This window comes from Peribacillus sp. YIM B13482, assembly GCF_042787975.1.
GTDB classification, from domain to species: Bacteria; Bacillota; Bacilli; order Bacillales; family DSM-1321; genus Peribacillus; species Peribacillus simplex_A.
The window spans coordinates 229,942-320,213 of the sequence record NZ_JBHZPF010000001.1; the positions used below are offsets into that span (position 1 = coordinate 229,942).

The window sequence follows — 90,272 nt, forward strand, 5'->3', positions numbered from 1 at the left end:
ATATTTAATATCGGTCTGCTTGGAAACATATTTAGCGGGTTTTCAAGATTTTTTCTTGAAATACTCATTTATATTTTCCAGAAGATTGGTTTTTATTTCAGAAGCTTCGCTATTTTCCTGCTGGATGGACAGGTAGATTTCCTTCCTATGGATATCGACGTTTTTAGGAGCATTGATACCCAGTTTAATTTGTTCTCCCTCAACAGCCAAAATCGTAATTTCGATATCATCGCCAATCATGATCGCTTCGTTTAGCTTTCTGGGCAATACGAGCATCATTCCTCCCCCTGTTCTGCTGGAGGTTCAATCAATCTGTGCTTTGTACGGTATTCACTGCCGTTCATGATAAATTGCTTTCCCGTTTTTTTAGAGGCATTTATGATGATGGGAGCCTGAAGATTCGCCGTCGTTTCATTGAAAGGGTCTTGAATCGTCAATATGACGAAAGTAATGACTTCCAGTTCCGTTTCTATTTGTAAAGAAGATAATACCTCATCCGGAAGCTCCACTTCGTAATCACGAAACACTTCAAAAGGATTTGTCACAATGAAGGCAACCTCTTTTGTTTTTACAGATTGCAGGACGAAAAAGGGCGTGTCATCCAGAGTTAGCAAACAAAACTGTTTTTCTTCTAGAAATCCTGGTATCCCGCTATCAAATCGATAAATCTCTTCTTCCACTAATTCGATTTCGCCATGAAATTTTGTTTGTAGAATCATTATTGTTTCACTCACCTATCTCATCCGGAAATAAATTGATGAAATCTATATCCAGCGCATTTTTTTGTAGAATTTCCACATCTGCACTCCCTGGTGTGTATGTATGGTTCGGTCTATTGATTCGAGCATCAATGATCGGTTTTTGAGCGGTTGCTTCAATCTCCACCTGGGCCGGCTGATAGTCAAGCTTTACGCTGAAATGAGAGGGAATCCACCCAAGATTGAATTGCTTCTCCGGCCCTTTGCTGTTTTGCCTGGCCTGTTCTGCGAGTGCATTACCGCCTTTTTCAATATGCCTTAGCTCCGTCCCCTGCTGAGCACGTCTTGTCATACCAGCCAATCTTGATATCCCTGCCGGGCAAATTCCTCCACTCGCTTGGAAAGGCTTTTTAAATCCATATCTTCCCTGGCTTGTGACTGGTCGATCGTCAGCTTGCCTGGGGCCGTTCGGATTTCCAGGATTGCCTGCGGCTGTTCGATAGATTGGTCCGCTGCCTTCTGTTCGATTTGCTGTACAGGCTGTTCTATATTCAATCCAATCTTCATTGAGGTGGATTGCAATCTAATTTGTGGAATCTGCATCATCAACACTCCTTAAGAGAAAAAAGCTATCCTTTTAAGAATAGCTTAGCGAAGAAAATCTAATAAACTCGGTTGCATGATTTTTGCACCGATACTTAATGCAGCACTATGGATACTTTCCTGGGTCGTCAAATCCATGATTGCTTTTTCGATATCGACATCCTCATTTTTCGAAAGGATTTCAGTAGCAAAGACCTCCTGCTGTTTGAGGCGGTCCGTCATCAGCTCAATCCGATTCTGCCTTGCGCCAACCTGTGCTTGCATGCCTAAGAAAGTATTTATGGTTGCGTCAAGTCCTGCCAGCGTGCCACTCACGTCACCACCGTTTTCAAGTGCGTCGATTGTTTGGTCAATGCTTCCCCCAGCGGCAAGCGCATCACCAAAAATCTTCGAACCGTCCGTATTGATTTTCAGGGAAATCCCGGAAAACACTTCAAGGTTTATGTCTCCTGTGCCATACACCGTATTCCCATTCCCATCTTTAACGGAAGACGGTCTCACATTTGTATCCTGGCCGTTGAAAATATATTTCCCGCCTATCTGTGTGTCGCCAAGAGTTATGAGATGTTCTTTTAATTGCTTTATTTCCTCAGCAACATTTTTCAGTTGTTCGCCTTCATACGTACCATTGCTGGCCTGAACCGTCAACTCACGTATCCGCTGCATGGCGGAAACAGCTTCAGAAATGGCATCATCCGTGCTGTCGATCCAATTTGTCGCCTCGGCAATGTTGCTCTGATACTGCCCGTTTGTCCGGTACCCCATTCCCATCATGGCAGCGACAGGGTTATCGGATGGTTTGGAGAATTTCTTTTGAGAGGAAACCTGCTCTTGAAGCTTGGCCATCTTCTCGTAACTGCTGCTTAAATTGCTTAACATATTATTGGTTAGCATCGATTGCGTTACCCGCATGTTCGTTCACTCCTATTATCGGCCTACAGTGCCCATTCCGTTTATGATTTTATCGAGCATTTCGTCCATCATCGTCATCATTCTTGCAGAAGCATTGTATGCTTGCTGGAATCTGATCATATCGGTCATCTCTTCATCCAAGGATACAGAACTGACAGAGTCTCTATTTTGGTTAACGGATGTAGCAAGCACGACAGAATTGGAAAGGTTTTTTTGGGCGCTTTGAGAATCCACACCCAGTTTTCCGATGATTCCGGAATAATATGTGTCGAAACTTCCCGTCAATTCCTTTGAATTTTGGTCTTTAGTCGAGTACTCACTAAACGCTTTCTTCTTCAGGTCAGCCAGGAGTTTGGCATTTTCATTATCCCCGGATGCCCCTCCGCTTTTAGCGCCTGCGGCAATTTTCGAGGGATCCTTTACGATTTCACTATTCACCTTGATGCTTTGGGCAGCGCTCTTACCTGGTTCTATTTCAAAGAAGTCCAATGTTGAAGCATCGCTATCACCTAGTGCATATCCTTGTTTGTGGATGGCATTAAACTCGTTCACAAAAGCCGTCGTCATATTATCCAGCTTTTTTAGCATATCAGGATACGCTCCCCCGATCGTACCATCATCCTTTTTATAACCAAAATTGTTGATCAAACCGGATAGTTCTCCCGAGAATTTGTAATCCGTCATTGTTTTTGAACCGAACTTCACTCCGTCTACCATACCTGTCGTTTTATCATAGCTAACTTCAACTTTCGAAGTTCCCACCATCCCAGTTTGGTTAACACTTACTAGATTGATAGGCGGCACATAAGACGAACCGTCTTCTTGCATCAATTCGATGTTGTATAGCCCTGCAGCTACATCGCTGGATCTTCCGTAATCCGTCGGAATGACGTTATTCACTTTTATGCTGACAAGCTGCGAAAGTTGGTCTACAAGTACATCACGTTTATCATAAAGGTCATTTGGAATATATCCATGCGGCTCCACTTTACTGATTTGTTGATTGAGTTGATCAATGCTGCTAATGAGCGTATTGATTTCGTTCGCTTTGACGTTTATCTGATTACCGATATCCGTTTGAACGCTCGTTAGCGATTTGTAGTAGTAGTTAAGGGTATCCGCGACCATGACGCCCGTTGAGGCAACGACTTCACGGGCCCCGGAGTTTTCCGTATTGGCCGTCAGCCCTTGCAGCGAATTCCAGAACTTCTCCATCGTGGCAGCTAATCCGCTGTCGGTTGGTTCATTCATGATCCCTTCCATTTTAGACAATGATTCGCTCATGGCCCCATAAAAACCGATTTTATTACTTTGTGTCCTGAATTGTGCGTCCAGGAAACTATCCCGGATCCGCTGAACCGTTTCTGCCGCCACCCCTGTCCCGATTTGGCCAGCTACGCGCGGGCTGTTCAATCCGACAGTTGGAAAGCCAGACGTCTGTACCAGGTTGACCCGCTGCCTTGAATATCCTAATGTATTGGCATTGGCCACATTATTCCCTGTCGTGTACAAGGCTCCTTGAGAGGTGGATAATCCGCGCTTTGCCGTCTCAAGACCCATAAAGGTTGAAATCATTTGGTCAAACCTCCATCTTTTTTCTGTTTCTTAAGCTTTTGAATCAAACATTGCCATGACGCTTTTTACCGGCTTTTTAACCGAATCCCCATAATTCAAGTTCTGATTCTGCGGCCTCAGCATATCCAAAGAGACATTGATGAATTGAAGGGATTGATAGATTAATTGCTGATTTAAACCGTTCCGCTCTTTCAGCTTAGTCACTTCATCAATCAATTCCGCTTTTAGCCGTTCAATGATTTCCGTTTCAACTGGTCCTGTCAGTTCCGTTACGGCGTGGATGGAGGCCTTCTTTCCCACGGTTCCATTTACTGCAAGGAATTCCTTGACTGCCCCCTCTCTCTCCATATCGGTTTGACTGATTGCTTTAATATGCTTTTGTTCCTGAATCAGCAGGGCAGTAATTGCCTCGGTATCACTTGCTTTCAAAATGGCCGTTTTTCTTATCGCTAATTGATTGAAGCTTTTATGAAGCTTGATCAATTTTCCAAGCGATTCGATGATGTTCCGTGCAGACATTTTGCTGCCTCCTCTGCTCATAAATGAAGGACGGAAACTGGTCCCGTCCACTTCATTCAAACTTTAGTTCATTTCCGGTAAAAATCGATGAGGCCTTTAGCCGTTGCCTGGGCATTCAATTTATAATTTCCGTTTTCAACTTGGATTTTCAGTTCGTCCACCTTTGCTTGTCTAGCAGCAGGAATCGGAGATGATTGCTGCATTTCTTTTGCCGCTGAAGAAATTTCAACTTTATCCGAGGCATTGACCTTAGACTCTTTGATATTCCCCGTTTTATTGGCTTGAAGATTATACGGGTTAACACCTGTCATACCGATGTTATTGATTTTCATATTCCAGATCCTCTCCTTCGGTCGATTTTTTTAATCCCATAACAATATGATTCTTCAGCAGACCATGAGAATGCTCTGGACTGAGTTATTCACCCTATTGTTATTATCGACAAAGAATCGATTTCTTTTATTGTTTCCTGTAATCTTTCCTTCGACAACCATTGTCGAATATTGTTCTCAATATCGGATATTTTAACAAATCATGCATGCTTTCGCCATGATATCTACCCTTTTTGATCATCCTTCATGTAGTACGTATTTTTTTTATCATTTCCTTGAATTTCAGTTGGGCGCCTTTCCTCACTTTCAAATGCCTGCAAATCCGTAACGAGGGAATCGCTGCACTTGCCGCATAACCTTCCGATCTTGATGTGAATGCCGCACTTTTCACAAGGAATTCCTAGATTGGGAAACTGCGAAATCCTTAGCTTTCCTGTTTTCACAAATTTAATAATTAAAGTTTCTTCAACGCCAGTTTCCTTAACCACTTGCATCATGGACGCCGTTCTATTTATTTTCTTGCGAATATAGGCATACACTTTATCATATTGGGCTTCTTCTTCTTTATAACAGGCATCGCATAGATCACGGTATTTCGTCATAACGAATAACGAATTACAGTTTGGACAGTTGAATATTCCCATTGAGTTTCCCTCCCTCACCATCACAACGATTATTCTTATTACTGTATATATCGAATAATACCAGCGATACTTTAGGACGTTTATTAAAATTAGCTGTTTCACCTTGCCAGGGTGATGGATGATACCTCTCTGGCCCCAGCCGTTTTTAATGCCTTGGCTGCATGCCTGAGCGTTGTGCCTGTAGTGTAAATGTCATCGATGATCAAAATTGATTTATGCTCCAGCAAATCCGTTTGTATGACCTGAAAAACCTGGGGTAATGACATTCTCTCTTGACGTGACTTTTTTGACTGTTTTTCCGTATGGATCCTTGTTAAGATCTCGGCAGTGTGAAGTCCAAGAAGTACTGCCAAAGCTTGTCCCTGGTTGAATCCCCGCTCCCTAAGCCGTTCATCACTAAGCGGGATGGCCGTTACCAGGTCAAACTCCATGTCCTTTAACCTGTCTTTCAAAAAAGGGACGAATACCTCAGCTAATGCATAATCCCCTCGGTATTTATATTTAGCAATAATATCTTTTAAGTCTTCATTATAATGAAATAGCGATATGTTCTTCGACAAATAGCCGGACCATTCCCTATTCCTTTCCCATCTTGAACAATCCAGACAGATGTCACCAGTACTGTAATTCCTACCCAGCTCCCTTGAGCACATTGTACATGTTTCCCCGGTTATCCTATTAAGTTTCCCCTCACACTTTTCGCAAATTACCTTTGCCTCAGCCCTCACCAATAGGCTCCTCCATGTCAATGCTTCCTTCATTCCTTCATCACAAACTAGGCATCTCTTCATCCAGCAGCCCCCTTTTCATGGCATCTTTATTCATCATTTGTATATGGTGAACCGTCTCAACCATCGCTTTACTTTTACCGTAATGAAAAAAACTGATCGTCCCGGCAGGGTTAGCAAAGCTCCTCCCTACCCGGCCGGCAATCTGGACGAGGGCACTATCTGAAAACACTTTATGTTCAGCACCAATCACGGCTACTTCCAACCGTTCAATTGTCACGCCGCGTTCCAGGATGGTCGTGGTCAATAATCCAGGAACCATTCCATTCCTTAATGCCATTACTCTTTCTTTTCGGTCAGGGTGCCGTGAGTGGACAATCGATAATTTAGGGGACAGCATTTGAAACAGCGGAAGTGCCTGCTCCATCACTTGAATGCTTGGGAAAAACAATAGGAAGGGGATATTCTGCTCAAGTCGTTCACATACCCATCCTTTGATTGCGGGAGGAATCTTTTTTTGATGAAATTGTTTTTGCCAGTTGCCGCTCCATTTCATTTCAGGGACAGGGATTGGCTGACGATGATAGCGGGCTGGGATTATAACGGCTTTCAATTTGCCGCTTCGATATAGTCGCTGCATTCGTTTCGAAGGTGTGGCGGTCAAGTAGATGGTTGCGGCAGAAAACTTTTTTGATTTATTAACTGCATAATGCAGCGAATCATCAATTGAGTAGGGAAACGCATCGACTTCATCAACAATGATGACATCGAAGGCTTCAATAAAACGGAATAGCTGATGGGTCGTAGAAACAGTTAGTGGCGAAAACGCATGTCGATCTGTACTGCCGGCGTAGAGCGCCGTGACTTCAATGGCAGGAAAGGCTTTTTTTAACCTTGGTGAGAGTTCGAGAACGACATCGGTCCGCGGTGTTGCCAAACAAATTCGTTTCCCAGCAAGCAAGGCTGCCTCAATCGCTGCAAATAGGACCTCCGTCTTACCGGCACCACATACAGCCCATACAAGGAATTCACCTTTTCCGTTTACCGCCTCGACGACACAGTCAGAAGCATATTGTTGACCTGCAGATAAAGCGCCTTCCCAACTCAGCACATTGTCAGGTATCTCAAACTGAAAACCCGGACCGGTCCACCTATATAACTTTGTACATTCACTGACTCTTCCCATCATGATGCATGAGCGGCAGTAAGTACAATCCTGATTGCAAATCTTGCATGGGAACGTATAAAACAAAGCTTGATCCTTGTTACCGCAGCGCACACAGTTAAACAGGCCATTACTGGACTGCACTCCGTAAGTTTCCGAGACATACCCATTCTTGAGATGCCCTGCGATGAGTTCCTGCGAGAAGGGGATTTCGAAGGCCAAAAGGTGCCTTCCCGTGAGATGGTGCTGAAGTTCCGGAGAAAAAAAGGGGGGAATGACCATATTTTCCAAACTGTAACCTTCTTTCTTAATAAACTATACTCCTCCATATCATTCGCTTTTTACTCTCAGATCCCTTTTTGCTCATAAAAAAACGCCTTCCTCTTTTTCGAAGGAAAGACGTCCCAGCTTATATTTTATACCAGCCCATCCCCATCGAGCCTTCGCCCAGATGCGTTCCGATTACTGGACCGAAGTAGCTGATATCGAACTCGACATTAGGGAATCGTGCTTCGAGTTCGGTTTTCCAGTCTTTAGCTTCACTTTCTCGCTTTGCATGAATAATGACAGCTTTATACTTCTCTCCACTCGCAGCGTCTTCTCCAAGTAAATCGGCAATTCGTTTCATCGCTTTTTTTCTAGTACGGATTTTTTCAAATGGGACGATGATTTTATCAACAAAATGGAGGACCGGCTTTACTTGAAGCAGACTGCCAATCAATGCTTTGGCACTGCTTAAGCGTCCACCGCGCTGTAGGTGGGATAGGTCATCTGCCATGAAGTATGCCCTGACCGATGGTTTCATTTCTTCGAGCCTGGCCATGATCTCTCCTGCAGCACTACCATCAAGTGCCATCTTAGCCGCCTCGATCACGTAAAACCCCTGGACCATGCAGCTGACTTCCGAATCAAAGGCATGTACCCTAACCCCCTCGACCATTTCACCTGCCGATACCGCTCCTTGATACGTACCACTGATACCACTCGACAAATGAATCGAAATAACATCATCATATTCTCTTTGCAGCTCCTCGAACTTTTCGACAAACTGCCCGATTGGGGGCTGAGAAGTGGTCGGCAATTTCTCCTGCCTCTTTACTTCCTCATAAAATTCATCCGCAGCAATGTCCACTTCTTCCCGGTAAGCTTCATTGGAAAAAATGACATTAAGCGGCATCATATGTATATGTAAACGTTCACGAATTTCCTTAGGTATATATGCAGTGCTGTCTGTTACGACTGCGGTTTTCATAAATAATACCATCCTTATAAAAATTTACTCTGTATCTCATTCACCATTCTATCTGAAATTGCCTTTATTTGCATTAAATAGCTTTCTTCATTACCGGAAATATGTAAAATTAGTCAAATCGAGCCATCAAAAAAAGCCCGGACCTTCAGCACGCATTGCGGAAACTGAAGAGCCGGACTTATCGAATACTTTAATTACTTCACTTCTACCCAGCCATTTTTAATGGCAAGGACAACCGCTTGTGTACGGTCATTCACATTCATCTTTTGAAGAATGTTACTCACATGGTTCTTGACTGTCTTTTCACTGATATATAGGGTTTCACCGATGGCACGGTTGCTTTTTCCGTCAGCTAGAAGTTGAAGTACTTCACATTCGCGTCGAGTCAATAGGTGCAGCGGCCTCCTGATTTCTATTGCATGTACGGAATCACGATCAGCACCCTCTTCGGCTGCCAAGCGGCGATATTCTTTAACTAAATTATGGGTAACCTTCGGATGAAGGTATGAGCCGCCTTCAGCGACTACACGAACAGCATCAATCAACGCATCTGCGTCCATTTCCTTCAACAGGTAACCTTGTGCTCCCGTTTTCAATGCGTGCTGTACGTAGTTTTCATCATCATGAATGGAAAGGATGATTACTTTTGTTTCAGGGTAACGGTTCACGAGCATTTTTGTTGCTTCGACCCCATTCATATTCGGCATGTTGATATCCATGATAACAACATCCGGTTTATGTGTTTCAACGAGATCCATAGCTTCGCTTCCGTCATCGCCCTCGGCAACAACATCAAAGGATGATTCAAAATCTAATATACGCTTTACGCCTTCGCGGAAAAGCTGATGGTCATCGATAATGATGATACTAGTCTTCAACGGCTTCTTCCTCCTAGTTTCTATTCTAAAATTTATAAATGATAGGGAATCTGTATAAACACCAAAGTGCCCGCCCCTGGTTGTGAATCGATCGTCATTTCACCTTCGAGCAGCTCGACTCTCTCCCTCATGCCTACCAAGCCAAATGAACCTTCCTTTTGGATCGAAGAGTCAAACCCTTTTCCATCATCCTTGACGACGACGGTCACCATCTCTTTGGAAATGGACAGTTTAACTTGAACCTGTTTTGGCTCCGCATGCTTCAATGAATTTTGTACAGCCTCCTGAACCAGCCTGAATAAAGCGACCTCCATATCGGAAGGAAGCCTTTTGACCTGCCCGAGGTTGACGAAATTCAAATGCACGCCAGTATTATAGTCTTCGGTCGTTTGCAGGTACTTTCTGAGGGTAGGTACAAGGCCTAGATCATCAAGTGCCATAGGGCGAAGATCATAGATGATTCTGCGCACTTCATATAAAGCATTCCTTACCATGACCTTTAAACTGCGGATTTCAACCAGCGCTTCATCAGGACCTCTCTCGCGTTGCACTCGCTCTATCAGATCAGAACGCATCATGACGTTCGCCAGCATTTGAGCCGGACCATCATGAATTTCACGTGAGAGCTTTTTACGTTCCTGCTCCTGGGCTTCGATTATTTTCAAGCCGAAGTCCTGTTTGCGTTTCGCTTCTTGGAGGGCTTCCCCTACAAATTTAAGATCCTGCATCAAATAATTCTGTACAACCGATATTTGAGAGACGAGATGCACCGCTTTATCGATCGTCTGCTGTAAACCTCTTAACCTTAATTCAAGTTCATCCCGGCGATTACGGAGCTCTTTCTCCAATTGCCTGTTTATTTGCAAATCGACTTGCAGCTTATGTGCCCTTTCATAAGCATCGCGTACCTGTTCTTCAGAAAAATGGTTGAAGTGCATACTGACTTCGGAAAGCCTTTTTCGAGCAAACCTGGCCTTTGAGTCCAGTGCATCGCTGTCGGTTATCACAATGGCGACCCTAATTTTCACATCGTCGAGCTCTTTTGTTAATGATTCAAAGTCGTTTCGGCATTGTTCGCCGATATCAAAGACTTCATCCTTACTTTCACTAACAGTGCTCACCATTGTTTCTAAGATCTTGTCCAATGCTTTAGCATCAACCTTTTTTATGGACATTAAGATCCCCTCCACTTAAATCAAAAGACTTAAACAATTTCTTGTCTTAAAGACTATGTATATGGAAAAAAGTTCTTTTTCCTTTTTCATGAATGGCTAATTTTCAGGAAACTTTTGTATAAAGTAACCTTCATGAACATATTGTACCAAAAAAATAATAATAATACGTTATTTTCCTTATTTGATTTTCACAAAATGTGCAATAACTTTCCATCTCATATTATCGGCTATTAGGGATCATGTAATAGTCACCCATCAAAGGCAGAAAGCCATTTCTATTATCCCAATACAAATTATCCTTTTCTATCAAATGGGATATTCCGCTCCATTGATTATCATATGAAACAGATGCATTTAGTAAATGGCAAAATCCTTGAAATGAGAGGACACGTTAAGGACAAGGCAAGATAATGGCACAGAACTCATGTTTTTCCTACATTGTTATTCTTTTAAGCATATATGATCAGCTAATAATAATAGCAGGCAATAGAATTAATTATAACACGTACAGCTTTTTCTTATATTAAAGTTTCTTTACACATACGGCATGAAATAGAATCGTCATTGCCACTTTTTCCGCAAAGCCTTATAATGAATCAACTAATAGGAAGTACGAAGGTGGAATAATATGCTCACTCAATATTTAACGGTGACAGGACGCGGCGAACATGAAATCGTCATTGAAAAATCCCGTTTTATTTCCCACATCGCTAGGGTCGAAACCGAAGAAGCCGCACAGGCCTTTATCCAGGAAATCAAGAAAAAGCATAAAGATGCAACACATAATTGTTCAGCCTATATGATAGGAGAACAAAATCAAATCCAAAAAGCCCTTGACGATGGAGAACCTAGCGGTACAGCAGGCGTCCCTATCCTTGAAGTTCTAAAGAAAAAAGAACTGAAAGACACCGCCGTTGTCGTCACACGGTATTTTGGTGGCATCAAACTTGGTGCAGGAGGTCTCATTCGCGCTTACAGTAAAGCGACTTCAGAAGGAATAAATGCCACTGGTGTAGTCATTAGAAACTTAATGCGGGTCATTTCGACAACCGTCGACTATACTTGGCTTGGAAAATTAGAAAATGAACTGCGATCTTCTATTTATCAAATAAAGGAAATCAAGTACCTTGAACAGGTCGATATCCAAGTATATGTTGAAGAAAAACAAAAAGAGGCATATACCGCCTGGATGACAGAGCTGACAAATGGTCAAGGCCAAATCACAGAAGGCGAAATGCTTTATTTGGAACAGGAATTCACTTGATTTTCCCCTGCATATTTTTCCTTTTTTTTGCTGTAATATAATTGAAAAGAAATATATATTTTACGAAGTTATTAAATCATTGTAAAATTAAGATTAATATATGACGAAATATATTGGATTCGAAAAATAGCGATTTATGTCTGATGTTCGCTATTTAAAAGGAGAAGAAAAAGATGTCTACTACTAGGCGTGTCTATAAAGTAAAAAAAACAAAGAAAAAAAGGCGGAAGAGGCTCTGGTTATTGCTTGTTCCCCTACTGGTACTTGGTCTAGGGGCCACTACGTATGCTGCAACTATATATTTGAAAGCCCAGGATGTTTTCAAGAATTCCTATGACCCGGTTGAAGCTTCAGCCAAGCGGAGTGAAACGGTAGATCCCCTCAAAGATAATTTCTCGATTCTTTTCATAGGGATCGATGATAGTGATAAACGTGACTATAAAGGACACTCACGCTCGGATGCTTTAATCTTGGCTACATTCAATAAAGATCAGAAATCCATAAAACTTTTAAGCATCCCCCGTGATTCTTATGTGTACGTTCCAGCCAAAGGCGTAACCACGAAAATCAACGCGGCCCATGCTGCAGGTGGACCAAAAGCAACGATGGACACAGTTGAGGAGTTACTCGATATCCCTGTCGATTATTATGTCCGCATGAACTTCAATGCTTTCATCGATGTCGTGGATTCATTGGATGGAATCAAAGTCGACGTACCTTATGAAATAAATGAACTGGATTCACATGACAAGAAGAATGGCATCCATCTTGAAAAAGGATTACAGACCGTTGATGGTGAAGAAGCATTAGCCTTTGCAAGGACACGTAAAAAGGACAGTGATATCCAACGTGGTGAGCGTCAACAGGAAGTCCTTAAAGCCATCGTCGCCAAAGCAACTTCTGCTGGGTCCATAACGAAATATACAGACGTAATGGAAGCTGTCGGTGACAATATGACGACGAACCTACAATTCTCACAAATTAAGGGTTTCATAAAATATGTGACTACCGATAAGGGACTTAATCTTGAAACCATCAAACTTGAAGGTCAGGATTCTTACATTAACGGAACCTATTATTATCAACTAAACGATACATCAGTAGCGAACGCTAAGCAGATACTTCGATCCCACTTGAACCTGGGACCAAAAGAAGGCAATCAAACTGAGGCCGTTCAATCACAAATAAAAGAATAAAGTGAAAACCCCACTCTTCATGTAGTGGGGTTTTCCTTGTTTCATGAATCATCCGGCTCACTTCTGAAATTCCTACTCCACTTCCAAGTCAGGGATAACCGATAGAAGGGTTCTTTTATTTTATCAATGCCAAAAAAGCCTCCAACCGTTTATAGTAACGTTTGGAGGCTTTTCATCTATTCAAATCTATTAATCTATTTGCAAAGCATTATGGCTTGTTTTTAAAGTTGAGCATCTTCAGCAATGGTTGATAGTTTGAATTGACCAAACCGATTTTCTCCACAAAAATCTCTATGATCAGCAGGAGTCCGGTTACAAGGATCAAAGCTCCCCACATCGTTGCAAATGAAAAGATTATCGCCGCTAAGCCGAAGCAAGCAGCTAAAGCGTAAATGAGCAAGACAGTCTGCTTATGAGTGAATCCCAAGTTTATCAAACAGTGATGCAAATGGGATTTATCAGCAGCCGAAATCGGCTGTTTATTGACGACCCTGCGGATAATCGCGAAAAATGTATCCGAAATGGGAACACCCAAGATGATGATCGGTACGATCAAGGAAATCATCGTAACGTTTTTAAACCCTAGCAGGGACAGGACAGCAATGATGTAACCTAAGAATAATGCGCCTGTATCTCCCATGAAAATCTTTGCCGGATGAAAGTTATATTTCAAAAAGCCAAGAGTGCTTCCAATCACAATCAATGCGACCATGGCAACGAATAGGTCCCCTTTGATAAGGGCCATTGTTGCAATTGTCACTAATGCAATTGTCGAGACACCGCCTGCAAGACCATCCAGTCCATCTATTAGGTTGATTGCATTAATGATGCTGACAATCCACAAAATGGTGATCGGTATACTTAAAACACCAAATTCAAGTGTATCGGTAATGAACGGCAAATTGATGAATTCCACTTGAAGACCGCCCCATAATACGATAATGAGGGCAGCCAAAATCTGGCCAAGGAATTTGGGTGCAGCTCTTAATTCATATATATCATCAGCCATTCCAATTAATATGATGACAAGAGCACCTACTAGAAGAGGCAATTGCTCCCACAAGTCATTCGTAAAAATTAAGAATGTAATGGAAAAACTCAAAAATATAGCTAAACCGCCCATGCGCGGCATAATTTTACTATGCACTTTTCGCTCACTCGGTTTATCGGTAGCTCCTAATTTAAAGGCCAACTTTCCGACAAAAGGAGTCAAAAAAATGGATAATAAAAAGGCTACCAACAAGGCCCCTATTAACATCAAGAACCACCTCAATTCAACTAAAAATCTAATACCCGTAACGATCTATAAGAAAACCTATATATAAATGCTTATTTTAATTTTTCATCCTCAAATAAACATTATATACGTTTTTGGCTAAAATCTCTATAGAAAAGTTGTTTTTTGCAAATTTTTGTAAATCCGACCCTATCTTTGTCAGGTCCCCGGATTTTTTTAATTCTAAAGCATTGCAGATCGCCAAGTTCAGTTGATCGACATTTCCTATATCTGTAATCCAGCCCTTTCCCCCATCCTGAATCAATTCCTTTACACCGCCAACATCACTAGTGATAGCGGGAAGACCGGACCTTGCTCCTTCAAGTAAAACCAGTGGAAAGCTTTCGCTTAAGGAAGTCAATAATGTGACGTCCCCCATCGGGTAGATTCTTTCTAAATCTTCACGATACCCCAAAAAGGACACGTGATCGGATAATCCCTTTTCCGAGACCATCTCTTCCAGAGCAGTTCTCCTGCTCCCGTCCCCTACAAGCAACAGCTTTACATGGGGGAATTTCGATACCACTTCACTTAATGCCGCTAAGGCAAATTCATGACCTTTCACCGGTTCAAGCCTTGCAGGCATGATGATGATGAAATCATCTGCCCCAAACCCAAAATCATCTCTTTGAAAGGGGAAAGGCAATTCCTTTTCAAAGTCGATTCCATTTAGGATCTTTGTTATTTTGGACGAATCGATTCCTTGGTCAATCAAGCCTTGCTTAAAGCGATCGGAAACTGCCAGTATATGATCTGCATATTTAAATGACCTTACATGAAGTCCCGTAAACAATTTTCCTTTTACACCCTGGCCTAAAAAGTCATGATGAGGTGAACTGTGAACAGTAAGGAGCCAAGGGCGTTTAATGAAGCGCTTTAAAAAGGCACCATATATATTCGCCCGCGGTCCATGGGTATGGATGATATCTATATTATTAAGACGGATAAAGTCCCGTAAAGGTTTCAAAATTGAAAGGTCAAATTTGGAATGTTGCTTGAAAAGTTCGGCCTGTATCCCGGAAGACATGGCCCGCCGGTAAAGTTCACCATCTTCAAATACACCAAGCAAGCACTCCTCTTTATTCAATTGGTTCAGTAAGGACATAATATGAAACATACCGCCGCCAGTTTCATTGCCAGCGTTTAAGTGCAAGATTCTCATCCATTCCACTCCTTATGTTCAGGAACGCTGTACCGTTTTCCTTAACCGTCTAACCTTGAATACGAATCTTGGCAAAGCAAGCATCCGTTTCCACCGTGAAGGTTGCTGGATCAGTCGGTACAACCATTCAAGACGCATCTTCTGCCAGAAAACCGGGGCGCGGTTCACCTTTCCTGCAAGAACATCAAAGCTTCCCCCAACTCCCATGAAGATTCCTTTTTTAAATAACGGATAATGCCTGGAAACCCATTTTTCCTGTCTAGGAAACCCTAATGCAGTCAAAATGATGTCAGGTTCAAGTTCCGCTATGGACTTGGCCAGGCTATCGTCCTTAATATCGATATAACCATGGTTGTATCCCACCAACTCGAGGCCAGGGTATAGCTCTTTTGCTTTAAGGGCCGCTGTTTCAATAACCTGTTCCTCCGCTCCGAGCAGATATACCTTCAGCGCTTTTTCATCAGCCACCCGAAATAATTCATTCATCAAGTCGAATCCTGTAATCCGCTCTTGTAAAGGTTGATTTAGCCATTTAGAGGCCATAATAATACCAATGCCATCCGGAGTGATGTAATCAGCCGATATAATGATGTCCTTATAATCCTGATGTTCATTTGCATACTCAACTATTTCTGGATTTGCCGTAACGACAAACGTTTTTTCCTGATTCATTAATCTTGGATAGATCATTTCATTCATGAATTCATCCATATTGCTATCGATGAATGGTATGGATAGTATCTCAACAAACTTTTCTGTCATTTCACTTCAGCCTTTCATATGTACTATACATCTAAAGGGTGGGGTATTATTCAAGAAATTTTTTCATACACATCAAAGAACGTGATTTTCGATTCAAAGGTGGTTAATCAATTGAAATTTATAGAAAAACAATCGTTATTCATTCTAATCATGTGCCTGCTCGTCCCATTAGCAGTGCCTCACCCTATCACCGGTTACATGGCAACGGTGTTAATGCTCGTTTTTATCGGTATAAATAAAAAAAACCTGTTATTAATTCTATTCATTTACTTCCCTGCCCGTCCCTTATTGATGGAACTGAATAGCGGCTTAACCTATACAGGTGATCTGATCATCCTCACCTTATTCATTTCTTTGCTTATGGAAAATTTCAAGAAATACGAATGGCATATTTCTAAATATCATTTTACTGTGCCATTTTGGTTGTTTTGTTTAGTGGGTGCAGTAGCTGGACTCCTAAACGGAGTGGGTATCTTCCCCATCCTATTCGAACTCCGGGCATTGCTTGTTACATTCTTGCTTCTATACATTATCGGTGAATTAAATCTAGAAAGAAAGGATATCTTTCGCTTTTTGAAGGTAATCCTAATATTTACAATTTTTCTTTGCCTGCATGGCATATTGGAGAAAATCTTTTCACGTACGATCTTGCTGCCCCATGAATGGGAAATGTGGAATCTTTCTCCAACTAACCGGATGAGGATTTATGGAGCACCTGCCAACCCTAATGTATTTGCCTTATTCTTAAGCATTCAGTTATTCCTTAGTTTCTTTCTATTTCAGTCGCTGAAAAAATATAAACCCTTTGTCTTTCTAGCGTCCATCTTACTTTCTGGTACGTTACTGCTCACCTATTCACGGGGTACGATGATTGCATTCGGCTTCGCGGCGCTCGTGTTTATAATTTGGACTAGAAATAAATCATTTCTCAAATATGCTGTAGGCGCATTCGGTCTCGGCCTGCTTCTGATTTATTACCCTGTTCTATTCGCTTCAAGTAAAGTGGAGGTATCCGCATCGGTTCCCATGGAAAATATGGCAATTGGCAGCACTCCCACTTCCGAACACGAACATGCCCTTTCCAATCGATTTTCTGAAATGTTCTCTAATACGACTCTTCACCAAAGTACAGAATGGGGCCGATTATATGTCCTAATTAAGGGACTTGAAATTTTCAAAGATCATCCCATAATTGGCACAGGGCTAGCAACCTTCGGAGATTCTGCCACCCTTTCCTTTTCCTCACCAATCTATCAGGATTACAAAATTGGTGAAAGGATGTATACCGATAATCAATATATCCAAATTCTTGTTCAAACTGGGGTGCTGGGTTTTCTCGCGGTACTTGCATTCATTCTTTTTACCTACCGTAAAATCATTAAATCGAGAAATGGCACTTTAACGGTATTTACTATCTGCCTGATGTTAGCAGCATTGCTAGCAGGACTTTTTTACAATATTCTAGAAGATAAAACGTTTACACTATTTTTTTATAGTTGTTTAGGTTTCTGTTTACAAAAGGATATCATTTAAAGGATTGAAAATATGCCTACTCTTTCACATGTAATTAAATCGGTCGGGCTAGTCACTATTATTGCAGCCATTGGAAAAGTCCTCGGATTCGGGCGGGAATCGATCATTGCCGCCTATTTCGGTGCATCGTCAATGGCAGATGTTTTTTTCGTGGCAAGCCTCATACCAACCATTTTATTTACGGCCCTCGGCAGCGGTCTTCAGGCAGGCGTCATTCCCATTTACTTGGAAAAGAAGGCGAATAACCCTTTGAAAGCTGATGAATTCATCAGTGTTTTAGGTTCCTTCTTTATGTTGATAGCCGGATTAATGACCATTGCCTGCATGATTTTCACAAAGCCGCTCGTCATAATGGTAGCCCCCGGTTTCTCTGATTCGGAACTTGCTCTGACGGAGTCCCTGACCCGAATCATGCTGCCAAGTTTACTATTTTTCACACTTTCATACATGGCGACGGGAGTCCTGAATGCGAATAAGCGTTTTATTCTTCCAGCACTCACTTCGACTGCACAAAACACGGTCATTATAGCAGCCACCGTTTTGTTCGCTGCTCCCTTTGGGGTTGAAGGGCTGGCTTGGGGATTTGTGTTCGGTGCGGCCAGTCAGTTCCTGATTCAATACCCATCATTAAAGAGATTCGGAATCCGGCCCATCGTCTCTTTCCTGCCTCATAAAAGGCAGATCGTTCAAACACTGTACACCTTTTACCCGATTATCATCGCCGCTTTGGCGATCCAATTGAATAGTGTCGTCGATCGGATCATTGCCACCTCGCTCGAAACCGGAAGCGTATCAGCTCTGAACTATGCGAATCGGCTGCTGTGGCTGCCATTAAGCATTGTCCTCACGCCGTTGATTACCGTATTGTATCCTACAATCGTCGAGCGAGCACTTATAGGCTATCAATCTTTCCTTAATTTGACCTTAAAAGGTCTGAAGTCACTTTTATTTTTAGCCATTCCTTTCATGATCGTCATGTTAATCAGCGGAAACAGCTTAATCACTCTGGCTTTCCAACGCGGGGCTTTCGATGCTTCAGCCACCGAAACGACCTATAATGCATTTACCTTTTATTCAGCTTCCCTCCCATTCTTTGCATTAAGGGATTATTTGATGAACGCCTTCTATGCCTTAAAGAAAACAAAAGTGGCCATGTATTCCTGCCTGTTCGCCGTATTGCTTAATGTCCTGCTCAGCTGGGTCCTATCACGTTATCTTGGTGTCGGCGGAATTGCCTTAGCCACAGGGATATCCATGCTCCTGCAATCTCTCTACCTATTCGGCTTCCTGTGGTTAAAGACAGAAAGAACGGACAAGGCCGTTTTCAGGGATGTTTTTCAGGAAAGCGGCAAGCTGATCATCATCGGAACCATCATATTCGGACTTGCGCTCTGGGTCCATCCGCTTACCGAAACGTTCCCCATCATTATGGAATTAGTGATCATATCGCTTTTGGTATTCGGATTATATTTCGCATTAGCCATGCTTTTTAAAGTAAGCAGCCTGCAAGCAATGAAAAGGATAAGATCAAAGTAATAAATTAGAAGAAGGAGTGCCATTATGAACATATTAATCACGACGATTTTCAACTACCCTCATGAAGGAGGGCTATCAAGTCATATCACTACGTTAAAAAAGGGGTTAATGTCACGGGGCCATAATGTGGACATATTATCTTTCTCTCAATTGCCCCCTTTCAAGAGGAAGATACTCGCCCAAGCTCCCGGTTTTTTATTGAATAAAGTAAAACAAGGGAGCGGTCAGCTTTTCAATGACAAACAGCGCCAAAAATTATTGGCTTCATCTATTAAAAGCTTGAAAAAGAACTATGATGTCATTAATGCCCAAGACATTTTCGCAACGCTTGCTTCCATTGAATCCGGGATTCCAACGGTACAAACCGTCCATGGGTATTATTCATTCGAAGCAGTCAGCAGGGGCGCCCTCCTTCCGGACAGTGAAGAAGATTTAATCATTCGGGAGCTTGAAAGAAAAGCCTATCAGTCTGCTGCAAAAGTTGTGACGGTCGATCAAAGGATAAAAGACTATATAAATCATTTGGCACATATAGAGGCGGAAACGATCAAGAACTTCATTGACGTGTCAGCTTTCAAACCGGAAACGGAAAAGCGGAAGCAAACCCGTCAGGATTTTCAAATCCCCCTACATAAAAAGATGCTTTTCGTCCCTAGAAGAATGACGGAAAAGAACGGTGTCATCTACCCGCTCCTTGCTCTTCCGGAGGTGCTGGAAAACCATCCTGAAACGGTATTGGTCTATGCGGGTACAGGAGAACAGCGAACCCGGCTTGAGGAAACGGCAGCACGGCTCAAATTATCCGATTCCGTACTTTTCTTAGGTTCAGTGCCTTTCGAGAAAATGCATAGCCTCTATGAAGCATCGGATATCGTACTCATCCCAAGTGTTCATTCCCACGGGGTGGAAGAGGCGACTTCCATATCTGCATTAGAAGCGATGAGTTGCCGCTCACCCGTCATTGCAAGTGCAATCGGAGGTTTAAAGGAGATTCTCATTGATGGTGAAGATGGTCTGTTAGTTGAGGAAAAAAATATAGAAGCACTTGCACAAGCTATCTCTATTCTGCTTAATGACACTAAATATGCAACAATGTTAGCTACGAAAGCAAGAAATAAAATGGAAAGCGAATACTCCCACCTTACAGCTGCCGAGCGGTTTGAGAAAACTTATGATGAAGTGCTTAACTAAAAAAAGCAGACCCGATGACCGGGTCTGCTTTTCACTATCATACCAATGTTGAACTACGTCTTTTCATTTGTTCTTCACGGTACTTTTTCTGTTCTTTTTTAGACATGGCGTTATATTCTTTTAAGAATGCTTCATATTGCGGCATTACTTCGTTCATGGCACCGTATGCTTTTAACTCTCCATACTCAAGCCATAAAGCCTTTTGGCAAAACTTCTTCATCTGACCGATTGAATGGCTGACAAAGAACATCGTTTTGCCTTTTTCCTTAAATTCGTTCATTTTCTCCAAACACTTTTCAGCAAAGTTTTTATCCCCGACCGATAAGGCTTCATCAATAATCAGGATATCTGGATCAATATGCACGGAAATGGAAAAACCAAGCCTAGACTTCATACCGCTTGAGTAGGATTTCACCGGTTGGTCAATGAACTTGCCAAGCTCTGAAAACTCAATGATCTCAGGCTCAAGTTCTTTGATTTTATTTTTATCGAATCCGAGCATAAGCATTTTCAGCTCAATGTTTTCTCTGCCCGTCAACTGATTATTCAGGCCCGATGAAACGGCAATCAAAGCCGTTTTCCCGTTAGTTTGGACATTTCCATCCGTAGGCGGGATAATACCTGCAATAATATTGGACAATGTGGATTTCCCGGATCCGTTGACCCCGACAAATCCTATTACATCGCCCTTTTCCGCTTCAAAACTTACATTTCTCAGAGCAAAGTACTCTTCCCCATAGCTTTTAGGTAAAAGGAGATCCAATAATTTTTCCGAGTTTTTATTATATAATTTATACTTTTTCGTTATATCTTTGACAATTACCGATTTTTCCAACTTTTCTCACTTCCAGTTTACTTAAAGTCAACAAAGCGATCTCTAAACCTAACATGCAGCGAGGAACCTATCAAAAAGAAGATGATTACGACTGCCCAGAAATATAGCGTATATTCCCAATTCACTATTAGGTACCATGATTCCCCCAATAACGAAGCTCGATACCCATCCACAATATAATATAGAGGATTCAGCTTCATGATATTAACGATTACTGGATGATCTTTAGCATCTAATACCCAAAGGATTGGTGTTAAATAAAATAAGACTTTCATTAATGACACGATCATATTGTGAAAATCACGAATAATGGTTGATAAGGTTGACGAGATTAAGCCAAATGAAAATAACAGCGCAACCGTCGCGACAACATAATATGGCAGTTGTATGATGTAAACTGTAGGGAGGTATCCAGTAAAACCTAATAGTATGATAATGACCCCCAGCAGCACAAGATGCTGATACAACTTAGCAAAAATGACATACGAAGGAATGACACTCATCGGAAAGCTCATCTTGGATACCATATTCAGTCGGGAAAAGACGGATTTGGACGTTTGGGTTATAGCAGGATTCACAAAAAACCAGACAACGATCCCTGCCATCAGCCATGGAAGGAAATGTTCACCGCGATTTAAGATTATAAATCCGAATACAAACCAATAAATCGCAATCTGTATCATCGGATTGATGATTTCCCATAGGATTCCCAGATAGTTATTACTGTTGGCACTTTTCACCTCATAAACAGATAAACGCCTTACCAAATAAAAATTATTGATTTGTTCTTTTAAAACGGTCAAAGCTGAACTCATATATTACACAGACCTTCCTAAAAACACTTTTTCTACGACACGGCGTGAAGCCTGGCCATCCTCGAGAGCACAAAACCGTTCGTGAAAGTGATTGAACTCATTGTTATTTTCAAATTTGATCGCACTGATACTATCAATGACCGCATCAGATGTTTTTACTAACATACCTGGCGCATTCTTTTCAAAATCAAAGTAAAACCCGCGAAGCTTGTCCCTGTAATTTTCAATATCATATACATAGAAAAGCATCGGCCGCTTTAAATTTGCGTAATCAAAGAATACGGATGAATAGTCGGTTATTAATAAATCCGAAATAAGATACAAATGACTAATATCTTCGTAATTGGATAAATTGTAGGCGAATCCTTGATAAGCTGTTAAATCCAAGTTCTCAGAAACCAAATAATGAAGACGGAGCAAAATGACATACTCCTCCCCCAGCTCCTGTTTCATTCGATTCAAATCCAGTTTTATTTCAAATTTATATTTTCCCTTGCTATAAAACTCATCATCCCTCCAAGTAGGGGCGTATAAAATGATCCTTTTCTCTATTGGTATACCCAACTTCTGTTTCAATGAGTCGATTGTATCACGATTATTCCCATTGTAAAGTATATCATTGCGCGGATAACCAGTTTCGAGAATTTTAGAAGTATCGACATTGAAGGCACGGGCAAAAATTTCACTTGAATAAGCATTCGGTGAAATTAAATAATCCCACTTACTTGATTCGGCATGGAAATTTTCTTTATATTTATCCGTCGTTGTTCCAGGCATGTGTACTTCATTCATATCTGCCGCAAGTTTCTTTAATGGCGTCCCATGCCACGTTTGCAAGTAGATTGTGTGCTTCGGCTTCGGAATCCAAAGCGGGAGCCTGCTGTTCGTTACCCAATAACGGGCCCTGGTCATTTTAAGCAGCCAATTGAATGAAAAACGATTGAGATATGGAATGCCTGCCTCTTTGAAATGAGCACTATATCTTTTATCTACGCTCCAATACATTTTATATTCAGGATGGTGACTCTGCAAGTATTCATAAATCGCTCGTGGATTACAGCTATACTGCTTTCCTAAAAAACTCTCAAATATTACAAGCTTATGATCCACTGGAAATACTTGCCCTACCATTGCAAAAGCCATTTTATATCCTCTTAAAATAATTGCTTTAGCCCCATTTTTTAATAGCGATAGAAAGGAAGGTCTCTTTGAGGTTTGTATTGTTTCATTTGACATATCTGATCTCCCTTTTTATTAATTAGTAATAATTGAATAATGATTATAATTAATCGTGGAGCACTGTCTTTCTTTGTGTTATCAGCCTATTAACACAATCCCCATAACCTACTACATACAATCATCATCAAACTTCTTCTCAAATATATCAAATTAAAAATAAGCTCGCCCAATAAAAGGGAGAGCTTATTTTTGGTGTACCTCTAACAGCTACTCCAAAGACTTTATAGCTAGTCCCAAATTATTTGCCACTGTTGTATAAAACTCCACATTTTTGTTATTATACGCCATCTTATTTTTCAGGATTCTTTTAATATTCACCAATTGATAATCATTGTATCGAATGAACACTGTAAATAATGACTTTTCCATTCGGTCAATTTCATCTAATGAAACAGTAAAATGACCTCTATTACCTTCTATTCGAACTTCACAGTTGATTTCATTGTCCATTCTTTTTCTATCACGTATTAATACAGACTCTATGTTGTTTATATCATCACCATAAATCTCAAAACTCTGGTGGTAGACATTATCGATAACATAAGAATCTATTGCACGAGCAAGCATCGGTATCCTTACGAAGCGATAATCACCTTCCAGAAATGGAAGTTCATAATAAGGCAAACAATCTTTAATAAGATATTTTTTATTAGCATCTCGCTTTAACCATTCAAATAACCTTACGAAATCATCAATACGATCCGCCATGAATAATTCAATGGCAAATTTATAGATAGGGACTTTAAATTCATTCTTAAAGTCATATGACAGGTTTTTCGTTGTTTCGACAGCATCCCTTAATACTTCTATAAAATCTTCTTTTTTCTTGGATTTCACAAAAATTTGACTGTCGAACGTTTTTACAATATCGTACTCATAAATCCGGTTAAGGGCCACTCTTTTCAGTTCAATGGCTATATCCTTGGATTGAATATACCTTATTATTTCGACATCCGCTTTTCTTTTATCTAACACATTCGTAACACGTGTTAAAGAATTTGGATTTTCTGAAGTTCTGTTGACATAATAAATAGGTTTTTTAGTAGTTGAAACTGCTCTGACTTTAAAGAAAACATCTGTAAAAAACCATTTATCTTCACCGAATTTCATATTTGGAAAACCAATTTCATTTTCTTTAACCATAGACAAATTCATCATTCTGGCCGTTGGACCCATATGATAAAAAAAGTGCGGTACATCCAATGGGGTAATGCTTCTTCTTTCTTTAATAGAAGCAAACTCACCAATAACAGTCTCTGACTCAGATTCGACTTTTACCGTTTTGCCCACTACATAATCATCACCTGTTTCCTCCAGGATGTTATAGAGGCTTTCCAGTCCATCAGGAGCAAGCCAGTCATCTGCGTCCAAAAAAGTTATATATTTAGATGTTCCCAGTTCTATTCCTATGTTTCTGGGGGTCCCAGGAGACCCATTATTTTCCTGAAGGGAAACTAAACATATATTTTTATATTTAGCTGCATACTCCTGAATAATTTTAACGGTATCATCAGTCGAACAATCATCTATAATGATATATTCAATCTGATCTATACCTATGGATTGATTTATTACTGATTCAATCGTTTTTCTAATGAATTTTTCAGCATTAAAAGCAGCAGTAACTACAGTGACTTTTTTAACTTTTCCTAAAAATTTATTTCTTAAGCTTGAAGGATTATTTTTTATTTGAATATTGCTGCTCTTTAAAAGTTCCCTCGCTTTTTGACGCACCAAAAAATTCATACGGTTCCTCTCCTTTATGTGTAGAGGCACATGCTTCGATTAGGCAGCCAGTTTACCAGTTACTTAAAAGCAAAAATACCCTTTAAGGAATCAATCATCAAAAAATTTATCCACGATTCTCTGTGTAGCTTTACCATCTTCTATTCCACAATACTTCTCTCTAAATAAACTATATCTCTTTTTGTATTGCTTGTTTATTTCATCAATATCGCCAATAGTTTCGATAATCTCTTCAGTTGTTTTTAAAAAAGGACCTGGTGCTTCTTTTTCAAAGTCCATATAGAATCCACGGATGTTATCTCTGTAATCTTCCATATCATAAGTGTAGTACAAAATCGGACGAGCAGTATTAGCAAAATCGAACATTACTGAAGAATAATCAGTAATCAATATATCAGAAATCAGGTAAAGTTCCTGTATATCTGAATAATTGGATACATTTATAACGAAATCCTCAAATTCACTCGGGATGCTGAGATTATTACTTATAACAACATGCATCCTTAACAATAGGACATATTCATCTCCAAGTGCTTCTTTCATTCTTTCTAAATCAAATTTCAACTCAAAAATAAATTTATTATTTTTAGATGTTTGATTATCCCGAAATGTAGGAGCATATAAGATGACTTTTTTTCCTGTTGGTATCTTCAGTTTTTCAATCACGGACTTGGCGGTCATTGAAGCATCTTCCCTATAAAATAAATCATTTCTTGGATAGCCCGTTTCTAATATTTCTCCTTCATATTTGAAAGCACTTCTGAAGGCCTTGGACGCATATGGACTTGGTGATATTAAATAATCCCAAGTTCTCGTTGCACCATGAACCCGATTTAAGTACCCATCGTCTCTTCCTTGTATATTTTCTATATCAAATAGCATTTTTTTCAAAGGGGTACCATGCCAAGTCTGAATATAAGTCGTTTCCTTCCTTTTGCTTAGATAGGTAGGGAAGTTTTGATTATTTATCCAATAGCCGGCTTTAGCTAAATAATAATAGTATTCCGGGCTTAAACGTTTTACCAGCTTCGTATTCTTTCCTTTTATCGGTAAATTACCATTATACACCCAAACTTTTTTATAATTATTGTCCCTTTTCACTAGCTCTTCATATATATACTTGGGGCTATCTGCGAATTGTTTTCCTATTCCACTTTCAAAAAGAATAAGATTCCTGTCAACCGGGATAAGCCTAGACATAATTTTATATACATTTTTCATAACAGGGAAATACTTTTTACTTTTCCTAAATCGATTAACAAAGAGCTTAACAACCGGATGGTTATATAATTTACTTAGTGAATTTGGATCTTTTTCAGCATGTTGAATCACTTCGAATATCCTTGAATTAGAATGAACATCGCGATATTTAATAAAACGGTCGGCCTTGTCCATATACTTTTTCTTCATGACAAAATCAGACTTGGCATATTCGGCTAAAACACCTAACAATTCATCCAATTCATCAACGATTTCACCCGGAAGATCGTTATCCAAATCCAAATGTGACGGTCTTTTCCCTATAAAACGGTTTCTATCAAATTGATAGTAAATCACCGGTTTATGCAGGAAACTGAAGTCAAAAGCTACACTTGAATAATCCGTAATCATAATCGCACTTTCCTTAATTAATCTTTGGACATCCACTTCACCCTGACTAATTACCCTAACTGGAGCATCTTTAAAATAAGACGTGAATTTCTGCATATTAGGGTGAAGGCAAAAAATGATTTCAAACCCATTATTTTTAGATAAATCATGTAAAACCGGGTGATTCACTAATTTCTGATACCTTTCAAAATACTCGCTTTCCAAAAATATTTCATCGGATGTAATCCAATCTCTCCATGTTGGAATGATCAATAATTGCCGCTTTATTAAAACATCACCCTTAAACAGCGAGTCGAACCTTGACAGTCCCGTTGTGAATACTTCTTTTTCGTTGTACCCAAAATCAGTTACGATCATATCCTTTTCGAAGTCTGAACTTACTAGAAAAACATCCGTACTAAAACCAGAGCTTGCCTTTTTCCCGTAGTTTGCCACCATATTCTTAGTACCCATAACACCATGCTGTAGAAACACCTTAACACCCTTAACACGATTTTTAAATTCAGATGTTCTTAAAGGATATAAATAATCTGGATGATGTGATGAAATAATACGTGTTGATTCCATTGTCTTTTTAATATGTTCCTTTGACTTGAAATAAAGTATATTTCCAAAGGGCTCGACGTTCTTAGCTTCCACAGAACTCTCTTCTATTACATAATACACTTCTTTTTCAGGGTGATTTTCTCTCATATATTTAAAAAAATGATATCCAGTATCCTGGGCTTTATAAGTTCTTTCTCCAATAATCCAGACATCCTTTTTCTTTTTAAATAAACCCAGAAATCGCCTCCACCCCATCATCCTTTTTAAGTATCGATATGTTTCCCTAGGGAAGGTAAACACTTCCAAAGATAAATTAGCTGCTTTAAAGGTATAGTATGGATTGACTATAGCAACTCCATTATCCGAGATAACATCGGTCTTTTTAGTGAATATTTTAGTTCTGGTGGTTGGTCTTCCGACGCGTATCATTTTCGGCTCTTCCTGATCATGCAAATATAATTTCATGTAAATATCATATACATCATCTTCCAAATCCACACTGACCAATTGTTCTAAATCCAAATTCATATCATATATATATCGATTCAGTCCATATTTCTTAATATTCATTTCCTTATTATGAATAAAAGATATATTTGCCTGATATTCTTTGTCACTTTGCCTGCCTTTTACTAGGCTCTCACCTTTTATTATCTTTGAATTCTTGGTGAAGATTTGACCACTAATATGCATTGTCTTCGATTTGTTGGTGATTTTTTCGATTTGAGACTTAATCGAAATTTCAGGGGTCTTATTGATATAAAGAGATAAATTCCCTTTATTGGTTATAGAGAATATACTTTGTTTATCTTCATAGGTATAAAAACCTAAATTGTTCGTGTATGTTTCCTGAAAACGCCCTAGACGAATTGGATATTCAATATTAACCTGTTCGCATACTTCTACATATTCAGCTTTATGTTCAATATTAAGGATTGATTTTTTGCTTAGATTTTCAACTGGAACGGAAACTTTGATATAACAGTCATAAACAGAATGGGGTTCATCTTCTAATTTTCGGATTAAATCTATTAGATTTATTTCAAACTCAAATTTATGTGAAACCACCGATTCCGCTATTTTAAATTTTTGATCTTCATTTCCCCTAGAATATAGCCATAGTTCTTTCGCACAATAATGTTCTTTTGAAAATTGACCTTTTATAAAGAGCGTATTTTCCTCTTGCACAATGGACAGAACTTGTTTCAACTTAATTTTAGGGGTTTTTCTTGCTTTCCTTTTTCTAAGAAGCTTTTTTATCATTTTAGACCACCTATAACAAATTATTTAAATAAATGAATCTTTCATTGCACTTTAAAATCATAAACTTTTTTCGGTTTTTCCTCAATATCAGATGAAATGTTCATATATTACCCAAATCGCCTTGAATATACAAAATGGGACATTATTGGTTAGCTTATCCTAATAGAACCTTTAAATGTGAGTCACTTGCAGCTTACATCGAATATTACATATCTTAATTTTTTGATATCGTTTGGGTTGAAAGCAACACCTTTACTTCAATCGGCTAAAAGACCAAGTTCTACAAGCCAATGACTGTCCCCTTGAGCACAATGTGTTCGTTGCCAAGGAAGGACTAACGTAAAAATCATTTGCATGTCCTTCCGTTGCCAGCCAGAATAGAAAGGGTATAGCAAAATCAAGATACTTAATAGCATAGGAGCATTCTTAACATCATAGTTAACGCTTTCAATACAGGAATAGGCTAAATGGGTCTATAAAATGTTCTCCGGTAGGTTTAGAGTCTATACATGACTCATCCTCTGTCCTTCATAGATCGAATTTAGATTTTTTAATGACACTTTCAACTTCTATATTATATAACATGGATTTTATGATGTTCTCACCTACAAATGGTAAAATGTGAATGGCTTATTCTAATTACAGCAAGAATAATATTTTTTTTGTAATTTTATTAAGCAATCACCTTTGACTCCAAGTAATAAGAGTGGTGTGTGTTTGAAATTATATTAAATACTATTCAATATAAACCATACAATATCTATTTCAATATAAAATATTTTGTATGGACACATTAATATTCCCTCCAGAATAATACAACTTAGTCAACATTTAATTATAGCTTAAAAATTAATATCTACAATTATCATTAAATTAAATAAATGTGGTTTATTTGTAAAAAAATTGTGGTTTATTTGTAAAACTATTAAGTTATAATTAATAGGAGAAAGACTTACTTAAAAACGCATTTGTCTTGCCTTTAAGCAAAAAGCTGAATGCCCTGAAAAGCTGGTTACCTGTTTTATTGTTTCATTTAATATTCTAATAGTCCAAATATATATCCTAATTTAATTAAGGAAATAAAGAGTCTTACAGGAGGAATGAAAATATGAAGAAAGTAATCACTTATGGAACCTTTGATTTACTTCATTGGGGTCATATCAATCTATTAAAACGTGCTAAAGATTTAGGGGATTATCTTATCGTTGCCATTTCAACGGATGAGTTCAATGCTTTAAAAGATAAAAAAGCTTATCATAGCTTTGAAAACAGGAAGATGATCCTTGAATCAATCCGCTTTGTGGACGAGGTTATACCGGAAGACAATTGGGAACAAAAGAGAGAAGACATCCTTCGTGAAGGTGTAGATATCTTTGTAATGGGAGATGACTGGAAAGGCCAATTCGATGAATTATCTGAAGTTTGTGAAGTGGTCTACCTTCCAAGAACAATTGGCATTTCTACATCCCAAATTAAAGATGACCTTTTACAAGTTACTAATGGCTAAAGAATTCGCGATAGGAATTTACCTTTTTTGTTTTAAGGTTTTATTCTCTATCTTTAAACTTTTCCCTTTACGTGATAAAACGACCTTTGTCACATCATTCGGGGACAACTGCCAATATATAGCGGATGAAATGGACAAGCAGGACATTCCTATTCAAAAAGTATTTTTAATGAAGCCGAGCAGTCATATAGAAGTGAAGGACGATGGAAAAACCATCGTCCTTCCGTTTGAATCTAATAATATCATTGCCATGATCCAATCGATTTATCACCTCGCTACATCAAAATGGATCATCATTGATAATTATTTTGGCTTTCTTTCAGCTATTGCATTCAAAAAGCAAGTGAAATGTGTTCAAGTGTGGCATGCGGCCGGTGCCGTTAAGCAATTCGGGGCAAAAGACCCTTCCATTCAAAACCGCTCTGCCCGTGCAAGGACAAGATTTTTAGAGGTATATAAAAAATTTGATTATGTTACATCAGGTTCAGAGAGAATGGCGGAAATTTATCAAGAAAGTTTTCAATTGCCGACATCCCATATTCTAAGAACCGGGATACCTCGGACTGATTTCTTTTTCAATGATGAATCAAAAAAAACTGCACGCAGTTCGTTGCTAGCCAAATATCCAGAACTTGAGCATAAGAAAATCATTTTATATGCCCCTACATTTCGTAATGACGGCTTGAACAACGGAGAGATTGCACTCGATTTAGAAATGCTCTACAAGGAACTAAAGGACGAACAATATGCGTTATTACTTAAACTGCATCCAGCTGTAAAAACGGAGGATGATCTACAACATAAATTCCCAGGGTTCGTTTACCCTGTCAAAAGTGAATTTCACGTAAATCAACTGCTGATCAGTACGGATCTTTTAATAACCGATTACTCTTCGATTCCATTTGAATTCTCTTTTTTGGAAAGACCAATGATATTCTTTGCATATGACTTAGAAAAGTATGTGAAGGAACGGGGATTTTGGGAGGATTACTCCTCTTCCATGCCCGGACCGGTGGTATCTACCACTGAAGAGCTTTTAGGGAAAATACGGGTCGCAGATCAATCATTAATGAAGATTGCTCCCTTTAACCAAAAATGGAATCAATACTCCACAGGAAATTCAAGTAGGAATTTAGTTGATTTCCTTTTTAAATAAAATCAACCCACTTTGTAAAATGAAGTGGGTTTTTAATGTTAAGTGGCAGAATATCCAATAACCCCTCATAAAAAGAAGGAAATACCTTCTCAATGTGAAATTAGATGGGACAGGAAATGAACATTCTAAAAATAGCGCTATTTTTACAGGGATTGACAAACAGGAAAACACGAAGCCACATTGTGAGAAAGGACTCATAATATAGAAAATATTGTAGATTACATCTCTCAAAACTAACCAATATAAACCAGTAAAATACTACTATTTTCCCCTTGTAACAAAAATGTAATATTTTTTAACCCTTTTCATTTGTTAGAATAGGGAAAAAGACATATTCGAGGTGGAAAACCGTGAAAAAAAGTGTAGTCGCATTTTCGACATTAGCCATTTTATCTTCGACTTTTGTTTCTCCTGCCCTTGCCAGTACATATACAGTCAAAAGCGGCGATAACCTAAGTAAAATTGCACAGAAGCATAATACGACAGTAAAAGACTTAAAACAGCTTAATAACTTAAAAACAGACTTTTTGAAAATTAATCAAAAATTAATTACATCCAACTCCAAAACAACATCAAATGCTTCTTCAGTTTCCGTGAAAAAAACAAAAAATACCACATATACCATTGTTTCAGGTGATACCTTAACAAGGATAGCAAACAAGCATAACCTTACACTTGCTGAATTGATGAAATTGAATAACTTAAAATCCGATAGAATTTATGCAGGTGCTAAACTTATCGTATCTAAATCAACCACTACCACTACCATTGATTTACCCAGCAGCTCCAAGCCGTCCAATGTTACACAGACCCCAGCGAATTCAGCTACATACATTGTGGTAAAAGGTGACACACTTTCCGGAATTTCCAGAAAAACCAATTTGACTGTAGCTCAGCTTAAATCTAACAACTCGTTAAAATCCGATTTAATCAGAGTTGGACAAAAACTAAAATTAGGTAAATCGGCAAGTACAGCCCCTGCAGATAAAAATGATGGAAAAGTGGAAGTCCCAAGTTCCGGGAACAAAGTAACCACACTCGTTTCCGAAGCAAAGAAATTAATTGGATCACCTTATTCGTGGGCGGGCGCCTCCCCATCAGGTTTCGATTGCAGCGGATTTATTTACTATACGTTCAAAAAGGCCGGGTATGAAGTTTCCAGGCTATCATCTTCCACATATTACGATATGGGTAAAAGGGTTACTTCACCGAAAAGTGGCGATCTTATCTTCTTTGCAACGGGTTCTAATAAATCAGTTGTAAGCCATATGGGAATATACTTGGGCGGTGGGCAGTTCATTCATGCCTCAACAAGTAAGGGAGTAGAAATCAATTCTACTTCAAACTCCTATTTCAAGAGCAGAATCATCGGTTATAGAAGTTTATAGGATTTACTTGCCAGACTTTCTCTTAAAGCCGAAGTTCATGTAAGAGAATCACATCTTCTTTTTATCTATGGGTATATAATTAACTAATATTCGAATGATTAGGAAGCGAAGGAATTCATTTTCTGTGAATCCTTCGTTTTTTTTGAATGAAAACAGGTAAATATGCACTCTAAGTACAAAAAGAAACTATTCTATTTTTGATTAAAAAAAGGTATAGTTAAAAACATACCGACTAGGTACTTTTTCACATCTTCCATTTAGTGGAATGGTTCAGGGAGGAATTAGATGAGATCCGAACAACAAAAAAAGAAAAAGAAACGCAAATCGTTTAAAATAATCGGCTTCACCCTTCTTATCCTTCTCATTGGCACAGTTGCTTATGGAGCTTCAGTTTATCAATCTTTGGCAGGTGCGATTCAAACTATGCAAGGTACTGCGCATAAAACGGATAAGCGTGTAGATGACATCAAGTTCAAAAGCAAAGATCCATTTTCAATACTAATTCTTGGCGTGGATGAAAGGAAAAATGACAAAGGTCGATCAGATACGATGATTGTCATGACTGTTAATCCTAAACAAGAATCCATTGAATTATTGAGTTTACCCAGAGATACGCGTACAGAAATCATCGGTAAAGGCACAAATGATAAAATGAATCATGCCTATGCCTATGGCGGAGTTTCCATGTCGATAAACACAGTGGAGGCCTATTTGGATATTCCGATTGATTATTACGTCAAAATGAATATGGAAGGCTTTCAGGATATAGTGAATGCCGTAGGCGGTGTCACTGTTGATAATGATATGGACCTTGCCTATAAAGGGTATAATTTTAAAAAGGGCACAATCGACTTAAATGGAAAAGAGGCATTGATTTATTCCCGAATCCGAAAGGAAGATCCCCGCGGGGATTATGGACGGCAAATGCGGCAACGCCAGGTTATCCAAGCCGTCATGAAAAAAGGGGCAAGCCTCTCAACACTTACCAATTATGACGATATTTTCGAGGCACTAGGTAAAAACGTGGAAACCAATTTAAGTTTCAATGAAATGTTGAGTATCCAAAATAACTATAAATCATCCCTTAAAAATATAAAACAATATACTCTTGAAGGTGACAATCAAAAGCTAGATGGCGTTTGGTACAACATTGTTCCAGAAGATATAAAACTTGAAGCCCAGAACCGTGTGAAGAAACATCTGGGATTATAATGGAGAAAGGATGGCTTTTATCAGTCATCCTCTTTTTTTCGGTCAATCCTTCGTTTGTTTAAAATAATCGGTACGTATCACTTGGTCACTCAGATCAACCTCCTTTTGGTCTTCTGGTGAAAATCCTTCGACCTTCCCTTTTCCATTTATTTTCATTTGAGAACCATAATCCCCTTTTAATATCAATGCGTCGCCATCTTCGCCATTCAGCATGCTCTCCCCAAAGTATGATGAACTCTTAATATTTAATAAATCGTATAGAGTTGGTAAAATATCCACCTGGCCCCCTACCTTATTAATCGTTCTTCCTTCCATACCCTCCTGATAGATGATCAACGGAATGGGCATATATTTTTCAATCCACTGCTCATCGCTAATTTTATTCTCGTAATACGCTTCAACTTCTTGTTTATCTTTTAAAAATAGTCCATCATGATCTCCGTATATGACAATCACGCTGTCTTTCAATTTCCCGTCATCCTTCAGCTTCTTTACGAAATCCCCGATGGCTGAATCTGTATAATGAATTGCTTCGAAATATTTAGTCAGATAGCTGTCCTCTTTTCCAACTTTAGGTTTCAATGTTATCTGTTCCTTCGGTAGCGAAAAAGGTACATGGCTGGTCAGCGTAACGAAAAAAGCGTAATAGGGATTTTTTTTATCTTTTAAGAAAATATAACTTTGATTGAAGAAACTGCGGTCTCCCAGGCCCATCGATATCATCTCATCCTTCTGCATATCCTCTATGGAAAGATAGTCATCAAACCCTAGCGAGGGATATGCATGCTGCCTATTCCAGAAGTCTTCTTCATCTCCGTGGAAAGCATAACTTTGATAATCCGACTTCTTTAATTCTTTAGCAAGACCCGGAAAATCATTATAAGGGAATCGAAAAAAGGTCGCGCCTTGCTTTAAAGGAAATAAACCGGTATTCACGATCAGCTCTCCGTCAGATGAATTTCCAAATACAGTCTGTGGATATACATGCGGGAAGTACAGACCCTCTTTCGCCAATTCATTCATGAATGGCGTGACCTCCTGTCCGGCACTCTTTTGAAATAGCGGAAACGCCTGTAAAGATTCCACCTGGATGATAATGAGATTCTTCCCTTCCAAAGAGCCTGAAAACGCATGACCCTGCCTGTTCTTTTCATCGAAGTAATCAGAAACGGCCTTCTTTTCTTTCGAAGACATACCATGCCTTCCCGAGTCAGTAAAATAGGCATACGTATCCAATACGTGATGACCGATCGGACCCCAGTTTCGCAAGAAGGTATTCGCCTCATAACGCCGGGTTATATCGACCTTATCGATAAATATATTCTTTACCGGCTTTAGCCCTGCTATCATGAGGAATGTTACGGCCGGTACAAGTGCCATATGCTTAAGGGGGTATTTTTTCTTCATGAATGACTCAGCAATTGGAATGCCTAACAGAAGAAAGATTGAATCCTTCATTTTCATCATACTGAATATACTTTCACCAAGCCCATTCAGATTGCTTTTTTGCATCCACATATAGGAAGTGATAGGTGTCGAGTAATAGCGATAAAACCAAATGTCCCCAAGGAAAAAGGCCATGATCGAAAGAAGGAAGACTGAAAAAATGATGCCCTTTAGGACTCCATTCGGTACGCATTCCTTCAGATAAACAATAAAACCGGCAACGCCGATGATTATCGTAAAAATTCCAATCGAAAGATCATTACCCATCCTATCATTCGTATAAATGAAAAGTATTGCCACGATTAAAATGGACATAATCTCAAATAACCGTTCCTTCAATCGCTGATTCAGGTTGTTCTTCATGCTCCTGCCACTTTCCTCTTCATTATTTCCAGGACTTAATTAAGCCTGATTACGGAAGAATACTTATAAATATTACTTAGCGTTGCCATTTATGAGAAACTGCACACAGAAAACAGCATAAATATTTGGCAGGTATCCAACTAGTCTTTAATGTCTTCCTTTAAAAACAAAAAGCCTTCATCGGATGAAGGCCTTTCAACAGTCTTAATCATTTCTGCGTGTTTTGATTTGGCAGTCCGGCAAAAAAATATCGTCCGGCTGCCACCAATCATAGTGTTTTTCCTACTATCTCTTCCATTCAAAAGCAATCTTCCAATCTTCATCAGGAATCGATTCTGCCAACATATCCCCTTCTTCGAATAAAAACCGCCATGGCATGCTTGAAAGTGCTGGTATCTCACCCAGCTTTGAAAGATCGAAAGCCTTTTTTGCCAATAATTTTCCGTTCTCATCCACTAACAGTAAATCCACGATATCAAACAGGACAGCTTTCTCCAATGAATTTCGTAGAAAAGCCACTATGATTACATCATCCTCCACCCTAGTCAGCTTAACGCCGGAAATTGAAATTTGATTCGGTTTTAATGCAGGCAGCCTTTGATGGTGGAATTTATATACATATTCCTCTTGCTTGGAAGTTTCCCAATCCTTGTGAAACAATAGGGAAGTATGAACAGTGACATCCGGATTGTGCACCTTATGCCCATCTGAAGCTAAAATATTTTCCCTTCCATTAACCCCTTTATCCCTTTTTCCAAAAAAACTCATCATTCATCACTCCCCAAAGCAGCTTCGTCTTCCTGATTGCTTTTCATATATTCCATAAAGCCGATGCTAATCTCCGACTCGACTTTACTTAATAGAAGATTGAATTGACTAAGAGCTTCTTTTTCAAACAGCATATATGGGTCCTGATGACCATAACCGATTAAACCCATTCCTTCCTTCACACTATTCATTTCGTCTAAATGGTTCATCCAATTTGTATCAATATGCTGCAGCATGAAAACACGTAACTGATTTTGCCATTCTGCATCGGCTTGAAAAATTTCAAGTATCGCTTCCAATTCACCTAAAGCATCCAGAGCTTTTCCCTCAACTATATGACCTTCTAAGTCCTGCAAATCACTTGCCTGCCAATCCAATGTCAGGAAAGCAAGGGAAAGCTCTTCAATAAAGGCCGAGTAATCAGGTTCCTCTATATGCTCATGGTAATATTTCACTATAAGCCGACGAATGTATTTTTCGATATATTCAAGTAAAATGGCCGACATCCGTCCAGATTCCAAATCTAGTATCCGGTCTCTCATCGCGTATATGATTTTACTCTGCTCATTTAATGCATGTTCTAACTTCAATAAATGGTAACGGCTTGATTGATGCATCTGCTCTATCGTTTCCTGTACCCTTTTCACGAATTTTTCGGGTGCAGGGCCCACCACCAATCCACTTTCATCCGTTTTGATTTTCTTTATATACCGTTCGAGTTCATCTTCATCATAGTAATCAAACAAATCATCTTCAAATGAAATGATGAATTGTGTTGAACCTGGATCACCCTGCCTGCCGGAACGTCCCCTAAGCTGCATATCAATCCGATTGCTTTCATGTCGCTCAGTACCGATAATATGAAGGCCGCCCAATTCCTTGACAGCTTCATCCAATAATATATCGGTTCCTCTCCCAGCCATGTTCGTCGCCAGCATCACTTGATATTTTTGGCCGCTATTTGCGATGATTTCCGCTTCATCCGCTTCCGTCTTCGCATTAAGGATTTGATGCTTAATTTTCGCCTTCTCTAAATGAACCGAAATTTTCTCAGATTGCTCAATGGAGGTCGTCCCGATCAAAATAGGTCTACCTTCATTATGAATCCGTTTTACTTCTGTGACGATTTTGTTGATTTTGCTCATTTCATCCTTATAAATTAAATCAATCTCATCAACACGAATAATGGGCTTATTAGTTGGAATTTCAATGACGGGGAGCTGATATATTTCCTGGAATTCCGACTTTGATGGCATGGCACTGCCGGTCATCCCAGATATTGAATGATATAAACGAAAATAATTTTGGACGGTAATCGCTGCCTGTGTTTCATTCTCTTCGGTAATCTCCAAGCCCTCTTTTGCCTCAATTGCTTGATGAAGCCCATCACTGAAGCTTCTACCCTCCATCACCCTGCCTGTGAATTTATCGATTAACGCAATCCTTCCATCCATGACAATGTAGTCCACATCCAATTTCATAATCGCGTGGGCTTTAAGTGCCTGTGTTACATTATGTAATAACTCTTGATGATCCAGTCCATACAGATTGTCGATACCAAAGGCCTCTTCAATCTTCAATGCCCCTCGGTCCGTGAAAAAGGCAGCCTTTGACTCAATGAAAATCTCGTAATCATCATATTCTATAAATGACTTCATGATTTGTGCAGTGATCTGGTGAAGCCCGGTACCATCGCTTGACTTGCCCGCAATAATTAATGGTGTCCTCGCTTCATCAATCAAGATGCTGTCAATCTCGTCAACAATGGCAAACCGGTGTCCTCTTTGAACCTTTTCTTCTCTTCGGAAAACCATATTATCACGCAAATAATCAAAACCGAACTCTGTTGCCGTTCCATACGTGATATCCGCCGCATACGCTTCACGTTTTGCAGAAGGCTCCAATTGGGAAATGTTCAAACCGACCGTCATTCCTAGAAATTCATGAATTTGTCCCATTAACTCTTTATCACGTCTTGCCAAATATTCATTGGCCGTAATAATATGGACACCATTCCCGTACAGTGCATGTAAATAGCTTGGTAAAGTAGACACAAGCGTCTTCCCCTCGCCCGTATTCATTTGTGCAATGCCCCCTTCATTCAGGACAAAACCGCCTGCAAGCTGAACATCATGGTGCCTAAGATTCAATACTCGTTTAGAAGCTTCCCTTACTACCGCAAAAGCTTCGATTTGTATATCCCATATATTTTTACCAGCATCCAATACGCTTTTAAATCTATCCTTCATTCCGCTTAATTCTTGATCTGAATAACTTTCATACTTACCCTCTAGTCGATTCACGGCATCAACCAACATATACATTCTATTCAAGTCTTTTGAGCTTTCTTTGAAGAACTTTTTCATACTGGATAGCATAGGGTTCTCTCTCCTATTATTTCAAATGAACTCTAGTGAAATTATATCAGTTATATATTTACTGTTTATAAATTATTGCCTATATATTGTAATTTACAGAAAAGTTTTTTCACTTTATTACAATATCATTTTCAAACTGTATATTCTTTCATTATTCAATGAGTAAAAAAAGGTTCAGGTTACGGTTGGCGGATCATTCGTCAGCTAACATTCTTGGCGATTGCTTTTTCCTTGTTGCACAAACTGGCAATATAGGCAGGCTCTTTACTTTTGCATTCACATAGCGCAGAAATTAGTGAATATCATGAAGGGTTTTTTTATCGATTTTAACAAATAATATGGAGACTTTCACCCAATGGAGGATTACCGATGAATAAGACATCCAGAAGTCATAAACTTTTACAGTCTCATCACTTTGGATTACTCGTTCTTATCTGCTTTATTTGCATGACCTCTCCTATTCAAGCAGAAACAAAGAACACCCCCAGGAATGTCATATTGCTGATTGGCGACGGTATGGGGTTAGGTGCAATAGAAATTGCCCGACAAATGGAATATGGAAAAACAGGTATTTTACATTTGGAAAAACTGGAGCACGTTGCCCTAATGCGCACCTATTCCGCCAATAATTACGTCACTGACTCAGCGGCAGGTGGGTCCGCGATTGCCACTGGAATAAAAACCAACAATGAATCGATCGGTGTCGATGCCAATGGTTCCGAGGTAGATAGTGTATTGGATGCATTTCAGGCTAAAGGAAAAAAAGTCGGGATCATCTCAACCAATATGGTAGTCGATGCCACTCCTGCAGCCTTTGGTGCAAGTGTATCTAACCGCTGGACAGGCGGCGCGAATATCGCGAGGCAGCTCTTTGATAACCGGATCGACGTCATTCTTGGCGGAGGTTCCAGTTATTTCGAGGCAAATAAGCAGAATGGCGAGGATTTAATCGCTAAATTTAAACAAGCTGGCTATGGGATTACAACGACGAAAGAAGAACTTAGTTCCATTAATAAACCGGAAAAACTTTTAGGGTTATTTCACCCTACCTACATGAATTTTAAGCTGGATAAAGAAGTATTACATTCACAGGAGCCATCTCTGCCCGAAATGACATCCAAAGCGATTGATATTTTATCCCAGAGTGATAAGGGATTCTTCTTGATGAGTGAAGGTGCACGTATTGATCATATGGAGCATGCAGCTGATATCACTGGAATATGGAAAGAAACGATCGAATTTGACCAGACCGTGAAAGAGGTTGTGAATTGGGCAAAAAATAGAAATGATACTTTGATTGTTGTGCTTGCAGACCACGAAACAATGGGGACCTCCGCTTCTGAAACGATGGATATCCCCGCATTGAAAAAAATCAGGGTTTCTTCTGAATATATGTCCAAACAACTTATATTCGATAAAAATCATGAAATCATTCCAGAAAGTGTCGTTTCCGCATTCAAGAAGTATGCACATATATCCCTTACGGATCAGGAAGTTCATCAATTCATCGATAACGTAAAAAAGAATAGAACGCTTGTCTATCCACAGCATCAAATTGATTGGGAAATCGGAAGCACCATCGCCAAGCATTATAAGGCAGGTGTAGCTGATAGAAGCATACGGGCTGCCAGTTCCACAGGAGGGCACACCGCCAATATGATTCCCATTTTTGCTTCTGGCCCGGGAAGCGAAGCCTTTGATGGGGTCATTGAAAATACAGATGTTTCGAAAATCATCACAAAAGCCGCCGGTGTTCCGTTCACACCTGGTCAGCATAAAACAAAAGAGGAATGAATTCATTCCTCTTTTAAGTTCATTCTCCTGTCTCTTCAACTGGGTTTTTTCGGCTATTCGGGTCCGTCAACTCAAGTTTTGTGGAATAACTCCGATGTTTTGGGCAATTACTAACGAGATTGCGCGATATCCCTGAGTTCAGTGGATTTATTCGTGTGTTCCAAGCGTTTACTCGTGAATTCAGTGCGTTTACTCGTGAATTCACGCCTTTTACTCGTGAGTTTAGTGCGTTTACTCGTGGATTCACGCCTTTTACTCGTGAATTTAGTGCGTTTACTCGTGAATTTGCGCCTTTTACTCGTGAGTTTAGTGCGTTTACTCGTGGATTCGTGATTTAGGGATCGGACCAGTTCATAAAAAGAAGCCATGAATGACGTCTTAATTACTCATTTTTTAACATGTTTTATTAAAACATACCCAATTTGGCTTCCTTTTTTCACTTTATACCACTCACCTTGTTGAGATAGTATCGTAATGGTTTGATCCCTGTTCAGTTTCCCGACCGTTTTAGAAGATGTACTTCTTTTTTCTTTAATATGTAATACACTTGCTGTCACTATTCCCATCGTCTTCCTAATAGGGATTTTCGTTGAAACGGTATTCCGATTGTCCCTCTCATCCTTAGCGGAGATGGTCACGGTAAACGTCCCGGTGGACATATTTCTGAAATCCCAAGTTACCGATTGCCTGCCTTTAGTGACCTGCCTTGAAGCAAGGGTTCCAACCACTATTCCTTTACTGTTCTTGATTTCCACTGTTACATTGGCATTTTCATTTATTATATACGTTATGTTCGCTTTCTCGGTACTGTAATTACCCGATGTATCGACATCGGTGATATCCGGGGCCGACGCATCCTTATTTATCTTAATCTTCATTGTTGTCGAACCTTCATTACCGCTTCGGTCCATTGCAGACATTTCTGCTGTATATGTACCGTTATTTACAGCTTTCGTGTTCCAGGTTGCTGAATGGCTCCCCTTTTTCAAGGTTCGGTCATGGAGTGGGGTGGCTAAGACTTTCCCCTTACTATCTTTAATCGTGAGTGAAACTACAGCATCTTCTTTAAGGGAGTATATGATTCCAACCTCATCATTTATATGATCCTGCTTCGCTTTTAGGTTTATTGGATTCGGTGCCGCCTTCGCAACAAGATCCCTTTTAGGTTCAGACACTGCATGTCCATATTCCTTTTCTATATTAGTGTTAGGATAATAAAACCCCAAAATCTCTTGATACGTTTGACCTGCTTCCGCTCTGTTTTTCGCTCCAACCTGACTTAGGCCGACGCCATGTCCGTATCCTGACCCTTCAATAGCAATTCTGGAAGGATTGGAAGATGAATGGTCAACCAGGTAGCTTTTCATCACATCCTGCCCCACCATGCCCCTGATTTTGGAAGCCGCTACATTCGTAAGGCTAACCTTTTGCTCCAAAAGTTTCCCCCTTTCATCAACGAGATTCCTTACATAGAAATTGATTTGGATGGAGCCTTTCGTAACCCGGCCTCCCGTTTTTTTACCAGTTAAGGTTAAAGCGGGTATTTCAGCAATTTTAATATCCTGCTTGGCATATCCGTTATTTTTCAGCCAAACCTTCAGCTTAGGTACAACCGCTTTATCTTTTTCCTGTACACTTGTCCACCATTCATCCGGCTGTGATAAATCTTTCTTTGACAGGTCAATTTGCTGCTTGTCCAGCGTTATCGCCCAATTTGTTTTTGTATCATAGGAATCTTCTTTTATAGTTAAATATGCAAGAGGGTTCCCACTTGACCAAACATTCGAATTCGATTCGGTCATGCCTCCATTGCTTGAGGAAAAAAACGCTTCGATTATTTCACCATCATGTTTGATTACCATACCCGTTGTCTGCTCAATGGCTGAATTAGATTGGTAGTGACCGTCCGCCCCGCCATATACTTGGTAGGAAACCGTATCATCAATTAATGTGGATTGATGGCGAAGTGCATAAGTCCGGGCTGCAATTGCCTGTGCCTTTAAGGCTTCGGAATGCCATAGTGCGGGCATTTCCCGCGGGACAACGCCCTTTAGATAATCTTCAATGTAAACATGATTGATAGGACGAATGTAACCGCCCTCCACTGTAAATAAAAATGATCCTGTATACGGCCGGCCGTTTATGGACAATAAAGCATCTTGTTTAACAGGAATTATCTTTAAGGAGGCATCGGATCCCATTTTCTTGGAATCTTTGTAAACGCCAAGTTTTCCTGACTCCATTTTCAAAGTCAGTTCTTCCCCCTCCTTGATGAATGTCTCTCCACCTGAAGTACGATAGTCCCCGGTTGCCGTTAATTTGACACTGGTTTGATTCCCTAAGTAATTCTTCAGTTTCACTTCCATCGTTTTACTCTCTTCCGCTGCCGATGCTTCATGAGAAGGAAATGCAGAAAAAATGATAAAGAAAGCAATAAACAAATACTTTAGACTCCTCATTCCTCTTCATCCTCCCTAAACTATTTATCCTTCAAAGATTTCCAGTTCCTTATACGCTCAATTCATTGTCCATAACGGCCAGGATGATGTCACTGCTGCTGAATGATTCCAGGGCCATAGAATTCAGGTCCCGGGTTTCCTTTTCATTATTCGTAAAGGCTTCTATGATTATGGCAACCATATTCCGTTCACAGAACTCTCTTTTTACATTCTGGATGTACGGCTCATTATCCTTCAAATCCAACCTTTAATGTTGAGATAACGTGGCTCATTCCATAACCGGTGAAAAAATAAAAAAGCTGGACACGGAAGAAACCATGTCCAACTTTTTTATGGTAAATTCTAGATGCATATAACCCATTACCGATGAATTATTTCTTTACTTCAAATACTTCTTCAAAACCGGTTTCATATGATCGATGACTAAATGGCTGCCGCCACGTCCTTTCACATCTTCAATCATCCAGGCCATGAGAAGTTCTGGATCTTCCGTGTCCATGGCAACAAACCAGCCATTTTCCGTTCCGTCAGAATTTTTGGATGCCTTGATTTCAGCAGTTCCCGTTTTGGCTGCCATTTTGATGCCAAGATCATTTATTCCATGTCCGCTTCCCTTAGGATGTTCCACCACTTGTGTCAGCATCTTGGTGATCTGATTTGCTTGGTCAGCTGATATGGCATTTTCTTTCCATATTTTCTTTTCTATTTTATCTCCAGCTATCAACGAAGGTGCCAGGATATTTCCTTCATTCAAGAAGGCTGAATAGGTCATAGCGAGATGAAGCGTGCTCATTTGGACTTGCGCTTGACCATATCCAGCGTCTGCCAAGCGTCCTTCACTGTCGATCTTACCAATGCTCGATGCTTTGATCGGATAATCGTAGTTCAAAGCTTCATCAAATCCGAATGCCTTGAGTCCATTTGTGAATTTTTCCTTTCCAAGCCCCAATGCTTTTTGGGCAAAGTAAATATTGTCTGAATAAATTAATGCCTTTTCCATATCGATTGGAACACCGGGGTCAGAAACCCTTGTAATGGAATGGTCTTTCCATGTCGATTTGGCCCACGTTCTTCCTTCGATATTGATCGCCTCATTCGGATCCACGCCATTTTTCAAAGCGATTGCCGCAGTTATGGCCTTAATGGTTGAACCAGGTGCAAACGTCGAACTGAAGCGATTTAGAAGCGGTTTTTTTGGATCTTCTTCAAGCGCTTTTTGTTCCGCTTTTGTTATCCCGAATATATATTTATTAGGATCAAATGACGGACTTGAAACAAGTGCAAGTGTTTCGCCGGTCTTCGGATCAAGTGCCGATGCTGATCCTGCTTCGTTCTTATATTGCTTAAAGATATCCTTTTGAAGCTCGGCGTCGATGGTCAATGTAATTGTTTCTCCCTCTTCAGCGGGCTTTTCAGCAATCACCTTTTCTTCGCCATCTGCTGTTTTAATAAAGATCTTACCGCCCGGTTTCCCTTTAAGGCGTTCTTCTAAAACTTCCTCAAGGCCGCGCTTGCCAATAACGTCATTTGAGGTGTAGCCTTTTCCTTTCAATTTCTCCAGGTCTTCGGCCGATGCCTCGCCGACATATCCGATTAGATGGGCAGTAGCCTCTTTATATGGATATATGCGTTCTTCCGTATTATTGACCGATACCCCAGCAATGCCCAATAGCTTTTCCAGGGTTGCAGCATTATCACTTGACATTTTCTTGATAGGGACGAAATAGCTGGGCTTTACCCATGATTGTTTTAATTTCTGATTCACTTCGTCGGTGGACATATTGAGGATTCCAGCGACCTTTTTAACCGTTTCGGATGCGTTGGCCATTTTCTCTGGCACAATTCCTACTTCCGATACCGTTCCATTCATGGCAAGACCATGTTCATGTCGATCGACAATTTCCCCGCGAATGGCTGGATACGATTCGACCGATATCTTTTCACCAGCTTCCAACTGAGGGAATATATAGCTTTCATCCCACTTTATGTACCAATTCTCTTCCTCACCTTCCCCTTCCTTGACAAGGGTCGCTTTATGGTCAGAGCTGACAGCCCCCGCCATAGTGGACATATCTACGGTATAATCAAGGTTTACCTTTTCTCCATCTTTATGATCTTTTTCTTCTTTTGGCTGTTTATAATCCACCTTTAATTGGTTGACTTCTATGCCCTTATAGATTTTTTCATAACGCTTCGCAAATTCATCCGCACTGATTTCTTTCTTTGTCTCAGGTGACAGATACTCGTACATTTTCTTAAAATCCTGTTTATTCCAAAGCTTCGTGTATGCCGCAAAGCGATCTTCTGGACTTGGCTCATCCGAGCATCCGGCCAGGAACAATACGCTCATCAACAATACGCTGGAAACTAAAACTAGTTTCTTCATGATTTCCTCCCAATGAATAGTTAGAATGGTATACATATAGTTTATCAAAATATTAGGGGAATGGGGGAATTTGTATGACCAATTTCTTCATTTTGCTAATTTACCATGTTTTTTCTAAAGCAAAAGTCCTGTACATAGTGTACAGGACTTTTATTTTAAAGCATTCTTTTTTTTCGGCTTTTTTTCTCTTGCAGCCATTTTTTCAAGAAGAAAAAACCCATGACGCCCGAAATGATGAGACCGCTTGTCGTTACAATGACAGCTATCCATTCGTATAAGGTGTAATCCATATATGCTTTCCAAGGTAATTTCCCTTTCCAATCCTCAATATATAGATTCATTCCGAATATCCCGGAGATAACCGTATAAATCGTTAGTATTTGCAAAAGATAATTACTGCTTTTCCCAGCCAGTTTATCCTGATTTTGATAAAGGTAGGAAAGGGTCTCCTTCACTTCTTTGTAGAGTGGAGCTATCCTGAAGGTTTCATCCGTTTTTTTGAATAGCTCTTTACCGATAGCCGTACTATTGACTTCAGTAAATAAATATTTTGCAGAAAACTCAGTGATCATGAAAATCAGCATTTCCGTATCCGACTGATCTTTTTCTACATCTATCTGGGAATTCTCATGAGCCAATTTGAGCAGTACGATCTTATAATAGAAGAAAAGCAACACTGTATAAAAGTGCTGGCCATACATTTCGCTTGCCAGTTCCTGTTCTAGTTTACTTGTTGCTTTCGTGACACACGCAAAATGATACATGCTTGTTACATAATAGGTTTCCTTGCCCCACCTGTCATATACTCTTTCTTGATAATACTTTTCAATATAATCAGGGTTTAGTGCCCCTATATATGGCGCTCCATCATTGTCATATCCGTTCAGCTCGCTGATCCGGAATAAGTCATTTTTAGTTATATCACGATTCTCGGGGAATGCAATATAACTGATTACGTACATTCTTTCATCGATGAAGAAGGGTAAACTGCCAAAATAGGTCGGGTCCGCCTGATCTTCATCCATATATTTTTCCATTGGCGGCAATAGTTCATTAAAGATGAAATCCTTCACCTGTTCATACTGATTTTCCCGACAGCCGACTTTCGTTTTCTCTTCGTCATCGGCAATCGGTTCGAGAATTCGGAATGTATCGCCAAAATAGAGCACATCATTATAGGAAAGTCCTTCAGGTAACGTAACACGAAGATTCATCATGCCAATATGAAATGGGCATATAAAAATATCTATAGAGTTAATAATAAATGGGGTATTTAGATAGGGAGATTCGAAGGTACATTCAATATCCAGTTTTTTCGTAAAACGGCGCAAGCCTTCCTTCTGTTGTGCGTTACCTGGAAATAATATCGGCTCGATGTAAGGCATAAAATACTTTTCCAATTTACGGTGTGAAACTTTATGGCCACCGTAAAATTGATTTTGTTGTTCCATATCTTTCAAGTTCAAAAAAACGAAATTGTCCTCAAACAACTTTTCGACAAACTTTTCAATCATATTTCCTTCAAGGGTAAACGGAAAGATGTATTGCTGGAAAGTTCGCTTCGTGGGGTCATTCTTATTTACTTTCACATCCATAAAATATATTCCTCCGATTAAACTGGGATAAATCCAGGTTTAATTCATCTTGTTTCTTATATTTACCCATGTATATATAAACAAAACGAAACATATTATAGAAATAAAGTGGACATATTATCCAAGAAAAAAAGATCCCCCAAGCAAGCACTCGGGGGCCATCGAAAAGAGTTCTCCAACTCTCTTCACTTTAGGGTACTAGAAACTGATGTTTCTAATGAAAAATCCGATATTCGGACCATTTTAGCATTTATTTTCAGTATGATAAAACACGGAATCCCTTCATATTTGGACTTTACGGCTTATTATTAACTTATTAATCCGGATATACAGTCGTTAACACATGAAAATATAACTATAGGAATAAACACATGATCTCCTTACCGTTTAATCCATCCTTTTATCATGAAAATCACGTTTTAAATAATGGAGAAAGGGTAAATAAAAAAAAGAAAAGGGGAGACATCATGAAAACCGATAGCAATAAGCAACACTTTAAATTTTTCGAGAGAACAAATAACTCTAAACCAAGCGAAAGAAAACAAATGAGCGATTTCGTCAAAAAAATGAAAATGAATGCTCAAAACTCTCATCTAAATGGTAAAAACTCATGACATATGGGATGTCATGAGTTTTTATCGTTTAAAGTGCGATTTCATTTCCCTGAAGGTTATGCCTCACACATTTTTTGATACCGATTACATTCAAAAAATGTTGGATTTTCTTCATGGAGGTTGCCTGATATTCATCTACAATGGCAAACTCTTTAATATAAGCGATTTTTTCTTGTACATCTGTATCTATATGATCATGGCTGTATTCTTTTTCATTCGATTTTTTGCATGTGTACACCACGGCTTCACCAATTTTCCTGGTTGCCTCATCAAAGTAAAAAGAAAACACAATGGCACATTCTTCATCGTAAAAAGAGGGTTGAACTTTCATATTAATATCAATCATTAACCTTACACCTCTCCCCGTTTTGTTATTTACACTATAACAAAATTAATAAAAGGAAATAGGCGTTCCAAACTACCCTCACGGTTCTTCCACACCTACCAAATGGACCTTACACTCCCAATGCATAGATAATTATAACTACAGGAATATGCGCAAAAGAATAATCCATTGATAAAAAAAAAAACATCTTCAAATGAAGATGCTGAATGATTGATTGAAGCTTCATTACTTATTTATATAAACCTGGAAGTTCTGCGTAAAGGCCTGGTAATTCGCTTGGGACAATAACGAAAGCAGCGATGATAAGAAAAGATACGACTAATGCTTTAGTACTTTTTTTCATAGGTCATTCCTCCTTTTCTTTAAAAAAATATTGGTTAAAATAGAAATTAATTCTATAGTTATATTTAACCACATTTCTTTAAACCATATATTTCGACTAAAGAATCTATTTAATCAGTTAAGGACATGTACATATAGCTTTCACCGATTTTTCATAACAAAATATAACTCTAGGCATATTTCAAGGAGAATCAAAATGGATTTTTTTGCAGTTGGACAAAAGATCAAAGAGCTACGTAAACAAATCGGACTTTCCCAGGAAGAGTTGGCATCCGGCATTTGTACACAAGCACAGATCAGTAAGATTGAAAAAGGCGATGTCTATCCATATGCATCCACTCTCTACTTAATTTCTCAACGTTTAGGCGTTGATGTAAACTATTTTTTCGATATTGGAATGACCCCTAGGCTGGATTACGTGGAAGAAGTGATTTATCAATTAAAAATAGCCAGAAGAACCCGAAATTATGAGGAAATGCAGCAAATTGTAAAGGCTGAGGAGAACAGTCCTCTCTTTCTTCAGAATAAAAAGAATCATCAATTGATACTTTGGCACAAGGGGATATACGAATACGAAAAAAATAAAGATTTAGATAAAGCCATTGAATTTATTAATCAGGCCATCGCCATCACTCATACGACTGATAAAATTTATTCAGAACGGGAACTTGAAATCTTGAGTAGCCTAGGTGTAATGTATGTTGCCGAAGAACAATACGAAAATGCATTTGCCTTGTTAAGGAAAGCTTTAGATCACTTGAAAGCCCTGCCCTTTTTGACGGATAAAACGCTAAAGACACGTTTGTCCTATAATTTTGGCAGAGTGTTAACACGCCTGGTCCGATATGAGGAGTCCATTACCTGCTGCCAAGATGCCATAAAGTGGTGCCTCCAACATGATCAATTATATGCTTTAGCGGATTTACATTACCATTTAGGTTATAATTTTGAACTCGTAGGTAACTTTGATGAGGCAAAAGAGTACTTGGAAAAGTCAGCATTTCTCTTCACATTACAAAAAAATCATACCTTTGCTACATTCATCAACAAAAAGTTGGACAGTTGGAAGAATGAAATGAAAATAGACTAATTCCATATATTAAAGCCATTCCCCACGGGAATGGCTATTCCCATTCACAAGAATATGTAGAATCTATCACATATCAATTCCAAAACCTCTATTCTACATTTCAAATTCCAAGCCAAAATGAAGTATAATAAAGAGATGCTTCAAAAACCCACTTTTAAAAAAGGGTTCCGGCCCCTCATCACTTGGTTTCGTGAGTGTGAAGAGGATGAAGGATTCGTGGCATCGTTATCTTGAAGACCAGTTATTCCTGTTTGGAAGGCTATATATCCGAACTGCTTATATTCATGAGGGTTTTTGACGATATTGACTTTTACAGGGTTTAAATGAATATACGGCTTGTGGCATTGATGATTTGTTCGATTAAATGGATGAAGATGCAAAGTGAACGGCCATGAAATAAGTCCAGCATGATGCATATGATGGCTAAAAAAAGGCATTGCGGCAATTGCTCGGGATGTAATATACACGTCAAATCCTCGGTTAACCGAGGCAATAATATGGTTACTGATAGTTCATGATATACAAAATATAATTTTGGTTAACAGGGATTGACCCTGAAGGAGGAGAGTATGGAGCGGGAGTTGTTGTTAGTTGGGGAAAGGCTGGCGGAATTTTTGGAGGTCGGGAATCCGGAAGATTCGGACGTGGTGAATCAAGGGCTCCAGTTATACCGTCAGGGGCTTGTTGATATTAAAGAAGAATCGGTAGATACGATTGTGGCCGAGGTACAGGATGAGACTCGCTTTAAGTCCAGGTTGAATCTTCTCTTCCCTCAGGATGGAAGCTGTACATGTGATTCAAGGTTCATTTGCCGGCATCAAATGGCCGTTTTCTTTTCTGCGTATTCAGAAAACGCTAGTGTTTCCGATTGGCTGAGTGAATGGAAAGCACCAAAAGATACCTCAACCGCCCAAGCACTGCGGCAAGTAAAACGGGCGAGTGAATTACTTAAACAAGCGGGGGAGAAATCCCTCATCTTAGATAAAAACTATCCTTCATGGAAGCAATTCGTGAATGCAACCTTTGCTGAACATGTCGAGCCCCATATAGGCGAGCCTACTTATATAATTGAAAACCATATACAAACATACTTTAAACGCCTTAGCTCTAAAGCTCCAATGGAAAGGGAATGGAAACTGCTTTATCATTTTGTTACGCAATTTTGCACGATGCAGCTGACACTGAGAATGATTCAGTTACATAAAAGTCAGCCACAAACGATTCGGGTCTTTTATGCACTTGCTGTCGACCTAGCGGAAGAGCTGCATGAAACGGTGCAGCCGCTTAGCCGGCAAGCCAGGCCCTTCGCCTTTGACCCCTTCGTTTTCAGCATCAAGGAAGATGTAGCTAAATTACTTGACGGAGTAGAAGGTCTAGAATATGAAAAGATCGATCTCTACCGGGAGATTTGGAGCTTCTTATTCTCCAATTCCTCATGGCGTAAAGAGGAACTGGAACGAATCAAGAAAGAACTTCCTCAGAAGTATATGGGCACAACTGAGAGGACGTCCTATTCCCTCGCAGCCATTCACCTTTCCCTTCTGGAGAATCAAGATAAACAAGCGATTGGACTTCTCCATGAATTGAAGAAGGAAGCCTGTCCATACATTTTTTATTGGTTGAGTCTCCTGTCTGAATCAGACAATCGGTCACGGGCCATTCCTTTCATTGAATTCATCATCGCTAATGTCCAGGAGTTCCTTGCCGATTTATCCGATTATTATCAGCGGGTAGACTTCGTAAGGACCTTTACGACTTTAATCAGCAGTTGCTGTTATAAATTAAAACGGAACGATTTGCTAGAGAAATTTTACAGAGCCACCCTTCCGCACAGCTATTGGAACTATGCAAATTTCCTTTTTGAACAAGGACAATATAAAAAATGGGTGGAGATGCATATTTACTCAGAAATCAGCATTGACTTAATCAGCAGTGAATCCATCAAAGAAGTGGTCTCTAAAGAACCGGAACTAATCCTGCCCCTTTATTACCATGCGGTCCAGGAAAAAGTTTCCTTAAAAAACCGGCCTGCCTATAAGCAAGCTGTCCGTTATTTAAAAAGGATGCGCACCATCTATAAAAAGAGCAAAAAGGAAGACGTATTCGAACGTTATATTCTGTATGTGGCCGATTCAACCAAACGGCTTCGCGCTTTCCAAGAAGAACTAAAAAGGGGTAAGCTTATCGATGTTTAATCCAGGGAAATTAAAAATCAAAATAGCGGCTCTCGAAAACGGATCCTACGCCCTTGGTGCCGTCAATGAAGAGAATGCCTTCCTCAACACGAATTATATACGCAGGTTGCTATTCAATTGGGATGACGCAAGCTTTTATGGAACTAAAATGACTTCGGATACCATTGATGGAAATCCTGTATTCATTCTTGACGCTTGGGGACTCCTCAACTTTTTTGCGAAGGAAAGTTTCAACTCCTTCATAGAATGGGAATGGTCGGAGATATCCTCCCTTTGCCTGTCTGCTGCGCCTGTTCTTCATGAATCCATCGAAGCAGGGATACCCGTACCGGATTTCACTAATCTTCAGTTGGACTCCATCGGCTGGAAGCTGCCGGAAGAGGTAGAGGAGGAATTCGTCCCTTCCTTTTGGGAAGAAGAAATATCTTTAGATCTCCCTTCACCAGAAGTGGAAACCAATCGGACTTTTATCGAGAAATGGTATAACGGTGCCGCTAATATGTATTTAAAAAACTACTCACCTATGCAGCATAAATGGAGTGAAGCAGTCGGGGCATTAAAGGATTCAAGACTTTCCCCCGAAGAATTGCAGGCCTTTTTTGACAAAGACAGCTGGCAGGAATGGCTTGGGACCCAGCCCGATCCCAAACCATTCACTATAGGCCTCCGTTTGACTGAGCCTCCGGATGGTAATGGGCCCTGGGTACTTGATGTTACCCTTCGTTCCAAAAGGGATGAGAATATCATCGAAACCTATACAGGAAAAAAACTGCCGCGCGGCTGGAATAAGTATGCAAGTGAAGTGGTGCGTGCTACGAAACGCTGGCAACTCGTCGTACCATGGCTTGGAGAGAATGGACGTCTAAAAAGGGAGATTTCGGAAACGGATGCATGGGAATTCTTGACCGACGCAAGCGAAAAACTCCTGTTTCTTGGCGTCGAAATTCTCCTTCCATCCTGGTGGCTTGCCTTGAAGGAGTCCTCTTTGAAGGTGAAGGCGAAAGTAAAGAGCCAATCGAACCGCGGCCCTTCTTATGTCGGGTTAAAAGCTTTAATGGACTTTGATTGGCGGTTCTCTTTAAATGGAAAAGAGCTCACTGAGGCGGAGTTCGAGGAGCTCGTCGATGAAAAAAGGCGGCTTGTTTTCATCCGCGGCCAATGGGTCAAGCTTGACCCCGCTTTCATTAAGCAAATTCAGGAGCTGATGGAAACAGCTAATGAAAAAGGAATCCAACTGACTGACTTGCTGCAGCAGGAACTGTTGAACGGCGAAAATGAAGATGACGATAGTGATTCTGAAAACGACGAAATGCTCCGAATTCAATTTGAATTGAACCAGGAGCTTCGTAAAATGGTGGGAAGACTCAGGGAAACCAAAAACATCTCCATCCTGCCCGTCCCTAATGCACTTCAAGGCGATTTACGCCCCTATCAAAAACTGGGCATGAGCTGGCTCCTTTTTTTAAGGGAGCATGGCTTTGGTGCTTGTCTAGCTGACGATATGGGGCTTGGAAAAACAGTCCAGATGATAGCCTACCTCCTTCATGTAAAAGACAAAGAAGGAGCCAGTAAAGAGCTTCCCACTGCCCATATGGACGAACAAAAGAGTGAACCGATCATTGTTGATGAGGATAGTAACGCAGAGAGCTGCGAAGAGGCTGAGGTCAATACCGCTACATGCGAATTGGTCTCTGTACAATCGTCGCTCATCGTATGCCCAACATCCGTCCTAGGCAACTGGCAAAAGGAATTGGAGAAATTCGCACCAACACTAAAAGTTCACCTTCACTACGGGTCTAATCGGGCTAAAGGTGAAGCATTTGCTAAAATAGCAGTGGATCATGATATTGTCTTAACATCATATGGCCTTACCCACCAAGATGCAGCTGAACTATCCTCCATCCATTGGAGCAGCGTGATCCTTGATGAAGCACAAAACATCAAGAATGCCCAAACAAAGCAATCCAAAGCGGTCCGCAAGCTAAATGGCAGGCATCATATTGCCTTATCGGGTACGCCAATGGAAAACCGTTTAAGTGAGCTATGGGCGATTTTTGATTTCATAAATAAAGGGTATCTTGGAACGCTAGGACAGTTTCAGGAAAAATATGTGGCAACCATTGAACGTGATGAACAGAAGGATAAAATCAAAGAATTACAGCGTTTGATACAGCCATTTTTGCTCCGCCGTACAAAACGCGATAAAGAAGTCGCCCTTAATCTGCCGGATAAGCAAGAACAAAAGGAATTCGTACCGCTTACCACGGAGCAAGCATCGTTGTATGAACAACTGATCAAAGATACATTCACTGATATCGAACAACTGTCGGCCTTCGAAAGAAAAGGCATCATCCTGCAGATGCTGAATAAGCTAAAGCAACTTTGCAATCACCCGGCTCTTTACTTAAAAGAGATGGAAAAGGAAAACATCATGAAGGCGCCTAACCGTTCTGGCAAACTCGAGAAGCTGACTGAGCTTGTCGATGCTGTCCGCGAACAGGATGAAAGCTGTCTCATTTTCACTCAATATATTGGTATGGGCAATATGATGAAGGAATTGTTGGAAAAACGGTATGGCTTTGAAGTGCCATTCCTGAACGGGAGTGCGAACAAGAAGCAGCGTGATGATATGATCACTCGATTCCAAGATGGGGAATTCCCTGTCTTTATCCTGTCGTTGAAAGCAGGAGGCACGGGGCTAAATCTAACAGAAGCAAACCACGTGATTCACTATGATCGCTGGTGGAACCCAGCTGTTGAAAATCAAGCAACCGACCGTGCATATCGAATTGGACAACAGCGTTTCGTTCATGTTCATAAGCTAATTTGCACAGGGACACTGGAAGAAAAAATTGACCAGATGCTTGACAAAAAGCAAGCCCTGAACGACGAGATCATCAGCAGTGACAACTGGATCACCGAACTTTCCACAGAGGAAATCAAGGACTTGGTTGCTCTTCAATAATGTTCTCACACTCAAAAATCCGCTCTCACGATACGAAGTTGAATGAGGGCATGCTAGCTTATCAAGACATAAGAAAATAAAGGAGAATACATATTCGATATGTATTCTCCTTTTTATTCAAAAAGCACCGGTTAATACTGCAAAAATGACCTCAGTTACTTCATTTTTCAAACTCTGAAAACCTTTCATAGCTTTCTGGACTGGTATATAACTTTCCCTGTCCGCCCATACTTAAGTAGCCATCCACCATCGATCTAAATCTGTTCAAATAAGTCTGTATCTATAAAGTGTCGCTCATCATTTTTCCCGAACGTTGAAAGAGGCACTTTATCATGGAAACCATAGCCTAAGAACCACCGGTAAGCCATATTTGTTTCAACTCCTTCGTTCGTTTTACGCATGGAACGAATACCGAAGTTATATTGAATGAATGTCAGTTTAACTAAAATAACTGAATCAATACTTGTGCGTCCTACCTCTGAATACATATCTTTCACCAAGTCATATTGAATGAGAAGTCAATGGCGGCCTCCATTTTTCGAACCAAATGGTCGTTGGCACCAGTTGATCTAAAGTAATCATTTCAAGTTGATCTCGCTGAATGGAATCATGTTTCGAAAGCATCGTCATCACCTAAAGGTTTAACACTTCCATTTTAAAACAAAAAAGACTGTAGGCAAAAAGAGATTTTAATTTTATAACAAAGTTGATTGGAACGAGTGTGCGAGACTCCTGCGGGAAAAGCGCGTCTAGGGGTGACCCCGCAGGCGCAAGCCGAGGGCGGACCGCCCGCGGAAAGCGAGTGCCCTACGTTCCAATCAATGTTCAAATTGTACAAGCCATAAAAAGACTGTAGTCAAGTTCGAACTCAGATGTCATTTTCTGTTTCAAAAAATCGATTTCACCATATAGAGTGCCGTAATCCAGATGATGATTGCAGAGATTTTATTTAATATTCCAAGGAATTTGCCTGATGCATCAACCTTTTTCAACAATCTTCCCGCAAAACATAATCCATGGAACCAGCACCATGACACAACGATGCATGTTCCCGTGAAAATCACTTTATCCATTCCTGAATAAACAAGTGAGCTCGAACCGATTACACCTATCGTATCCAAGATTGCATGTGGATTCAGTAATGATACTGATAAGGCAAATACAATTTGTTTTTTGGTGGACATTTGCATAGTTTGAGCGTCCGACTGTGGGTTCGCTTTGGCAGACCAAATTTGAAAACCCATATACAATAAAAAAATGACTCCGAATATGATTAATGTAAGACGCAACCAATCATATTGCATGACAATCAACGAAACACCCAAAATAGCTAACAGGATGAGCACTGTATCACAAATGGCAGCTGTGATTGTTGCAGGCAATGCTTTTTTTAAGTTCGGTTGGATTGCACCTTGATTAAAAATAAATACATTTTGCACTCCTAATGGAAGTATCAGCCCCAATGCCAATAATAATCCATGAAAAAATGGTCCCATACGAATACTTCCCTCCATTCACATTCAGTATAATGAAAAAGACAAAGGAATTGACCCTCCATTTGGTTGGTATTCAACCCAACCAATTTATAATGAATTTAGAACATGAAAGGGGTGGTTTTCGTATGTTTATCGACTGGAGGCCAAACCGGCCGTCGAGCATATCACTACACCAACAAATAGTAGATTGGATGAAACAACAAATTACACAAGGGGAATGGCCGGTTGCGACCAAGCTTCCCTCACAACGCTCATTAGCCGATTCTTTTGGCGTAAACCGAAGTACCATCATTACAGCTATGGATGAATTGATTGCGGACGGATTATTAGAAACTAGGGTTGGATCTGGCACATTCGTTTCGAATAACACATGGAATGTGCTCGTCTCTAGCAAACAGCCCGACTGGAAAAACTATGTCCGCAATGGCCTTCATGAACCTAATTTAAAAACGATTCAGGACATTAATCAGCATGAAACGGACTCTGCCATCATCAGATTGGGCACCGGCGAACTTTCTCCAACTCTATTGCCTACTAAAAAAATCGAAAAGTCTTTGCAATCCACTTCTTTTGACGCCCACTCATTAGGTTATTCTGAACCCAAGGGTGATAAGAGGCTACGCCAAAGTATAAGTGTTTATTTAGAAACAAAAGGAATCAACGCTAGCCCAGGCTCCCTCATGATCGTTTCTGGTGGGCTTCAAGCACTCCAGTTGATTTCAGTTGGTTTACTTCAAAAGGGCTCAATGGTTTTACATGAATCCCCTTCCTATTTAAATTCTGTTCATCCCTTTCAATCTGCGGGGATGCACTTAGTAGGTTTATCAAAACAAGGCCGGGAAAGTATTCCGACACAAATAAAGCGCATCAATGGAAGGAAGAAAGCGTCACTGTTTTATACTGTTCCAACGTTTAACAATCCAACCAATACTACATGGACTAAAGAAGAAAGACTAAACCTCTTATCCACATGCAAAAAAGAACAGATTCCGATTATTGAAGATGACGTATATAGTGACTTGTGGTTTGAAAAGAGACCACCGCTACCTATAAAATCCCTTGATACAGATGGCCTTGTATTGCACATTGGCAGTATGTCCAAAACATTGAGCCCCGGATTGCGCATCGGATGGATTGCTGGTCCAATAACTGTGATTGAACGTTTAGCAGATATTAAAATGCAAATGGATTACGGTTCCAGTGCACTGTCTCAACACCTTGTCGCAGACTGGTTAGAAAGTGGTCAATATACAAAACATTTAGAGTGGCTAAGGCATCAGTTGATAGTACGTAGAGATTTTACATTATCTCTTCTTAATCAGTATTTTAAGGGACTTGCAGAATGGCAAATACCTCAAGGCGGATTTTATATATGGGTAAAGTTATGTAAACCAATTGTGAATCAAAACCTTTTCAAGCAAGCGATAAAGGAGAATCTTCTCCTTAATCCGGGGTACATATATGAACCAAATAACAATACGCATCTACGGCTTTCATATTCATACGCCTCGGAGGAACAATTAGCTTATGGTATCCAAACCCTCTCAAAGATCATTCGGCGGCTGATTTGATACATGACATCATCGTGTTGAGACATTGATGGAGCTGCCTTGGCAGCCCCATTCTTATTGAACTGAACAATCTGAGTGGGTAAAGAAGTTGTCGAATTACGTTTCACTTAACGACAGTCACCTGCCTAAGAAAGTTAAAGAGGATATCACGGGGTAGCGGCCTTCCTTTTTACATTCCACTCTTTCGGTTGGATGATGAAAAAAGAATGGTGATTTCCATGATTGATCATAATATGATCGAGGATTGCGGTAAGCGCCTCACCCTTATTCTGCTGATATTCATCTGAACTTTCCTCAATGGTGATTTTTTCTTGGTGGGGGTCATAATTAATAGATGTTTTAGCACCCTTTTCAAAAAAGGAAAGGGTAACCTCCTGACATAGGGGATAATCCTTATAGGGTGAATCCGAGCGGGGCTCCTTTTCAAATGGAGAATTGACGTGCTGAAGTGCATCAAAAAAACTTGGTTTTGTAAGATTTGACCTGTGGCTTCCTATTTCTTCAAATTTCACTGTAATTCCACGACTATATACCTTTTTGCTCGATTTCTTCTTATAAATCATAGACATCCTCCTTTTTTATGATTCTTTATACCTAATTCCTTTATCTTTCACCAAATACCTGCTAAATAATAAAAATAATTCCCCACTAATAGATTTCCATATTAGCACAGTGAAAACACAGGAAACTACACCTAAAGAATTATACTTCAAATCCATAATCCGGAAAAAAAGCCCTCTTGGATAAGAGGACTCATACTGAAGACAAATTTGAATAAAGCGAGTTTGCCTTCAGTTTTTTCTTTAGGCTCTTTTCGTAAAGATTGTTGTTTTTAAAACGAAACTATTTAAGTTTGATTGGAGCGGAAGTGCGAGACTCCTGCGGGAGCAGCAGGACAGGTGAGACCGAGGAGGCTCACCGCCCGCCCCGCGGAAAGCGAGCATCTGGAGGGGAAATCAACCACAACTCACTACCTGGTAAATAGCAACAAAGTATGTGAAAACAGCCTTTCTTTAAAAAAGTTCCAATCAACGTTCTAATTACACAAACCCTCAAAAAAACTATCGGTAAAATCAATTATGTCTACAAACTGCAGCCCTCTTGGATAAGAGGGCTGTTTTTGGTCATTTTTTTGCTTTATTGATGTTAAAGGATTTCTTCGATTCATTTCCTGCAAGATCGGTCACCTTAAATTCAAACTTGTTGTTGCCTGATTTAAGCGGCAGTTCCAAATCCTCTATCTTCTTCTTATAGGCACGCATTTTATATGGTTCCTTGAATTCATTATAGAAAACTTCGCTTCCGTTTAGATAAAGGCGGATTTCATCGAAATTATCTTCTACCGTCACATCCACTTTTGGATTTTTGCCTTTGACTCCCACAGTTGCCGGTACACCTTTTACTTTTAAACCTGGTTTTGTTGCATCGACCATAATCGTCCGTTTAAAGGAAACCGTGTTATCCCATTTGTCCGTTGCTTTAACCGTAAAGTTTTGGACGCCATCTTCAAACTTCTTTTCATAAGTGAATTCATATTTATTATTCGTTTTGTTATACGTTACAGGGACCGTTTTATCATCGATTTTAAATTCTTTGATTTCCGACGCTTCTTCAATATCTCCTGTTATTTTGATTTTATTTTTATTGTTCACGCTTAAGGCCTCAGGACTTTTGATCTTTACAGCTGGTGCATGATTATCGATTGGAGCTGAATCATTAGCTAATTCAGTTTCAGCCGTTTTTTCATTACCTGCATAGTCAATTGCCACTACCTGAACCTTTTCCCCTTTTACATCAGGTAGAGTGAATTGTTTCGCATTCGCTGGAAGCGGCTCTTCCATTATGGATGCTCCATCGACTTGTACATCGTAATAGGCAAGTCCTGAACCATTCAAATTATCCTTACCTTGGATGGTTAATACATTACCTTTTTTCGAAATCTTGACTGTCGGCTTTACCGTATCGATTTTGATAGGCATTTTAAACGTCTGCCATTTTGCACCCTCGTAATCTATCATCGCTTTGATTTCAAAATAATAGACCCCATCCTTAGCGAGTGCATTATTGATTTTACCGTCCCATTTACGGGCTGGATTAATTGTGTATGCAGACCCTTTTCCACCATCATAATAGTCCTTTCGCACATTATTCTCCGTGCGAATTTTCCGGACTGATTTGTTCTCACCATTCAATATATTGAACTCTACCTTTTTCGCATTTCTCAAGAATGATAGGACCGGCACGAAGTCATCCTGTGCTCCATCGCCATTGGGGGAAATGGCAATATTTTTGCCATTAAATGTTTTTCCTGCAGGGTCATAGCCAAGATAAGTGAAATCTTTCCCTGCTGTCGATACTCCTCCTGCCCTGCCATAGAAAGACTCTTTATCATATATAGTGCCATCCAGGATCGGTGCCTTGTCCCATTTCCCTTTAAACCCTACATACGGTACATGCAGTTCCGGATGAGTGTCAGCTGGATCCTTCAATGATATGAACCCTTCAACAAAATATCCATTTGGGAAGACCTTGTCAATGTCTACAAGAGTCTGAAGGTCATCTCCAAGCACCTTTGCATTGGATATGTCCACTTTCACTTCGAATGTAACCGATTTTTTTGCAGGTACGGTAATCTTATTTGTATTTCTATTATTGATTTTAATTGAAGCGTCCTTAATTTCCTGTGCTTCTAACTGGTTAGCGGAATAACCCAGTTGTCCCTGGATTGCATAGTCTGTTTGGATATTTCCTTTTACATCATATTTGACTGCTTTGTTGCTGAAGTTTTCAACCTTTAAAGTAAACGCGAACTTATTGCCGATCTCCTTCATTGCAACCTTCGCTTCTTTCGTGAATGCCTCCGTCACAACAGCTGGTGTGGACAATGCGGCTTGCAGCTGCATGACTCCAGCTCCTTGCCTGCGAGGCGAGTAAGGGTTATCCCAGTCAAGGGCCTTATTTACGACACCCTGATCCGTTAATGGTTTTGAAGTATTCATCATCAGGTTCTTAGCCAAATTTGCCCGGGCAAATCCATCTAATTTAAAGTCTTTATCCACTCTTTCAAGAACCAGTGCAGAGCCGCCGGAAACATGTGGTGCAGCCATCGAAGTACCGCTCATCATACCATATTCATCATTGTTCAACGTCGAATAAATTTGTCCGCCTGGAGCAGTGATTTCCGGTTTGAAGTCCAGGTTCGGTGCGACTCCCCATGAACTGAATGAGCTCATTTTTCCTGCTTCTGGATTTACAGCTTTTGTTTTATCACCATTAAAGGTAATCTTCACCTTTTCTCCATCCATTAAGGCCGTTTTCAGCTTTGCACCATCCGATTTCAACATAAACAGCTGCGGAATGGTGATGCTTGGATCTGTAGCCATGGAGATATATCCGTCAGCATTATTGAAAATAATCACGCCAGCCGCTCCTGCTGCCTGGGCATTTTGCGCTTTTTCTATAAAAGAAAGCGTGCCGCGCTCGATGAGGGCGAATTTTCCTTTTACATCCACTTTGGAAAGCTCCCCTGGCGTCCCAAGACCTGCAGCGACCAAGTCATATGTTTTATCCTTTAATGCATTGGGATGTACGCTTGAGGCCGACATGAACGGCGCTTTTCCTGCTTGCCCGTTTATATCATATGTCGCCGCATCCAAATCCATATAGTTATTCTCGACCGATGCAACTTGTACCGAATCATAAGCAAGTCCAGGTGAACCTGAAACTCCAATATCCGGGTTCGAGGCTGACGGGTTTGCAAATCCATTTCCAAAGTGAGCCGAGTTTCCTGCTGAAATCGACATGAGAATCCCATTATCAACAGCTCTAGATACCGCCTGCTGCTCAGGATCTTCTGCTGATACAAAACCTGCAGTGGAACCAAGGCTCATATTCAGCACATCTGCCCCAAGGATGATTGCATCGTCAATTGCCTTAATATATATATCGCCCCAAGTTGTTTGCATGGCGGGATCATTTCCGAAGACCTTCAATGCTAGCAGCTGGGCTTCAGGAGCAACCCCTTTAATGCCGCCATTCTCTTCATCCCCATTGGCGCCAGCTGTTCCTGCTACATGCATTCCATGCATGGAGGCCCCTTCACCAAGGTCAAGGATTTCTTCATTTTCATCCATGTAATTGTATCCATAAGGTACCTTCGCCGTATAATAGTTGCCTAATAGATGGCTAGATTCCTTTATTCCGCTAATTTCACTTTCAGTCAGTTCTGCCTTATTCTCGTCGTTTAGGACCATATCACGGTGTGATGGGTCGATTCCAGTATCGATAATCCCGACGACCATCCCTTCGCCTTTATATCCATATTTCCGCCAAGCTTCCTGGGCTTGGACAAGTTCTTTACTATAAAGCATCTCGGGTTTTTCTACAGGACGTTCATATTCATTCGCTATATGTACCTCAGCAACTTCAGGCATGGCTTCCACCTTTTTGATTTCACCATACTGAAGTTCACCACTGAACCCATTGACGACTGTCGTAAAGCTTTCAAGTTCCTTGAAAGCTATTTTTTTCGCTTTCACCTTTTTTTTCAATTTCTTCTGGTTAGCCAGCTTTTCAGACTTTAATTGTTGTTTCTTACTTTTCGATAACTGTTTAAATAGCTTACCCTCTTTGGAAGCTATTTCTATCGCAGGCGCTTCCTTCATCTCTACGATGACCCTGACCTTCTCGTTACTTTTATAATTCTTTCCCATATCGTTTTTCTTCAACTTCAGGATATTCTGCTGATTTTTCTTCCCTTCACCAGAGCCGCTCGGTGAATTCGGAAGCTGGGCAGCGGAAACGCTTGCAGTAAACACTAATAGAAAGATTGCTAGAATGGACAAGCTACGTTTAATCAATGAACTTTTCCTCCTCTAAAATAATGAATATTTGGAATTTTCTTACTGAGTATAAAAGTATCACAACTTTTGGGGTGATTTAAGAGATAATAGTCACTATTTTCCTATTTAGAACTAGGATATTGTCATTATTTTTCATAAATTAATAGATTCACAAGATAATCGACAAAAAGATGGTGATGTTAAAACTAACATCACCCATTTACTTCTAGTTTTTCATTCTTGGATCCAAAGCATCGCGCAGTCCATCACCCATTAAGTTAAAGCCGAGGACAGTTAGCATAATCGCAAGACCAGGAAACAGCACCGTCCATGGTGCCTGAATGATAAATGACCTCGAATCGGCAAGCATTTTACCCCACTCTGGTGCCGGCGGTTGAGCACCGAGACCAAGGAACCCGAGTGCTGCACACTCAATGATGGCGGTGGCAATCGCCAAAGTACCTTGAACGATGATGGGTGCAAGGCTGTTCGGAAGGACGTGGTGAAGTAGAATCCTGCCATCCCCCATTCCTATTGCCTTGGCAGCTGTTACATATTCCTCTTCTTTCACCGTTAAAACTCTCGAACGTAAAAGCCTCCCGAATATAGGGATGTTGACGATGGCAATGGCAATGAGTGCATTGCGAAGAGAAGGCCCCAAAACGGCCACTACGGCAATGGCAAGCAATATACTTGGGAATGCCAGAATGATGTCAAAGACCCTCGATATTATTGTATCTATCCACTTACCGTAATACCCGGCAATGATTCCAAAAAAAGATCCAACCACGACAGACCCTGCTACAGATAAAAAGCCGACTCCTATTGATATGCGCGAGCCATAAATGACCCTGCTCAAAATATCACGGCCAAATTCATCCGTTCCAAACCAGTGTTCCGCAGACGGTGCCAAATGTTTGTCACTTAGCTTTTGCCCCTCAAATGAATAGGGTGCTATAAGCGGCGCGAAGATGGCGATTAAGATGAAAAATAAGACAATCCCCATACCAACAAGGGCTACCTTATTTTTCTTAAAGCTTTTCCATCCTTCCTTCCAGGGAGAGATGACTTTTTCCTCTGTTTCTTTAGGAGGAAGGATTGGCGATGTATTCGTTGCAATTTCAGGCATGAGTTTCCCTCCCTATTTATACTTAATCCTAGGATCGATCGCTGCATACAACAAGTCCACAACAAGATTAATCATGACAAACAAAAAGGCGATGACCAGAATTCCGGACTGTATGACCGGATAATCCCGGGATAGTATTGCATCATAAATATATGTACCGATACCTGGCCACCCAAAAATGTTTTCCGTTAAAATGGCGCCGCCTAAAAGTAATCCTGTCTGCAGGCCGATAACCGTCACCACTGGAATTAATGCATTCTTGAAGGAGTGCTTGTAAACGACCCAAAACATTCTCATCCCCTTAGCACGGGCTGTACGGATGAAATCCGACCTCATAACCTCCAGCATGGACGAACGTGTCATCCTTGCAATGATGGCCATCGGAATGGTCGCAAGCGCAATTCCTGGCAAAATGAGATGTTTGATCACTTCAAAAAACTGATCCACCCTGCCAGCAATGAGTGTATCCATCAAATACAAGCCCGTTATGGCCGCAACGGGATCCCTGATATTATCCCGCCCTGTTGTCGGAAGTAAATCCCATTGAATTGAAATGATGTATTGCTCCATTAATCCCAGCCAGAATATAGGCATGGACAACCCAATCAATGCAATCACCATGGCTACATAATCAAACCATGAGTTTTGGAACCATGCTGATATTATCCCTGCATTTACACCAATGACCACTGCGATGATCATGGCGATCAATGCAAGCTCAATAGTGGCCATTAGGTATGGCCCGATTTCTTCGGAAACCGGACTATTCGTTTTTAACGATACACCCAGGTCACCCTTTAACAGGCCAGATAAATAATCCCAAAATTGAATGAACCAAGGTTTATCCAAACCGAGTTCCTTTGTCATTGCCGCAACTGCCTCTTTTGTTGCTTGCTGTCCTAAAATTACTTGTGCTGGATTTCCAGGGATCGCCCGAATCATCATGAATACAATAAATGCCATTCCGAGTAACACTGGAATGAGAGATCCTAAACGTCGTACGGTATAGGAAAACAAAACAATCACCCGCCTTTTAAATAAGGGTCCTTCGAAGCGCCCTCGATCATTTTGAAATGCATTCCATAACAAAACCGGGCAGCATGCATAAATCCATACTCCCCGATTCGTACGGTTAATTCTCTATAGACACGTTAACTAAAGATTGAGAACCGGTTGGATGCGGAACGAATCCTTTTATTGTCTTAGTTCCAGCAAGTTGTGGTAAAGAGTGTACAAGTGGAACCCATGGTGCTTCTTCATGAATGATTTCCTGAGCTTTTCCGTATAACTCATTACGCTTGGCTTCATCAGCAGTGGACTGAGCTTCGATCAATAGCTTATGGACTTCCTCGTTTGCATAACGGGCATAGTTGTTGGAGCCGATATTATCTTTATCCAATAATGTGTAAAGGAAGTTATCCGCATCTCCATTATCGCCTGTCCAGCCTAGCATGAAAGATTGAGCTTCACCAGCCTGCACTTTCTCTAAGTATGCAGCCCATTCATACGAAACGATATTTGCTTCAATGCCTACTTGTTTTAAGCTTGCTTGAATGGCTTCAGCCACTTTTTGACCATCTGGCATATATGGACGTGGTACCGGCATTGCCCAAAGGTCCATTTTGAACCCATCTTCTAGTCCAGCCTTTTTAAGTAATTCCTTAGCTTTTTCTACATCGTAGTCATAGTCTTCAATGTTGTCATTGTAGCCAGAAACAGATGGCGGCATTGGATTCTTGGCAGGCTCTGCTGTGCCTTCGTAAAAGTTATCAATGATTTCTTTTTTGTTAATTAGGTGAGAGATGGCTTGGCGTACTTCCTTTTTGTTGAATGGTGCTTTTTCAACATTGAATGCAAAGTAGCCGACATTCATGGATGGACGTTCGAATATTTGTAGTTTGTCATCCCCTGTTACTTTGCTTATATCACTTGGATTTAACCCGTCCATTAGATCAACTTCACCTTTGATTACAGCATTTAAACGAGCGGAGTTATCTTTAATGACTTTAAACGTGATTCCATCAAGCTTTGGCAGTCCATCTTGCCAATAATCATCATTTTTCACCACTTCAATCGTATCGCCTGGTTTCCATGATTTGAATTTGAATGGACCTGTTCCGGAAGGATTCTTACCGAAATTGTCTGCATCTTTTTCAAAGCCAGTTGGACTTGCTATGGCAAATGTAGGCATCGCAATGTTTTTCAAGAATGGTGCCTGCGGACGATTTAACGTGAATTCCACTGTATTATCATCAATGGCTTTTACCTCTTTGATAACATGACCTTCATCACCTTCAAAGCCGCCAAACATAGAGGCATAGTATGCAAATTTAGCTTCATCCTTACTTTGTGCCCAGCGCTGAAAGTTTTTAACAACTGCTTCTGCATTGAAATCCGAGCCATCATGGAACTTGATGCCGGTTTTCAATTTGAATGTATATGTCTTTGCGTCATCTGAAACTTTCCATGATTCTGCAAGACCTGGCTTTATTTCCGTATTATCTTCCCCGTATTTTACAAGTGTTTCAAAAACCTGCTGTGTGACGATAAATGATTCACCATCCGTTACTATAGCGGGATCTAGTGAAACTGCATCGCCGCCTTTACCGTAAATCAATACGCCCCCTTTTGCTTCATTTGATCCCCCTTTATCATCATCTTTCTCTTTTGATGTAGACGAGGAGCATCCTGCAAGTGCAAGTGAGAGCGCCAGGATAGTAGTCAACACTAAAGCCAATGTCTTCTTCATATTCTTCCCCCTTTATTTTTTTAAAAATTTATGTGTACGTTAAATGTCAATTGTATAAATGACAAGCAACGTAGTGACCGGGTTTATGCTCATGCAAGACTGGTTTTACTGATTTGCACTCTGCCATGGCCTGCGGGCATCTCGTATGGAAGGGACAACCGCTTGGCGGGTTAGATGGGCTTGGAACATCACCCTGCAGGATTACCCTATCCCCTTTGTATTCCACATCCGGGATGGGCACGGCTGATAGTAAAGCCTGCGTATATGGATGAAGCGGATCTTCATATAGTCCTTCACTTTCCGTCAATTCAACGATATGTCCAAGATACATGACACCGACACGGTCGGAGATATGCCTCACCACTCCAAGATCATGGGCAATGAAAAGGTAAGTCAAATCAAAATCTTCCTGCAAATCCTGCAGGAGGTTCAAGACCTGGGCCTGAATCGACACATCCAGTGCAGATACCGGCTCATCGGCAATGATCAGCTTTGGGTTTACCGCAAGTGCCCTGGCGATGCCAATACGCTGCCGCTGGCCCCCACTGAATTGATGCGGATACCTTTTAGCATGGTAACTGCTTAAGCCAACAACCTTAAGAAGTTCCTGCACACGTGCCTTACGCGCCTTTTTATCTTTAACCCCATGAACGATGAGCGGTTCCTCCAATATTTTTTCAATAGTATGCCTGGGATTGAGGGAAGCGAATGGGTCCTGGAAGACCATCTGCATTTCACGGCGCATTTTTCTCATTTCACGGGAAGATAAAGCCGTCAGGTCCTTTCCTTCGAAATAAACATTCCCTTCACTCGGCTCAAGCAATCGAAGCAATAATCTTCCCGTCGTCGACTTTCCGCAACCGCTTTCACCGACAAGACCTAAGGTTTCCCCTTTATAAATGGAAAAAGACAAACCATCAACTGCCTTGACCTCTCCGATGGTCTTTCCGAGAACCCCTCCTTTGATTGGAAAATGCTTCTTTAGGTTTTCTACCTTAACCAATGTTTGATTCATGCAAGGCAGCTCCTTTCCCATCTTCATACAGCCAGCAGCGAACATGCCTGCCCTCATCAAATTTCAATAGAGACGGGGTCTCATTTATACATTGCTCCATGGCATGGGAGCACCGGGGGGCAAACTGGCACCCGAGGTTGCTTGTCCCAGGTTTTGGCACATTGCCCGGTATCGAGTAAAGGCGATCTTTCTTTATTCGCATATCGGGAATCGACTGAAGTAAACCGACCGTATAAGGATGTTTAGGGTTTTGGAAAATCGTTTGCACATTTCCTTCCTCTATCACCTTGCCGGCATACATGACAATGACACGTTCACACATTTGCGCTACAACGCCAAGATCATGGGTAATCATCATGATTGCCGTGTCTGTTTCTTTATTTAAATTCTTCATTAACTCTAGGATTTGTGCCTGGATCGTCACATCCAAAGCCGTTGTCGGTTCATCGGCTATAAGGAGTTTCGGCTCGCAAATCATGGCCATTGCTATCATGACCCTTTGTCTCATTCCACCCGAAAGCTGATGCGGATATTCTTTGAGCAATTCCTCGGCACGGCCAAGCCCAACCAGCTTCAACATTTCCACCGCTCTATGTCGGGCCTGTTTTTTGTTCCATTTTTTATGTATCCGAAGCGTCTCAACCAACTGCTCTCCAATAGTGAACACAGGATTCAAGCTTGTCATCGGTTCCTGAAATATCATCGCTATGTCATTCCCGCGAATCTTTCTCATTTTCGCTTCAGAGGCATTTGCGATATTCTCCCCTTTAAAGAGGATTTCTCCCTCCACCTTACCAGCAGGTGAAGAAACCAGACCCATGATGGATAAAGAAGTTACGCTTTTTCCGCATCCTGATTCTCCTACAATCCCTAAAACTTCACCAGGATTGACGTGAAAATCGATTGAATTTACGACAGGAATCACCCCATCGTCAGTACGAAAGCTGGTTCGCAGCCCATTCACCTTAATAATTGGTTCTTCCATCAAATCACTTCCTATATATAACTTTTTTCCCATTACATTATTTGGTTTATTATTGCATCAAAATTAAAATTTTACAATATATTTTCTAAAAATTCTAATTTAACAGAATATTTTTTTATTTTTTATACACTCACATTTTGGCATAAAAAAAGACTGCTTATTTGCAGTCTATGAAAGAGGGGAATCAGAAAACTTGATTCCAAATGAGGGTAAATCGGAGTTTCCAGCGAGGAAAAAGCTATATTTGCTTTGGGGAAGTAAGGGATGAAAATGAACTAATACTACAGTCAAGCTTTACAGAAGTTTTTTCGTCATCGGAATATTTTATGCTTTGTTCAAGTGCTGAAATTCGTTGCATTAATTTTTCATTATGTTCGTATAAATACTTGTTTTGTGTTTTCAGTTGAGTAAGCATCAAATTAATCTGTACTAATTCATATTCATTATTCGAAGTTTTCACATGGGTCTTCGCCACATGACGGATCAAATCACTTATGAGTTCTTCCATCCGCTTTTTCTCATGCATTGTCTAAAAGCGAGCTTGCTCCTGCCCGGAGGCAAGCTTTATATCCTTTACTCATGCTCGACCTCCACGTAAGACTATAAGCCAATATGTTCAAAATCCTTGGGTTTAATATCGTTTTGTTTAGATGCGATGAATTGAACCCTCTCGGCGACCACTTCAGTAACATATACATTTTTACCCTCTTGATTTTCGTATCTCCTTGTCTGTATTCTGCCTGTGATACCGATTAAGGCACCCTTTTTACAGTACTGAGCAGTATTTTCAGCAGACCTTTTCCATATGATGCACTGTACAAAGTCCGCCTCATAATCGCCTACTGTATTACGAAAGTTCCGGTTGACCGCTAACGTTATATTGGAAACAGCCTTGCCGTCTGGTGTATATCTTAATTCGGGATCCTTCGTAAGCCTGCCGACGAGGGTAACTTGGTTAATCATTTTTTCACTCCTTCCTCTTTAATATGCTTTTATCATACTCGTTCTACCTTCCAATAAAAAATGAAGGAAATGGCATTATTCCACCCTTTTCCTTCTTAAAAAACCGTTTGAATTGATGTAAAATCAATTTTTTTCGATTAAAATCAAGTAATAAACGCATTGTTAACAAAATTTAATATTTTGCAAATTTTTATTCTATCCTGCATAATTTAGACAATTGCTGGGTTTTCATTTCATTAAGGGACTATCTTTTAGTATGATATAATTACCTTTAAAAGGATTAATCGACATGAACCATTCCAGATAGAATAAAAATTTACGTTTAAGAAGGGGCTTTTATCACTCTTCTGGCAAGAAATGGAGGAATTAGATGAAATCATTTAAATTAATTTCGTTGCAAATTGTTACTGAGAATTTACAATTGATTGATATTGTATTAACAGATGGACTAATAATAAATAAAGAAAACGATGCTAGAACATGGTTACTGGAAGCCTTTGTAGAAGAAAAGCATTTCAAAGAGCTTGAACCCTCACTCCCCAATATAGACGGAGAGGTTTATATCCAGGCCGTCATTACCAAAAAGGACAATGAACCGGCATTGTTTCACACTGTTTTACGCACCATAAGAAAAGTAGGCAACCATTATAGCCTATTATTCGTTGGTCACATCCAAAAAACGCGTAGCAAATATGCTGAACTTCTTCTTGACGATTTAGTCCAAAAAGGTCTCGTCGGCGATGAATTAATAAATGAGTTCAAGCAAAAAATCCGTTCAAAGCCTAAATTAGCTACGAATAAATAACCCCCCCTTTATTTCCCTAATCGAATATACACAAAAAAGACTGACTTAGACGAATAAGGATGATAATCCTCTTCTTAACTAAGCCAGTCTTTTTCAATCTGTGCTAATTACTTATTGTCGTCGTGTTTCTTGTCAATCAAGTCATTTGAATCATTATCGTCATTGTCATTGTCATTGTCAATCACATCATTATTATCATCATTCAAGTCGTTGTTATCCGTGCCGTTGTTATCCTTTACACCATTTTTATCCTTATCTATGATGTTGTTATTATCTTCTGGTGCGGGTTTGTTGTCATTATCCTTATCATTCGTTCCACATCCAGCAAGGAACATAATAGATAATAAAGATCCCCCAATTAGTGCAAAAATTCTTTTCTTCATTTTTGGCAACCTCCTTTCCTTCTTTATCATTAGTTATTTTGCCCGAATGAGAAAATAACTTGCGTCCTATTTTAATTTTAAAAAGGAAATACACTTACCTCATATTTATTGGAATTTAATCATTAAAAAATGCCGGACATATAAAAATGTCCGGCATTCAAAGGGAGAATGGAAAGGGTCTAATTAAAAAAGCCCCTGCAGTACTCTTTAATATATACACCGCTGCACGATTCCTTAAACCACTTTTAAAAATATAGTCATATTAGTCCATTTTCTTTCCCCGAAAATGAATGCACTTCTTATTTGTCACCAAAGGCAAACATGATTTCGGCTTCACATGCTACTTCTCCGTCTACCGTTGCCACTGCTTTCCCTTTACCCATTGAGCCTCTCATACGCACTATTTCCACTTCCAGGCGCAGTTGATCACCTGGTTTTACTTGCTTTTTAAAGCGGCAATTATCAATTCCAGCAAAAAATGCAAGCCGTCCTTTATATTCTTCTTGTTTCAAAACCGCTACAGCGCCAACTTGCGCTAAAGCCTCTACAATTAAAACACCAGGCATAACTGGGTAATCCGGAAAATGACCATTAAAGAATTCTTCATTAGCTGAGACATTCTTCAAACCTACCGCTCTTTTCCCTTCATCTATTTCTATGATCCGGTCCACTAATAAGAATGGGTAACGATGCGGAATAATTTCCTTTATTTGTGTGATATCAAGCATTTTTGTTCCTCCTATGATTTAAATATTTCTAACATAACGTTAACTCGCCCCTGCCATAAAGACAGAGGCGTAGTTGCTATGTAATATAAATCCGTTAACGACAGCAACTACCTCAATGGAACTACGCGTCCTTGTTCACTATATCAATAATATGGGTCCATGTGGATTTTTGGAAAACATCCATTGCATGTCCTCCCCCGATCACACTGTATCCTATAAGTGCCCCGGATAACACAGCAATGAAAATCAATCCGATAACAATGAGTAAACGAAGCCAAATTGGCAAAAGACGGACCTTGATTCTACGATTCGGTTTCGTCTCAACTTCCTTTATCTCTTCTTCAATTTGTTGTCTCATTACACGATTTTGTTCCATATAGAATGTGAAAGCTCCTTTTTCTAAGAAAACTCGCCGACTGATTTCCCCCATACTCCAGAAAATAGGCAGCTATGGACAAACGATTCTCTTTGATATGAATTCATTATAACCGATTTGCTATAATTCCGCAGGGAGACATTTTATTTTCCCCGATAACTTAACGGATTCCATTGATTAATCCGCTCATTTGATCAGCCATCGTTACAGCCCGGGATTGAAATTGATAAGACCGCTGAACATTGATAAGATCCGTCATTTCTTTGGAAAGATCGACATTTGAGGACTCCAGAGTTCCTTGACGGATAGCTATTTGGTTGCGGGAATCCCCTGTTAATGCGGTCATGATATCGTCATCAGTTACACCCAATTCCTTGATGTTTCCGGGCAGGCCAAGTAAATTTCCGCCTAGCCGCTCAAGAAATTGCGGCTTATTTATCGAGACGATGCCGAGCCCAAAACTCTTTTTTCCGTATTCTTCCGTATCGACCGTCAAAAAACCATTTTCCGAAATCTTAATGTCTCTAACATTTCCGTCAATAAGGATCGGGTCACCATTTTCATCAAGCACCTGATGTCCAGCAGAGGTAACGAGCACCATTTGGTCCTGATCATTCGCATTTGGAGATAAATAAAAGGCGCCATCCCTTGTAAGCCTTGTATTGACCCCTTTACCGTTCTGAACGCTTACGGTGAAGAATTGGTCTTCACTAGTGAATGCAGCATCAAGATTACGGTCCGTAGTCTTTAAGGACCCCTGTGAAAGCACCAATTGAGACTGGCTTATCTTAGCACCTGTTCCCTGCCGAATGCCAGGTGTGGTCAGCCTTCCTTTTTCCTTGGTCTCACTCGGTTGATTATTGAAACTCTGTGTCAGTAAGTCATTGAAGCTCGTTTGGGTCTTTTTGTAGGCCGTCGAGTCCACATTAGCGATATTGTTACTTATTTGATCAATTTTACTTTGAAGCTGGTTCAGCGTATTTGTCGCTGTCATCATGGTACGATTCATGTATATTCCCCTTACATGTCCAAATTTCCAAAGGCGGTTTTCTGCTAATGTTCAATTAAAGCCTGCCAACTTCATTGACCGCTTTATCCAAACTTTTATCATAGGCTTGGAGAACCTTCTGACTCGCTTCAAAAGAGCGGTATGCCGACATCATTTCTGTCATCGTTCTCGATTGGTCGACATTAGAGCCTTCAAGGAACCCTTGCTTAGTAGAAAAACCGACCCCTTCAGACGTGTATGCGCTAGGTAACTTCCCATCTTTCACAGCCTTATAAAGGCCTTCCCCATCCTTAATGAGCTGTGATGATGGATCATCTGAATAACCGATGCCGAGACGTGCCGTTTGAACATTCCCTTCTAAAATAACACCGTTTTCCGTTACGGTGAACTGATCGCTATCAAGCTGGATCCGATTATTATTTTCATTCAATACATAATGACCGGCAGGTGTAGTCAGATAACCTTGTCCATCTAGAGTGAAACTGCCGTTGCGCGTATAACGGATGCCACCATCACCATCCTGAACAGTAAAAAACATCGACCCTCGCAGACCGGTTTCTTCATTGATCGGAAGGTTTTCATCGGCCAAGGAAATATCTGTATTAAGCTCGGTTTCCTCCAATGTACCCTGGGTAAATAAAGGATTTGCCTCCTGTACGTAAACCCCGGTACTGAGCCCCCCGACCTGGGATAATTCAGGCAAATTCAATTTATTCTCCGCAGGAACCGTTTTGCCATCTATGTTGCTGATAAGCATTTCCGGAAAAGACCTTACACTCATTTGATCTGCTTTATACCCTGTTGTATTCGCATTGGACATATTGTTTGTGAGCAATTCTGTGCGCCTTTGCTGTGTAAGCATCCCGGAAGCAGCTGTATAAAAACCTCTTAACATCCTCTTCACTCCTCATTCTACATAACTTATCCCGTTCAATTTCTCATATTTATCTTATCGGTCATGAACGTCAGTATCTTAAGGAAAAGGACTAGCATTAGGCAGAAGAATTTATATGTATCGTAGGCTAGGTCAGATTTAAAGGAATGGTGTTAAATTCTCGACTAAAAGAAGAGGGCCTATTGCTCATTAGTACTAGAACTGCACGCACTTTCACTATGCCTCATGTTTGTCTGAACCTTAGACCCCTATCTTATGATGCAGATTTCCATCCGCTTTTTAGTTGAATTTGTGCCGTGGCAATTTATCCATATTATCAAGCATGATTCCAGTTCCAATTGCTACACAATCCATCGGGTGTTCGGCAACGAGTACTGGGACCTTAAGCTCTTCAGCGAGGAGTAAATCAATCCCGTGAAGCAACGCTCCCCCGCCTGTTAAAATGACGCCGCGATCGATGATATCAGCAGAAAGTTCAGGCGGTGTCCGCTCAAGTACGCTTTTTGCAGCTTGTACAATGATTGAAACCTGCTCACGAAGAGCTTCCTCAATTTCTTCCGAATTGACCGAAATGGTTCTAGGTAATCCTGATACCATATCTCGTCCACGAATATCGATGACTTCATTACGGGAACCAGGGAAGACTGTTGCAACCTGAATTTTAATGTTTTCCGCTGTACGTTCACCAATCAGAAGCTTATACTTCCGCTTGATATAATGTAAAATTTCATTATCGAATTTGTCACCGGCCATTTTAATGGAAGAAGATGTAACGATATCCCCCATTGAAAGGACGGCAATATCCGTTGTACCCCCGCCAATGTCCACGACCATATTGCCGCTTGGTTGAAAAATATCCATGCCGGCACCGATTGCAGCCACTTTTGGTTCTTCTTCAAGGAATACTTTCTTCCCTCCGCTTTTTTCAGCAGCTTCTTTAATCGCCTTTTGTTCGACACTTGTTATGTTCGTCGGGCAGCAGATCAAAATTCTAGGCTTTGAAAGGAAGCCTTTCACATTCAATGTATTGATAAAATGCTTAAGCATCGATTCTGTTACATCAAAATCCGCAATGACCCCGTCTTTTAATGGACGAATTGCGATGATGTTTCCTGGAGTACGGCCTACCATTTTACGAGCTTCTTCCCCGACAGCAAGAACACGGTTCGTATTCTTATCAATCGCTACTACCGAAGGCTCATTTAACACAATTCCTTTACCTTTGACATGTATAAGAACATTGGCTGTTCCAAGATCTATCCCAATATCTCTAGCAAACATTTCTTAAATCCTCCTTGAATATCCTCACATATAACCTACTTCTGTCCTAATTGTTTATTTTACCATATTGCATTGGCACAAGTAAGTATGAATTATAAATAAACACTAATACTTACTATTTTTACCTCTTTTTCCAATATGTAAAAAAATCCGAAGCCTTATGTACTATCTTCGGTCTTTCCCCACAAAAAAATTCCGGCAAGGAACCGCAGTCTAGGTTAAGAAAAAAGCTGACACAATTCCATGTCTCTTTATTCATCCCCTGATTGCTGGATTCGCTTCCAAATGCCGGAATGATATCACAAAGATTATTTGACGATTTCTTCTTCTCTTTCCGATCGTTTATATTTTAACTTTGTCGCTTCTCCACCTCGAAGGTGACGAATGGATTTGTGATAATCCAATATATCCTTCACTTCGTTAGCCAAATCAGGATTAATTTCTGGCAGCCTCTCAGTTAAGTCTTTATGAACTGTGCTTTTGGAGACTCCGAACTCTTTTGCAATGACGCGGACTGTTTTTCTAGTTTCCACGATATACTTTCCTATCTTGATAGTTCTTTCTTTGATGTAATCGTGCACACCACTCGACCTCCCCAAATTGGATGTGAGAAGTGTGAAATGAGATTCGTATTTTTCGAATCGAATACCGCTGCCCTATAAACAATGAAAGATAGAATTATTCACCTATTAGATAATTTGTAATAAACGATTCCTCACCTCAAACACTCTCTTTGCATGGTTTATAACATCTTATTAGCTTGGTTAAGAATATATGCCTAATGGGACAGGAGGTTTGGATTTATTTCTGATTTTCAACTGTTTATTTTCCTTAAGAACAAATTATTTCCCGAGAAATTTGTCGGAAATTCAAATGTTCCAGCATATCGGCCAATATTTCCTCGAAAGAAAAAAGGAAGCCGTTCAAAATGAACGGCTTCCTTTTACCAAATTTTCAGTTGTTGTCATTCGTAACGCTCAAGGTTTTTTGTTTTGATATTATTAAAAATCTTGATCTTAATTAGATTGTTTTAACGAATCTTTTAAGGAATCGCTTTCCTCAGTTGTATCTTCACCTGGGACAGAGCCTTCTTCATCTGTGCCACTCTCTAAATCAGTGCTCTCGTCAGTTTCATCAACGGCAGGCGATTCATCCGTGCCAGTTTCAGATTCTTCGATTGCAGGTGATTCTTTCTTATCCGTTTTAGATCCTTCGACTGCAGGTGCTTCTTCTTTATCAGTTTCAGTTTCGTCAACCGCAGGTGTTTCTTCTTTTTTAGCTGAATCGTCAAGTTCGCTGCCTTCAGCTTCAGTTGCCGATTGAAGGGCAGAAGCTTGTTTATCGACAAAATCAAGTGGATTTAACGCAATGTTATCTTTTCTGATTTCGAAGTGGACATGCACGCCCGCCTCTTCATTGATTTGGCTTTTTCCAGCTGTAGCAATTGCTTGCCCTTGTTTCACTTTGTCACCGACTGCAACTTTAATGTCTTTAACAGATTGATAACGAGTAACTACACCATCTTCATGCTGTACTTCAACTAAATTTCCAAGTAACGCATCGTCTTGGACTTTCGATACATTTCCACTTAGTGAAGCTTTTACATCGAAAGATTTTCCATCTTTCATTGCAATGTCTATACCTTTGTTTTGCTCATATCTATTGTTGTAGAATACCAACGCTTCTTCTTGTGCCTTTTCATCCGCATTCACATCATAAAACTGTTTCTTAATAACCGTTTTGTCTGCATCGGCTACAGGCATCTTGATTGTCTCAAGATTACTATTAACCTCGACAGAAGGCTGATTATAGTTTTTTCCTGTTTCAGCTGATTCCTCTTTGCCATCCTTAGCTGAATCATTAAAACTATTTTGTAATAAGAAGGCCGCGGCTAAGATTATGGCTGCACTTGCGATATAGATTGCTGATAATGCCCAACGTTGTTTTAGTATACGTCGGATTGTGGAAGTTGGTTTCTTTTCTTCCTCTCTCATATTAATCACCTCAGCAATCATTCTGAACATTTTGGTAAGATTATATACATTCAGATAAAAAAAATTTTAGATTTATTTTGTGGAAATGAAACCGATTTTATTCGTAGAATGGTAAAATGTTTGGTATCTAACTATTGAAGGGTGTTTAATTCATGAAAAAAGCCTTTAAAATCGTGTTAACGTTATTGCCTTTTCTATATATGATTGCCATTTGGATAATGTCGAGCAACCCCGATGATATGATTCTTGATCTTCCATCATCCTCAATTGACCGATTTATCAAAGAGGCACTTCATCTAGTCGAATTTGCCCTTTTATATGTATTATTGGTTTCTGCTCTTGCTGCAAACCACAAACTGAAACCTGGATTAAGCTTGTTGGCGGCCATAGCAGCATGCTTTTACGGAGTTATAGATGAATATCACCAATCATTCATCCCATACCGCTCCGCTACCTTAATAGATGTCATTAAAGATATCATTGGAGTAGCTGCTGTGTATTTTCATGTCCAATATCATTATTTTAAGCATGAACGAGGCTTTTTGACCATTATAGAAAAAATAAGCACAAAAAAATGAGAGATGGGATTCCCCATCTCTCATTTTTTTGCCGTCATCGTATTCAGCCACTTACTTGAAGACTGAACTTTAACGCCTTTATAATAATATTTTACGATGTCTTCATAGGTTTTCCCTTCCCTGGCCATTCCATTAGCACCGTATTGGCTCATTCCAACTCCGTGCCCAGATCCTTTTGTCGTGATGACAATCTGGTTGCCTTGACGCTCCCAGTTAAAATCGGATGATGTCAGACCCAGCTTTTCACGGATCTGTTTTCCTGTCATTTTCTTTCCTCCGATTTTCACCACACCTACGCGATTGCCTGATGTTCTTTCAATGACAGTTCCTATTGTTGTTCCCGACGATAGACTTACACCCAGTTTGCTTTCAAAATCTGCAGTGTTCACAACAACTTTATTATAAAACTTTGGTGATTCCTGTTTATCCCAAGGACTGGATACGCTTTTTAAATAGGGGAAATCCGCTTGCCAATAGTCCTCGGAATTCTCAGTGTAGCCATTGCTGGTCGAAAAAAAAGTCGCAGTAATCGGTTTTCCTTCATAGGTTAGAATTTGACCCGCTGTATCCTTTATTGCTTTGTTAATTTTCTTCATCTTCCATTTATAATCAGAGCCCCACTGTTTTTTCAGCTCATCATTATTCTTATAAACTTGGTGCATGACCGTATCGCTTACATCGGCACCATCAGGCAAGCCTAATCGACTTTCGCTTAGGAGCTGATTGACAATGTAGGTTCTCGCTGTCAATGCTTGTGCCTTAAGTGCTTCTTCCTCGAAATCCGCTGGCATTTCAGCCGCTACTACACCAGCTAAGTACGTTTCAATCGGCAGTTTTTCAATCTTTCTTGCAGATGTACGGTAAACAGCAACTTCAACGGAACTCATTTCATTTGCACTTACCTCTTTACCTTCATTCTTCACTTTTTTTTCTAATTGTTCGGCTAACTCTCCACTTGTCTTATCATTTGAAAATGGAAGCACAAGCACTGCTGGAATCATGATAATTACGAATGCTACTGCTATGAATAGTACAATCATCGGTTTGATTGCTTTCAAATTCCTGAGCCTCCCTACACTTGTTTTCTCTGCCGTAAATCACTATCCGGCAGGTATCTTTACATAACAAATGTATGTCGAAGGACAAGCTTTTATGAATAGAAAAACGACAACCATTTAGCTGGAGGCCATGAATGCCTGATACAAGACAAAAAAACCATTCACGTTTCAATGACTCGAACGTGAATGGTTTTATAAGCTATCTTATGCGTTTAAATCGGCAATTTTTTTTGTTTCTGCAGGTACATCTTCGTTAATACGTTCCACATCGGCACCTAGAGAAGCCAATTTACCATGGAAATTCACGTATCCTCTGTCAAGATGCTTTAATTCTGTAACACGAGTAATGCCATCTGCAACCAATCCAGTCAGGATGAGCGCTGCCGCGGCACGTAAATCTGTTGCAGCTACTTCAGCACCTTGTATGTTAGTTGGTCCATTAACGATAACAGAACGACCTTCAATTTTAATATTGGCATTCATGCGACGGAATTCCTCAACATGCATAAAACGGTTTTCGAAAACGGTCTCCGTAATCATACTTGTTCCTTCAGCACGCAATAATAATGCCATCATTTGCGATTGCATATCAGTCGGGAAACCAGGATGCGGCATTGTTTTGATATCAATGGCCTTCAAGGTTTTTGGACCGATAACGCGTAATCCATCTTCTTCTTCAAGAATTTCAACACCCATTTCTTCCATTTTAGCAATAAGGGAAGTAAGGTGTTCAGGTACAGCGCCTTGAACAAGAACATTGCCGCCAGTAAGAGCAGCAGCCGTCATAAATGTACCGGCTTCGATACGGTCAGGTATAATCGCATGTTCAGTGCCATATAATTTATCGACACCCTCGATTCTCATCGTACCAGTACCAGCACCTCTGACTTTGGCACCCATTTTATTAAGGAAGTTCGCAAGATCTACAATTTCAGGCTCTTTGGCCACATTTTCAAGAACAGTTATACCTTCTGCAAGTGTTGCTGCCATCATGATGTTTTCAGTGGCACCCACACTTGGGAAGTCAAGATACACTCTTGCACCCTTAAGTCTGCCTTCTACCTCGGCATCAATGAAACCATTGCCGACCTTCACTTTTGCTCCCATCGCTTCAAAGCCCTTTAAATGCTGGTCGATAGGACGTGATCCGATGGCACAGCCACCAGGAAGAGCAACGCGGGCCCGGCCATTCCTTGCTAGTAATGAGCCCATCACTAAAACGGAAGCTCTCATTTTTCGTACATATTCAAATGGTGCTTCTTCTAATAACTCTCTTGATGCATCTACAGTTACTTGATTGTCATGAAAGGCAACATCTGCATTTAAGTTGCGCAATACTTCATTGATTGTATATACATCGGAGAGCGTAGGAACATCTTTAATGATACTTTTCCCATCACTTGCTAATAATGTTGCAGCGATAACTGGCAAAACGGCGTTTTTAGCACCTTCTACTTTAACTGTCCCGCTAAGCCTTTTTCCGCCGCGGACGATGATTTTTTCCAAAAGTATTCCCCTCCGCGTCCATTTTCTCTATATTAATATTCAAACGTTATGATTGGTGTGCCAACTACAAAGTTCGTTCGGTCACCCAATCCTTCTGTCCGTAGCCCAAACTGCAAATTTAATTTTTCTTTTGTCAAAGGTTGTTTAAACAATGTTGAATGTGCAGATATAGATGTAAAGTTTGTTTCATGCACACTCTCAATTTCCCTTGCTTGGAACATATCTAACAGGTCTTCAGTTTTAGCGTTTAAAACCGAATCCATATTATCATTGATAGACCCTTTAATACAAGAAAAAATTGAAGGAGTCCCTATAAATAGTTCATTCACCCTGTTCTGGAACGTAGTTGTAAAAAATGCCGAATTAGCTTTTTCCCACTCTTTTCCCTTCACTTCGTAAATGACATAGGTAACTTTATCAAATTTCTCTTCCGTTGTCATTATTTTGATGGACTCGGTTAGACCTGAATTGACATTGTAAGTTAACGCCTCAGCCTTCCAGCCGGAAGCATCATCTTTCCGGTGCCATTGAAATTGAGGGTATTTTCGTTTTAAAGCCGTAACTTCTCTTTCAAACTCTTGTTTAGTTGTAATCTCTTTATTTATTTCTCTAGCGAGTACAGACCAATCCCCTATGTCCAAATCCTTATCCTTTTGTAACAGTCCCACCAATTTGACTATATCTGGTTTACTTTCTGCCACAATCGTACTATTCCCAATTAAAATCACCATCAAACCAAGAAATACTATGTATGTTAACATTTTTTTGTTTAAATTATACATGTTAAATCCCTCCCCTTTTATCATTCTTTCCATAAGGAGAGAGATCATACTTCGAGTTTTCCGACAATTGGTGACACCTTCCACCTGACAAATGGCAGGAAGCAAAAGCGAATACAAGAGTAGAATCATATTTTGCTATAAGAAGAGCCTTACAGCTTATCAGTCATTACTAAACATATACGGGAGTTGGTTTGCAAATCCCAGGTAGTCAAGGAAGAAATTACTCACAACTGAACCGATGGCAACCGTTAATAAAATATATAAAACCCTGGCCTTGATGACCGAATTGGATCTTAAGATTTTATCAAAGTGTAATGCCTGTAAAGCCCACCAGGTAACTGCAATGAAAAACAAGTGTGCAATTATTCCTGTTAAAGCCTGCTGTCCCATTGCTGAAAACATGTACATACCTCCTAAAAGACACCCGTCTTCTATTCTAACACAAAACCCCTTCGTATTTGGAATATAAAAGGAAGAATTGCAAAATTTCTTTTTAAAACTGTAAATAGAGGCTTGATCCAATGGAGCAAGCCTCTGATACAGGCATTATATCATTTACTCGAAATAAAGTCTGTAAATTCACCGAATTGATCATGAATAAAATCTAAGGCAATATTTGGCGCCACACCGAAAAGTATGGTGCCTATTACGCAAATGATCAACACGGCGGATAGACCCGAACGAATTTTACTGACCTTCTCTGAATGAATGGGCCGGAAAAAGACTTGAACCAATAATCCGAAATAATACACATAGGACACAACAGTACCGGCAATCATGATTCCCGCAAGGACAAAATGTCCAGGTTCCGTAATGAATGTTCCAAGGAATATATTGAGTTTGCCAATGAATCCTGTCGTCCCGGGAATTCCTGCAAGCGATAGGATAAATACAGTAAATCCTATGGCAAGAAACGGTGATTTCCTCCCAAGTCCTGCAAGAATGCTAATGTCTTCTGATCCACTTTGGCTGGCGAGCAGCTGAATGACTGCAAATGCACCGATATTCATTAATACATAAGCCATTAGGTAAAACCAGACTGTATCGATCAGGAAATATCCCCCGCCCAATGTAGCCACCGCTACAAGGAGGTAACCCGCATGGGCAATGCTTGAATAAGCGAACAATCGTTTTAGATTTTGCTGCCTTAACGCAACCACATTTCCAATGATGATTGTCAGACCTGCCAATGAAGCTATATAGATATTATTTTTTTCCAAAAAGTCGAGTGCTCCGAAGGTATCGCCGGAAGCTGTTAGGAACAACGAAAGAAAAATGCGCAGGATGATGACGAAACCCGCTATTTTCGAAATTACACTTAAGAAGGCTACAACTGGTGTCGGTGCCCCCTCATATATATCAGGTGCCCACATATGAAATGGGGCAGCAGCTATCTTGAAGGATAAACCGACAAATACCATGAAGAAAGCGAGGCCCATAATATATTGCAGCTGACCATCCGTCATCGCAGCCATCGTCCGGCTCATCTCGCCTAGATTGACAGAACCAGTCACTCCATATAAATAGCTCATCCCGAATAAAGTGATCGCCGTGGATATACCTCCGTTTATCACATACTTCATGGACGCTTCGTTAGACTTCCGATCATGTTTACGCATTCCGACTAATATATAGGATGAAAGTGAAAGAAGTTCCAATCCAACGAACAGTGTTATCAAATCCCCGCTTGAGGACATGACCATCGCTCCAAGCAAAGCGGTCAGGAACAGATAATAAAATTCCCCCCGATGCTCTCGCAGCCCCTCTTGCGGTTCATAGCCTTCAGCCAGAAGGATGATTAGGCCCGCCCCGAATAATAGGAGTAGCTTAAATGCTTTTGCAAAAGAATCTAAACGAAACGTATCGGATAAGATACTGACTGTCTCAAAGGATAGTAAGCTAATCAGTGACAAACATGCCAAAATGATTCCGGTTAGCGCGAGCCATGCCAGTTTTCTCCGATTAAAGTGCTTCGGCCAGAATAAATCCAATATCGAAAGGATCATGGCCGTTCCAAGGATGATGAATTCCGGCATCATCGCTCCCCAATCATAAGAAAGCATCGTGTTCCACTCCATCCTTCATCGCCCCCCTAGAGCTAGCATCATGGCTTTAATCGTTCCTTGAAGAGGCCCGCCTAACAAATTTGGGTATACCCCAACGGATATTATCAAACCGAGAAGAACCGTTGCTGGTACAAGCTCCCAGCCTCTAAGGTCCCGTTTCTCTACCAAGCTATCATTTTTCCCGAACGTCATCAACATGACCGCCCTCAGTATATAGACAGCGGTTAATACCAGCCCGATCACCCCAATTGCTGCAAGCAATGGCTGACTCTTGAACAAGCCAAGAAATACCATGAATTCACTGATGAAGCCCGACATGCCAGGCAAACCGAGTGAGGCCAGCCCGCATGCTAACATGAAGCCTGAAAAAATCGGCATCGACTTGGACAATCCCCCAAGCTTAGGAAGCATGGTGGTTCCCGTCCGCTCATACAACACAGCCACCAAGAAAAATAACAAAGCAGCAATAAAACCATGTGAGATGACTTGAAAAGTTGCTCCCTGAATGCCCGCTTCATTCAAGGCTCCCAGGCCCATCATGACGATTCCCATATGTGAGATTGACGAGTATGCTAAAACAAGTTTAAAATCCGTTTGTACCAATGCTAAAAATGCACCATATAAAAAACTGAGGACCCCAAATAGGACAACGGTAAAGGCCAAGCTTTTATATTGTTCAGGAAATATCCCCATTCCAAACCGGATGATTCCATATGCCCCTATTTTCAATAGTACACCTGCATGAATCATCACTATGGATGGAGGTGCTTCTGCATGGACTCGCACCATCCAGCTGTGAAAGGGAAATACGGGCAGCTTTATCGCAAATGCAACGAGAAAGGCCAGACATAAACCAAACTTCATCGAACCGGATATTGGTGCAAAAAGCGAAACACCGCCCATTGTCATAATCTGTGTCAAAGCCGCAATATTGGTCGTACCTGTCCTGGCAAACAAAATCAAAATAGCCACCAATAAAACCGCCGAACCAATGCCATTATAAATCAGAAAACTATAAGACGCTTTCTCCCTCTCCAGAAAGCCCCATCTACCAATTAAAAAGAAAGCGGGAATCAGCGTCATTTCAAAAAATATGAAAAAAAGGATCAGATTTTCTGACGTGAAGACACCAAGCATCCCAATTTCCAAGATTAAAAATAACAAATAATAACCTTTCCATCCTTGTTTTATATAAATGGAGGCGATTGCAGCCAGTGAAGAAATGATTGTCGTCAGTAATATGAAGATAAGACTTAATCCATCCAGCCCCAACTCAAAGTCAACCGTGAAGAGCTTGGGATCATACATCTCCAAATTCCCAAATCTTATCCAATTCAACTTAATGTCAAATAAGGATAAGGCCACACCCGAATAATATTGGCTGCATAGAAAGAACGATAGGAAAAGGGGAGGCAGTGTTCCGAAAAAACCAAATTGTTTAATCGTCCTTTCCTCTTTTTTCGGCATAAGGGCCACCATCACTATGCCCAGCAGAGGTGAAAACACTAAAAGCGAGAGCAAATAGACATTCATCTTAGATACCCCCCAGTTACTGCAAAAATCACCAAGAGTACCGCAAGTCCCAGAAAGGCTATCATTCCATATTGCTGTACCTGCCCCGTTTGCAATTTAGACCCTATTTTCCCCAATCCTTCAATTGAACTTGTAACAGTGGATACCAAGCCACCGACAATGAATCTTTCGAAATAAGATAGGAATATACTGAAGCCTTTGATTGCATGGCCTACAGTGAAATGATAAATCTCATCAATATAATACTTATTTTCCAAAATTCTATATAACCCGGAGCTTTCCTTAACAAGCCAGCCCGGATGTAACCTCTTTTTAGCGTAAATCGTATAAGCAAGGAATATCCCGGCCAGCGATACAAGAACGGCCATGAACATTATCCAAACAGGTCCCTCACTATGGCTGGCGCCTAGAAGATTTTCATTTCCCTCCACAAGCCACTCTCCCAGGAAATCTCCAAACCAAGGTGTTTGGATATATCCACTGATTACAGCAAGCAATCCCAATGCGAGCATGGGAAGTAGCATGTTGGAAGGTGATTCCTTGACCTGTTTTATTTGACTGCGTGAATCTCCTGCAAAGATCATGAAAAACAGCCGGAACATATAAAACGCAGTTAAAAAGGAGGTAATAGCCGCTAGTCCAAACAAAACATAATTTCCATTCTCCCAGGCTGCCATTAGAATTTCATCTTTACTGAAAAAACCCGAGAGCAAGGGGAATCCTGATATCGCCAAAGTGCCAGTCAAGAACAGCGGCCCAGTCCAATTCAATTTACCCCATAATCCGCCCATCTTTTCCAAATCCTGTGTATGTATAGCATGAATAACACTGCCTGCTGCCAAAAACAGCAATGCTTTAAAAAAGGCATGGGTCATTAAATGAAACACCCCCGCCACATATCCAGCAGTACCCAAAGCAAGCATCATAAAACCAAGCTGAGAGATTGTAGAATAGGCCAATACGCGCTTAACATCCTTTTGCACTATAGCAATGCTTGCGGCAAAGATGGCTGTAAATCCACCTGTAATTGCTACGACCTGCATCGCAGCAAAACTAGCCAGGAATAACGGAAACATGGTCGCCACCAGATAAACCCCTGCAGCAACCATGGTTGCTGCGTGAATCAATGCGGAAACCGGAGTCGGTCCCTCCATTGCATCCGGAAGCCATGTGTGTAGTGGAAATTGTCCCGACTTCCCAACCGCACCGATAAAAATCAAAATAGCGATCAAAGTCAATCTTCCATTTGATATAACGTCCGATTGAACGGCTTGAAAGATCTCCCCATATTCAAAGCTGCCTGTTTCCCAGAATAGTAGAATAATACCGATTAAGAGCCCTACATCCCCAATCCTTGTCATGATGAATGCCTTCTTTGCTGCATTCTTAGCTTCCTCTTTATAAAAGTAAAACCCAATAAGCAGGAAAGACCCCACCCCGACCAATTCCCAAAAGAAATATAGTTGTAATAAATTAGGTGCCATGACAAGCCCAAGCATGGCAAAGGTGAAGAAGCCCAGATAAGCATAAAAAATGGAGAATCGCACTTCACCCTTCATATACCCCTTCGAATATATCTGAACAAGCAGGCTGACAAGGGAAACGATCACAAGCATCAAGGCATTAAGCTGATTGATTTCAAATCCCGCTGTAAGTTGCGTCCTTCCGAAGGAAAGCCAATCAATCGATATTTTATAAGTAGGTTCTTTAAACCGTTCTATCAAGGCAAGCAAAGATAAAACAAACGAAGCCAAAGTACATATAATTCCTATATGAGCCCCTCGTTCCCTCAACCGCCCACCTGATAGAAGCAGAACCAGAAACGTGACGAGTGGAAAGATCGGTATGAGCCAAGCGTTCTCCATCATCGTATCAAATCCCCTTCTTCATTTATATAAACCTTCAATGCTTCATGATATCCATTTCATCGACATTGACCGTCTTCCGGTTGCGATAAAGGGACATTAAAATAGCGAGCCCTACAGCTGCCTCGGCCGCAGCGATTGTAATCGTGAATAATGAAAACACTTGACCCGTAATGGATGGCGTTACCCCGAATTTACTGAAGGCAATTAAGTTAATATTCGCAGCGTTCAGCATCAGTTCGATTGAAATCAATACAATGACCGCATTTCTTTTCGTCAAAGCGCCATATAGCCCTATACAAAATAAAACGAGTGCCAATACAAGATAGGCCGACAAGGGAACTCCCGTCATGATTGATCTCCCTCCTCATCATCCTTTTTAGCCAATACGATGGCGCCGACTAAAGCAACAAGCAGGAGTACCGACATTACTTCAAATGGAATCACATATTTTGAAAAAAGTTCGATTCCTATTTGTTTTGTATTTTCCTCATGCAAGGCGGTAGGCTGTACAGGTATATCCAGATTATAAATCCCTAGATAAACCGCCACGGCAAATCCAGCAATCGCTGCCAGTAAGGAGAATTTCCCCCAACCCCCTTTAGCGGGTTCATCACTTTCTTGGTGTTTCGTGAGCATAATTCCAAATAACATCACGATCGTAATTGCCCCTGAATAAATAAGGATTTGGACAATGGCTACGAACTCAGCCGAAAGTACCATATAAATGCCAGCAATGCTCAAGAAAGTAAAAACGAGTGCAATTACCATGTGCACTACTTTAGTTAAGGTAATTAGCAGTACCCCGCCTAAAATGGCGACGAGTGCCAAACCAAAAAAGGCAATTAATTCACCGGACAAACTCATACTTTATTCACCTTCCGGATATTCTCATCATTTTCATCCAGCCACTCCAGATTTTTAAATAAATGTTCACGGCTATACTCCGCCAGCTCAAATTGATTCGTCATCACGATTGCTTCTGTAGGGCAGACCTCCGTACATAAATCGCACAAAATGCAAATCTCGAAATTAATGTCATACGTATCAATGATTTTACCTTTTTTCGACTGGTCCGGATGTTTTTTACCAGTTAATTGAATACAATCGGTTGGACAAATCGTCACGCATTGATTACATACAATACACTTTTCAGGATAAAATTTTTGGATTCCTCGGAATCGGTCAGGGAGCGGCAGCGGCTCATTCGGGTAGTCATAGGTCACTTTTTTCCTCGTCAAGTTCTTTAATGTATAGGTCAAACCTTTTGCTAAACCAAGCATATAAATCCCTCGCTTTCTGACCAGCTCAAGTTTTTAAAAAAGGTTAATTAATTCTTTTATAATTGCCGTCAAAAATATATTTGCTAATGCAACCGGAAGCAGCACTTTCCATCCGAATTCCATCAATTGATCTGCCCTTATACGAGGAAAAGTTACACGGATCCAGACCAACACATAGAAAACAGCACTAAACTTCAGACCGAACCAGATGGCTGCCGGAATAAAATCCAAAAACGGAATAGAATTCCATCCCCCTAAAAATAATACAGTGGTTAGTGTAGCCATTGCAAACATATACACATATTCGGATAACATAAAGAAGGCCCAGCGAAATCCAGAGTATTCAACATGATAGCCTGCAACAAGCTCGGACTCCGCTTCCGGAAGGTCAAAAGGAACCCTGTTCAGCTCGGCAACCGATGCAATAAAAAACACGATGAACGCAAGCGGCTGAAGAAAAATGAACCAAACCTTCTCCTGGGCTGCGACTATTTCATTCAAATTTAAACTACCTGTTAAGAGGACTATTCCCACTAGCGACATCACCAACGGAATCTCATAAGATATCATTTGAGCGGCTGCCCTCATTCCGCCAATCAAAGAATATTTATTATTGGATGCCCAACCCGCAGTGACGATGCCGATTGTCGATATGCCGGAAATGGCGATATAATAAAGCAGTCCGACACCTATATCAGCAAATTGGAAGGCATCGGTGAACGGCAAGGTGGCCAGGACCATGAAAGCCGGAGCAAAAGCAATCACTGGAGCTAATATATATAGCGGCTTATCGGCTTTTTTTGGTATAGTATCTTCCTTGATCAGAAGTTTCAAAACATCTGCAACGGTCTGCAAGAGCCCCCATTTACCCCCAATTTGGTTGGGGCCGACACGCAGCTGCATGAACCCCATGATTTTCCGCTCTGATAGGATTCCATATGTTACAAACCCTAATACAACGAATAACAGCAGGACTGCCAAACCAAAAAATATGCCAAAATTCAGTAGGCTTGGAGTGGAGTGGAGCAAATTCTTGATCATTTATCCATCCACCTCCCCTAAAACGATATCGATAGCCCCTAATATCGTTATCAAGTTCGCCATATTTTCCCCTTCCAATAATTTCGGAAGAATTTGCAGATTATAAAATGAAGGCCTTCGAAATTTCAAACGATATGGCTCCTTTTTGCCTTCACTCGCGATATAACAGCCGATTTCCCCTCTTGGTGATTCAATCCGGACAAACGCTTCACCCTTAGGAACCTTTATTATTTTCGGGACCTTAGCAAGGACCGGCCCTTCTGGAAATTGCTCAACCGCCTGCTCGATGATTTTCAGTGATTCTTCGATTTCTTCCATTCTACAGTGATAGCGTGAAAAGGCATCACCCTCTTCCCGTGTAGGAACATCAAAGGTGAACCTGTCGTAAATGGAATATGGTTCATTCTTTCGCAAATCCCATTTCACACCCGTACACCTTAAGTTAGCACCGCTAAGTGAATACTGCAGCGCTTCTTCTTTCGTATAGATGCCCACCCCTTTAACTCGATTCACAAAGATTTCATTCCCTGTTACAAGCTCATGGTAACCGATAAGCTGCTCCCTCATATAAGGTACAAACTCGGCCACCTTCACAATCCAGTCGTCAGGAGCATCCCATTTCACACCTCCAACACGCATATAATTGAATGTGAGTCGTGCCCCTGACAATTCAGTCAATAAGTTAACGATCATTTCACGTTCTCGAAAAGCGTATAAGAAAGGGCTCGTCGCACCTATATCAAGCAGGTATGTACCCCACCAGACAAGGTGGCTTGCAACTCTGCCCAATTCCATCGCGATAACACGCAAATATTCTGCCCTTTCGGGGATATCCACTCCCATCATTGTTTCAACAGCATGGCAAAGCACATAATTATTTGTCATTGCGGCTAGATAATCGAGTCGGTCGGTATATGGAATTATTTGTGTATATTGCAGATTTTCCGCTAGTTTCTCCGTACCTCGATGCAAATACCCAATGACCGGGGTAGCCTCTTTTATAATTTCACCGTCAATCTTGATGACAAGCCTAAAAACACCATGTGTACTCGGATGCTGCGGCCCGACATTGAGAAGCATTTCTTCCGTCCTTAACATTGGGCTTACACCTCCACATCATAAGGCTGATAATCTTTTCTAAGGGGATACCCTTTCCAATCATCACCAAGTAAAATTCGCTTTAAATCAGGGTGTTCCTGAAAATTAATACCTAATAAATCATACGCCTCACATTCCGGCCAATTTGCTCCTGACCATAATGGAACCAAGGATGGAATAATGGGAGAATCCCTATCCAGCTTCACCTTTAAGGCAACCGCTTGGTTCATATTGAATGAATGTAAATGCACATAGATTTCCATATGGGATTCAAAATCCGTACCATGAAGTTCCGATAAATACGAAAAGTTAAGCTGCTCATCATTTCGCAGAAATTTTGCTATTGAGAAATATGTATCCGGATTAGCCACTAAAGTGGGTACATCTTTTGATAGTCTATTAATATAGTGGTCTATTAATGCCTCTTGTCCTACATGCCTTTCAATAGCGTGAACAATTCGATCAAGTTTAGCCTGATTTGGGGAAGGTTCGTCTGGGGTGTTATCTTCCGTGCTTTCCTTTACAGTGGTCCTGGTCTTCGCAGCAGCAGCGGCTTTCGCTTTGGCAGCTGCAATAGCCTTTGCCTTCGCATTTTCAAAATCATCATCATTATCCTTATCCCTTGATTCCTTTTTCCGAGCCAATGCTGCAGCCTTTGCCTTGGCCGCTGCCGCCGCCTTTTGCTTCGCTATATCCGTTTCGCCCTCCGGCTTTTCCGCACTTTCAGCTTTCGCCTTTTTCCGAGCCAATGCTGCAGCCTTCGCCTTGGCCGCTGCCGCCGC

75 protein-coding genes and 3 pseudogenes are annotated in these 90,272 nt (G+C 40.5%); 17 read left to right on the forward strand and 61 right to left on the reverse strand.

Annotated features, from left to right (window positions below; genetic code table 11):
* Positions 1-42: 42 nt before the first annotated feature.
* The 13 genes and pseudogenes from csrA to ACFX4L_RS01200 all read right to left on the reverse strand — a co-directional run bounded on the left by csrA (position 43) and on the right by ACFX4L_RS01200 (position 10,481).
* On the reverse strand, positions 43-276 hold the full coding sequence (gene csrA / locus ACFX4L_RS01140; protein ID WP_377403685.1) for a carbon storage regulator CsrA: 234 nt from the start codon (positions 274-276) through the stop codon (positions 43-45).
* Positions 276-719, reverse strand: a complete 444-nt coding sequence (gene fliW / locus ACFX4L_RS01145) for a flagellar assembly protein FliW (protein ID WP_284471978.1) — start codon at positions 717-719, stop codon at positions 276-278. Before fliW ends, csrA begins: the two co-directional genes overlap by 1 nt.
* A 7-nt stretch (positions 720-726) precedes the next feature.
* Positions 727-1,304, reverse strand: a pseudogene (locus tag ACFX4L_RS01150) (DUF6470 family protein).
* Positions 1,305-1,346: 42 nt separating this feature from the next.
* On the reverse strand, positions 1,347-2,213 hold the full coding sequence (flgL, locus tag ACFX4L_RS01155; RefSeq protein ID WP_377403630.1) for a flagellar hook-associated protein FlgL: 867 nt from the start codon (positions 2,211-2,213) through the stop codon (positions 1,347-1,349).
* Positions 2,214-2,228: 15 nt separating this feature from the next.
* The gene (flgK, locus tag ACFX4L_RS01160) at positions 2,229-3,788 is read right to left on the reverse strand and encodes a flagellar hook-associated protein FlgK (protein WP_377380896.1); all 1,560 of its coding nucleotides are present in this window, start codon (positions 3,786-3,788) and stop codon (positions 2,229-2,231) included.
* 30 nt (positions 3,789-3,818) lie between these two features.
* A complete protein-coding gene (locus tag ACFX4L_RS01165; protein ID WP_377380899.1) occupies positions 3,819-4,307 on the reverse strand; it encodes a flagellar protein FlgN in 489 nt (162 codons plus the stop codon).
* 68 nt (positions 4,308-4,375) lie between these two features.
* Positions 4,376-4,639: a flagellar biosynthesis anti-sigma factor FlgM gene (gene flgM, locus ACFX4L_RS01170; protein ID WP_061465602.1), complete on the reverse strand. Its 264-nt coding sequence runs from the start codon at positions 4,637-4,639 to the stop codon at positions 4,376-4,378.
* A 224-nt stretch (positions 4,640-4,863) separates the two neighbouring features.
* Positions 4,864-5,283 carry a TIGR03826 family flagellar region protein gene (locus ACFX4L_RS01175; RefSeq protein WP_377403633.1) on the reverse strand — a complete coding sequence of 140 codons (420 nt, stop codon included), beginning with the start codon at positions 5,281-5,283 and terminating at the stop codon, positions 4,864-4,866.
* A 98-nt stretch (positions 5,284-5,381) separates the two neighbouring features.
* Positions 5,382-6,074: a ComFC family protein gene (locus ACFX4L_RS01180; protein ID WP_284469247.1), complete on the reverse strand. Its 693-nt coding sequence runs from the start codon at positions 6,072-6,074 to the stop codon at positions 5,382-5,384.
* Positions 6,052-7,398, reverse strand: a complete 1,347-nt coding sequence (locus ACFX4L_RS01185; RefSeq protein ID WP_377403636.1) for an ATP-dependent helicase ComFA — start codon at positions 7,396-7,398, stop codon at positions 6,052-6,054. The genes ACFX4L_RS01180 and ACFX4L_RS01185 overlap by 23 nt, the downstream gene beginning before the upstream one ends.
* Before the next feature lie 187 nt (positions 7,399-7,585).
* Positions 7,586-8,428, reverse strand: a complete 843-nt coding sequence (locus ACFX4L_RS01190) for a DegV family protein (RefSeq protein ID WP_284469245.1) — start codon at positions 8,426-8,428, stop codon at positions 7,586-7,588.
* Positions 8,429-8,622: 194 nt separating this feature from the next.
* Positions 8,623-9,306 carry a response regulator gene (locus tag ACFX4L_RS01195; RefSeq protein ID WP_061465606.1) on the reverse strand — a complete coding sequence of 228 codons (684 nt, stop codon included), beginning with the start codon at positions 9,304-9,306 and terminating at the stop codon, positions 8,623-8,625.
* A 32-nt stretch (positions 9,307-9,338) separates the two neighbouring features.
* Positions 9,339-10,481: a sensor histidine kinase gene (locus tag ACFX4L_RS01200; protein ID WP_061465607.1), complete on the reverse strand. Its 1,143-nt coding sequence runs from the start codon at positions 10,479-10,481 to the stop codon at positions 9,339-9,341.
* Between the two features lie 628 nt (positions 10,482-11,109).
* Between ACFX4L_RS01200 and ACFX4L_RS01205 the strand changes: the two genes are divergently transcribed.
* Positions 11,110-11,745 (forward strand): YigZ family protein, encoded by a 636-nt coding sequence (locus ACFX4L_RS01205; RefSeq protein ID WP_377380908.1) that lies wholly within the window; start codon positions 11,110-11,112, stop codon positions 11,743-11,745.
* A gap of 173 nt (positions 11,746-11,918) precedes the next feature.
* Positions 11,919-12,941, forward strand: a complete 1,023-nt coding sequence (locus ACFX4L_RS01210; protein WP_377380911.1) for an LCP family protein — start codon at positions 11,919-11,921, stop codon at positions 12,939-12,941.
* A gap of 208 nt (positions 12,942-13,149) precedes the next feature.
* Here ACFX4L_RS01210 and ACFX4L_RS01215 read toward each other — a convergent pair whose 3' ends face one another.
* The 3 genes from ACFX4L_RS01215 to ACFX4L_RS01225 form a co-directional block, all read right to left on the reverse strand.
* Positions 13,150-14,199: a glycosyltransferase family 4 protein gene (locus ACFX4L_RS01215; protein ID WP_089361979.1), complete on the reverse strand. Its 1,050-nt coding sequence runs from the start codon at positions 14,197-14,199 to the stop codon at positions 13,150-13,152.
* 76 nt (positions 14,200-14,275) lie between these two features.
* On the reverse strand, positions 14,276-15,379 hold the full coding sequence (locus tag ACFX4L_RS01220) for a glycosyltransferase family 4 protein (RefSeq protein ID WP_377403639.1): 1,104 nt from the start codon (positions 15,377-15,379) through the stop codon (positions 14,276-14,278).
* 18 nt (positions 15,380-15,397) lie between these two features.
* Positions 15,398-16,141, reverse strand: a complete 744-nt coding sequence (locus tag ACFX4L_RS01225) for a WecB/TagA/CpsF family glycosyltransferase (RefSeq protein WP_284469240.1) — start codon at positions 16,139-16,141, stop codon at positions 15,398-15,400.
* Between the two features lie 111 nt (positions 16,142-16,252).
* Here ACFX4L_RS01225 and ACFX4L_RS01230 point away from each other — a divergent pair, with 111 nt between their 5' ends.
* From ACFX4L_RS01230 to ACFX4L_RS01240, 3 genes are read left to right on the forward strand one after another with little or no spacing between them, the layout of a single operon-like run.
* Positions 16,253-17,674 (forward strand): O-antigen ligase family protein, encoded by a 1,422-nt coding sequence (locus ACFX4L_RS01230; protein WP_377380918.1) that lies wholly within the window; start codon positions 16,253-16,255, stop codon positions 17,672-17,674.
* A 12-nt stretch (positions 17,675-17,686) separates the two neighbouring features.
* Positions 17,687-19,210: a murein biosynthesis integral membrane protein MurJ gene (gene murJ, locus ACFX4L_RS01235; RefSeq protein ID WP_284469238.1), complete on the forward strand. Its 1,524-nt coding sequence runs from the start codon at positions 17,687-17,689 to the stop codon at positions 19,208-19,210.
* A gap of 24 nt (positions 19,211-19,234) precedes the next feature.
* Positions 19,235-20,401, forward strand: coding sequence for a glycosyltransferase family 4 protein (locus ACFX4L_RS01240; RefSeq protein ID WP_377380921.1), 1,167 nt, complete (start codon positions 19,235-19,237; stop codon positions 20,399-20,401).
* Positions 20,402-20,438: 37 nt separating this feature from the next.
* On the opposite strand, the gene tagH is transcribed toward ACFX4L_RS01240, so the two are convergent.
* From tagH to ACFX4L_RS01265, 5 genes and pseudogenes are all read right to left on the reverse strand, one after another.
* Positions 20,439-21,236: a teichoic acids export ABC transporter ATP-binding subunit TagH gene (gene tagH / locus ACFX4L_RS01245; protein ID WP_061465616.1), complete on the reverse strand. Its 798-nt coding sequence runs from the start codon at positions 21,234-21,236 to the stop codon at positions 20,439-20,441.
* Positions 21,237-21,253: 17 nt separating this feature from the next.
* A complete protein-coding gene (locus ACFX4L_RS01250) occupies positions 21,254-22,051 on the reverse strand; it encodes an ABC transporter permease (protein WP_377380924.1) in 798 nt (265 codons plus the stop codon).
* Positions 22,052-22,054: 3 nt separating this feature from the next.
* Positions 22,055-23,260 (reverse strand): annotated as a pseudogene (locus tag ACFX4L_RS01255) (CDP-glycerol glycerophosphotransferase family protein); the annotation flags it as partial.
* Positions 23,261-23,497: 237 nt separating this feature from the next.
* The gene (locus tag ACFX4L_RS01260) at positions 23,498-25,036 is read right to left on the reverse strand and encodes a glycosyltransferase family 2 protein (protein ID WP_377380927.1); all 1,539 of its coding nucleotides are present in this window, start codon (positions 25,034-25,036) and stop codon (positions 23,498-23,500) included.
* A 90-nt stretch (positions 25,037-25,126) separates the two neighbouring features.
* Positions 25,127-28,456: a CDP-glycerol glycerophosphotransferase family protein gene (locus ACFX4L_RS01265; RefSeq protein ID WP_377403642.1), complete on the reverse strand. Its 3,330-nt coding sequence runs from the start codon at positions 28,454-28,456 to the stop codon at positions 25,127-25,129.
* A gap of 1,108 nt (positions 28,457-29,564) precedes the next feature.
* On the opposite strand from ACFX4L_RS01265, the gene tagD reads away from it, so the two are divergent.
* The 4 genes from tagD to ACFX4L_RS01285 all read left to right on the forward strand — a co-directional run bounded on the left by tagD (position 29,565) and on the right by ACFX4L_RS01285 (position 33,719).
* Complete coding sequence (gene tagD, locus ACFX4L_RS01270; RefSeq protein WP_061465620.1) at positions 29,565-29,963, forward strand: glycerol-3-phosphate cytidylyltransferase; 399 nt, start codon at positions 29,565-29,567, stop codon at positions 29,961-29,963.
* The gene (locus tag ACFX4L_RS01275) at positions 29,956-31,119 is read left to right on the forward strand and encodes a CDP-glycerol glycerophosphotransferase family protein (RefSeq protein WP_377403645.1); all 1,164 of its coding nucleotides are present in this window, start codon (positions 29,956-29,958) and stop codon (positions 31,117-31,119) included. The genes tagD and ACFX4L_RS01275 overlap by 8 nt, the downstream gene beginning before the upstream one ends.
* 350 nt (positions 31,120-31,469) lie before the next feature.
* On the forward strand, positions 31,470-32,507 hold the full coding sequence (locus ACFX4L_RS01280) for a C40 family peptidase (protein WP_377380932.1): 1,038 nt from the start codon (positions 31,470-31,472) through the stop codon (positions 32,505-32,507).
* Between the two features lie 285 nt (positions 32,508-32,792).
* Positions 32,793-33,719, forward strand: a complete 927-nt coding sequence (locus ACFX4L_RS01285; protein WP_284469231.1) for an LCP family glycopolymer transferase — start codon at positions 32,793-32,795, stop codon at positions 33,717-33,719.
* 42 nt (positions 33,720-33,761) lie between these two features.
* On the opposite strand, the gene ACFX4L_RS01290 is transcribed toward ACFX4L_RS01285, so the two are convergent.
* From ACFX4L_RS01290 to secA, 3 genes are all read right to left on the reverse strand, one after another.
* Positions 33,762-35,528, reverse strand: a complete 1,767-nt coding sequence (locus ACFX4L_RS01290) for an LTA synthase family protein (protein WP_377403648.1) — start codon at positions 35,526-35,528, stop codon at positions 33,762-33,764.
* A gap of 285 nt (positions 35,529-35,813) precedes the next feature.
* Entirely contained in the window at positions 35,814-36,296 is a 483-nt protein-coding gene (locus tag ACFX4L_RS01295; RefSeq protein ID WP_377380938.1) for an SLAP domain-containing protein, read from the reverse strand.
* Positions 36,296-38,674 (reverse strand): preprotein translocase subunit SecA, encoded by a 2,379-nt coding sequence (secA, locus tag ACFX4L_RS01300; protein ID WP_377403651.1) that lies wholly within the window; start codon positions 38,672-38,674, stop codon positions 36,296-36,298. Before secA ends, ACFX4L_RS01295 begins: the two co-directional genes overlap by 1 nt.
* 369 nt (positions 38,675-39,043) lie before the next feature.
* Here secA and ACFX4L_RS01305 point away from each other — a divergent pair, with 369 nt between their 5' ends.
* The gene (locus tag ACFX4L_RS01305; RefSeq protein WP_284469226.1) at positions 39,044-40,468 is read left to right on the forward strand and encodes an alkaline phosphatase; all 1,425 of its coding nucleotides are present in this window, start codon (positions 39,044-39,046) and stop codon (positions 40,466-40,468) included.
* A 155-nt stretch (positions 40,469-40,623) separates the two neighbouring features.
* Positions 40,624-40,806 carry a hypothetical protein gene (locus ACFX4L_RS01310; RefSeq protein WP_377403654.1) on the forward strand — a complete coding sequence of 61 codons (183 nt, stop codon included), beginning with the start codon at positions 40,624-40,626 and terminating at the stop codon, positions 40,804-40,806.
* A gap of 48 nt (positions 40,807-40,854) precedes the next feature.
* Here the strand turns inward: ACFX4L_RS01310 and ACFX4L_RS01315 are convergent, their stop codons facing one another.
* The 5 genes from ACFX4L_RS01315 to ACFX4L_RS01335 form a co-directional block, all read right to left on the reverse strand.
* The gene (locus ACFX4L_RS01315; RefSeq protein WP_377403657.1) at positions 40,855-42,927 is read right to left on the reverse strand and encodes a SpoIID/LytB domain-containing protein; all 2,073 of its coding nucleotides are present in this window, start codon (positions 42,925-42,927) and stop codon (positions 40,855-40,857) included.
* A 49-nt stretch (positions 42,928-42,976) separates the two neighbouring features.
* Positions 42,977-43,165 (reverse strand): hypothetical protein, encoded by a 189-nt coding sequence (locus tag ACFX4L_RS01320; protein WP_377380949.1) that lies wholly within the window; start codon positions 43,163-43,165, stop codon positions 42,977-42,979.
* A gap of 141 nt (positions 43,166-43,306) precedes the next feature.
* Entirely contained in the window at positions 43,307-45,313 is a 2,007-nt protein-coding gene (locus tag ACFX4L_RS01325) for a penicillin-binding transpeptidase domain-containing protein (RefSeq protein WP_377380952.1), read from the reverse strand.
* Positions 45,314-45,468: 155 nt separating this feature from the next.
* Positions 45,469-46,908, reverse strand: coding sequence for a hypothetical protein (locus ACFX4L_RS01330; RefSeq protein WP_377403659.1), 1,440 nt, complete (start codon positions 46,906-46,908; stop codon positions 45,469-45,471).
* A 642-nt stretch (positions 46,909-47,550) separates the two neighbouring features.
* Complete coding sequence (locus tag ACFX4L_RS01335) at positions 47,551-47,868, reverse strand: hypothetical protein (protein WP_089361999.1); 318 nt, start codon at positions 47,866-47,868, stop codon at positions 47,551-47,553.
* Between the two features lie 538 nt (positions 47,869-48,406).
* Between ACFX4L_RS01335 and ACFX4L_RS01340 the strand changes: the two genes are divergently transcribed.
* The 3 genes from ACFX4L_RS01340 (at position 48,407) to ACFX4L_RS01350 (ending at position 54,460) form a co-directional block, all read left to right on the forward strand.
* Complete coding sequence (locus ACFX4L_RS01340; protein WP_377380957.1) at positions 48,407-49,300, forward strand: helix-turn-helix domain-containing protein; 894 nt, start codon at positions 48,407-48,409, stop codon at positions 49,298-49,300.
* A gap of 569 nt (positions 49,301-49,869) precedes the next feature.
* The gene (locus ACFX4L_RS01345; protein WP_284469219.1) at positions 49,870-51,495 is read left to right on the forward strand and encodes a hypothetical protein; all 1,626 of its coding nucleotides are present in this window, start codon (positions 49,870-49,872) and stop codon (positions 51,493-51,495) included.
* Positions 51,488-54,460 (forward strand): DEAD/DEAH box helicase, encoded by a 2,973-nt coding sequence (locus ACFX4L_RS01350; RefSeq protein ID WP_377403661.1) that lies wholly within the window; start codon positions 51,488-51,490, stop codon positions 54,458-54,460. The genes ACFX4L_RS01345 and ACFX4L_RS01350 overlap by 8 nt, the downstream gene beginning before the upstream one ends.
* 257 nt (positions 54,461-54,717) lie before the next feature.
* On the opposite strand, the pseudogene ACFX4L_RS01355 reads toward ACFX4L_RS01350, so the two are convergent.
* Positions 54,718-55,084: pseudogene (locus ACFX4L_RS01355) on the reverse strand (transposase); the annotation flags it as partial.
* Between the two features lie 263 nt (positions 55,085-55,347).
* Entirely contained in the window at positions 55,348-55,956 is a 609-nt protein-coding gene (locus ACFX4L_RS01360) for a LysE/ArgO family amino acid transporter (RefSeq protein WP_284469217.1), read from the reverse strand.
* Between the two features lie 125 nt (positions 55,957-56,081).
* On the opposite strand from ACFX4L_RS01360, the gene ACFX4L_RS01365 reads away from it, so the two are divergent.
* The gene (locus tag ACFX4L_RS01365) at positions 56,082-57,527 is read left to right on the forward strand and encodes an aminotransferase-like domain-containing protein (RefSeq protein ID WP_284469216.1); all 1,446 of its coding nucleotides are present in this window, start codon (positions 56,082-56,084) and stop codon (positions 57,525-57,527) included.
* 146 nt (positions 57,528-57,673) lie between these two features.
* On the opposite strand, the gene ACFX4L_RS01370 is transcribed toward ACFX4L_RS01365, so the two are convergent.
* From ACFX4L_RS01370 to ssb, 9 genes are all read right to left on the reverse strand, one after another.
* Entirely contained in the window at positions 57,674-58,090 is a 417-nt protein-coding gene (locus tag ACFX4L_RS01370; protein ID WP_284469215.1) for a hypothetical protein, read from the reverse strand.
* 561 nt (positions 58,091-58,651) lie between these two features.
* The gene (locus ACFX4L_RS01375) at positions 58,652-62,386 is read right to left on the reverse strand and encodes a S8 family serine peptidase (protein WP_377403663.1); all 3,735 of its coding nucleotides are present in this window, start codon (positions 62,384-62,386) and stop codon (positions 58,652-58,654) included.
* A 208-nt stretch (positions 62,387-62,594) separates the two neighbouring features.
* Positions 62,595-63,497, reverse strand: coding sequence for an ABC transporter permease (locus tag ACFX4L_RS01380; RefSeq protein WP_089362004.1), 903 nt, complete (start codon positions 63,495-63,497; stop codon positions 62,595-62,597).
* 12 nt (positions 63,498-63,509) lie between these two features.
* The gene (locus ACFX4L_RS01385) at positions 63,510-64,514 is read right to left on the reverse strand and encodes an ABC transporter permease (RefSeq protein WP_061465651.1); all 1,005 of its coding nucleotides are present in this window, start codon (positions 64,512-64,514) and stop codon (positions 63,510-63,512) included.
* 115 nt (positions 64,515-64,629) lie between these two features.
* Entirely contained in the window at positions 64,630-66,246 is a 1,617-nt protein-coding gene (locus ACFX4L_RS01390; protein WP_377403666.1) for an ABC transporter substrate-binding protein, read from the reverse strand.
* A gap of 46 nt (positions 66,247-66,292) precedes the next feature.
* Entirely contained in the window at positions 66,293-67,261 is a 969-nt protein-coding gene (locus ACFX4L_RS01395; RefSeq protein ID WP_061465654.1) for an ABC transporter ATP-binding protein, read from the reverse strand.
* On the reverse strand, positions 67,242-68,246 hold the full coding sequence (locus ACFX4L_RS01400) for an ABC transporter ATP-binding protein (protein ID WP_155727488.1): 1,005 nt from the start codon (positions 68,244-68,246) through the stop codon (positions 67,242-67,244). Before ACFX4L_RS01400 ends, ACFX4L_RS01395 begins: the two co-directional genes overlap by 20 nt.
* Positions 68,247-68,484: 238 nt before the next feature.
* Positions 68,485-68,754: a hypothetical protein gene (locus ACFX4L_RS01405; RefSeq protein WP_284469212.1), complete on the reverse strand. Its 270-nt coding sequence runs from the start codon at positions 68,752-68,754 to the stop codon at positions 68,485-68,487.
* A 92-nt stretch (positions 68,755-68,846) separates the two neighbouring features.
* Complete coding sequence (ssb, locus tag ACFX4L_RS01410) at positions 68,847-69,209, reverse strand: single-stranded DNA-binding protein (protein ID WP_377380978.1); 363 nt, start codon at positions 69,207-69,209, stop codon at positions 68,847-68,849.
* Between the two features lie 370 nt (positions 69,210-69,579).
* On the opposite strand from ssb, the gene ACFX4L_RS01415 reads away from it, so the two are divergent.
* On the forward strand, positions 69,580-70,014 hold the full coding sequence (locus tag ACFX4L_RS01415) for a YwpF family protein (protein ID WP_377403668.1): 435 nt from the start codon (positions 69,580-69,582) through the stop codon (positions 70,012-70,014).
* A gap of 107 nt (positions 70,015-70,121) precedes the next feature.
* Here the strand turns inward: ACFX4L_RS01415 and ACFX4L_RS01420 are convergent, their stop codons facing one another.
* The 8 genes from ACFX4L_RS01420 to spoIIQ all read right to left on the reverse strand — a co-directional run bounded on the left by ACFX4L_RS01420 (position 70,122) and on the right by spoIIQ (position 76,680).
* Positions 70,122-70,397, reverse strand: a complete 276-nt coding sequence (locus ACFX4L_RS01420) for a hypothetical protein (RefSeq protein ID WP_377380984.1) — start codon at positions 70,395-70,397, stop codon at positions 70,122-70,124.
* A 299-nt stretch (positions 70,398-70,696) separates the two neighbouring features.
* Positions 70,697-71,125, reverse strand: a complete 429-nt coding sequence (gene fabZ / locus ACFX4L_RS01425; RefSeq protein ID WP_061465660.1) for a 3-hydroxyacyl-ACP dehydratase FabZ — start codon at positions 71,123-71,125, stop codon at positions 70,697-70,699.
* A 121-nt stretch (positions 71,126-71,246) separates the two neighbouring features.
* On the reverse strand, positions 71,247-71,501 hold the full coding sequence (locus ACFX4L_RS01430) for a DNA-directed RNA polymerase subunit beta (RefSeq protein WP_061466309.1): 255 nt from the start codon (positions 71,499-71,501) through the stop codon (positions 71,247-71,249).
* A gap of 160 nt (positions 71,502-71,661) precedes the next feature.
* On the reverse strand, positions 71,662-72,510 hold the full coding sequence (locus ACFX4L_RS01435; RefSeq protein ID WP_284469209.1) for a flagellar hook-basal body protein: 849 nt from the start codon (positions 72,508-72,510) through the stop codon (positions 71,662-71,664).
* A 55-nt stretch (positions 72,511-72,565) separates the two neighbouring features.
* A complete protein-coding gene (locus ACFX4L_RS01440; protein ID WP_284469208.1) occupies positions 72,566-73,405 on the reverse strand; it encodes a flagellar hook-basal body protein in 840 nt (279 codons plus the stop codon).
* A 279-nt stretch (positions 73,406-73,684) separates the two neighbouring features.
* A complete protein-coding gene (mreB, locus tag ACFX4L_RS01445) occupies positions 73,685-74,686 on the reverse strand; it encodes a rod shape-determining protein (RefSeq protein ID WP_057911932.1) in 1,002 nt (333 codons plus the stop codon).
* A 308-nt stretch (positions 74,687-74,994) separates the two neighbouring features.
* Entirely contained in the window at positions 74,995-75,267 is a 273-nt protein-coding gene (gene spoIIID, locus ACFX4L_RS01450; RefSeq protein WP_034315767.1) for a sporulation transcriptional regulator SpoIIID, read from the reverse strand.
* Between the two features lie 435 nt (positions 75,268-75,702).
* Positions 75,703-76,680, reverse strand: coding sequence for a stage II sporulation protein SpoIIQ (gene spoIIQ / locus ACFX4L_RS01455; RefSeq protein WP_377380991.1), 978 nt, complete (start codon positions 76,678-76,680; stop codon positions 75,703-75,705).
* A gap of 152 nt (positions 76,681-76,832) precedes the next feature.
* Here spoIIQ and ACFX4L_RS01460 point away from each other — a divergent pair, with 152 nt between their 5' ends.
* Positions 76,833-77,258 carry a VanZ family protein gene (locus tag ACFX4L_RS01460; protein ID WP_377380994.1) on the forward strand — a complete coding sequence of 142 codons (426 nt, stop codon included), beginning with the start codon at positions 76,833-76,835 and terminating at the stop codon, positions 77,256-77,258.
* Between the two features lie 20 nt (positions 77,259-77,278).
* Here the strand turns inward: ACFX4L_RS01460 and spoIID are convergent, their stop codons facing one another.
* The 13 genes from spoIID to ACFX4L_RS01525 form a co-directional block, all read right to left on the reverse strand.
* Positions 77,279-78,316: a stage II sporulation protein D gene (gene spoIID, locus ACFX4L_RS01465; RefSeq protein WP_377380996.1), complete on the reverse strand. Its 1,038-nt coding sequence runs from the start codon at positions 78,314-78,316 to the stop codon at positions 77,279-77,281.
* 204 nt (positions 78,317-78,520) lie between these two features.
* A complete protein-coding gene (murA, locus tag ACFX4L_RS01470) occupies positions 78,521-79,822 on the reverse strand; it encodes a UDP-N-acetylglucosamine 1-carboxyvinyltransferase (RefSeq protein ID WP_089362013.1) in 1,302 nt (433 codons plus the stop codon).
* A 32-nt stretch (positions 79,823-79,854) separates the two neighbouring features.
* Positions 79,855-80,604 (reverse strand): YwmB family TATA-box binding protein, encoded by a 750-nt coding sequence (locus ACFX4L_RS01475; protein ID WP_377403670.1) that lies wholly within the window; start codon positions 80,602-80,604, stop codon positions 79,855-79,857.
* Between the two features lie 159 nt (positions 80,605-80,763).
* Positions 80,764-81,006: a DUF1146 family protein gene (locus tag ACFX4L_RS01480; RefSeq protein ID WP_101223821.1), complete on the reverse strand. Its 243-nt coding sequence runs from the start codon at positions 81,004-81,006 to the stop codon at positions 80,764-80,766.
* Positions 81,007-81,155: 149 nt separating this feature from the next.
* Positions 81,156-82,682 carry an NADH-quinone oxidoreductase subunit NuoN gene (gene nuoN, locus ACFX4L_RS01485; RefSeq protein ID WP_284469205.1) on the reverse strand — a complete coding sequence of 509 codons (1,527 nt, stop codon included), beginning with the start codon at positions 82,680-82,682 and terminating at the stop codon, positions 81,156-81,158.
* Positions 82,683-82,685: 3 nt separating this feature from the next.
* Complete coding sequence (locus tag ACFX4L_RS01490) at positions 82,686-84,203, reverse strand: complex I subunit 4 family protein (RefSeq protein ID WP_377403673.1); 1,518 nt, start codon at positions 84,201-84,203, stop codon at positions 82,686-82,688.
* The gene (gene nuoL, locus ACFX4L_RS01495) at positions 84,200-86,071 is read right to left on the reverse strand and encodes an NADH-quinone oxidoreductase subunit L (RefSeq protein WP_284469203.1); all 1,872 of its coding nucleotides are present in this window, start codon (positions 86,069-86,071) and stop codon (positions 84,200-84,202) included. The genes ACFX4L_RS01490 and nuoL overlap by 4 nt, the downstream gene beginning before the upstream one ends.
* 34 nt (positions 86,072-86,105) lie before the next feature.
* Positions 86,106-86,420, reverse strand: a complete 315-nt coding sequence (gene nuoK / locus ACFX4L_RS01500; RefSeq protein WP_061465679.1) for an NADH-quinone oxidoreductase subunit NuoK — start codon at positions 86,418-86,420, stop codon at positions 86,106-86,108.
* Complete coding sequence (locus ACFX4L_RS01505) at positions 86,417-86,935, reverse strand: NADH-quinone oxidoreductase subunit J (RefSeq protein ID WP_061465681.1); 519 nt, start codon at positions 86,933-86,935, stop codon at positions 86,417-86,419. Before ACFX4L_RS01505 ends, nuoK begins: the two co-directional genes overlap by 4 nt.
* Positions 86,932-87,351, reverse strand: coding sequence for an NADH-quinone oxidoreductase subunit NuoI (gene nuoI / locus ACFX4L_RS01510; RefSeq protein ID WP_061465683.1), 420 nt, complete (start codon positions 87,349-87,351; stop codon positions 86,932-86,934). The genes ACFX4L_RS01505 and nuoI overlap by 4 nt, the downstream gene beginning before the upstream one ends.
* Positions 87,352-87,384: 33 nt before the next feature.
* The gene (gene nuoH, locus ACFX4L_RS01515) at positions 87,385-88,392 is read right to left on the reverse strand and encodes an NADH-quinone oxidoreductase subunit NuoH (protein WP_377381008.1); all 1,008 of its coding nucleotides are present in this window, start codon (positions 88,390-88,392) and stop codon (positions 87,385-87,387) included.
* Positions 88,393-89,490 carry an NADH-quinone oxidoreductase subunit D gene (locus ACFX4L_RS01520; protein WP_061465687.1) on the reverse strand — a complete coding sequence of 366 codons (1,098 nt, stop codon included), beginning with the start codon at positions 89,488-89,490 and terminating at the stop codon, positions 88,393-88,395.
* A gap of 5 nt (positions 89,491-89,495) precedes the next feature.
* Positions 89,496-90,272 (reverse strand): NADH-quinone oxidoreductase subunit C (locus ACFX4L_RS01525; RefSeq protein ID WP_377403676.1); only part of this gene is annotated, 777 nt, incomplete at its 5' end.

Excerpts from the sequence above, each read along its gene's own strand:
- ACFX4L_RS01435 (WP_284469209.1), bottom strand. The coding sequence starts at position 72,510 with ATGAATCGTACCATGATGACAGCGACAAATACGCTGAACCAGCTTCAA.
- ACFX4L_RS01390 (WP_377403666.1), bottom strand. The coding sequence starts at position 66,246 with ATGAAGAAGACATTGGCTTTAGTGTTGACTACTATCCTGGCGCTCTCA.
- ACFX4L_RS01205 (WP_377380908.1), top strand. The coding sequence starts at position 11,110 with ATGCTCACTCAATATTTAACGGTGACAGGACGCGGCGAACATGAAATC.
- ACFX4L_RS01305 (WP_284469226.1), top strand. The coding sequence starts at position 39,044 with ATGAATAAGACATCCAGAAGTCATAAACTTTTACAGTCTCATCACTTT.
- ACFX4L_RS01290 (WP_377403648.1), bottom strand. The coding sequence starts at position 35,528 with ATGAAGAACAACCTGAATCAGCGATTGAAGGAACGGTTATTTGAGATT.
- ACFX4L_RS01365 (WP_284469216.1), top strand. The coding sequence starts at position 56,082 with ATGTTTATCGACTGGAGGCCAAACCGGCCGTCGAGCATATCACTACAC.
- ssb (WP_377380978.1), bottom strand. The coding sequence starts at position 69,209 with ATGATTAACCAAGTTACCCTCGTCGGCAGGCTTACGAAGGATCCCGAA.
- ACFX4L_RS01220 (WP_377403639.1), bottom strand. The coding sequence starts at position 15,379 with ATGAGAATCTTGCACTTAAACGCTGGCAATGAAACTGGCGGCGGTATG.
- ACFX4L_RS01340 (WP_377380957.1), top strand. The coding sequence starts at position 48,407 with ATGGATTTTTTTGCAGTTGGACAAAAGATCAAAGAGCTACGTAAACAA.
- ACFX4L_RS01250 (WP_377380924.1), bottom strand. The coding sequence starts at position 22,051 with ATGAGTTCAGCTTTGACCGTTTTAAAAGAACAAATCAATAATTTTTAT.
- nuoL (WP_284469203.1), bottom strand. The coding sequence starts at position 86,071 with ATGATGGAGAACGCTTGGCTCATACCGATCTTTCCACTCGTCACGTTT.
- ACFX4L_RS01295 (WP_377380938.1), bottom strand. The coding sequence starts at position 36,296 with ATGAGTTTTTTTGGAAAAAGGGATAAAGGGGTTAATGGAAGGGAAAAT.
- ACFX4L_RS01330 (WP_377403659.1), bottom strand. The coding sequence starts at position 46,908 with ATGGATGTGAAAGTAAATAAGAATGACCCCACGAAGCGAACTTTCCAG.
- flgM (WP_061465602.1), bottom strand. The coding sequence starts at position 4,639 with ATGAAAATCAATAACATCGGTATGACAGGTGTTAACCCGTATAATCTT.
- flgL (WP_377403630.1), bottom strand. The coding sequence starts at position 2,213 with ATGCGGGTAACGCAATCGATGCTAACCAATAATATGTTAAGCAATTTA.
- ACFX4L_RS01265 (WP_377403642.1), bottom strand. The coding sequence starts at position 28,456 with ATGATAAAAAAGCTTCTTAGAAAAAGGAAAGCAAGAAAAACCCCTAAA.
- ACFX4L_RS01475 (WP_377403670.1), bottom strand. The coding sequence starts at position 80,604 with ATGTATAATTTAAACAAAAAAATGTTAACATACATAGTATTTCTTGGT.
- ACFX4L_RS01460 (WP_377380994.1), top strand. The coding sequence starts at position 76,833 with ATGAAAAAAGCCTTTAAAATCGTGTTAACGTTATTGCCTTTTCTATAT.
- ACFX4L_RS01420 (WP_377380984.1), bottom strand. The coding sequence starts at position 70,397 with ATGAAGAAAAGAATTTTTGCACTAATTGGGGGATCTTTATTATCTATT.
- ACFX4L_RS01430 (WP_061466309.1), bottom strand. The coding sequence starts at position 71,501 with ATGGAACAAAATCGTGTAATGAGACAACAAATTGAAGAAGAGATAAAG.
- ACFX4L_RS01440 (WP_284469208.1), bottom strand. The coding sequence starts at position 73,405 with ATGTTAAGAGGTTTTTATACAGCTGCTTCCGGGATGCTTACACAGCAA.
- spoIIQ (WP_377380991.1), bottom strand. The coding sequence starts at position 76,680 with ATGAGAGAGGAAGAAAAGAAACCAACTTCCACAATCCGACGTATACTA.
- ACFX4L_RS01275 (WP_377403645.1), top strand. The coding sequence starts at position 29,956 with ATGGCTAAAGAATTCGCGATAGGAATTTACCTTTTTTGTTTTAAGGTT.
- ACFX4L_RS01200 (WP_061465607.1), bottom strand. The coding sequence starts at position 10,481 with ATGTCCATAAAAAAGGTTGATGCTAAAGCATTGGACAAGATCTTAGAA.
- nuoK (WP_061465679.1), bottom strand. The coding sequence starts at position 86,420 with ATGACGGGAGTTCCCTTGTCGGCCTATCTTGTATTGGCACTCGTTTTA.
- ACFX4L_RS01260 (WP_377380927.1), bottom strand. The coding sequence starts at position 25,036 with ATGAATTTTTTGGTGCGTCAAAAAGCGAGGGAACTTTTAAAGAGCAGC.
- nuoI (WP_061465683.1), bottom strand. The coding sequence starts at position 87,351 with ATGCTTGGTTTAGCAAAAGGTTTGACCTATACATTAAAGAACTTGACG.
- ACFX4L_RS01210 (WP_377380911.1), top strand. The coding sequence starts at position 11,919 with ATGTCTACTACTAGGCGTGTCTATAAAGTAAAAAAAACAAAGAAAAAA.
- ACFX4L_RS01505 (WP_061465681.1), bottom strand. The coding sequence starts at position 86,935 with ATGAGTTTGTCCGGTGAATTAATTGCCTTTTTTGGTTTGGCACTCGTC.
- ACFX4L_RS01350 (WP_377403661.1), top strand. The coding sequence starts at position 51,488 with ATGTTTAATCCAGGGAAATTAAAAATCAAAATAGCGGCTCTCGAAAAC.
- fliW (WP_284471978.1), bottom strand. The coding sequence starts at position 719 with ATGATTCTACAAACAAAATTTCATGGCGAAATCGAATTAGTGGAAGAA.
- nuoH (WP_377381008.1), bottom strand. The coding sequence starts at position 88,392 with ATGATCAAGAATTTGCTCCACTCCACTCCAAGCCTACTGAATTTTGGC.
- secA (WP_377403651.1), bottom strand. The coding sequence starts at position 38,674 with ATGCTATCCAGTATGAAAAAGTTCTTCAAAGAAAGCTCAAAAGACTTG.
- ACFX4L_RS01335 (WP_089361999.1), bottom strand. The coding sequence starts at position 47,868 with ATGATTGATATTAATATGAAAGTTCAACCCTCTTTTTACGATGAAGAA.
- ACFX4L_RS01415 (WP_377403668.1), top strand. The coding sequence starts at position 69,580 with ATGAAATCATTTAAATTAATTTCGTTGCAAATTGTTACTGAGAATTTA.
- ACFX4L_RS01360 (WP_284469217.1), bottom strand. The coding sequence starts at position 55,956 with ATGGGACCATTTTTTCATGGATTATTATTGGCATTGGGGCTGATACTT.
- fabZ (WP_061465660.1), bottom strand. The coding sequence starts at position 71,125 with ATGCTTGATATCACACAAATAAAGGAAATTATTCCGCATCGTTACCCA.
- csrA (WP_377403685.1), bottom strand. The coding sequence starts at position 276 with ATGCTCGTATTGCCCAGAAAGCTAAACGAAGCGATCATGATTGGCGAT.
- ACFX4L_RS01180 (WP_284469247.1), bottom strand. The coding sequence starts at position 6,074 with ATGAAGAGATGCCTAGTTTGTGATGAAGGAATGAAGGAAGCATTGACA.
- ACFX4L_RS01490 (WP_377403673.1), bottom strand. The coding sequence starts at position 84,203 with ATGAATGTCTATTTGCTCTCGCTTTTAGTGTTTTCACCTCTGCTGGGC.
- ACFX4L_RS01370 (WP_284469215.1), bottom strand. The coding sequence starts at position 58,090 with ATGATTTATAAGAAGAAATCGAGCAAAAAGGTATATAGTCGTGGAATT.
- ACFX4L_RS01345 (WP_284469219.1), top strand. The coding sequence starts at position 49,870 with ATGGAGCGGGAGTTGTTGTTAGTTGGGGAAAGGCTGGCGGAATTTTTG.
- ACFX4L_RS01240 (WP_377380921.1), top strand. The coding sequence starts at position 19,235 with ATGAACATATTAATCACGACGATTTTCAACTACCCTCATGAAGGAGGG.
- ACFX4L_RS01380 (WP_089362004.1), bottom strand. The coding sequence starts at position 63,497 with ATGCCTGAAATTGCAACGAATACATCGCCAATCCTTCCTCCTAAAGAA.
- tagD (WP_061465620.1), top strand. The coding sequence starts at position 29,565 with ATGAAGAAAGTAATCACTTATGGAACCTTTGATTTACTTCATTGGGGT.
- ACFX4L_RS01395 (WP_061465654.1), bottom strand. The coding sequence starts at position 67,261 with ATGAATCAAACATTGGTTAAGGTAGAAAACCTAAAGAAGCATTTTCCA.
- mreB (WP_057911932.1), bottom strand. The coding sequence starts at position 74,686 with ATGTTTGCTAGAGATATTGGGATAGATCTTGGAACAGCCAATGTTCTT.
- ACFX4L_RS01165 (WP_377380899.1), bottom strand. The coding sequence starts at position 4,307 with ATGTCTGCACGGAACATCATCGAATCGCTTGGAAAATTGATCAAGCTT.
- ACFX4L_RS01405 (WP_284469212.1), bottom strand. The coding sequence starts at position 68,754 with ATGGAAGAACTCATAAGTGATTTGATCCGTCATGTGGCGAAGACCCAT.
- ACFX4L_RS01400 (WP_155727488.1), bottom strand. The coding sequence starts at position 68,246 with ATGGAAGAACCAATTATTAAGGTGAATGGGCTGCGAACCAGCTTTCGT.
- murJ (WP_284469238.1), top strand. The coding sequence starts at position 17,687 with ATGCCTACTCTTTCACATGTAATTAAATCGGTCGGGCTAGTCACTATT.
- ACFX4L_RS01520 (WP_061465687.1), bottom strand. The coding sequence starts at position 89,490 with ATGTTAAGGACGGAAGAAATGCTTCTCAATGTCGGGCCGCAGCATCCG.
- ACFX4L_RS01225 (WP_284469240.1), bottom strand. The coding sequence starts at position 16,141 with ATGACAGAAAAGTTTGTTGAGATACTATCCATACCATTCATCGATAGC.
- ACFX4L_RS01480 (WP_101223821.1), bottom strand. The coding sequence starts at position 81,006 with ATGTTTTCAGCAATGGGACAGCAGGCTTTAACAGGAATAATTGCACAC.
- ACFX4L_RS01190 (WP_284469245.1), bottom strand. The coding sequence starts at position 8,428 with ATGAAAACCGCAGTCGTAACAGACAGCACTGCATATATACCTAAGGAA.
- ACFX4L_RS01315 (WP_377403657.1), bottom strand. The coding sequence starts at position 42,927 with ATGAGGAGTCTAAAGTATTTGTTTATTGCTTTCTTTATCATTTTTTCT.
- ACFX4L_RS01215 (WP_089361979.1), bottom strand. The coding sequence starts at position 14,199 with ATGTTAATAGGGGCCTTGTTGGTAGCCTTTTTATTATCCATTTTTTTG.
- flgK (WP_377380896.1), bottom strand. The coding sequence starts at position 3,788 with ATGATTTCAACCTTTATGGGTCTTGAGACGGCAAAGCGCGGATTATCC.
- ACFX4L_RS01175 (WP_377403633.1), bottom strand. The coding sequence starts at position 5,283 with ATGGGAATATTCAACTGTCCAAACTGTAATTCGTTATTCGTTATGACG.
- ACFX4L_RS01285 (WP_284469231.1), top strand. The coding sequence starts at position 32,793 with ATGAGATCCGAACAACAAAAAAAGAAAAAGAAACGCAAATCGTTTAAA.
- nuoN (WP_284469205.1), bottom strand. The coding sequence starts at position 82,682 with ATGGAGTGGAACACGATGCTTTCTTATGATTGGGGAGCGATGATGCCG.
- ACFX4L_RS01325 (WP_377380952.1), bottom strand. The coding sequence starts at position 45,313 with ATGAAGAAACTAGTTTTAGTTTCCAGCGTATTGTTGATGAGCGTATTG.